Origin of the sequence: Sinanaerobacter sp. ZZT-01 (genome assembly GCF_035621135.1) — a bacterium.
Lineage (GTDB): Bacteria > Bacillota > Clostridia > Peptostreptococcales > Anaerovoracaceae > IOR16.
Genome location: NZ_CP141728.1, coordinates 57,672 through 173,014, shown reverse-complemented (window position 1 = coordinate 173,014; position 115,343 = coordinate 57,672). Strand labels below are relative to the sequence as shown.

Here is a 115,343-nt window from a genome sequence, read left to right as displayed (position 1 = left end):
AAATTATCGTGATAAGCTGAAAATTGCGGATCGCGAATTTGTCATACTCTGCTTCGGAGGAAGCTTGGGCGCCGGAAAAATCAATAGTGCCATGGTAAAAGTGGCAGAACAATTGAGTAAGGTTCAAGATATAAAATTATTTTTCATTACAGGAAAATCGCATTATAATTTCATCAAGGAACAATTAAAAGAGCAAAAAATAAATGAAAATAGAATAAATCTGCTTCCTTATGTAGATAACATGCATGAATATCTATCTGCCGCAGATCTTATCATAAGCCGATCGGGAGCTTTAACGGTATCAGAGATTACAGCCTGTGGAAAAGCTTCTATTTTGATTCCTTCACCAAATGTTACGGGCAATCATCAATATTTTAATGCAAAAGTTCCGGCTGATAAAGGGGGCGCTGTTTTGATTGAAGAAAGAGATTTAACAGTCGAAAAATTAACAGACACCATTCTTCGCTTGAAAAATAATAAAGAAATGCTGAATGCTATGGGTGAGGCGAGTGCTTCTGTAGGGTGTTTTGATGCAGTAGATGTTATCTATGAGAATTTAGAATTTTAGAGAAAAGGTACAGCCTGTGCTGTAACACAATTTGCAGAATTTCATAATATAGCTTATAGGATCAAAATAAGACTATGACTTTCTGCGGAGGTGTTTTTTTTTGGACAGTTATCATATAATTGGCGGGAAACGTATTTCTGGAAGCCATAAATTAACCGGAGCAAAAAATGGAGTTTTACCCATACTGGCAGCTTCACTGGTAACCGGTGAAACGTGTACCATTCATAATTGCCCGGACCTGTTGGACGTCAACACCATGTTGACAATCTTAAAAGAGCTGGGTTGTAAAGTTCAACGGGAAAAGAATACGGTTATAGTTGATTCCAGCCAACTGACCCAATCATACATACCAAAAGTCTTGGGAAAGGAGATGCGCTCGTCGGTTTTTCTTCTTGGGCCAATGCTTGCACGTTGCGGAGCTGTTGAAATGAGCCATCCGGGCGGATGTGCAATTGGTGCCAGGCCGATTGACTTGCACTTAAAAGCACTTCAGAAGATGGGAGCAAAAGTAGAAGAAGAGAATGAAAAATTATTCTGCCGAGCTCTGAAGCTAAAGGGAACGACTATCAGACTTGATTTTCCAAGTGTTGGAGCGACAGAAAATATTATGATGGCGGCACTTTCGGCAGAAGGCGAAACACGTATTGTGCATCCGGCCAAGGAACCGGAAATTGAAGACCTGCAGAATTTTTTAAATGCATGCGGAGCCAGTATTGTAGGCGCAGGCACTGGTGAAATTGTAATTTCAGGAGGGAAACCTCTTCATGGTGCAGAACATAAAGTCATTCCGGATCGAATTGAAGCAGGAACTTTTCTAGCAGCTGCGGCTGTGACGAAGGGGGAACTTCTCCTTGAAAATGCAGCACCGTTTCAGATGGCAAGCACTTTAGCGAAGTTTCGTGAGATGGGATGCTCGCTCCGAACAGAGCAGGATCGGATTTATTTGAAAGCACCACAACGATTAAAAGCAGTCAAAGAAATAAAGACGCTTCCTTATCCTGGATTTCCCACTGATATGCAATCCCAATTTTTAACATTAATGTCTTTGGCGGATGGGCAAAGCAAAATGACAGAGACTATTTTTGAAAATCGCTTTAAACAGATTGACGCCTTGAAGAATATGGGAGCGCAAATAGAATTGCAGGGGTGCAGTGCAAAAGTAATCGGTGTTGAGGAACTCCGAGGCTGCCACGTGGAAGCAAAGGATCTCAGAGGTGGAGCAGCAATGGTAATTGCGGGACTCGCAGCATCTGGTGAAACAATTGTAGAAAAGATTTGCCATATTGATAGAGGATATGATAAATTTGAAGTGGCATTAAAGAATTTAGGAGCTAGAATAGAGAGAATACAAGAAGATGAAAGAGAAAAAAATTACAAATGTGAAAAAGCCTAGAAAAAAGAAAAAAAGAAAGAAAAAACGCTACTTGTTAAAAACATTTATTTTCTTTGTTATAATGATAGGGATGTATTATTTTTTAACATCTAGCTTTTTTGATATACAGAAAATAAGTGTGAAAGAAAATAATTATTATACTGCAGAACAGATTATCCGTTTATCTAAAATTAAAGTTGGAAAAAATATTTTTAAAACATCTATGGGCAATGCGGCGGGTCGAATGCGCAAAGACCCTTATATGAAAAATGTGAAAATATCCAGACGACTGCCATCTACTATTGTGATTACGGTGGAGGAAAGAAAGGAATATGCAGTAGTTCCTTACGGAGAGGAATATCTCTTGATGGACGAGGATGGAATGGCCCTTCGTAAAACAGATGTTGCACCTACGCTGCCACTTCTGATGGGGATGACTGTAAAAAAAATGGACCCAGGTTATCCTTTAGAGGTCGAAGAAAATTCAGTGTTAACAGATACCTTGAAGATGCTTTCCGCTATGGAAGAAAATGAAATCTATTTTAAGAAGATAGACATTTCCAAAGTGGTAATAAAAGCTTATATTTATGATTATTTATATTGTGAGGGAACACCGGAAAATATCCGTGAGAATATGGATAAACTAAAAAGTGTTTTATATAAATTGTATACGCAAGGAATTGAACGAGGGGTTATTAAAATGGGAAGCGATGGTTACTTTTCATTCAGTCCTGAAATTGAATAGAGGTAGGAGAGGGGAAACAAATGAAAAAATACAGTGGAATCATTACGGTAGGGCTTTTAGCCTTATTCATTGGTCTGATTATATCCGTTCAGGTCAATACCACGCAAGGCTCTGATCCGGGGGGATTGATACCGCTTGCAAAAGCGCAGGGGCTGGAAGCGGAATTGAAAAAAGTACGAGCTGAAAAAGAAGCAGCAACGCAGCGTCTGATCGAGCTTGAGGGAATGGTAGAGGATATTCAGAAGAAAAAAGCAGAAGAAGACAGCACCTTAAAATCCATACTGCAAGAACAGGAAAAATATAAGATGGCAGCAGGTCTGGTCGAAGTCAAGGGCTCCGGAATCATTGTTACCTTAGATGATCCTGTGCCGGATGAATTTAGTGATGGTTACAGTTATCTCATGACCAATTATGAACAGCTGTTGAATTTAGTAAATAAGCTAAAGGATGCCGGTGCAGAGGCAATTTCAATAAACGGACAGCGTATTATTGCGACGACTGAGATCAGCTTGGCTGGTGAGAACGTCAATATTAATACAATTCCGACTGCTCCTCCGTATCAGATAAAAGCAATTGGAAATCCAGATACAATCGAAGCAACCATTACCATTCGATATGGGATTATTGAAAATTTGAAAAAATCCGGTGTTCGTGTAGACATTGTGAAACAAGGTGAGATTAATATTCCTAGATACAATGGAATTTTAAAGTTCCGCTATGCACAGCCCATAGTGGAAGAAAAACAGGAATAGGAGAGCTCCTATGAGTCGAGTTACGAAAGTTTTGACGATATGTTTTTGTTTGGTTATAGGATTTTTTATGGCAGTACAAATGCAGATTTCCAAGGGAGAGAAATTGTATGTTTCCCCAAAAGTTATGGATGAATATCAGGTTGCGATTGAAAGTGAAAAACAGAGTATCCTACAAATTGAAGAACGTATTTTAGAAACAAAAGACAAATTAGAAGAATATAAAAAACTTGCAGCTGAGGATGAGAATGCGGACCTTTTATCCGAAATGCAGAAAAAACTAGATGAGTACAAGCTGGTAAGTCATTACACTGCGGTGAAAGGTGAAGGCGTCTCTATTTATCTAGATGATGCAACAAGAGAGCTGATGGAGGAAGAGCCGGTTAGTAATGTCTTAGTACATGATAGTGATTTATTGGCAATATTAAATGACCTTTTTGCAGCTGGAGCAGAAGCAATTTCTGTGAATGGGCACCGGATTGCAAATGTGAGTGCCATTTCTTGCTCTGGTTATACCGTACGCATTAACGGTCAGTTTGAAGCTCGGCCTTTTCGGATTAAGGCAATCGGTGCTTCGGATCGCTTGACCTCAGCTTTGCTTGGACCGGACGGATTCGGAACTTTACTGAGAGATGGCTACGGATTGGTATTTAAGCTTAAGGCAGAGGATGGGTTAGAAATTCCGGCTTTTCCGGAAGAACACAGTTTTCGATATATAACCATGACGAAAGAAGGTGAAGGGAATTGATTTTAATTGCAATGACAATTGGTCTGATCGGGGGGTTGATTTTAGGCTTCGGACTGGATATTACTTATCCAGCAGAATTTTCTTTTTACATTACGATGGCACTTCTGGCATCATTAGACTCAATTTTGGGAGCGGCTCGTGCACAATTTGAAGATAAGTATAACGGTATTATTTTTTTTACCGGGTTTATTACGAATGCTATTTTAGCGGCAGCATTGACTTATTTGGGGGATTTACTGGGAGTTCCTCTTTATTATGCGGCTATTTTTGTATTTGGTGGAAGATTATTCAATAATTTAGCAATGATTCGGCGGATTGTGGTGGAGAAATATGTCTTAAAAAAAGATACGAATCAAAGCAAGAAATAGGTGCATGGACTATACTCTTATGTTATAATTAATATTATCACGGTAACAGGAGGTTACTTTTTATGTTGCAGTTTGAAGTAAACGAAGATAAGAACGCCCAAATTAAAGTAATTGGGATTGGCGGTGGCGGCAGCAATGCAGTCAATCGTATGATAGATGCAGGTTTGAATGGAATCACTTTCATGGCAGTAAATACGGACAAGCAGGCGCTTGCCGGATCGAGGGCAGAAACGAAGATTCAAATCGGTGAAAAACTGACGAGGGGGCTTGGCGCGGGAGCGAATCCTGAGGTGGGACAGAAAGCCGCAGAAGAAAATATTGATGACTTGGAAAAATTTATTTCTGGTGCGGATATGGTATTTATTACAGCAGGTATGGGAGGCGGGACCGGAACGGGTGCCGCGCCGATTATAGCAAAAGCGGCAAAGGATCAGGGGATATTAACCGTCGGAGTTGTAACGAAGCCTTTTACTTTTGAAGGGAAAAAACGAAGAGAGCATGCAGAGCTTGGAATTAAGTTCCTAAAGAAATATGTCGATTCGCTGGTGGTTGTACCGAATGATAAGTTGCTACAGGTTGCCGAAAAGAATACGACAATGATACAAGCATTTTCTATGGCAGACGAAGTTCTGAAACAAGGAGTGCAAGGTATTTCCGACCTGATTGCAGAGGCAGGATTGATCAATTTGGATTTTGCCGATGTAAAAACAGTTATGAGTGACCGAGGCATTGCCCATATGGGCGTTGGTCGTGGAAGCGGGGATTCGAGAGTATCGGATGCTGTAAAGGATGCGATTGAAAGCCCACTTTTGGAAACCTCCATTAATGGAGCGAAAGCAATTTTACTTAATATTATGGGCGGCTATGACTTAGGAATGCTTGAAGTAAATGAGGCTGCCGATCAGATTGAAAAGGCAGCGGACAAGGATGCGATCGTAATTTTTGGTGCATCCGTAAAAGAAGATTTAAAGGATGAGATTATCATTACAGTAATTGCAACTGGCTTTGAGGATCGCAATGTTGATATTTTAACGCCATCAAATAAAGATAACGCAGAGGCTAGAGAACACGAAGGACATGAGTCTGGTAGAGAGAATACGCGGGATAGAAATGAACAAGACCACGATTTATCCGATGATGACAGAGCGTTTCGGGAAAAACTAACAAATTCGTTTGCAATACCGTCTTTCTTAAACAAAGATAAAATGGGGAACTTTTAAAAGTGTATCATCGAAGCCGGTAAATGAACCGGCTTCTTTTTCTGTATTATGCCATAAATAATAAATTTGATAGGGCAGTTAAAAATTATGAGAAAAAATATAGAATCTGCAAACAATGCAATTTTTAAAACTGCATTGGGTTTACAGAAAAAAAAACAGAGAGAAAGCCTTTCGCAATATATGATTGAAGGTCCAAATCTGATACGGGAAGCTCTAGAAAATCGAGCAGAACTTCTTCGGATTTTTGTAAGAATAGATGAAGAAAAACGATCTCCCGAGTTAGAAGGCTTGTTGAATGAGATACAAAGACAGGGAATTGATATTTATTTTCTATCTCGAAAATTATTTGAAAAATTGGGAGAAACTATAACGCCGCAAGGAATCTTGGGGGTTGTAAAAAAACCGAACTATACAGAAGAGGATTTCTTTCATCCGCTATCTTGTCAGGCGAATGGCAATATGCTTGTTCTAGACCGCCTACAGGACCCAGGTAATTTAGGGACGATTTTACGCACAGCAGATGCGGCTGGTTTTCAAGGTGTAATTTTATGCAAAGGAACAGGTGACGTCTTTGCACCAAAGGTCGTTCGTTCGGCGGCAGGCGCTTTATTTCGATTGCCGCTCTTTTTTACAAATAGTGCAGAAGAAACTATTTCTTATCTTCATAAATATGAGAAACGGATTCTTGCTGCTACAATGCAAAACAGCCAGGTTTATTATAAAGTTAATCTTTGTGGGAACATTGGTTTAATCATTGGCAATGAAGGAAACGGAATTTGTCAAGAATTGATTGATGCAGCAGATGAAACGATATGCATTCCAATGATGAAATCAACAGAATCTTTGAATGCTGCAGTGGCTGCAGGCATCTTGATATATGAAACGGTAAGACAAAGAAGCTTGGATAACAGTGAACAATGAAATGGAGGATAAACAGCATGCAAAATCAGCTTAAAGCCATATTGGAAGAAGCAAAAGCACAATTGGATCAGGCTTCCAGTCTGGGCGAAACGGAAGAAGTAAGAATTAAATTTTTAGGGAAAAAAGGAAAGTTGACCGAAATTCTAAGAGGCATGGGAGCACTGAGCCCCGAAGAAAGAAAAGCATTTGGTCAGATTGCGAATGGTACCAGAGGACAAATTGAAGCAATTCTTGAAGAGAAATTTGCTAGAATGAAAGAACTGCAAAAGATGTCGAAACTAAAAAGTGAGAAAATCGATGTGACAGAGCCGGGAAAAAGAGCAGAACTTGGCGTTAAGCATCCAATCTCAATTACCATTGATGAGATTTCCAAAGTATTTATGAACATGGGCTTTCGCATTACAGAGGGACCGGAAATTGAGACGGCTTTTAATAATTTTGACGCGCTGAATGCCGGACCGAATCATCCAGCTAGAGATTTTACCGATACCTTTTATATTACTGATGAAGTGCTGCTCCGAACACAGACTTCACCGGTACAGGTACGTACTTTAATGACAGACAATCCACCGATTAAAGTAATTTCTCCGGGACGTTGTTTCCGGTGCGACACGCCGGATGCGACACATTCACCAATGTTTCATCAGGTAGAGGGAATTGTTGTCGATGAAGGTATTTCAATGGCAGACCTAAAAGGTACGCTGGATTCGTTTGCAAAGCAGATGTTTGGGTCCAATGCGAAAACAAAGTTCCGGCCACACCATTTCCCATTTACAGAGCCGTCCGCAGAAATGGATGTTACTTGTTTTAAATGTGGAGGGAAAGGCTGTAAAGTATGTAAAGGAAGCGGCTGGATAGAAATTTTAGGCTGTGGAATGGTGCATCCAAATGTATTGAAAGTAGGTCATGTAGACACGGAAAAATTTACAGGATTTGCATTTGGTATGGGAGTAGAAAGAATTGCAATGCTGAAATATGGGGTGGAAGACATCCGTTTATTCTATGAAAATGATATGCGTTTCATTCAGCAGTTCAAATAATAAAAACGGAGGGATATTATGTTAGTACCAATTCAATGGTTAAAAGAATATACAAAAGTTGATGTTGATATAGATCAATTCTGTGATCGTATGATTATGTCCGGTTCTAATTTGGAAACGGTTGAATTATTTGGAGAGAACATTGAAAAAGTGGTTGTGGGGAAAATCCTATCCATTGATAAACATCCGGATGCAGATAAACTTGTTATTACAAAAATTGACGTAGGGGCAGAAGAACCAATTCAAATTGTGACGGGAGCTTCAAATATTGCCGTAGGAAATTACGTACCGGTTGCACTGCATGGAAGTAAGATTCCGGGTCCGCTTCACGGACAGCCAAAAAAGCCAGAGGGCGTTACAATTAAAAAAGGAAAACTGAGAGGCGTGGAATCCTTTGGAATGCTTTGCTCGGCAAGTGAACTGGGATTTGAAGATAAGGTGATTCCGGTGGTGCATAAAGACGGGATATGGATTTTAGATGAAGAATATCCCCTAGGGATGAGCATTGTAGAAGCATTGAACTTGAAAGAAGCGGTTGTTGATTTCGAAATCACACCGAACCGTCCGGATTGCTTATCTATGATCGGAATGGCTCGAGAGACAGCTGCTACTTTTGATACGGAACTTTCTTATCCGGACACGCACTGTGAGGAAAAAGGAGAAGGAAAAATTAAAGATTTGATTTCAGTAGAAATCAAGGAACCGGATCTTTGCAAACGATATGCAGCTAAAGTTGTGACAAATGTGAAAATAAAACAGTCTCCGTGGTGGCTGCAACAGCGTTTGATGTATGCAGGGATGCGCCCGATCAATAACATTGTTGATATCACAAATTACGTCATGCTGGAATATGGACAGCCAATGCACGCATTCGATATTCGCAATGTAAAAGGTGGGAAAATATATGTAGATACGGCTAAAGAAGGAGAAACGTTTACTACGCTGGACGGGACAGAACGTAAACTGGCTGAAAACATGCTGCTCATTAAGGATGAACAACGAGCTATTGCGATTGCAGGAGTGATGGGAGGACAGAATTCAGAAATTCAACCTGATACGCAGACTATTTTGATTGAAGGTGCGAATTTCAGCGCAGACAGTGTCAGAAGCACATCAAAAAAGTTAGGGCTTCGAACCGAAGCCTCTTCTCGATTTGAAAAAGGGATTGACCCGAATCTTGCAGAAAAAGCTTGTGAACGTGTATGCCGTTTAATTGAACTCTTAGATGCAGGTACTGTTTTGAAGGGAGCGGTTGACGTATATCCGAAGAGAAAAGAAGCAGAAGCCGTTAAAGTAAGAGTGGATCGAATCAATCATATTCTCGGAATCGATCTTTCTGCAAAAGAAATGATTGATATTTTCCATCGGTTGGAAATGAAAACCATGCATCTTGGAAATACAATTACCGTAACACCACCTACCGTACGTTTGGATATGGAAACAGAAATTGATTTTGTAGAAGAGGTTGGAAGACTTTACGGGTATGATCGTTTACCGATGACATTGCCGAAAGGAAACTGTGAAGCTGGAAAGACAAAAAAACAGCTTTTGAGAGACTTGTCAAAAGAGACTTTAACCGCACTAGGTGCCTGTGAAATTCAAACATATTCTTTTGTAAGTCCGAAAGGTTTGGATTCCATTCAAATGGCAGATGATGCAGAAGGCAGAAAAGTGATTAAGCTGTTAAACCCACTTGGCGAAGACACCAGCGTAATGCGTACGACATTGATTCCAAATATGTTGGACGTACTGGCGAGAAATTACAGCAGAAATAATGAGAATGTAGCTGCTTTTGAAATAGGAACGATCTTTTTTAATAACCACCATGAAGGAGACACGTTACCAGAGGAAAAAGAGTCTGTATGCATTGCCGTTTATGGTTTGGATAAAGATTTTTTAGCGTTAAAAGGTATGCTAACAGAGTTTTTGAATAAATTAGGAATATGTGAGTGTCGTTATATTCCAGAAGAAAAAGTTGAAACATTCCATCCTGGACGTTGTGCATCTATCGAATATGATTGTACCGAAATTGGAATCATTGGAGAATTACATCCGGATGTTTTGGAAAAATATGAAATCGGAGCACGAGCTGTTTGCTGTGAACTGAATTTTGATCTCTTGATAGAAAAAGCAAATACAGAGAAATTTTACCGTCCTCTTCCCAAATATCCGGCAATGACTCGGGATCTTGCTTTGACAGTGAATGAAGGAAACTGTGTGTGTGATCTAGAATCCATTATTAAGGCGCATGGAGGAGAACTACTTGAAAAGGTAACTCTGTTTGATGTATACCGTGGAAAGCAGCTGGCTTGCGGCACAAAGAGTGTGGCTTTTACTCTGACGTATCGTGCAGCAGATCGCACTTTAACGGAAGAGGAAGTAAGCAAGGTAAATAATAAGATATTGGTTGCATTGAAAGAAGAGTGTCATGCAGTATTGCGTGAAATGTAACGAATAGAAAGGCGGACATTTTCTATGGAAGACAAAAATAAGGTGACTGTCAGAATTTATGGCCAGGAATATATTATTTCAGGCGATATGCCAAGAGAGCACATTATGAAAGTTGCAGATTATGTAGATCGTAAGATGAATGAAATCGCTGCGGTTTTGTCTGCGACTTCTACGTCGTCCTTAGCGGTGCTTTCTGCTGTAAATGTTGCTGATGATTATTTCAGAGGCTTGGAGGAGAACCAAGCTCTTAAGCAGAAAAATATTCAACTGGATAAAGATACCAAGCATTATGCACAGCTTTGGGACGAAGCAAAAAAGAATTTTCTACAATATAAGGAAGATGCGCAGAGCATTATGGAGCATAGGGACCAATTGCAGAGATTGTTTAATGAAAAAACGGTAGAAGTAAATCAACTTTCCTCAAAGTTAAAAACCATAAAAGAGCAGTACGATGCTTTAGTTCGAAAAAGTGAAGCATTGCAGGCGCGCATGAAATCGCAGGAAGAAAATAAAATTTCTAATTCTTCCATTGTGAAAGAGTTGGAAGCAAAATGCAGAGATGTTGAGAGTAGCTTCTTTGATCTTCAAATGGAAAATATCCAATTAAAAGGAGAATTGGATCGTTATAAAAAAATGATGGAGTAGTATACATGAATAAAAAGGCATATCGGGTATTGGAATATAATAAAATCATAGAGAAATTGTCTGCCCAGGCGGCTTCTTCAATAACAAAAAAAATGATTGAAGAGCTAAAGCCTTCTATTGATATGTATCAAATTCAAGAGCAACTAACGGAAACCACGGAAGCGGTTTCCGTTATTATGCGTAAAGGACCACTTCCTTTGGGAAGCTTTTATGACACAAAGGATATGCTTTATTTTGCATATAAAGGCGGCACCTTGACGATGCGCCAGCTTTTGGAAATCCTATATAACTTACAGGCCGCCAGAAATGCAGCCGGATTTTTAAAGAGCGACCTGCCGTTATTGCCTCGGATGAAAGGCTATGCGGAGGTCTTATTTATTGATAAGCATTTAGAAGATGAGATTGATCGTTGTATTTTATCAGAAGATGAGATGGCAGATAGTGCAAGTGCAGAATTAAAGCGTATACGTCGGTCAATTCTTAGACAGAATGATGCGATTAAATCTAAGATGAACAGCATTTTAAATGCATCGGAAAATCGAACACTTTTGCAGGATGCAATTGTAACCATGCGTCAGGGACGCTATGTTATTCCTGTCAAACAGGAGCATAAAAGTAAATTTTCAGGGATTGTACACGATCAATCCTCAACAGGGGCGACTTTATTTATCGAACCACAGGCCATTGTGAATTTAAACAATGAGCTGCGTGAAATGGAATTAGCCGAGAAAAAAGAAATACAGCGTATTCTAGAAGAATTTTCAGGTAGAGTGGGGCAGATTTATGAAGAGCTGTTAAATAACCAAAAACTTTTAGTTCAATTGGATTATATCTTTGCAAAGGGGAAATTGTCAGTAGCACAAAAAGCGATGGAACCAAAGATGAATACACAGGGCTTTTTAAAGATAAAAAATGGGAGGCATCCTCTCATTGACCCGAAAAAAGTCGTTCCAATCAACATTGCACTTGGAAAAGATTACGATACATTAATTATTACGGGACCCAATACAGGAGGAAAAACTGTCACGCTTAAAACAGTTGGATTGTTTATTCTGATGGCGCAATCTGGTTTGCATGTACCGGCATCAGATGGAACGGAGCTTCCGATTTTGGATCAGGTCTTTGCAGATATTGGAGATGAACAAAGCATAGAACAGAGTCTGAGTACCTTTTCTTCTCACATGAATAACATTGTGCAAATCGTGCAGGAAAGCAAAGAGAATACATTAGTTTTATTGGATGAGCTAGGAGCCGGAACTGATCCGACAGAAGGTGCGGCATTGGCAATTTCCATTTTAGAAAGTATTTATGGAAAAGGCGCAAAAACGATTGCAACGACACATTATACAGAGCTGAAAAAATATGCATTGTCTTCCTATCGAGTGCAAAATGCCTCAATGGAATTTAATGTAGAAACTTTAAGCCCGACTTACCGTCTTTCCATCGGTGTGCCGGGAAGATCCAATGCATTTGAGATATCAAAGAAATTGGGATTGCCCGATGCAGTCATTGATCACGCGAGAAGCCTTTTAGAGAAAGGTGATATTGAATTTGAAGAAGTGATTACGAGCATTGAAAAGGATAAAATTACAGCGGAAGAAGAACGAGACGAAGCGATTGCCCTTAAACTAGAGATGAGTCGCAGAAAAGAGGCTTTGGACCTTCAAGAAGATCGCTTTAAAGAAAAGAGAGAAAAGATCTTACAAAAAGCGAAAGAAGAAGCAAGAGAAATGGTTCGGGAAGCAAAAGAATTCGCAGATCAAGTGCAGCGTGAACTGCGCGAGATGGAGAAGATGCAGGAACCCTCTGAGCGAAACCGAAGACAGGAACAGGTACGCAGCAAAATTCGAAATGCAGGGGAACGCTATAAAGACCGCTATGAAGCTCCGCAGAATATCAGGCCTGTCAGACCCGGTGAACTTAAACTGGGTGATCGGGTACGTGTTCTTTCTTTGGATCAGAAAGGAAATGTGCTGACGCTTCCGGATGATCGGGGAGACTTGCAGGTACAGATCGGCCTTTTGAAAATTACAGCGAATATAAAGCAAATTTCTAAGGTTCAGGAGAACGTTACAAAAAAAGAAAAGCAAAAAGCCAGATATGGTGCACTTTATAGAAGCAAAGCACAGTCCGTCTCCATAAGTATCAATGTAATCGGAAAAAATTTAGATGATGCTTCCATGGAGGTTGATAAATATTTAGATGATGCGTATATGGCAGGACTAAAAGAAGTTACTGTTATTCACGGTCGTGGAGCAGGTATTTTAAGAGATGGTCTTGCTCAGCTTTTTCGGCGTCATAAGCATGTGGAAAAGTATCGAAAAGGAGAGTACAATGAAGGTGGAGAAGGTGTAACCGTTGTCACCTTACGATAACATGCAGGGAGGAAAGAAGATTGTATATTGTAAGTGCATGTTTGTTGGGGCATTGCTGTCGATACAATGGCGGAAGCAATGAAGCACCAGAGGTGAAAGAGTTTTTAAAAAACAAAGACTTTATCGCAGTTTGTCCTGAAGTGCTAGGCGGTTTGAAAACACCGAGATTACCCGCGGAAATTGTTGAATCGAAAGTAATCAATCAAGCAGGTGAAGATGTAACTGAAGCCTTTCAAAATGGGGCAAAGCTCGCTTATAAAGCTGCGTTAAAGGAAGCAGCAAGATTGAATGAACCGATTGAAACAGCAATCTTGAAAGCGAAAAGTCCTTCCTGCGGAAGCAGTGTGATTTATGATGGGACCTTTCAGGGAAAATTGGTTTTAGGAAGTGGTTTTTTTACACAGTTGCTGAAAAAAAAAGGAATTGATGTTATTTCAGAGGAAGATCTTAAAGCGATGAGATAAAGTTGCATAGAAACAAGGAGGAAAAATATATGTTGAATGTGAAAGCACAGATTGCAGAGTGCTTGGAACCTCACATTGAGGGATTGAGCAAAGAAGAAATTGAAAAAATGATAGAGATTCCATCCGATGCAAAGATGGGTGATTATGCCTTCCCGTGTTTTCGGCTGGCAAAGACTATGCGGAAAGCACCGGCTATGATTGCCTCCGAAATTTGTGGGGAATTGGTCGGAAATCAACTGTTTTCAAAGGTAGAACCAGTTAATGCTTATGTAAATCTTTTTTTAGATCGAGGAACTTTTACAAAAGAATTGGTGACTTCGGTTGTGGAACAGAAGGATCGCTACGGTTCCTCTGATTTAGGAGAAAATCGAACGGTTATCGTTGAATTTTCTTCACCGAACATTGCAAAGCCATTTCATATTGGTCATATTCGGAGTACAGTAATCGGTAATTCCATTTATAAAATCTATAATTTTTTAGGGTATGACACGGTACGCATTAACCATTTGGGTGATTATGGCACACAATTCGGAAAAATGATTGTATCTTACCGCCATTGGGGAAATAAAGAAGATGTTACAAATGAACCGATTAAAACATTGCTTGGCTATTATATAAAATTTCATGAAGAGGTTGAGAAGGATCCAACTTTAGATGACGAAGCACGAGTAACCTTCACAAAGCTGGAGCAGGGAGCAAAGGAAGAAACAGAATTATGGCAGTGGTTCCGCGATGAAAGCTTAAAGGAATTCGAGCGAGTGTACAAGATGCTTGGAATTGAATTTGATTCTTATGCGGGAGAGAGTTTCTATTCCGATAAGATGGGGCGTGTCTTGGACGAGTTAAAAGAAAAAAATCTTTTAGAGCAATCGGAAGGTGCTCAGATTGTTGATTTAGAAAAATATAATCTGTCTCCGGCATTGATTACGAAGAGGGATGGTTCGACTTTATATATTACGAGAGATATAGCAGCAGCTATTTATCGCAAAGAACAGTATCAGTTCTATAAGAATCTATATATTGTAGCTTCTCAGCAGAATTTACATTTTCAGCAATGGTTCAAGGTTGTGGAAATGATGGGTTACGAATGGGCAAAAGACTGCGTGCACATTCCATTTGGACTAGTAAGCCTGGAAGAAGGTACGATGTCTACAAGGCACGGACGTGTTGTGTTTTTGGAAGATGTGCTGAATCGTGCGGTCGAGCAGACTAAGAAAGTCATTCTTGAAAAGAATGTAAATACGGAAAATGTAGAGGAAACGGCACGTCAAGTTGGTATTGGTGCGGTTATCTTCCAAGAACTATCCAACGGACGGATTAAAGATTATGTATTTTCATGGGATAAGGTCCTCAACTTTGAGGGAGAAACCGGCCCGTATGTACAGTATACACATGCAAGAGCAGCAAGCGTTTTGCGGAATGCAAAGGAAGACGTAGATAAAGCGTTAGCAAACATCGATTCCACGGATATGTCCTATATTGCAGGAGACAGCGCTTATCAACTGGCGAAGTTGATTTACCGCTTCCCGCAGGTAATTATGGATGCAGCAGATAAGTATGAACCTTCTGTAGTGACAAGACATGTTGTGGACATTGCACAGAGTTTTAATAAGTTTTACCATGACGAACACATTTTAGTAGATAATGAGGCGGAGAAACATGCGAAGCTAGTCTTAACTTATGCAGCAAAGCAGACCATAAAAAATGGGCTGGCGCTGCTTGGCATGCAGGCGCCGGAAAAGATGTAATTCATTGAAGTAAAGAATGAATGAAAAAAGGGGGAAAAGCAATGCGATATGAAGGAAGTGTATACCGTCCTCCCAGTGAGGCTTACAGCTTAATTGTACAAGTCACCATTGGCTGTGCACACAATAAATGTACTTTTTGCAGCATGTTTAAAGAAAAGCAATTCCGAATTCGGAAACCGGAGGAAGTTTTAGAAGATCTAGAGATGGCAAGAAAACAGTATGCTCATGTAGAGAAAATTTTTCTTGCAGACGGAGATGCTCTTGTTTTGTCAAACAAGGCATTGCTGATTATTTTAAAGCGCATTCGGAAATTATTTCCTGAATGTAAGAGAGTCGGCGTTTATGGTTCTCCGCAGGATGTTTTAAGAAAAGATCTGAAAGAGTTAGAAGAATTAAAGGAAAATGGTGTAGGTATCATTTATATTGGTGCGGAATCCGGAAGTGATCGAGTTCTTTCTGAAATTCAGAAGGGCGCAACACGCAGAGAACTGATTGATGCTGTCAGAAAGATTGAAGATTCGGGAATTGCAGCTTCTGTAACCTTCATTTCGGGCTTGGCCGGACAGACTGATTGGAAGGAGCATGCAATTGAAAGCGGCACGATGATCAGCGAAATGGAACCTTCCTATGTCAGCTTGCTGACATTGATGCTGGACCCGATGGCGCCTATTTACAAAGATGTCATGGACGGAACGTTCCAATGCTTGACAAAGGAGCAGGTAATGGATGAAGCAGAGCTGCTTTTGGAAAATATCAATGTTAAGAAAACTTGTATTTTCCGCAGCAATCATGCTTCCAATTATTTATCCTTAAAAGGTGATTTGCCGCAGGATAAGGAGCGGATGCTTGAACAGATCCGACTGGCAAAAAAGAACACAGGAATGCTAAAAGATGAACGTTTTCGCATGCTGTAACGGAGCAGATTATGAAGGTTTTATTAACAACTTTAAATTCAAAATACATTCATTCCAATTTGGCATTGAAGTATTTATACGTCGTTTCTCAAGAAAAACAGCCATCGGTAGCGATAAAAGAATTTACCATCAACAATGAAGACGATTATATTTATTCGGAGCTGGTACGAGAAGATTATGATATCATTTGCTTTTCCTGCTATATATGGAATCGGGAACGAATCTTATATTTGATAGAAAATTTAAGAAAAGCAAAACCTCAGGTTCGTATTTTATTGGGTGGACCAGAGGTGAGTTTTGACCCAGCTCAGATAATGAAAGAAAATGAATCGGTTGATTTTATTATAAGCGGAGAAGGTGAGGAAAGCTTTCCACTGTTCTTGGATGAACTGGAAAAAGAAAAGCCTGAATTTTCAAACATAAAAGGATTAAGCTACCGGGAAGATGAAGCGGTAATTGTAAATGCACCGGCTCCATTGGTTCAATTTGAATTAATCCCGTTTCCTTACCTATTTCTTATGGATGAATCCGATAAAGTTTTATATTATGAATCTTCACGGGGGTGTCCGTTTTCGTGCAGTTATTGCCTGTCTTCCATTGAGAAAAAAATTCGGGCTTTGCCCTTGGATCGTGTAAAAACCGATTTGAGCTATTTTATCTATAAAAAAGTAAAACAAGTAAAATTTATTGATCGAACTTTTAATTATGATAAAGTACGGTGTATTGAAATTTTACGTTACCTTATGGAAAATGATAATGGTGTCACCAATTTTCATTTTGAATTGTGCGGCGACCTGATTGATGATGCGTTACTGGGATTGATGGAAAATGTTCGACCGGGGTTATTTCAATTTGAAATCGGTGTACAAAGCACCAATGATCAGGTTTTAAAAAGCTGTAATCGAAGCAGCAATTTTGATCGATTGGCTGAGAGTGTGAAACAGCTGCGGGATTTTGGAACCGTGCATTTACATTTGGATTTAATTGCAGGTCTGCCTCATGAAGATTATAACTCTTTTCGGAAGTCGTTCAATGAGGTTTATTCACTGAATGCACATCAGCTTCAGCTAGGATTTTTAAAGCTTTTAAAAGGGACTGCCATTCGTTTACATGCAGAAGAGCACAATTACATATTTCGAAGTAAGGCACCGTATGAAGTGATCTCCAATCACTACCTGAGTGCGTCGAGCCTCGTACAGCTTAAGATGATCGAAAAAGTGCTGGATTTATATTTTAACCGAGGTGGTTTTGAGGATAGTCTTGATTTTGCAGTAAAAGAATTTTCGGATTCTCCGTTTGACTTTTACGAGGAATTTTCTCAATTCTATTATTTAAAAGGGTATCAGCACCGATCGCATAAGAAAGAAGATCTATATCGCATTTTTTACTATTACGGGCAGTGGAAAGAGAAATCTATGGACGGAATCGCAGAAAAATTAAAGAATTTACTGGAATGGGATATGCACAGAACCTTGAATCCCGATGCAGTAAAAAAGTTCAAGAAAAAAGGGTGGGACGTGACTTTATGAAAAAAGAAGCAGCCTTAGAGAAGAAAGCTCCTGATTTTATTACACGGAAAGATCGTATAGGGCAGTATTTTGAAAAATATTTAAGTGACTTTGTGTTTGATGAATTTTCAGAAGCACATTTAAAAAGAGAAGGCATTTTTGATATTATGAATGGGGTGCCTATTCCGCTTAGACACCAAGATGTTGTGGACTTTCACGGTAAAGAAGGTTTGTCACTGCTGCATATTGCAGAAAATATGGCGTGGATTATGGGCACGAATCCACAGTTTCAGTATGTTGGTGACTATGTTATCTATTTAAAAAAATACTTTAATCATAAGATTGTAGATGCACTTGTGAAAGAAGGCAGGGATGATGCAGAGGCAGGAAAAATGGATTCTGCGGTCATTCATTTTCGTGCTGCACTTGTGATTGAACCAGATAATCTTCATGCGATGTATAGCTATGCACGGGGTTGCCGTGAACTGTATGAAGAAGGCTCTGAAAGAGAAGACACGGAATATGTCGGACGATTTAAGGCAGAATCCATAGAGTATTTTGAACTGACTTCAATTGTACATCCGGAATTTGCACAGTCATATTATTTCCTAGGCTATGCATACCTGAATATGGGTCTTTATATAAAAGCAACCTTGACATGGAAACAGTTCTTGGAACGAAGCAGAAATAGAGAGGACAGAAAAGAGATAAAGGAACGTCTGGAGCAACTATCACAGCCGGTAGAGATTGAAAAAGGCTGCAACCATATATTAGCTGGACGTTTTTCTGACGGAATCGAGGTATTGAAGCCTTTTGCGGAAACGCAATATGAGACATGGTGGCCGCTGCATTATTATCTAGGTGTGGGATTTTCCCATATGGGTCAGGAGCAGACGGCAATCCATTCTTTAAAACGTGCGTTAGAGTTAAATCCTTCACATATTGAGAGTATGAGAGAATTGGCAGATCTTTATGAGCAGGAAGGTGAAGAAGGTCTTGCAGAAAAATATCGTAAGAAGATACAAGTAATCATAAACTAGAAATGCATGGCATAAAGCTTTGATTCAGGTATCTTAAAATATAAGAAAGGAAGAGGAGAGAAAATGAAACAAAAACATCTAATGACAGGCAATGAAGCCGTTGCACGGGGTGCTTATGAAGCGGGATTAAATTTTGCTTCTGCTTATCCGGGAACACCCAGCACAGAAATTTTGGAGAATCTGGCCTTGTATAAAGATTCTTTATATTGTGAATGGGCTCCAAATGAAAAAGTGGCACTGGAAGCTGCAATTGGTGCATCCATTGCAGGTGTTCGCTCTCTTGCTACCATGAAACATGTGGGTGTCAATGTAGCGGCGGATCCTTTGTTTACTTTTGCTTATACTGGTGTAGGCGGAGGTTGCATTTTGGTATCAGCTGATGACCCGGGCATGCATAGCTCTCAAAATGAACAGGACAATCGAAACTATGCAACCGCGGCAAGATTACTGATGCTGGAACCTTCCAACAGCCAAGAAGCAAAGGATTTTACAAAGCTTGGTTTTGAATTGTCTGAGAAATTTGATACGCCGGTACTGCTTCGAATGACAACTCGTATCTGTCACAGTAAAAGTGCAGTCACCTTTGGGGAAAGAGTGGAAAAGACAGCAAAGCCTTATGAGAAAAACATTAAAAAATACGTAGCAACTCCTGCAAACGGCAAAGTAATGCGCCGCAATTTGGTTGGACGTTTGACAGCGATGGAAGAGTACTCCAATCACGCAGAAATTAATGAAGAAGAGATAAATGGAAGTGAAATCGGAGTCATAAGCTCCGGTGTAGCATATCAGTATGCAAGAGAAGTATTTGGAGACGATGCTTCTTATTTAAAGCTGGGTATGACTTTTCCGATGCCGATGGAGAAAATTAAGGCATTTGCAACAAAAGTTAAAAAACTATATATCGTAGAAGAGATGGACCCGTATATGGAAAGACAGATTCGGGAAGCAGGAATTGAATGCATTGGGAAAGCGGTGATTCCTGAATATGATGAATTAAATACGGACATTGTCAGAAAAGGCGTATTCGGTATTGAAGGAGCGACTTTAAAGTCTGATCTTGAAGCTGTTGTTCGCCCGCCTGCGATGTGTGCCGGATGTCCGCACAGAGGATTTTTCTATGCACTGAGCAAGAAAAAGAATGTGATGATAACCGGAGACATCGGCTGCTATACTTTGGGTTCAGCACCTCCTTTAAATGCAATGGATACCTGTATTTGTATGGGAGGAAGCATCAGCACAGGACACGGCGCTTCTAAAGCATTTTCCATTACGGGTGCGGATACAAAAGTTGTATCGGTAATTGGCGATTCGACCTTCTTTCACTCTGGTGTCAACAGCTTGATGGATGTAGCTTATAACAAAGGAACCAATGTAACCGTAATTTTAGATAACCGGATTACCGGTATGACGGGCCATCAACAGAATCCCGGAACTGGATATACGCTCATGGGTGATGAAACCGGGGAAGTAGATATTCCTTTACTATGTCAAGCAATCGGGATTAAAAAAGAAAATATCTACATAGTTAATCCACTGAAGTTAGATGAAGTAGACCATGCATTGGATGAGACTCTAAATAAAGAAGAAGCTTGCGTAATCATTACAAAATGGCCATGTATATTAAAGAAATTTTCTCAACAGGATAAAAACGATTTTGACTTAAAACCTAAGAAATGTAAGATTGATCAGGATAAATGCAGAAAATGTAAATTGTGTGCAAAGACGGGATGTCCGGCTATCTATGTAGGAGAAACCATCACGATTAATGCAGACTCTTGCACTGGATGCGGTGTATGCGTACAAGTTTGTCCGTTTGATGCGATTTCGGAGGTGAAATAAATGAAGGAAGTAAAAAATATATTATTGGTCGGCGTTGGCGGTCAGGGGACTATCTTGGCCAGTAAAATTTTATCCATGGGTTTACTGGAGGCCGGATATGATGTAAAGATGTCAGAAATTCATGGAATGTCTCAAAGAGGCGGTAACGTTAGCACGCAGATTCGTTTTGGAGAGAAAGTCTATTCACCGATTATTGGAAAAGGTGAGGCAGATGTTATCGTAGCCTTTGAAAAAATGGAAGCTTTGCGTTGGATTGAGTATCTGAAAGAAGGCGGAAAGATGGTTATTAATGATTTTGAGATACCGTCCGTACCGATTCTTATGGGAGCAATGGAATACCCGAAAGGCATTTTAGAGGATTTGATAGAAAAAGCAGATGTATCGGTTTTTGAAGCTTCGACCATCGCTGAACAGATCGGAAACAGCAAAACGATGAACATTGTGCTTTTAGGAGCACTTGTGAAGGCAATGAATATTCCGGGAATTGATTGGGAAGTCGTGATTCGCGCGAATGTAAAGAAAGCCTTTGAAGATATTAATATAAAAGCGTTTAAAGAAGGAATGAAGCAGGTTTAATACCTGCTCTTCTCTTTTTTCTGAAACAAAAACAAGATTTTCTGTCAAAAAGAGAGAAGTGTAGAGTGAAAAGGGATCAACATAGTGAGGAAAATATGACAGATAACAAAGTAAAAACGATGGTATATGTAGTACTTAGAATTTTAGTGGTTGCAGTTATGATTGCACAGATATTTAATCATAATTGGAATAATGTATTTTTGTGTATTATGACACTCATTCTTTTTATGGTGCCTACTTTTATAGATAAACGGCTCCACATAGAACTGCCAAATACACTGGAAATTATTATTTTGATCTTTATATTTGCTGCAGAAATTTTAGGAGAAATACATGAATACTATCTGATTTTTCCAAGCTGGGATATGATGCTTCATACGATGAACGGGTTTTTATGTGCTGGAATTGGATTTTCATTAATTGATATTTTAAATGAGAGTGAACGCTTTTCTATTCGATTGTCTCCAATTTTTGTTGCATTGGTTTCCTTTTGTTTTTCAATGACAGTTGGAGTTTTGTGGGAATTTTTTGAGTTTGCGATGGATTATTTCATGCATACAGATATGCAAAAAGATACGGTGTTGAGTTCCATTACTTCGGTATTACTGCACTCCGGAAGTGAAAATGTTCCGGTAACTATACCGATTGAAAGCATCGTAGTGAACGGAGAAAGTTGGGATTATGGGGGCTACATTGACATTGGGCTGTATGATACCATGACAGATTTATTTGTAAACTTTATTGGGGCAGTTAGCTTTTGCATGATTGGTCTTTTTTACATCAAAGGACGAGGAAACGGGTCGTTTGCAATGCGGTTTATTCCACGCAGAAAGTTAGAGCCTGTTGAAGATGAAAAGGAAAATAAAGAATGCAGTGTTGAATCAAAAAAAATAGTCTAACTATCGCAGATTAATTTGAATAGAAAAAAAGAGCCGGGTTGAAAACGGCTCTTTTCTTTTCCTATAAAACTACTAGAGGTAGCAAAATGGAAGTTTCGATTTATCGCATCATTTGAATTAAAAACTCATAGATAATATCACAGGTTGTCTCTACGGTTTGGAGGATGACATATTCATCCGGACTGTGAATGCTTCCGCCATCCGGCCCAATAATCAGTGCAGGAGGCTGGCTGCCGTCACGTGTGCAGATGCGAGTAGCAAGATAGTTGAAATCACCGATGCAGCCAATTGAGTCAATGGCTGCCGGTTTGCCGCAGATTGTCTCGATAGAAGCGGCCATGATATCGGCATAAATATCGTCTTTACTGACAAGATAAGGTTTATAGTAACGGCTTTCCGCAGAAGGAACTGGTCGTAGATTAATTTTGTATTCACAGCTTACCCCTGCATTTTTTAAGAGCATTTCTGCTTCGCGAAAAACGCTTTCTTCGGTTTCTGTTGTCACAATATGTCTGTGAACCGTAACTCTGGCAAAATCAGGGACACTGCAAGCGCCGCCGTCCGCCTCCATCTTTAGGATGCACAGAGCACCGGAGCCTAGAATACCATCACTTTCTAATTTTAATTTTTTTGATTCTAAAATGAATTTTGCGGCTTCAACTGCCGCATTGATACCTTTTTCTGGATTGGAAGCGTGTGCAGCTTTGCCAAAAAAATCAATTTGGTAAACAAAGCAGCCTTTTGCACCTAAAGAAAGTACAGGAAAATCAGATTGACTAAAAGCAGCATTTGGCTCTGTTATGATTGAGCAATCGATTCGGTCGATGAGGCCTTCTTCAATCAGTGCATTAGAGCCGAGACTGAAAGGACCTTCTTGATCAGAGACTAAAGTGAGAATCAGATTACCTTTCCAAGCCAGGTTCGATTGTTTTAAACGTTTCAAGGCAACCATGAGTGCTGCACAGCCGGCTTTCATATCTGCGGCCCCCAAGCCGTAAAGCCGATCTCCGTCGATGGTTGGAGTATATGGATCAAGGGACCAGCCTTTGCAGGGTGGCACCGTATCAAGGTGCCCGTTTAAACAAATGGTAGGGCCTCCGGGTTGTCCTTTTAGCGTGCAAATCAGATTTTTACCGTCAAAGCCGACTGCATTTTTTTCACTGTAGAAGTGATACTGCGGAGATAAGCCTTCTTCTTCAAGCCATCGGAAACAATATCGCATAATATCGGATTCCTGATAGTAAGGGCTTCTAATGGAAATAAGTTCTTTCAATAGTTCAATGACTTCAGTTTGTTTCATTGATGCTCCCCCTCTTTTCCTTATTTTTCCGTTTATTTGCAATAGTATTATATCATGCAAAGAATTGAGAATGAAACAAAAAAATATAAAATAAACCATCATATTAAAAAAAATAGAATAAAAACGGTAAAAATAGAAATAATTATATTGACACGCTATATAAGGTTGTTGTATAATAATCCTTGTCGTCAACGATAAATATTTGTTCCAAGGTAGCTCAATGGTGGAGCACTCGGCTGTTAACCGATAGGCTGTGGGTTCGAGCCCCACCCTTGGAGCCAATAGTGCCGGGGTGGCGGAATTGGCAGACGCACAGGACTTAAAATCCTGCGATCCTTACCGATCGTACCGGTTCGACCCCGGTTCCCGGCACCATTCATAATGACAAAACTTAACATCGCGGGATGGAGCAGTTGGTAGCTCGTCGGGCTCATAACCCGAAGGTCAGAGGTTCAAGTCCTCTTCCCGCAACCAAAAAGATAACAGCAAACATTTGTTTGCTGTTTTTTTATATGCATAGTTTTACTTACTTAAATATACCTTGCATAACACAGTAAGATGCGATATACTTTTTCAGGAGGTAAATACATGGATAACTTTGAATGGGTTGCACAATTAAGACGCGGAATCATGGAATTTTGTGTATTGCTCTTGATCAATCAAAAAGCTTGCTATGGTTATGAGCTGGTGTTGAGCTTAGAGCAATTTGACTATCTTTCAATAACAGAAGGCACATTATATCCCTTATTGAGAAGACTACAAAAGGAAAAGAAATTAGAATCATATTGGTTGGAATCAAAAGGTGGCCATCCAAGAAAATATTACAAGTTGACTGCATTAGGACTTGATGTTCTAAATAAAATGTCATCGACTTGGATTGAGTTATCAAAAGAATTAAATACCTTATTAGTTCAAAGGGAGGAAAATTAGAATGGATAAAATTACTTACATTAAGGAGTTGAAAAAAAATCTAAAAGGATTGCCTATGGAACAGAGAGAAGACATGTTAAGAGAAATCGAACAGCATATAGCAGATGCCATTGCCGCAGGTAAAGAAGAATCTTTTGTTATTGCCAGATTAGGGAACCCTGAGATTCTCGCAAAATCATTGGCAGGAGAATACTATGCGGAAAATAACAATATTTTAAAAGCGATTCCGTTTTTCGTATCAGCTGGTATTGGCAGCTTTTTTATGGTCTTTCTATTCGGTGGTATGGCATTGCTGTTTAGCGCTGGTGCGGTTGGATCAATTGTCGGGGGCATAATGCGGACCTTGGGAAGTGAGAGGGTTAATATGACTATGTTTAATATGGAGGTACCTCGGATTTTAAGCATTCCAACAGGTCTACTGACAGCAGCATTTCTATTTGTTTTAGTATATTTATGCTGCCGAACGCTCAAAAGATATTTTATCCGCGTGGCAAATGCTTGGAAAGAATAAGGACTTTCGTAGTTTGCCAAATACGTTTACTCATATTAAATTTATTCTTCTATGACTTCAACATCATTGATTCCTCGATAAAATTCAATGAATTTTTCTACTTGGGGGTTTCTTTGATTAGAATCGTAAACTATCAAAATTACAATTTGTTTATCGAGTTTACGCCGTGAAAGATAGGACAAAAACTCGATGGTCTTACTATCCAAATACTGCATGTTCCAAATTCTAAAGATTATCTGTTCTGATTTTTCGCTTACAATGAGAGTTTCAAACATACTGAAAAATATCATATCATCTTTGACGGTCTTATTTCGAATGTCAGAATCAATTTTTTCACATTTACTCTTCCATTGAGAGATACAGTACTTTCCAAAATGGTAGAGGCTGTTTAGAATTTCAAACATGCCTTCAGAAGGAATTCTCTGTCCTGGAGTATCGCAAATATCAAGTACCAATTGGGCGCTTGTGTTATTAAAACTGGCGAGTATTCTAGCGTACGTACTCAATTTTTCCGGGGAGTTACCGATATAAATTTTAATTTTTTGACTGAAGAATTGATCGTCCTTCGACTTGTGTAATATTACTTCATTATTTTCATTGTTTGTATCTTCGATAATTCGCTTATATAGGGATTCGATCTCATTGGAAGGAGAGATATTCAGTTCGTTTCGCAAAATCATTTTTAGATTACGATAGGTACTGATTGCTGCGACTTTGTTATCGGAAACATATTGGTATTGCATCAATCGTAAGTATACCATTTCATTGAGCGGATCTATATCAGCAAGTTTTATAAGGGCATTGAAGGCTTCTTCAATTTGCTGGGAATTCATTAAGTCTTGCGCATGGGCAAATTGAGCATTAAAATATTTACGCTGAGCATTTTCACGTTCTCTAAATACCCAGTCGCTAAAATCAGGGGCGTCGATAATATAAAAATCTTCAAGAAAATCTCCTGAATAGCATCGAACCGATTCCTGGTAGTGTTGCTTATAGATCGTGCTATAAAACTGATCATAATCACTGATAATTGCTTCACTATTAAGCTTAATCGCCTGTTTACTGTTATTTATGATCAGTTCCTCATCCGTCCATTCTCCTATAATTTTTCTGATCTGCCAAAGATTAAATCTTAGATTATTCAAGGCGGATTTTTTTGTATAATCATTCCATAGAAGATTTGCCAACTGTTCTCTGTAAAAAACCTTTGTTGGCTGCGTTGCCATGTAAATAAGCAACCCCAATCCTTTTCTAGGTAGTTGTGTTGTCAGATCGATATGATTCACTTTGACATTAACTTCACCAAATAATTTGAGCTTCACCATTATATAAATGCCCCCAATGCAGTATTCATTTATTTTTTATCGATCGTGCTGCAATGTAAAAAGACAGTTACCATTTTTATAAGTAGAGTGTATGGTAATATCTTTTAAAGTACTGGGATCAACCTCAAGCGGATTTTTTTCGAGAATGATAAAATCTGCTTTTTTTCCCTTTTTAAGGGAACCTTTTTCCTTCTCCTGATAAATTGCATAAGCACCATTTAAAGTATACATTTCAAGTGCCTCATAAACGGTAATCCTCGATTTTGGATTGGGATGATTTACAGCAGAATGAATGCCAAGCATTGGATGAATTGGCATGATATCTGAATCAGAACAGCCGGCTACTTTGATACCGGCATCAAATATTTGTCTGAATGGATTGGTCATGGCAGCCCGCTCTCTTCCTAAACGAGTATCATACATCATGCCTTCTTCCCTAAAAAAATATTCATAAGTAGGGTGCATCGCTAATGTAATTCCAAGTTCTTTCGCTTTTTGAATGTGCGTTGCAAGTGGAAGTTCAAAATGTTCAATTCTATGACGATGATTTTGATTTGTCTTTTTCTGCAGGACTGTCTCAAAAGCAAATAAAAGCCGGTCAATCGCACGAGGACCAACCGCATGGATTGCAATCTGTAGATTGAGCTCATGTGCATGCTCAATAAATTCAATTAATCCCTGTTCTGTATAAAACAGTTTTCCGCAATTATCTTTTGTATCATTGTAAGGCTCGTATAGAGCCGCATTTCTGGATCGAAACGAACCATCGAGAAATAAATCTCCCCCCACACGTGGCAGATTGTGCTTCAAGACTTTCTTGAGATCTGTCGTGGAGTAGAAGACCTCTACATCAATCGGAAAATTAGTCTTATTTTGAAGTATAATCTCCGGATGGCGTGTATGAAACAATGGACCGCCTTCAACTGCTACCATCGTTGTGACCCCATTTTTAATTGCTGTTTCAAATGTTTTATCTGCTCCTGCCAAATAATGATTGTCCTCTAAGCAATCGTAGACTTTCTTAAGAGCAATAAAGGCAGCTTGATTGATGAGCTTTCCTGTAAAATTTTTGTTCCCGTCTTTTTCAAAGCCGCGATTGATAAAGGGAATGCGGAACTGGTTGAGTGCAAAGCTATTCATCAAAACAGTATGAAACTCAATGGAGCTGATTACTAACGGGAAATCTGGAGATACCCGGTCAAGTTCAGCTCGTGTCGGAAGGCGTCGTTCCTTCAGGTCAAATTCTGAAAGCCGTTTACCGATTACAACTGGATAGTCGTATTTGTGCGGCCATTGGCTGATTAGCTCCTGTACATCCCCAATGGATTTCGCATCATCAAAATGAATGGAGATTTCATTTAAAAATGTAGATATTAAATGCAAATGTGAATCATAAAACCCCGGTAAAATGGTTTTCCCCTTTAGGTCGATAATTTCTTCATCTGCATTTTTAAGTTCTTGAATGTTTGTATAACCAAGTGCAGCAATTCTATCTTCACTAATTTGCATACTGGTGAAGTGTTCTCCTGGATTTTCCAAGGTAAGAATTGTGCCATTTACAAAATATGACATAGCATCACCTAAACCCCATAAATGATTTGCCGCATTCTATTTGCGGCGAAAGATTTTTATATGAAATTATAACATTCTACTAACTGTATTTCTATTAAATTTCAGAAATGTTTGAAAACTAACGCTTTTCTAATGGTAAGCATACATTTATTGAAACATTTATCTAATTATATCTCGTTATAATGAGAGTATAAAATTCAGAAATGGAGGTTAATTATGCATAAAAAGAATAAAATCTTGGACTTGCTCTTAGAGCTTATTCAGGTTCCAAGTATCACGGATACTTCTGGTGAATCGCGAGTTGAAGCTCTTATTTTAAGCAAACTTCAGCAGAATTCTAAACTTCTTCAGGACAATTCCTTTGGACTTGAAGCGATTAGCAATGACCCTCACAATCGTTCCATTGTATGGGGATTGCTCAAAGGTGAAGGGGAGGGTACTGTTATACTGCTGAACCACCATGATGTTGTTGATTGCCTTGATTATGGCTCTTTACAATCTTTAGCTTTTGACCCTGAACCATTGAAAGCGGCTTTGAAAAAGCAAAACCTTTCTCCTGAAGTAAAGCGTGATCTTGAAAATGAGAATTGGTTGTTTGGCAGGGGTACAGCTGATATGAAAGGCGGGCTAGCCATTCAACTTTCACTGCTTGATACGTTTGCTCAAAAAGATCACTTTAAGGGAAATATTCTCTTTTTATCTGTTCCTGATGAAGAAACACTTTCCCTGGGGATGCGTGAAAGTGTAAGATTGCTAGAAAAGCTTTCAGAAAAGTATCATCTCCTTTATCAGCTGCTGATCAATTCAGAACCCCATGAACGAAAAAATGAGAATCTGACAATCTATGATGGTTCAGTCGGCAAAGCCATGGCAGTCGTATACGTACAAGGCAAGAAGGCGCATATAGGGAAAGCGTTTGAAGGATTGAATCCGGTAGCGATTCTTTCCAGAATTGTTCTTGACACAGAGCTTAACAGCAACCTCAGCGATTCAAAGCTCGGGGAAATGTCCATCCCTCCTTCTTGGAGTTTTTCGAGAGATTTTAAAAGAAATTATGATGCGTCCATTCCAGGGGCCGCAGGCGGATATCTCAGCTTTTTAACACTGGAAAGTACACCGAAGAAGATTCTTCATATCCTTAAGTCTGTTTCGGAAAAAGCGTTTTTGGAATCAGTGAGACACCTACAATCAGAATATCTCAAGAATTATCCAAGCAGCATCCAGCATCCGGAATATCCAGTTCATATCAAATTCTATGAAGAATTGTTGCAGGATGCGATGACAGCTAATCCAGATCAAACCAAATGTACACTTGAAAACAGCTATATGGAAATTCGTTCTTTACTAAATGAAAAAAAAGTTTCTATACCGGAAAGCAATTTTATTATTATTGAGCGGCTGTTAGAGGTGGCTTCTTATAATACACCGACGATTGTCATCGCTTTATCACCACCTTTTTATCCTCATATAACCAGTGCTTGTGATGATAATTATGATCATTTTAAAGCAAATCTGGAAAAAACATTGGAACAATATAATCCAGAAATAGAGCATTATTTTATGGGGATTTCCGATTTAAGCTATGCAGGTCTTCAAAATGAAGAAGAGATTGTCCCTTTTGTTGCTCCGAATATGCCTCTCTGGCATGATGATTTTTATAAAATTCCTTTCGAAAGTTTAAAGAAACTCTCTATGCCAACTATTATTTTAGGCCCTTGGGGTAAGGATTTACATCAAAAAACGGAACGTATTTATATCCCCGATTTGATTGAAACCATCCCTTCATGCATTGAATTGTTAATTCTCAACACATTATAAAATGAATATAGGAGGTATAAAATGAAAGATTTAGTTGTCAATTTTGTCAATACGGCTACTGGCTTTCTCTGGGGACCCTTTATGATGATCCTATTATTGGGAGGCGGAATCTTCTTAACGTTTAGACTAAAATTCCTTCAGCTCCGCTATTTTGGATTTATGCTGAAACAGACAATCGGTTCTCTTTCAAAATCCAAAAAAGAAGATAATTCAGATGATGTTCAAGGGACTTTAACACCTTTTCAAGCTGTAACGACAGCGTTAGCATCTACAGTGGGAGCTTCAAACATTGTTGGAGTTCCGGTAGCGATTTGTTTTGGGGGCCCTGGGGCTGTTTTCTGGATGTGGATCACCGCTATTATTGGTATGATTACGAAATACGCAGAAATTGTTCTTGGAGTCAAATATAGAGAAAAAAATAGTGACGGCGACTACGTCGGTGGGCCTATGTATTACTTAAAAAATGGATTGAAATCAAAAGTACTTGGAAACACTTATGCCTTTCTTTTCATGCTGACTATTGTTTCAGGGATTATGGTTCAATCTAATTCTGCCGCCGGGTCTGTCTCAATGCTTGGACTTTCTACCGTTACTTCTGGGATTATCATTACGGTTATGGTAGGTTTAATCGTAATTGGAGGCGTAAAACGTATTGGAAAAGTTTCAGAAAAGTTCGTACCGTTTATGGCTCTTCTCTATGTATTAGGCTGTCTAATTATTATCCTGTTTCATATAGCAGAATTGCCTTCTGTCATTTCACTGATTTTTAAAAGTGCATTTAGCGGACATGCTGCTGCTGGAGGCTTTCTTGGCAGTGCGGTTACCCAGACTTTGAGATGGGGAATTGCACGAGGTGCATATTCCAATGAAGCAGGAATGGGAAGTGCGCCAATTGCACATGCAACAGCTAAAACGGATCACCCTGCTCGTCAGGGTCTGTGGGGAATGTTTGAAGTCTTTTTTGATACACTTCTTATCTGTACTATGACAGCTTTGGTTATTTTAACAACAGGAATTTGGAAAAGCACAGACATCATTGCTTCTGGTATGACTGCTCAAGCTTTCACTGATTTTTATGGTTCCATTGGCGGATATGTCGTCAGCTTTTCAGTACTCCTCTTCGTTATTTCCACCATTTATGTCATCCTTTTCTATGGAGAGCGGTTAGCAGAATACCTTTTTGGAAAGACTTTTTCACTGGTAATGAGATATGTTTATCTAGGCGCATGCTTTATCGGTGCAATCGGAGGATTACAATTTGTCTGGATTTTCCTTGATTTTCTCTTTGGTTTGTCCGTTATTCCAAATATGATTGGTGTGCTTGGACTTTCAGGCGTCGTTGTTTCTCTAACAAAAGAATTTTTTAGTTCCGAAGAGCTTATTTCTAGGAAATAACCTCTTCACGTTGAAACAATCTTTATGTATTTTGTGCCATCATAATTTACAATTAAAAAATAGCTGACAAAAAACCGGCTCTAAAAAGTTAGATTTAATTCTAACAATTGGGAGACGGTTTTTTTTGCAGCAATAAGGATGCTATCTTTTATTTTTGAAAAAATAAAAATGAAAGAATTCTTTATTATAAAAGATGATTCAAAGAAACATTTATATTGATTAATAGAAAAAAAGTTGAAAAGCATGATAAGTGATATTAAAATATATGAAAAGAGAAAAAGATGGTAGGTAGTTAATTCTGAGCTTTAAACAATTTGTTTAAAGTTTTTTTTGTAGAAGTGCTTACCAATGTTATTTTTGCACTTTTTTATCTATGGTTTGTCGGTTTTTTTAAAATAGATTTGAATGTAATAAATGAGACGTCTTAAAAAAGGAAAAGGGGGCCTGTCATGGAAGAGTCAGATGAAAATCTTGTAATACTTTTAGATGTAGATCCACAGCGAGGCTATACTGTATTAGTCGATCAATATCTAGGTTTTGTTTATAAGGTTGCACATAGTAAACTTTTTGGAATCTGCAGTAAGGAAGATATAGAAGAATTCGTAAGTGATATCTTTTATGAATTTTACTGCAATCGCAATAAAATTAATCTTGAAAAGGGTTCCGTTAAAGCTCTCTTAGCAGTTTTTACAAAACGAAGAGCGATCAATCTGTTTCATAAAAAAACAAAAGGGGATAAAGATATTTCTTTGTATGATGACAATTTGCAGAATCTGTTGATTGATAAGGAGAATGTAGAGGATCAGATTTTAGGGTCGGAAGCAAGAATGCAATTAATTGAGGCAGTGAAAGGTTTAGGTTATCCAGATTGCGAGATTCTCATAAGAAAGCATTATCTAGGACAGACGATGCGGGAAATCAGTGTGGACTTGGATCTAAAAAGAAAGACTGTAGAAAAGCGGTATGAGAGAGCATTGAAAAAATTGAGAAAGGTAATTGGAGGCAGAGAGAATGAATAAAAAGAATACCCCACAAGATTTTTCCAAATTTCTAAGCGCATTGGATCAATGCGATCTAAGAGAAACGGAAATGCTTTTAACTGGTATCCGTAAAGTAACGCTTTCTTCCGATGAACAAGGGGATTTAAAAGCAAAGATATTGAGGAGAGCGGGGATAGAAGATTTGAGTATACAACAGGATCAAGAGAAAGAGATAGAAGGAAAAAGGAGAATTCATAATAAAAGAAGAATTTACATGAGAAGAATGGCTGCTTGTGCTGCTGTGATAATGGTCTGCTCTACGATTGCGATTGCAGGTGCACACTTGGATGGATTACAGCGTTATTGGGGAAATGATACTAATATTTATGGTGACAGGACGCTCGAAACGGTTCAAAGTGTCCAGAATGACGATATTAAAGTAAACATCGAAGGCGTTCTTGCGGACCAGTACCAGTGTGTCTTTGTGTTAAGTGCGGAGGCTCTTACAAAAGAAGGGCAAAAAATGATAAACAAGGGTAGCGGAAAGCATATGACATTAGAGTTGGAAATAAATCCGACACCAATCGATCCTTCTATAAAAATCGGACATGGAGTTTTTCAGTATACTAATGATAATAAAAACAAAGATTACAAAGCGTATCAATGTGATTTTGAACTGAAAGATGTAGACATAACGAAGCCTGTAACTGTAAACTTCCATGGATTAACTGTGAATTTTGATATTCCGGAGCAAATACAGACTGTGACACTTTACCCTGATTCAGTGTCAGATATTGAGTCTATTGAAGTTTCACCAATCGGATATTACTATAAGGGGAGTGAGCATGCAGAGGAAATAAATTTAATTAATAGAGATAACAGCTTAGCGGACGATATGGGATATTCCGGAGCAATTGATATGAGTTATGGAAGCGGTACAATGATTATAGGAAGTTTTTCTAAATTGGTTGATTTAAATGATTATAAGGCGTTACGAATCGACGGAGTAGATTATATTGTACCGGAAGAAAATTAAAGAATAAAGTGAGCAGTTAAAAATGCGTGTAAAACAGATTACACGCATTTTTAATTTTACTTAGAGTGATTTTACGTTTCAACGGGTATGGGTTCCGAATCAATAGGAGTACTAAGTATAATGGTGAAAGAGGAATCATTTAACTATTACGGAATAATAAGCAATGATATGGCGTATAAAAGTCGGAAACAGCATATACTATTTAGAATCTGAAATAGGTAAAGGAGAGCTAAGGTGAAAAGGAAGCAGGGAGTCGTACTAATATTCGTCCTAGTTGTTGTTTTTATGGTCACAGGGATAAATTTGCGGCAATTTTTTTTTCATGGTAAAGTAAAAGTAGATGAAAATGTGATACGTTTAGAAGATGATTACTATGAATATATCAACCACGATATTCTGAAGGAGAAAGAAGTACCAAGGGATTCGGATAGCTGGAGTTATTTCTATCAATTAGAGAGGAATTCTTATGAAATACTTAATAAGGTACTCAAAGAGATTGTTCAGCAAAGAGAAACGCTTTCACAAGATTCTTCAGAGCAAAAAATTGCGGCGCTATATCTGAGTGCATTGGATATGAGGGGAAGAAAAAATGGCGGTTTTGGAAAATTAAAGCCTTATTTAGAACGTATCCGCAATGCTTCGGACATACCGTCTTATTTAGGAGCGATTGCAACAATTTATTCTGATATTGGGTATTGCAGTCTGATTGGACTGCAGTGGAGTGAAGATATGGAGGATTCCAGCAGATATGCCTGTTATATTAAGAGTTCCGATTTGGGGCTCGGAAAGGAAAACTTAGAGGACGAAACGCAGACAGAGCTGCGAATCAAATACCAAAATTATATTAAAAATATCATGTTAGAATTCGGTTTTGATGAAAAAAGTGCCTCTCAGTCGGCGAAGGAAATTCTCGATTTCCAGCGAGACCTAGCGGCTAGTTCACTTTCTCTTTCCGAATATAATGATCCGGATAAAATATATAATTTGTACTCAAAAAAAGAATTGTGTGACTTATTTACGAATGCAGATATGGAACCATTTTTTAATGTATCCGGGCTGGGCGATTTAGACCACTATATTGTAGCAGAAGAAAAGCTGATAAAAAAAGTAAATGAGTATTGTACAGAAGATCACTTATCCCTTTTAAAAAATTACTCTACTTTTTGCCTGATTCATGATTTTGCATTTTGTTTGACCCCTGAAATCAGAGACTCTTGGTTGCTGTGGACAAATGAAAAGTCTGGAATTGCAGAGAAAAAGACGGATGAAGCACTGGCAAGTGAAATGGTACAGAATATATTACGATTTGAATTTGGGAAACGATATGTAGAAAAATGTTTTTCAGAAGAAGATAAGCTCGCAATAGAGGATATGGTACATAAAATTCTTAATGAATATAAAACACAAATTCAAAGGTTGGACTGGATGGGAGAGACTACAAAAAAAGCAGCAATCAAAAAGCTGGACTGTATGAATTTAAAGATCGGATACCCAGACACTTGGCCAAATGAGTATATGCATGCAGAGGTCTTATCGCCGGAAAACGGCGGGCTTTTGATTGACAATGTAATTTCCTTGTATCAAAGCAGCTTTGTGGCCAATTCTGAAAAAGTACGCCGGCCGGTGGATAAAGGTGAGTGGTCAATGGCACCGCAGAGGGTAAATGCTTACTATAATCCTGCCAGAAATGAAATTGTTTTTCCGGCAGCCATTATCCAGAAACCGTTTTATGATCTCAATGCAGATTTTTCCACAAACCTGGGCGGAATTGGAATGATTATTGCGCATGAAATCAGTCATGCTTTTGATTCTGCTGGTTCGCTTTATGATGAAGATGGGAATTATAATATATGGTGGACGAAACAGGATAAAGATTATTTCAGAGAACGTTCCAAACGGGTTGTGGCTTATTACAATACACAGGAAGGCTTTCAAGGGCGCAAGGTAAATGGAGAACAGACATTGGATGAAAACATTGCCGATCTTGGTGCTTTAAATTGTATTACATCAATTGTTGACAACCATGCAGGTAATCTTCGAAAATTATTTGAGCAATATGCTCAAATATGGGCGTTTAAATATACAGATGAAGCAATGATCCAACGTTTAAATATGGATGTACATTCACCTGCAAAGGTTCGAGTTAATGCCGCCATTTGTTCTACGGATGCGTTTTATACCGCATACCCTGAAATAAGACAAGGAGATAAAATGTACGTATCACCGGAAAAGCGTGTTAAGATATGGTAACGATAAGGAGAAAAAATAATGGAAATAGAATTAAGTCAACTGGTAGCACATTTAGCAGAGACCCTTTTTCGAGTAAAAGGCGTTTATCGGTATACAATTGATTCTGGAAACTCAGGGAATCAAAAAAGTGCGCCTTATCCGGGGTTTATCTTTCCTGTTTCCGGTAAGGCACAATACCAGTTCAACGGAACACCTTATTTGGGATACTTTGGAAATGTTCTTCATGGCGGAGCAGATATGTATATGGATAAAAGGGTCATTGGAGAAAAGAAATGGGAATTTATAAGTGTATTATATGAAGTAGTGGAAGAGCCGGATGGTTTGCGGCTCGCTGATCTGCATTTTGAATTGGAAGTAGGAGAAAACACACGTTTGAAAGAGTTTCTTTTCAGTCTGTGGAATACCTATAATAAGCCGGGAGGGTTTTCTGCTTTTCAAGTTGAAGTTTTATTTCGGCAGATACTGGAAGAAGTTTTTATTCTTTCCCACAATAAGACAAACAACGGTGCACAGGTTTTATTTGAGAATGCATCTTCCTATATTCATACACATTACATGGATGCATTTAATATTCAGGAATTAGCCAGCCGAAATGGTGTAAATGCAAATCGGCTATTCTACGTTTTTCAAAAATATGCGGGTATGGGGCCGGCAGATTACTTAATTGGATATCGCTTGAACCGTGCAAAGGAGCTGATTGTTACAACGGAATTGCCTGTCGGAGAGGTTGCAAGGAGTGTAGGATATGAGGATGCACTTTATTTCAGCCGTGTTTTTAAAAAGCGATTTGGAATTTCTCCAAGCAAGGTTCGGCAATCGAATTATTAAATTATATTTCAGAAATACTCCATATTCATTTCAGGATCATTCCATTCCAAAGCGAAAAAACTCTTGCTATACTTAATCTAAAGTTAGAAATATCTAACTGATTTGTATGATTGCTATTTTTATAAGAACAGGGAATATCGCTAAAAGCGGTATTTTGTTATATAAAAGTAGATAAGAGAGGGAGTTTATATGAGAAAAATTGCGATATACGGCAAAGGAGGAATTGGGAAGTCCACTACGGTATCTAATGTTTCCGCTGCAATGGCTGAATCAGGGCTTACTGTTTTACAAATTGGATGCGACCCTAAGGCGGACTCTACCAGAAATCTGACAGAAGGGCGTAATATTCCTACTGTTTTGGACACACTTCGGAAAAAAGGAGAAGTCGAGCTGGAAGATTTAGTTGTCAAAAGCAGTACCGGCGTTTTTTGCGTGGAATCAGGCGGGCCTGTACCGGGAGTTGGATGTGCGGGAAGAGGTATTATTACCGCTTTTGAAAAATTAGAGGAATTAAATGCCTACGAAACTTACAATCCTGATGTCGTGCTGTACGACGTACTTGGTGATGTTGTATGCGGGGGATTTTCCATGCCGATTCGTGGAGGATATGCCGATGAAGTCTGCATTGTAACATCAGGAGAGATGATGTCCCTTTATGCGGCTTCTAACATTGCGAGCGCGGTAAATAGTTTTGCAAAGCGAGGCTATGCAGCTTTAAGAGGATTGATCCTAAATGGAAAAAATATTGAAAAAGAGTTGGAACTGGTCGAAAAAGCGGCGTTGGAAATCGGCACTGATATTCTATACCGCATACCTCGCGACCCGCAGGTTCAACTAGCGGAGCAGCAGGGAAAAACCGTTGTTGAAGCATTTCCTGAAAGTGATATGGCGAAGCATTATCGTTCTCTTGCAAGTCTGCTTTTGCGTGGAGGGATTAGCGTATGATTGAATTGAAACATCTGAAGTGCCTCTCCAAAGTGCAGTCTAACAGTGGAATTGGGTTTTTAACACCAGCAGCCTATCCTGGAAAACACTGCCCGATGCACACGGCGCTTGCGCTCGGTGCGAGAATAAAAGGAATGTCAACTTTAGTAATCGGAACTTCCGAGTGCGCTACCTACAGCAGAAATATGATTTTGAATGAAGAAGTCAGCAGACATGCCCTTCACTACAGTTATGTTTTGGATGCGAATGAAGTCGTATTTGGATTTCGGGAAGGACTGATGAAAGCACTGCTGCAGATGGAGCAAGAAGGTGCAAACGCAGTATTGGTTATTACGACCTGTGTTCCGGAAGTCATTGGAGAGGATATAGAAGGGATACTATGGGAACTGCGTTCGAAAATTTCTATGAAAGTAATTCACGTTGCTATGGGGCATTTCAAAGGAAACAGTTACCCATCCGGATACTGGAAAACTTTAGTTTCATTTGGAGAATTGATGGAGCCCGTGAAAGAGAAGAGTAATACCATAAATGTACTTGGGCGTTCGCCGGATCAGGAAGATGCAGAGCCAATCCTTCTCACTGCTTTGAGGGAAGCAGGGTTTCAGCTTCGAATGCTGGCACCGAAATCTGATTTACAGGATTTTATAGCGGCGCCGGATGCAAAGCTGAATTTGGTACTGTCACCGTTCATGAATCCATTAGCGGAATGGATGCACAAGCATCATAATGTTCCTTTTATCAGTCTTCATGGAGCATATAAGGTGTCTGAGATTGAATGTGTGTATCTACAAATCTGTGAATTATTAAATATAGAATGGGAAGAGAGCTTTGAGGAAGGGAAAAAAGAAGCAGAGTTGCTGGAGAAGAAAGCAGAAGCATTTCAAGGCATGGATTATGCAATCACACAAATGGGTGCAATAGATCCGCTGCCGCTTGCTTTGTATTTTGCAGATTTTCAAATGCGTCCCATTCTAATACACGTAGAAGAGTTTTATCCGGAAGATAAGAATTGGAGAGATAAGATTGTTGAAAAAGGATATGACCCTGTTATTTGCCACATGGTAAATGATCGAGACGATCGTGCCGTTTTAGAATATTTGTGTCCTGATTTTTATATAGGAGAGCTTGAATTGTCTAAAATACTTGGAATCTCACTGGTTCAGGACTTATATGGAAAATGTGGTTATGAACGGACAGCCTTACTGCTTCGCAGGATGTTGTCTGCTTATGGAGGTGAATAGAATGGGACTATATCAATGCCGTCCTCCGATGTCGGGAAGAATGGGGACTTTATGGACGTTGGCATCGATTCGAGATGCTGCTTTGATTGAATATGGATGTATGGGTCATATGATGTATGGACGTGTTTTTTTGAACCGCGCCGGCGTCACCGGAGGATGTAAACTGTACTCGACACATCTGAATGAGACGGATATCTCTCTTGGCAATCTTCAGCGATTAAATCGAACGGTAAAGCACGTGATAGAAAAAGATCAGGTAAAGACTGTTTTTTTACTGCCTTCTTCAGTACCTAATATTACAGGAATTGATTTAGAGGCAGCATGTGAGGAACTTAGGCTTCAATATCCGGGTATCAATTTGATTGCTTTCGGTGCAGGGGGGTTTGATGTTTATGGAAGCCGAGGTGTTGAAGCAGCATTGCTTCATCTTGCTAAAAATATTTCAAAGCCTTGTGAGATGGATAAAAAACCTCATTTTAATTTAATTGGTTCCTGTGCGGATCTATTCCGATTTCAAGCTGACAAAGCAGAGTTGGTGCGTATTTTAAAGGGAGCTTTGAATATGGATCCCATTTGCATTATGACTTCTGATACAACGGTAGATGAAATACAAAAAATGAGTGGCGCACAGATCAATCTTGTAATACGAGCGGAGGGAGAGAGCGCCGCTAAGTACCTGCAAAACACACACGGTACGCCGTATTTGCTTGGACGTCCTTATGGCATTAAAGAGGTTACAAAGTGGGTTGAACGCATTGCGGAAATCTGTAAATTACAAGTGAATCAAGCATTTGTTAGAGAAGAGGAAAGTAAGACTCGAGAGCAAATAGAGCCTTCAAGGCAAATTTTTCAACACATCACACACATGCATCCGGAATGTGCAAAACTGTCACTGGGAGGACATCCGGATGTGGTAAAAGGAATTTTATCTTTTGGAATGGACGAGTTTTCGTTTTTAAAGGGCGAATGCTGGTCTACGCTTCCCAATGTGACGGATTGCGAAATTCCTTATTACAGTGAAGAAAAATGGATGGAAGCAGTTAAGAATCATAAGAAAGGGTATTTAATGACAAGCGGAGAAGCACTTGCTTTAGCAGGGCGCAGTTTGGATATGCAAATTGCAAATCCTGATGTAAAATGGAGAATTCATCCTTATGATCCGCCGCTGGTCGGTTATCGAGGAGCTGCACAGCTTGTAAATCTGTGGTTGAACGAAGATCCTGAAAAAGAAAAATAAGCGCCAATTTAATGAAGCATTGTTTGATTTCAAGTCAAAAAGGAATATAATGATAATCAATTAGACGGAATGTATTGAACAGAAAAAATAGGAACGAGTTTTTTTAGACAGACAGGTGGACGGCAATGTATGAGTTAAATGAACTGGAAACGATTGTGAAAAAATGTCACGGATGTCCGTTATTTAAGACAAGGACAAATGTGGTTTTTGGAGAAGGAAAAGAAGAAAATCAAATTATGTTTATTGGTGAAGGACCCGGATATCATGAGGACCAAACCGGAAGACCTTTTGTAGGCAGAGCGGGTGAGTTGTTTGACAGAATGCTGGACGCCGTTGATTTGACGAGAGAAGAGGTATATATAGCAAATATTGTAAAGTGCAGACCTCCTAATAACAGAAATCCTTTTGAAGAAGAGTGCAGAAGCTGCATCGAATTTTTAAGATGGCAGGTGAAGATAATAAATCCTGATATTCTCGTATGTTTAGGATCGGTATCTGCTAGAAATATCCTCCAAAGCGACTTTAAAATTACCAAAAATAGAGGGGTATGGTATAAAAAAGGGAAATTTAATATAATCGCAACGTACCATCCGGCAGCGATTTTGCGTGATGAAAAGAAGAAAAAAGCGGCTTGGGAAGATTTTAAGTCCATTCGAAATCTCTATGATAGCATGAAGAATAAATAGCCATGACATAAGAGTGCTCTTATGTCATGGTTATTGTATATAGGAAATATCTTTTTATTTTTTTACGGCATTATTTGAATAAGTATCTAAGATGTGGCGAAAACTCCATGTAATGCTTCCTATATGGGTGCTTGTATCGGAAGGAATTTCCGCAGTATCCGCTTCGTGGAATTCACAATTATTTAGAAATTTTATCATTTCTCTTGCAGCAGAATAAGGAACCATTTCGTCCTCTTTTGCATGATAGAAGTATACAGGAGCTTTTATTTGAGAGAGTTCAAGATTCCAAGGAAGGATTTGAAGTCTGCTTTCCTGAGCCATTCCAAAGCAACGCTGTGCAAGGATTTCTCTCAAAGTGTTTATGATATAGCTGATATTTGTATCTTTAAATTGGTGAAGTGCGGCTTCCATTTGTTTTACATAATCTTTTTGAAGGTTCCCTTGTGTTTGATGAATAAAGCCGTAATAAGCCTCTTGATCTTCTAATCGATAATGGTGCAGAATCTTTGATTCATACACTGCGGGAACTCCACCTAAAATAAACACTTTGTTTATTTTATTCGGTGCTGCTAACGCGGTAGCATATGCATAGGGAGCGCCGGCTGAGCAGCCGATTACATCTGCCGAAGAAACGTTTAATTTTTGAAGAAGAGATTGGACAAGAGGTGTCCAGTCTCTTACCGACTCCATATGAACCGCAGAGGAATCTCCGTAGCCAGGACGTTCAACAGCAACGCAGCGGACATTCGAGCGTTCAATGGCATTGATCCACTCTTCACCTAGCCAAGAACCGCCCACAAGACCGTGCAGCAAAAGAATCGTATGCTCTCCATTCCCGTAGATGCGATAATACAGCTTGCTTAGATCAGATTGTTCGATATAGTATTTTTCCATAATAAATATCCTCCATGCTATAGTTAGCTATAGCTAACTATAGCATAGTATATTATTATTTGCAAGAGCAATATCGTACAATCATCTTGCCTAGTTTTGTGATAAAGTAAAAAATAAGCAGTTTGAAAGGAGTCAGTACGTTGGTAAAAGAAATAAGAACTGTGAAATACGATGCAGAATTAAAAATAGAGGCTTATCATTTTCAAGGGATTATGCAGAAGTTTCCCAATCATTTTCACGATTATTATGTCATTGGATTTATTGAAAGCGGTTATCGGTATTTGTCATGTAAAAATAAGGAGTATACGATTGAACCTGGAGACCTGACCTTATTTAATCCCGGAGATAATCATGCGTGTGAACAGATTGACGGAAAAACGCTGGATTATCGCTGCGTAAACATTCGTCCAGAGGTGATGCGTGATGCCGTTTTTGATATTACCGGAAAAAATTATTTACCTTATTTTGAGACTCCTGTTATTTTTCGCAGTGAACTGGCAAGCTCTTTGAGAGAATTGCATTTGATGCTTTTACAGGAAGAGAAGGGGTTTCACAAGGAGGAAGTGTTTTTCTTCCTTTTGGAGCAGCTTATAGAAGAATTTGCAGAGCAGGATACGGTACTGTTTCAGACAGAAGAAAGCACAGAAGTCAGAGCCGTTTGCGAGTTCTTAGAGGAAAACTATATGAAAAATATTACCCTCAATGACTTGAGTGACTTGATCGGTTTAAGTAAATATTATCTGCTGCGTACCTTTACCAAACAAAGAGGAATTTCACCGTATAGTTATCTGGAGACCATACGCATTGACAAAGCAAAGAAGATGCTGGAAGAAGGGATTTCTCCGTTAGAAGCTGCTTTGCAGACGGGTTTTAGCGATCAAAGTCATTTTTCGAGATTTTTCAAGAAATTCATTGGATTGACGCCAAAACAATATCAAAATATATTTAAGAATTTTTAAAAAGAAATGAAGTGCAGGAAGGTCTTTTTAGGAACGAAAAAGAGTTTAAAAAAAGAAAGAGGAGAAACGACAGATGGGTCAAAATAAAGAAAAATGCGTTATGGTATTTGATTCTGATTTACCAATTGGAATTATTGCAAATACATCGGCGATACTGGGTGTTACATTGGGTAAAAAAATCCCACATATCGTTGGGGAGGATATCACCGATGCAGAAAGGAAAACGCATCTGGGGATTGTAACGATACCAATTGCAATGCTTAAGGGAAATAAAGAACTTTTAAAAAGTATGAGGAAAAAGTTATACGATTCTGAATTTGAGGACTTGATCGTGGTTGATTTTTCTAATGTGGCACAATGTTGTAACATTTACAGCGAATATGAAAACAAAGCTGCACGTACGCCGCAGGAAGAATATGAATATTTAGGTATTGCGATTTACGGTGATAAAAAAAAGGTAAATAAGCTGACCGGTTCTATGCCGCTTTTAAGAGAATAGAGAAATAAAGTATAAATGGATTTCATGTCTGATTTTGCATACAGAATTCCGATTATAGGTTTTCACAGAACAAAAAATGGAATATAATATCATAAAAAATAAATTCCTATTTTTGAAAGGAGTTATATATGCTGATATTGGATAAGCCTTATGCTTCAGATTTTTTGAAGAAAACGGCTGAAGATAGGAAGATACCTATTTTAGATAATGGAGGTATCTGTAATTTAGTGCAGAATCAAAATTTGAATTTGCTTTCTGAGAATGACTTTTTCTGCATGGCAAAGGAACAAAACCCTTTGAAGCTCTATTGTAATTCAGAGAATTCCATCAATAAGATTTCAGAGAATTTATTGGATACGAAGATTCCTGGCTATATCCATTTTTGTAAGGATAAAATAAAATTCAGAGAGAAGATAAAGCCTCTGTATCCAGACTTTTATTTTCGTGAGGTTGCTTTTGAGGATATTAAAAGCCTCGATGTTACCTGCCTGAAAAAGCCTTTCATTATAAAACCTGCGGTTGGCTTTTTCAGTATTGGTGTTTACAAAGTAGAAAGCGACAAAGATTGGGAAAAAGTGGTCGATTGCTTGATTCGTGATGTTCAGTCGGCTGAGGGACTGTATCCGAATGAGGTGATGGATTCCTCTAAATTTATTATCGAAGAGTGTATTGACGGTGAGGAATTTGCGATCGATGCATATTATGATGCAAAGGGAATGCCGGTTATTTTAGATATTCTCAAGCATCCGTTTTCGTCGAGTACGGATGTAAGTGACCGCGTATATTATACGTCGAAGGAAATCATTCTTACATATTTGAAAACCTTTGAGAATATATTAAAAAATATTGGAGATCTTGCTGAATTTCAAAATTTTCCTGTCCATGTGGAGGTGCGTATCGATCAAAATCAAACAGTGCTTCCGATTGAATTTAACCCGATGCGATTTGCAGGATGGTGCGTTACTGATATCGCCTATTTTGCTTATGGGATCAACGTCTATGAATACTTTTTTGCAGATAAAAAGCCGGATTGGGAGAAAATTTTAAACAAGAAAGACGAAAGGGTGTACAGCCTTGTTTTGGTTGATGTTCCAAAAAGATTGCAAGGAAAATCCATAAAATCGTTTGATTATAAAGGGGTATCTTCTAAATTTAGGAAGGTACTTGAAATGAGGGAAATTGATTTTCATGAATATCCGGTGTTTGCCTTTTTATATATTGAGACAAAGGCTGATCTAATGGAGCTGAAAGAAGCATTGAACATGGATTTTTCCGAATTTATATCCATGGCTTAAACGATAAAAAATTGATAAAAAAAACCGCTTATCCAGGTGCTCTTCTTATAAAAGGGACAAGATGAGCGGCCTTTTTATTGTTAGAAGCGAATAAATTGAATCAGTGCTTTCATAGCTGGTGTCAGCGCTTTTCCTCTATGGCATAAAAGCTGTTCCCAAACCGTGACCGGAAAATGAAGGCTGGGAATGGGGCGTATCCATTTTTGCATCAACTCTTTTTTTACAACGAATTCGGGAATAAAACCGATACCGTGAGAATTTAAAATCAACTCTTTTATTACTTGAACATTTCCGATTTCATAGGTTGGGACTAAGAATTCATTCAGTTCAGACAGGGTGTATTCCAAATCCTTTCGATAGCTGATGTTTTCCTCTGTAAGATAAACCGGATACTGCTTTATATCAGAAATACTTACTTCATTTTTATCCGCTAAGGGATGTTTAGAAGAAAAATAAAAATTAATGTTTACAGGTGCTTCCTTTAATATAATAAAATCGGGACGTTGTATTTTGGTATCTAAAGTACAGACTATATCGACTTCATTGTGTGAAAGAAAATTAAAAATATCTGAGGTAATCCCGGTTTTTATAATGATTTTTACATTAGGGTAAGCTTGTTGAAATTCGGACAGGAGGTTTGGAAATAGGGAAGTACAGATCGAATCCGCCATTGCAATTCGAACAGTGCCGCTTACATCCGTATTTTCCCCATCTAAATTTGAATAGAGTTCTTCTGTTAGAATCTGTATATTTTGTGTATATTGAAAAAATAGAACACCGTCCGATGTAAGTGAAATTTTGTGCCCAATGCGGTCAAAAAGCAAATGACCCAGCTCTTTCTCAAGATTGGAGATCTGAGTAGAAACGGCTGATTGTGAATAACCCAATTCGGATGCTGCGAGTGAAAAACTTTTTAATTCAGCTACTTTTATAAAAGTCTGTATATTTTTAAAATCCATCTTATTCCTTTCGTATCAAAAATATTGATAATATCATCTATATTATCAATTATATTTATCTTTACTGCTATGATATAGTAATGGATGCAGATGTGCAATATTAAAATATTCAGAGGTGGATTATGAAACAGAAGAAACAAGTAGAAGCAGCTGGAAACGGAACTTTTGGAAGCAAGTGGGGTTTTGTACTTGCATGTGTCGGTTCAGCGGTAGGATTAGGAAATATATGGCTCTTCCCGTATCGGCTTGGTCAATATGGGGGAGCGGCATTTTTAATTCCGTATCTGCTTTTTATTTTTTTATTTGGATACGTTGGCCTGTCAGCAGAGTTTGGAATTGGAAGGATGGCTCGAACGGGAACCTTAGGGGCATATGAGACTTGCTGGAAGGATGCAAAATTTCCGGGCGGTGGAAAATTAGGATGGATTCCTTTAATCGGTTCTCTTGGAATTGCGACTGGCTATGCAATTATAATTGGGTGGGTGCTACGTTCGTTATTTGGTTCTTTGTCAGGAGATTTATTTCAGATGCAGAGCGGAGCGTATTTTTCGCAGGCTACAGGGAACTTCGGAAGTATTTTTTGGCATATAATTATTCTAAGTATTGCGTTGCTTATTTTATTTACGGATTCGGTAGTGAGAATTGAACGTGTCAGCAAAATACTGATGCCGGTGTTTTTTCTGCTCTTTACTTTCTTAGCGGTTAGGGTGTTTTTTTTACAGGGAGCATTGGAAGGGTACCGATTTTTATTTATTCCGAAGTGGGAGTCCTTATTGCAGCTTGAAACGTGGGTTATGGCAATGGGGCAGGCCTTTTTCACGCTATCCATTACTGGATCGGGTATGATTGTTTACGGAGCTTACCTTGATAGAAAAGAAGATATAGTAAAGGCTTCACTGCAGACTTCGGTATTTGATACATTAGCAGCTTTACTGTCAGCCCTTGCAATTATGCCGGCTGTTTTTGCGTTCGGGATTCAGCCGACCGCTGGTCCTTCTTTAATGTTTTTAGTAATACCAGATATTTTCAGACAGATTGCGTTCGGAAGAGTGTTTGCCTGCATCTTCTTTTTCTCCGTGCTTCTGGCTGGAATCACTTCACTAATCAACATGTTTGAAGCAGTTATTGAGAGCTTGCAGCATAAGCATAAGATATCAAGAAAGACAGCGGCCTTTATCAGTGTAGCCCTATCTTTTGTGATTGGTGTATTTTTAGAAAATGAAGTAAACGTCGGAAAGTTTATGGACTTTATTACTATCCTAGTCGTCCCGTTTGGTGCGGTTTTCGGTGCAGTATCTATTTATTATATCTTAGGTATGAATAAAATTGAGGATGAATTGAACTGCGGGAGAACAAAGAAATTACCAAAACACTATGCAGTGGTTGCAAAGTACGTTTACGTACCAATCACAATTCTGATTTTCATTTTAGGGATCATCTATAAAGGAATTGGCTGAGTCCAAGCAAAATACGATTAAAGACACTGAGAAAATTCGAGATTGGGAATAAAATTTCTTTTGAATGGAACAGGGTATCTATATAGAAAGCAGAGAAATAAATTTCTCTGCTTTCTATATTAAAATGCTGGAAATACCAAAGGATATTGACAGAATACAAAATTCGTGATAAACTTAGTTAGCATACGCTAACTAAGTTGTTGGGTGCATTTGGGATTGGAGGTACGTTGAGTGTTTCATCTTACATTTTCCATGCAAAATTATATTCGGACAATTCATGAATTATCTTATGGTAATATGGGGATTCGTGTGTCAGATATTGCGGAAACGCTTGATATTTCGAAAGCAAGTGTTTGTGTGGCAATGAGAAATTTAGAAAAAAGCGGGCTTGTGGACAGGGATGAGAATCGGCTGGTATATCTTACCGATGAAGGCTTGCAGCAGGCAGTGTTAATTGTAGACAAGTTAAATATTATAAAATGCTTCTTAATTGAAAAACTTCATATTAATGAAGCGACAGCAGAGCAGGATGCTTTTGAAATGGAGAATGTAGTGAGCCACGAAACGCTTTGCTCCATGTGCAGAAAATTAAACTATGCATCGAGGAAGTATGGCTGTAAAGGAAAATGCTGTGTACATGCGGAGAACTGTTCGAAAGAGAATTGTTCGAAAGAGGATTGTAAAGAAGGATAATAAGAAAGATCATTACTTTTGATTTGAAGATACCTGCTTAGAAAAAGCAGGTATTTTTTCGCCGGACAACAAGATTGACTTGCAATTATTTTCTTATAAAAAAGAATCTTCGTTTCAGCGGATTTTGTATTATAATAGAATTGATTCGATTAGAAAAAATATAAATAGAAATAGTCGGAAAAGGAACCAATTTTGGTTTTTTATATAAAATAGAACGATATAGAAATCGCGGAAAGAGGTAGTAATATGATACACGATAATATTCTTGATGCTGTTGGCCATACGCCAATGATTCGGCTGATGCATATGCCTGATCCTGACGGCGCAGATGTGCTTGTTAAATTTGAAGGTCTAAATGTGGGCGGTTCAATTAAAACAAGAACAGCGTATAATATGATTCTGACAGCGGAGCGTCAAGGATTTATTAAAGAGGACACGATTATTGTGGAACCGACCAGTGGCAATCAAGGAATTGGTCTTGCACTGATTGGTGCAGTAAAAGGTTATCGAACAATTATTATAATGCCGGATTCAGTTAGCGAAGAACGTAGAAAGCTTGTTAAGCACTATGGTGCAGAGGTGATTTTAATTCATGATGCGGGTGACATCGGAGCTTGCATTGAAGAATGCTTGGCTACGGCTTTGAAAATGCAAAAAGAAAACCCAAAAGTATTTGTTCCTCAGCAGTTCGAGAATCCGGCGAATCCTATGGTTCACAAATATCAGACTGGTATAGAGATTCTAGAGCAGGTAGAAGGTCCCATCCATGGATTTTGTTCGGGAGTAGGGACTGGAGGTACGATTTCAGGTATTGGAGAAGTGTTAAAAGCACAGAATCCGGAAATTGAAATTTGGGCAGTAGAGCCGGAAAATGCAGCAATTCTGGCAGGAGGAACGGTTGGTACTCATCTGCAAATGGGTATTGGTGACGGTGTGATTCCGAAAAACTTGAATCAGAGCATCTATGACCACCTATATATGGTTTCAGATTTTGAAGCAATTCAGACATCGAAAGATTTGGCTAAAAAGGAAGGTCTTATGTGCGGGATTTCCAGTGGAACTAACGTAGCGGCAGCACTCACTTTAGCTAAGAAATTGGGTAAGGGGAAAACAGTGGTTACGGTACTACCGGATACAGCAGAGCGGTATTTTAGCACACCTTTATTTGAAGAATAATCAGTTAAAATTTTAAGTTTTAACGGTGGCAGGGAAGAGGCTTGTAAGAAATGAGCAACAAAAATGGAAGGTAAAGTAAAACAATACCACCTGAAATGAAGTGCACTCCAAATGTTAGACATTAAAATCTAATTTTTGGAGGTGCATTATTTATGTCTAGAAGAAGGAAGTTCTCTGATGAGGATCGCATGAAAGCAGTAACCATGGTTATTGAGCAACATCTGTCAAAGAAAGAAGTAGCACTACTATATAATACAGATGTATCTGTCATTAAAAGGTGGGTTAGCTATTATGAAGCCTTAGGAATTGAAGGAATTGTTTCAAAAGCCCAATATTATGATGGAAATTTTAAGGTTAAGGTTATAGAATATATGCATGAAAACGGTCTTTCAATAAGACAAACAGCTAGAAAGTTCAACATCCCGCAACATCCTACTGTTAGCAAATGGGAACGTATATATTACGAGGAGGGACCTGCTGCTCTTAGCCAAGAGCGTAGAGGTCGTTGTAAAAACATGGATACTAAAAAACAAGCAAAACCAAAACAGATGAATGAGCAGACAAAAGAAGATCTTATTGCAGAAGTTCAGCGTTTACGTATGGAGAATGATTACCTAAAAAAATTAAATGCCTTAGTTCAGGAAAGAATTGCCCGAGAGAATGGGAAATAGCTACCGTCATTGATGAATTAAGGCGGATACACAAATTGACGGATTTGTTGACATTCGCAAAAATGCCAAGGAGTACATTTTACTATTATCTAAAGCGTATGAAACAACAGAACAAATATGCTGAGGTAGAAGAATGTATTAAGCGAATTTTTCATGATAATAAAGGAAGATACGGTTACCGACGAATTACACTTGAGATGAAAAATCAAGGGTATAACATTAATCATAAAACAGTTTTAAAACTAATGAATAGAAATGGTATTAAATGTAAAATAAGAAAAGTAAAATATCGCTCCTACAAAGGTGAAGTTGGAGAAGTAGCACCAAACCTTCTACAGCGAAACTTTAAAGCTAATAAGCCAAATCAAAAGTGGGTAACAGATGTAACAGAATTTTCGTTACATGGAGAGAAAGTATATTTATCACCAATTCTAGATTTATACAATGGTGAAATCATTAGTTACAACATATCTAGAAGCCCTAATTTTAGTCAAACAATGGATATGCTAGATAAAGCGTTTAAAAAAATACCTAATAATATAGACCTTCTTCTGCATTCTGACCAAGGTTGGCAATATCAGATGAAAAAATATCAATTTAGATTAAAAGAAAAAGGCATTAAGCAAAGTATGTCCAGAAAAGGAAATTGTCTGGATAATTCAGTCATGGAGAATTTCTTTGGCATATTAAAGACAGAAATGTTTTACAAACATAAATTTGAAAGCACAGAACATTTTATTTTAGAGCTTGAAAGTTACATATACTATTACAATAACAGACGGATTAAAAGTAAATTAAAAGGACTAAGTCCTGTACAGTACAGGATTCAGTCCCTAAAGATTGCATAATAAACTGTCTAACATTTGGGGTTCAGTCCAAAACGGGTGGTATTAGTTAATTATGCGTTGTTATTTGTTTTGCTTCATATATTCCTGCATTGCTGAAATGGAGTTGCTGCTGATTACATGTTCTATGGCACAGGCGTCTTCTGTTGCGATGCCCGGATCTACATTCAATATATTGATTAGGAATTCTTGTATGACCTTATGCTTTTGTGCTGTAAATTCTGCTATTTTATAGCCCTTTGGAGTGAGAAATATCTCCCTGTATTTTTCATTGGTAATCAGTCCCTTTTCAGCGAGCGTCGACATCGCGCTGTTAGTACTGGCTTTCGTCACAGACATTCGTTCTGCAATATCCGATACGCGCGCTCCGGAACCTTGTTTGGATAGTTCATAAATGGCCTCAAGATAATTTTCCATTGTAAATGTAAGTTTTTCCATTTCTATTCCTCCGTATTTAAAGATTGGTGATTCTATACAATATGCAGTTTATATCAATCCGTAAGTAAGGATGATGCAGCAAAACCTGCAATCATACCTATAGTATAACCTGAAAAATAGGAAAAGAGAAAGGTTTTCGAAGTTTTTATTTAAGCAGATGCGGACAGCTTATGCTCCAGATGGCTCATTTTGTTAAACTCTTTAATAATTAGTATGGAGGAAAGCGCTAATACTCCAACATCTGTAAGTACCGGAGCTAAAAATACACCTGAAATTCCTAGCCCTCCGATTTTAGGAAGGACGAGGGCAAGCGGAATGAAAAATACGATTTGACGGAGTAAAGTCAGTGCTGCAGCAATTCCGCCTTTGCCTAGAGACTGGAAGAGCGTAATCGATAAAATCATAACGCCAAGCAGTATATAGGTGGAAAAGAACAAACGAAGGCTGCTGACGCCCAGCAAAACGGTATTTGTCTCTGTAATAAACATGGACAACATAGCTTTTGGAAAGGCCATGACAGGCAAATAAAAGAGCAGGGAAAAAACGAATGTCCCTAAAATAAATGTTTTTGTAAGCTTTTTAACACGAAGATATTCTTTTGCTCCGTAATTTGTGCCAGCAGCAGGTTGAAACCCTTGACTGATTCCCCAAAGAGGGATAAAAGCGAATGCTTGGATTCTTAGGCAGGCTCCTAAGATGATTTGCCATTCGTCACCGCCATAGCTTGCAGCAGTGTTGTACATAAGCGTCTGCTGAATCAGCTGCATGAGCTGCATAAGCATGGCTGAGACGCCTACGGAAAGTACTTCTGACATCAATCTTTTATCCAGACGAATTGCGTGGATACGCACATTTTTACTTTTCTTTAGAAAATACCAGATTGTGATAAATGCTTGTATTACTTGTGCGATAACGGTTGCATAAGCAGCACCGGAAACATTTTGTGTGAGATGAATCATAATAGGGTCTAATAAAAGATTTAGCATAGCGCCGATTCCCATAATCATCATAGAACGTTTCAAAAGGCCTTCTCCTCGCATAACCATATTTGCGGATTGTGCAAAGTTAACAAAGATGGAACCGATAAAAATAATGCGTAGATATTCGGTAGCGTTTTCAAGGATTTCACCCTGAGCACCGGAGATTAGTAAAATTTGACGAGTGAATATCATTCCTAATATGGTGACTAAAGTAGAGAGAATCAGCACACTCATAATGAGATTACCCATAATTTTATCAATTGTTTTTTGGTCTTTTTCACCAATGGCTCTGGATAATATAGAAGCAGACCCGACGCCCAGCAAGGTAGCAATTGCGTTATTTACCAATGTGAATGGGTAGGCAACCGTTACTGCACCCATTGCTTGTGGTGAAATCATTTGGCCGACAAAAACGGCGTCCATAAAATTATACAGACCAATTACAAGCATGCCGATGATGCCGGGAAGACTGAGTGAAACCATTAGATGAAATGGTTTTTCAGTGAGCAGTTTTGTTCTAGTATCTACTATTTGTTTCATAAATTTTCTCCTATTGTTAGAAAAGGCTAACTATTTGATATATTTTTAGGCGGCTTTTGAACCGCCTGTAAGAGTTTAAATGGAATCAGTTGCCCAGAAAATATCTTTCCATCCACAGCGGAAAAACCGCATCAGCTGATTGAAGTATATGGATGCATTCTCTTTACTCATGTCGTGAACAACAACCTCAAAAATACCTGACCAATAGGAGCTGCATAAAATGTGCAGGAGCTCTGGAGTGAGGCGTTTTGCCATAATAGCATCATTTCCAATGGATTCAATATACTTGATTGTGTATGTTACTTCAAGTTCAACAATCTCATGTATGAAGTCCGAGAATACAGTCCCTTCTGAATGACAGACGAGTAACTTGAAAGCAATGAAATCCTCGTAGATTATATTTAGAAGAGATTCTAGATGCTTATCTGTAAATTCCATCATTTTATCCCAGTCTACAGGGGACATTTGATCAAATGTATCAAGAGCTTCTTGAAATTTTTGTTTAAAGTTGTCTGCTGCTAATTTTACAATGGCATGAAATAAGCCTTCTTTATCCTTAAATCGGGTGTAGATGGAGCTCGTACTTGTATTTGCATTTTCTGCAATGACACGGAGAGAAGCATCTTTAAACCCTTTTTCCAAAAACTCTTCCTTTGCACAAAATAATAATTTATCCGTAACACCTTTTATTTGTTTTGCCATTTTTTCACTCTTTCTCATGATATATTTATAACGTTGTTATAAAACGATGTTATGAATATACCACGCTTTTTCAACTCTGTCAATAAGAGGTCGCCAATTTGAAAACGATTTGAATTTTGAATTAAGATACGTTTATTTTTCTCATTTTATTTTAACATTTTTTATAGACAAAAATAAATTGTTTCGATGGATAAAGCACCCATTCTTTTTTTATTTTTCCGGCTTGAGTTTTTTAATAAACAGATAGAGGCAAATTGTTGTTGGATATCGGTATTTATAGAAAAGTTGTCTTGGAGCATGTATAATATAAAGAATAATAAACTGTTAGCCATCGTTTTTACCTTATTAAAAATTATAGAAATACAAACCGCACAAGACTGGAAGAGAACGGAGGGATGTGTTATAAAGCGCAGATATACGTTGCTATCAATCGCAATTGTCAGTGTCTTATGTTTTATATGTATTATTTTTTACTTGTTTTCTATAAACAGAATCGGTGATATATACATCAGTACGACAAATGAAATGATTTATTCTACTAAAAAAGATTTTTTAAAAAACACCGTTGACAATTTAATCTCTGAAATTGATCTAAAAAGAAAAAGAAAAACCGAACTGTTTGAAAAAGTTGTGAATCAAACATATGAGATGATGCAACTTAAAATATATCTAACTGACAGCGAGTTTAATGAATTCGTGACCAATTTTTTTCAGAACCATCCAGATTATGGTTTTATGACGATCCTTGTATGGAACCATACTGGAAATTATGCAGTATATGATTCGAAAAATTCTGCCAAAAATTCATGGGAAGATACCTTGCGGAGCGTTTCTGATGATCTGTGTGCCTATCGAACGCTCTCAAGTGAACATGAAACGATCCTTTTGGGAGTCAGCAAGGAGTATATGGATAGTCTTGTTAAAGAAGAAATTGCCGATATCATTCGAAATGCAAAGTTTGATGGCGGTTCGTATATATGGGTAAATGAGATTATTAATTATGAAGGCGGAACCAATTATGCAATTCGAAGGGTGCATCCGAATCTACTGAAGACAGAGGGGATGTATCTCTCTACAAATATACGGGATATAAAAGGCAATTTACCATATTTGGAAGAGCTTGAAGGAGTTAAAAAAGATGGGGAGCTGTTTATTACTTATTACTTTAAAGAAATGGACAGTGCGATAATTTCTGAAAAATTGGCGTATGCAAAATTATATAAAGATTATAATTGGATTATTGCTATGGGCGTCTATTTAGATGATTTACAAGCTGTTATTGATCATACCAATGAAGAGAGCAAGGCACTTGCTTCAAAGATTACGAGGATACTGCTTTTATTGTTTATGATTATCCTGATTCTTAGCTACGCATTGATTGTTTTGGTTGAAAAACTCTACTATCGTCATTCAAAAAAAATGATGGAATATGAAATGAACCAAGATACTCTTACAAAAGCCGAAAATAGAAGAGGCGGTAAAGCGGAATTAACAAATGCTTTAATGCAGTATCGTCAAGATGGTGCTTATTTTGGTATTGTTATGCTGGATATAGATTTATTTAAAAATATAAACGATAATTATGGACATGACGCAGGTGATTTTGTTTTGATTGAAATAGTTAAAAACATAAAATGCATGATCGGGGAGTCGGACCATATTATACGATGGGGTGGAGATGAATTTATTTTAATTTTAAAGGATTTGAAAGAGGCGCAGCTGATTGCTCTATGTGAACGGATACTGTTATCAATTGCTGATTTAAAAATACAAATTCAAAATAAACAGGTCGTAGTTACGTTATCTATGGGCATCTCTTTTTTCAGAGAAGATGATTTGGACTTCATTGAAGCACTGGAGCGTGCAGATAAGGCGCTTTATATGTCAAAAACGAACGGGCGCAATCAGATTAGTGTGGTAAAGTAAGTGGACTTTTCAGTTGGTATTAAGAAGAATAAAGGATTAGAGTAAATGGATAAAAAATTAGTAATCGGAATATTAGCGCATGTAGATGCAGGAAAGACGACATTGTCAGAGAGTATGCTTTATCTCAGCGGGAAAATAAGAAAACCGGGACGAGTCGATAACGGCAGTGCGTATTTAGACACATATGATATAGAAAAAGCAAGAGGGATTACTATATTTTCTAAACAAGCCTTGTTTCAAATGAATGATCTAAAAGTTACGCTGCTGGATACTCCAGGCCATATAGATTTTTCAGCTGAAATGGAAAGAACGCTTCAAGTGCTGGATTATGCTGTATTACTGATAAACGGAGCCGATGGCATTCAAGGACACACTAAGACTTTATGGCATCTGTTGAAACGGTATCAAATCCCTATATTTTTGTTTGTCAATAAAATGGACAGGGAAGGCATCGATAAAGAGGAACTCATAGAAGAAATTAGAAAACAGTTAGATGAAAGATGCCTAGAGTTTGGAATCCCATCATCAAATCACTTTTATGAAGAATTGGCTCTGTGTGAGGAAGGACTGATGGAAAGCTATTTGAGGTTCGGAACAATTGAAATGATGCAGATAAGACAAGCAGTGAAGAACAGAAAAGTATTTCCTTGTTATTTTGGCTCTGCCTTAAAATTAAAAGGTGTGGAAACCTTTATGAAAGGCATCTCCGATTATGCGATTGCGCCAAAGTACTCAAATGAGTTTGGAGCTAAGGTTTTTAAAATATCTAGAGATGAACAGGGAGTACGCCTCACACATATGAAAATTACAGGTGGAAACCTTCAAGTAAAAGACCGATTGGTCAATCCTATGTGGGAAGAAAAGGTGAATCAAATCCGCATTTATTCGGGAGAAAGATTTGAGACCGTCAGTGAGATTGAAGCGGGTTCGATCTGTGCAGTAGCAGGACTGAATCAGGCACAAGCGGGAGATGGTCTAGGATTTGAAGCAGCAGCAAACGCACCGTTGCTGGAGGCCGTGCTTTCTTATCAGATGATACTTCCAAAGGAGTGTAATCCACAGGTTATTCTTCCGAAACTGCGTCAACTGGAAGAGGAGGAACCGACACTGCATATTGCTTGGAATGAGGCGTTACAAGAAATTCAGGTGCAGATAATGGGAGAGGTACAGATTGAAATTTTGCGGAATATCATTCAAGACCGCTTTGATGTTAAAGTGGATTTTGGAGAAGGGAAAATTGTATATAAGGAAACCATTGCGGATGTTATAGAAGGTGTTGGCCATTTTGAGCCGCTAAGGCATTATGCAGAGGTTCACCTATTATTAGAGCCGGCAGCACGAGGCAGTGGTTTACAGTTTTTTACAAAATGCAGTGAAGAAATTCTTGCAGGGAATTGGCAGAGACTTATTTTAACTCATTTAAAAGAAAAAGTGCATAAAGGGGTATTGACAGGCTCACCGATTACAGATATGAAGATAACCTTAGTATCGGGAAAAGCGCATAGTAAACACACAGAGGGAGGCGATTTTAGAGAAGCTACTTACCGTGCGGTCCGCCAAGGGTTAAAAGAAGCAAAATCCCTTTTACTGGAGCCTTTTTACAGTTTTCAGCTGGAGTTGCCTGAAAGAATGATAGGAAGAGCAATGTCAGACATTGAGAAGATGAAAGGAACGAGTGAAATTCTGCGTACAGAAAACGGAGTAACCGTTCTTACCGGCAGTGCACCTGTTTCTCTTATGCAAAATTATCAAAAAGAGGTCACGGCTTATACAAGGGGTCTCGGAAGACTGTTTTGCAGACTAAAGAGCTATGATCTATGTCAGAATGAAGCGGAGGTAAAGGAGAGGATGGATTATGATTCTGAGCGTGATCTTGAAAATCCAACCGGTTCTGTATTTTGTGCAAATGGTACGGGATTTTTGGTTCAATGGGATGAAGTAAAAAAATATATGCACGTAGAAAGATTCCTTTCAGAGAAAGCAGATGTATTGAAACAAGAGCGTTCACAAATGCAGTTTGAGCAGAAGAAGGGAATTAGCTTAGAAGAGATTAAGCATATCATGCAAAAAACTTTTTATGCCAATCAAGGGAAAAAATCGGCATGGAAACGAGAACGGGAAAAGATCACTCGTGCTGAGTTTGAAGAAACGATTGGATTGATCGGCAGGAAGGAAACAGACGAAGAATACCTCTTGGTAGATGGATATAATATCATTTATGCATGGCCTGAACTGAAAGAAATTGCAGAGAAAAATATGGACGGCGCAAGAATAGAACTTTTAGATGTGTTGAGCAATTATCAGGCAATGCAGCAATGTAAAATTATAGTTGTGTTTGATGCATACCGTGTCCAGGGGCATAGGGAAGAGATGATAGATTACCATAATATCCGTATGGTATATACAAGAGAAGCACAGCCAGCCGATCAGTATATTGAAAAATTTGCTTTTGATAACAAAGGGAAATATAAAATTACAGTGGCAACATCAGATGGTTTGCAGCAAATGATCGTAAGGGGAGCAGGCAGCCTTCTTTTATCTGCAAGAGAGCTAAAACTGGAGATTGAAGCAGTAAATGAGAGAATGAGACAGGAATATAAAAAATTAAATGAGACTTCCGGAAATCGTCTGCTGGATTCCTTATCTTCAGAAATGAAAGAACAGATAAAAGGAGTTTTAGATGAAGAATAGGGAAGTTTAAAATTAAATAAAAAAACAAAAGTATAGTTGACTTTACATGTAAAGTCAACTATACTTTTTTGTGGGAGAGGTGATATTTTGGAAACTTTAAAAAACCGAGTAAAAGAACTGCGCGGTGAAACAGGTCTTACACAGGGAGCGCTGGCACAGCTTGTGGGAGTAACCAGACAAACCATTATTTCATTGGAAAAAGGGAGTTATGTTCCGTCGTTACTTCTTGCTATGCGCTTATCTGAAGAACTGAATACCCCGATTGAAAATATTTTTTTTAAGGAGAATGTAGAATGAAGAGAGTTATATTTGAGTGCATTGGAAATAGTATTTTATTTGTCTTGGCAGGGATGATGCTGATACATCCGTTTTCAGAATTCCAGAATACGGATGAAAAATTTTATTTTGCAACGGGAATTTTTCCGGTTATTTTTGTCTTGTATTTGATTGCGTTTGGATTGGTACGCTTGGTTGTTTATAAAAAAAGCAAGAAGTCCTTTAAAGATTCTGAGCTATCATTTTCGGACGAGAGAGAAAAAATAATTGTAGCAGAATCAACAAAGCTGGCATATCAGGTTATCATTACAAGCTTACTGGTGATTATGGCTGTTTTAGCAGGTATCAGATTCTTCTCATTGACGATCCTGAAAAATATGGAGATTGATCTCTATTCTGTAAGTATTGCTTTAATTACCGTCACTTTGGTTTTTGCAATGCTTGCCTATGGGATCAAATGGTGTGTAGAATATAGAAAGTAGAAAATCCGGGCTGCCTTCCTTCCTTTTGTTCTACAGTTAAGAATAAGTTGCATGCTGTTTTTTATAAGTATCATTATCTTTCATACGTAATTCAGCTTCTATTTGCGACAATTGAGCTTCTAAGTTCTTCTTCTCTCCGATGTCTTGAACACTTTTTAAGGCCTGTTCAATTTGCTTTTTTTCTTCCTTCATTTGTTTGATTTCTTTTTCGACTTTGTCCGTATTTCTAATTTATTTATTGAAAATTAGAAAAAAGAGGAAGATAAGCAGGATAATTTCAATTCATAAAAAAGTAAGGTATAATAGAGAAAATGTGTTTTTACCATTGTGAGCTGAAACAGAAAGACAATTAAATGGAGAAAAAGATGATAAAGAGAACAAGTTGTAATTTTTCGATTGAACAGATCTGTGAGTCAGGTCAATGCTTTCGAATGACAAGAATAGAAGAGAATAAATATGCGGTTGTTGCACAGGGAAAATATTTAGAATTGGAGCAAAAGGAAGAAGAGATTATTTTCCATTGCAGTGAAGACGAATACACGCACGTTTGGGAGCGGTATTTTGACTTCAATACGGATTATAAACAATTTATTGAATCCGTTACAAATAAAGATGAATATTTATATCGCGCGGTCCAATTTGGAAAAGGAATTCGAATTTTAGAACAGGACATTTGGGAGATTATTATTTCTTTTATTATTTCACAGCAGAACAATATTAAGAGGATTCGAAAGTGCATCGAAACCTTGTGTGAAACGTACGGAGAAAAAAAGTATACAGCTGAAGGTAAACTGTATTATGATTTTCCGACGGTTTCGGCTTTGGCAAATGCAACGGAAGAAGAATTACGTGCCTGCAATTTGGGATATCGAAGCAAATATATTGTAAACACGGCGAATAGCATAAAAAGGAACGAAGTTGATTTGGAATCGCTGAAATGCATGAGTTATAGAGCGGCGAGGGAGACGCTGATGCGGTTATCTGGAATAGGAGAGAAGGTAGCGGATTGTATCTGCCTGTTTTCACTGCATCATTTAGATACCTTTCCGGTTGATACGCATATTCGCAAAGTATTAGAGCAGTACTATCCAAAGGGATTCCCATATGATACATATATGGGATATAATGGTATCATACAGCAATACATATTCTATTATGATTTGAAAGGCGGAGATCGATAAGAGGTAATTTAGAACAGGCTGTGAAATGGATCATTTAGAACAAAATAGATGGATACATGGAAGAAGATACGAAGAAAAAGGGGTGAAAAATGATGGCTAGCAGTTTGGAGTTTATTGAGTATGTTGTCGGCCAAGTTGAAGGAAGCGGTTTGCTGCGTTATAGAAAGATGTTTGGAGAGTATATGGTTTATGTGGATGATAAGCCAGTTTTGCTCGTATGTGATAATATGGTTTTTGTAAAAAAGCTGGACTGCATTGCAGAAAAGATGAAGCAGTCTCAAAGCGGGTTTCCTTATCAAGGAGCAAAGGAGTATTATATCTTGGATATTGATAATTCTGCGTTTAGCAGAGAAATCGTGGAAACGATGCTGCCTTTTGTTTCCGTTCCGAAGCCGAGAAAAAGAAAAGAACCTAAAAAGGCTGAGAAGTAAAAAGCATTCCATAAAGGCAGAAAATAAAGAAATATTTAAAAGGGACTCGGGAAGCATCACTAGACATTGTGATGCTTTTTTATCGTTTACATTTCTTTTCAAAACTGTTAGAATACATATTAGATATAATCTAATAGTTGATACGGTCTAAATATAAGAAAATCAGGGAAGTCATGAGAGGAGAGCAGTTATGGAATTTACATCATATGACAGTGTCATAAAATGCATTACTGAAGAATGTCTTACAAATTATCGAGAAAAAGACGTGATTCATCCGATGGACTTAGCGATACACTTGATGAAATGCCCTCAAATGAAAATGCATTGTCCCCAGCATCATTATCTAATTCCTGCGGTTCTGCTGACAGCTTCTTATAAATTGCAGGGAAGACCTGTCGAAATGCTGCAGGATGGATTGATGGAAGCAATGCTTCGGGCAAAAAATGTATTGGCGGGATTCTGCGGTCTCTACGGAAGCTGTGGTGCAGCTGTAGGACTTGGCATTTTTTCAAGCATCCTGTTGGATGCAACGCCTCATTCTGTAGAAACTTGGGCAATTACCAATCGGATTGTTGCAGAGAGTCTGTTAAAAATTTCAGAAATTAATGGGCCTCGATGCTGCAAGAGAAATTCATTTATTGCATTGCTGCATGCAGAGGAATTTTTAAGAGAGCAATTGGGGCTTGATTTAGGAGTGAGTGAACCAATTTGCTGTGAATTTTATTCGCAAAATCAAGACTGTAAGAAAACGGAATGCCCGTTTTTTCCCATCCATTGAGAAGAAGGTGTGATTATGAAAATCGAGATCATTGTTTCCGAGCATATTATGAAAAAAGTGAGTCCATATGCCTGCGAATGTCAGCGTACGAAAATAAGTATGGAAGAAAAAACCGGAATTGTTTTTTGGAGAAAGAAATCAGGTGATATAGTAGAAATCGGGGATCTCCTTTGTGAAATAGAATTAGAAAAAAATATAGGAGAAGTTAAGTCTGCATGCGCAGGCCGCTTAGCGGAACAGTATATTGAAGACGGCGGTGAATGTACTTTGGGCAGCGTATTGGGGATATTGGAAACATGAGAAATTGTTTAGAAGTTCCATCGAATATAGAATTTATATTCGATGGAACCTTTTTTTATTGAAATGTTTAACATAGTCTCATTGCCTCATTCCTTTTAATTGATAATCAATTTCGGATGTCTAATTCATAATTTATTTTATATTTGATGCGAAATCATGAATTTGGATAATAGATGACCATATGGACTTGGCAGGTACTTGTTCCGGAGTTTCTATAACTGTGAGGAGTGTCTGCTTTAAAGCGTATGGAATTCCCCTCTTTGAGTATATATTGTTTTTCTTTTCGTTCAATAGTCAATTCACCGCTGTAAACAGTTATGAATTCTTGCGTACCTTTTAAATGAGGTTCGGTTGTCAAATCTGCATCTGCATCAAATGAAAGAGAGTAGATTTCAAAACGCCTTAAATCATCAAATGGAAATATCGTAAAGATTCGGACACGTCCTTCAGCTTCCGTAAGCACAGGAACTTGATTGAATGCAATAAGCTGTACATCGTTGTTTGTCGGATTGATGAACTGTGTAAAGGAGACTTTCATTCCGTTGGCAATTTTCCACATAGTGGATGCCGTTGGATTTACTTCGCAGCGTTCTATCTGCCCCAGCATACTTTTGCTGACTCCTGAGATGCACGCTGTCATGATTTGGATTGGCTCGGGATATCTCATATGGCTGGCTTGGCAGATGTTAAAATATGAAGTGGTGATAGAAGAGATGGAAGTGAGAAAAAACTTGTTTTTACATGGATTGTTTCTGCAATTTCTTAACCCAAACACAATATTGTATGAGATAACTGTTTTTTCAACATTTATAGTGCCTTTCTATAAATCATTTTCCGTACTCGTACTGCTTTGCTTTTCTAGGAACGACTTGCTGGTCTTTGTTTGGATACTTATTTCAACCATTTATTTAACAGTATGGGAAGGTTTTGAATCGGATTCTATCTGCTTTGCTGCTTTATTGTGCCATTTGTTTAATGGTATGATTTCATAAAATATCGTCGGGCAAAAATAAGACGAATACATCTTATCTGCCCTCCTTTTTATTTTATGCATGATTAGAACAATCCTTGCGCGAGCATGGCGTCAGCTACCTTTATAAAGCCTGCAATGTTGGCTCCCGCTACATAATTTCCTGGCAGACCATACTCTTCTGCTGCATTGGAAACCTTTTCAAAGATATCTTTCATAATTTGATTCAATTTTCGATCGGTTTTTTCAAAACTCCAAGAATATCGGATGCTGTTTTGTGCCATTTCTAAAGCAGAAACAGCCACACCTCCTGCATTAGAGGCTTTTCCCGGAGAGAATAGGACTTTATTGCTCTGGAAATAATGAACTGCATCTAGATTGCAGGGCATATTTGCTCCTTCGGAGACGGCAATGACACCGTTTTTGACCAATTCTTTCGCATCCGAAAGCAGCAGCTCATTTTGCGTGGCACAAGGAAGTGCAATATCACAAGGGGTATTCCAGATTCCCGTTCCTTCGTGGTAGACAGCATTCGGACGATACGCTTTATAATCTGCAATACGTCTTTGTGTCACTTCTTTCAGCTCTTTTATCACCTCTAATTCGATTCCGTCCGGATCGTAAATCCATCCAGAAGAATCACTCATCGTTACTACCTTACCACCCATCTCCTGTGCTTTTTGGCAGGCATAAATTGCGACGTTGCCGGAGCCGGAAATGACAAAAGTTTTGCCTTCAATTGATTTTCCACTTGCTTTTAACATAGCATCTAAAAAATATAAAACACCATAACCCGTGGACTCTTTTCGCACGAGAGAGCCTCCGTAAGATAGATTTTTCCCTGTTAAGACACCGGTATGCTGATTGCATAAACGTTTGTATTGACCGAAAAGATAACCGATTTCTCGACTTCCTACCCCGATGTCACCTGCCGGGACGTCGGTATTTGCACCAATGTGGCGGTATAGTTCTGTCATGAAGCTTTGGCAGAAATTCATAATCTCACGCTCAGATTTTCCTTTTGGATCGAAATCAGAACCGCCTTTTCCACCGCCAATGGGAAGTCCCGTTAAAGAATTTTTAAAAATCTGTTCAAAGCCTAGAAATTTGACAATGCTGAAATTAACCGTTGGATGAAAACGCAGACCTCCCTTATAGGGACCGATTGCATGATTAAATTGTACTCGATAACCGCGGTTAATTCTAATATTACCTTTATCATCCGTCCATGTAACACGGAATTTAATTTGACGGTCCGGTTCGATCAGCCGCTCTAAGATTGCGGATTCGCGATATTTCGAATGTTTTTGTATAACAGGTTCCAGTGATTGAAGAACCTCTGTGGCTGCTTGAATGAACTCAGGTTCGTTTGCATTGCTTTGTATTAAATTGTTTTGTTGCTCTTCCATGTAAGTCATAATCTCTCTCCTTGCTGTAAATTGTATTTGCTCTAAATTTGTCTGTGATACCGAATTAATTTAATACTTTAGCATAAGAAAACAAGAAATACAATAAATATTTTGGTTTTTAAACAAAAAAAGAAAATAAAAAGTAAATATTATATATAATAACAGATATTACAAAATATATTCCTGAATTCTTTTGAATTGAATTTTGAAAATCCCATCAATTTTAAAATTTTACTTATTTGATGAAAAGGATGACTGGTATAGGAGAGGTGTTGTATATTATTGTAATAGAGAAATCCGTATAAAAAAGAATGGAGAAGGAATGCTTTATGGAGTTTTTATTTAAAAATGCAGTTGAAATTGCAAAAAAAATTTGTTTGATGAAAGTAGAGGAAGGGGATATCATTGTCGATGCAACTATGGGAAATGGAAACGACACAGCTTTTTTATGCAGTTTGGTCGGAGAAACCGGAAAAGTATATGCATTTGATGTACAAGAAACAGCATTAAATAATACAAGAAAATGTCTATTGGAGGCACAGTATCAGCAAAGAGCCCAGCTGATTTTAGACGGACATGAGAATATGGATCGATATGTGACAGCAAAAGTGAAGTTGATATTGTTTAATTTGGGCTACCTGCCGAAAGGAAACCATGCAATTACAACAAAGAAAGAAACGACACTTAAAGCCGTGGAAAAGAGTTTGGATGCACTGGAAGAGAGCGGTGTCCTTTTATTGGTTCTCTATCCAGGACATTTGAGTGGAAGAGAAGAGAAAGAAGCATTGGAGTACTTTACTTCAAATTTGAACCAAAAAAGATATACGGTAACGAAGCATTCTTTTTTAAATCAAATAAACAATCCGCCGGAATTGATCTGTATTGAAAAGAATAGATAAAATCATTCTTTGCTTTCCAAAAGGATAAGATAAGTACTATAAATCATACTATATAAATAGGGGAGTGATGAATACGTTGCAAGAACAGAATCGAGCGGAGAAAAAAAAATTAAATAAATGGTGGATTTATGCAATTACAGGCATGGCTAATTTTAGCGTTTGCTTTGCGATTAACAGCTTAAATCTAGCCCTTCCAATATTGATGAAAGAATTTGGAGTTACGCAAGGGGAAATCAGCTGGCTTGCTCTTATATATACGTTTGTCCCATGCTGCTTATTATTAATCTGCGGAAAAGCAGCAGACCTTTACGGATATAAGAGACAATACCAGTTTGGTTTTTGCTTTTTCGCAGCAGCGTCAGCACTGGCTCCTCTTTTATCAAGAAATCTTCTTATACTCATTCTCTTTCGAGCATTGCAAGGATTTGGGTATTGTCTCCTTATCTCAATTACGCAGGCGACAGTCACGAGAAATTTTGATGAAGCAGAACGTGGAAAAGCTCTGGGTATTAATTCTGTATTTGTATCGGTGGGATTGGCATCCGGTCCTTCCATCGGCGGATTTTTATTGACACATTTTTCTTGGCATTCTATTTTTTATTTTCCAATTCCATTCTGTTTATTTGGATTGATTGCAACGAATGTTGTTATGCCGAAAGACAGCAAGAAGGAAGGTGAGACAAAACTGGACCTTTTGGGGGGGTTTTTCTTTGCGATCTTTATTGGAACATTAGCAGTCGCACTCAATTTTAGTGATGATTGGGGGATGAACTCTACATTGTTTTTGCTGTGTATTTTTGTATCAGTCTCTTCACTTTTTTTCTTTGTATATAGAGAGAAGGCAGTGCATGAGCCAATGCTTCCGCTAGATTTATTTAAAAATAAGACCTTTGCTTTTGCGAATGCTGTCTGCGGATTGTCTTACATGACCCAGCAGCTCACAACCTATCTGTTTCCTTTTTTTCTGATTCATATTTTAATGCTTCGTGCAGACAAAGCGGGATTCATCATGCTAGCATTTCCTTTATCCATGATGCTTTCTTCGCCGCTGGGAGGGACGCTTTCGGATCGGTTCGGTACGAAAAGACCCGCAGTCTTTGGACTCTTGCTGATTGCATTAAATTGTATATTGGTTGGATTTTTTAATTTGGATTCAAATTTATATTTTGTAACGTTTACTTTGCTTCTGGTAGGAATGGGGAACGGGTTGAGCGTATCAGCTGTTAATTCTGCAATTCTCGGTTCAGCGCCGAAAAAATATTTAGGAGTTGCTTCAGGAACACTTGCAACGATGCGGACGATTGGTAATACTTTTGGTACAGCGATTGGAAGTGTCATGCTGGTAAGCAGACAAACTTACTATGCCATTCGATTTGGAGACAGTGAGAGCTACTTATTAGCACAAAGAGATACTTTTCTGATTGGATTCGCCCTTGTTCTAATGGCGATCGTCTTTATACTGCGGATACCAGAGCGTACAAAGCGATAAGCTTATTAGCTGCATGAGTAGGCATAAAGAAAAATTTAATTAAAATCTGAGATGATACTGAATTTAAGACAATTCAATTGTAATAAAATAATGGAAATAAATGGGAAGATACACCTTTGATAGTGTATCTTTTTGCTTTCACAGTTTCAGTAGAAAACGCATAAAATAGAGGGTGATAAGCTTAAAAAATAAACAATGAGGTGAAATATTTTGGCAGTTCTAAACGTGCATAAAATAGAGCAGAAATATCAGGCAGTAAATGGAGAAATTACTGCTTTAAAAGAAATAAATTTTAGTGTTGAAAAGGGAGAGTTCATCAGTATTGTTGGACCCAGCGGCTGTGGAAAATCCACGCTGCTTTCTATTATTGCGGGATTGATTAAACCGACATCGGGAGAAATTCACGTAAATGGTGAAAGAATCGAAGGAATATCCGATCACATCGGTTACATGCTGCAAAAAGATAATTTGTTAGAGTGGAGAACTATCTACAAGAATGTAATTCTTGGATTAGAAATAAGAAAGAATCTGACACCGGAAAATTTGGAACGAGTCGTTCAATTATTGAAAACGTATGAGCTGTACGAATTTAAGGATAAGTATCCATCGCAGTTATCCGGCGGGATGCGTCAGAGAGTTGCATTGATTCGGACATTAGCAATTAATCCAGATATTTTATTATTGGATGAAGCTTTTTCTGCGTTAGATTATCAAACAAGATTAACCGTAACAAATGATGTGTATCAGATATTAAAACAAGAGCAGGTAACAACTTTAATGGTCACACATGATATTCCTGAAGGAATCAGCATGGGAGATAAAGTGGTCATTCTCAGTTCTAGACCGGCTGTTGTGAAGGAAATCATACCGATTCAATTTGAGACTGAGAATAGAACCCCGTTAAGTTGCAGGAAGAGTCCGAAATTTAGCGGATATTTTGATTATATATGGAAGGAGTTAGCCTCCGATGAATGAACAAGAAGTATCAGAAGAAAGAGTCATTTATTTAATAAAAGCGAAACGTAGGAAACAATTGATTTTTTTTTGGCAAATAGGAATTTTGCTTTGTTTTACAGCAATGTGGGAGATTTCGGCGGCACTGGGATGGATCGACAGCTTTATATTGAGCCAGCCCTCACGTATTTGGAATACCTGCATTAATATGGCGCAGAACGGTTTGATGATGCATATTGGAGTGACCGTTTATGAAACGCTGATCGGATTTACACTGGGAGTTATTACGGGAACTGTTTTAGCAATTATTTTGTGGTGGAGTAGCTTTATTTCAAAAGTAAGTGAACCATATCTAGTTGTTCTGAATAGTTTGCCAAAAATTGCTTTAGGCCCGGTTATTATTATCATAGTAGGAGCCGGAACGGAAGCAATTATTTTTATGGCACTTGCTATATCTTTGATTGTTACTGTACTGGAGATGTTAAATGGATTTCAAAATACGGATAAAGAGTATGTAAAGATGGCTGCAACATTTGGAGCAACCAGGTTTCAAATTTTTAAAAAAATTGTTTTTCCGTATAACATTAAAACCCTGTTTAATTCATTAAAAATTAATATTGGGTTATCTTTGGTCGGTGTGATTGCCGGTGAATTTTTGGTTTCAAAAGCAGGATTAGGGTACTTAATTGTCTATGGCGGTCAAGTATTTCAATTAGATTTAGTTATGGCAAGTGTAATTATTCTAGCAGCTGTTGCAGCACTTATGTATGAAGCAGTTGTATTGATGCAAAGGTTGGTGATGCGATGGTGCAGCCATTGAATCTAATGGTGTAGTTCGATGAAAGAATATCGTTTTTCATTTGTTTAATTAAATATAATATAAGGAGTTGGTAAAATGAAAAAATATGTTAAAGGATTCAGTATTATGCTCTGTTTTCTTTTGATTGTCTCTTTAATGACAGGCTGCGGTACAAAATCGCAGGGCAAAGAAAAAGTGAGTGTATGTGAAGTAACGCACTCTATTTTCTATGCACCGCAATACGCTGCGATGAATTTAGGATTTTTTGACGAAGAAGGAATTGAAATCGAGCTTACAAATGGGCAGGGGGCAGATAAGGTTATGGCAGCAGTCCTTTCGGATAATGTAGACATCGGATTTTCCGGTCCGGAAGCCGCTATTTACGTTTATAACGAAGGTAAGGCAGATTATGCAGAGGTTTTTGCACAGTTGACGAAACGGGATGGCTCTTTTCTTGTAGGTCGTGAAGAGGATACGGATTTTTCATGGGATAAGATTCGTGGGAAAAAAGTACTGCCGGGACGAAAAGGTGGAGTTCCTTACATGACATTAGAATATGTGATTCGTCAAAATGGTTTAGACCCGTATAAGGATACGACCCTTGACAACAGCATACAGTTTGCGTTAATGGCAGGGGCATTTACAAGCGGAACCGGTGATTATGTTACTTTGTTTGAACCGACAGCATCCATGCTAGAGAAAGAGGAGAAAGGATACATAGTATCCTCGATTGGAGAAGAAAGCGGTGAAATTCCATACACCTCTTACTTTGCAAAGCAGAGCTTTATAAAAGAAAATAGTGAGTTAATTGAACGCTTTACCAGAGCGGTTTACAAAGGGCAGCAATGGGTGGCAACACATGATGCAGAAGAGATCGCAGAAGTAGTCGCTTCCTCTTTTCCAGACACAGAAACAGATTTGCTAACTACGGTAATACAAAGATATAAGGATATTGACGTTTGGAACAGCGATCCGGTTTTAAAAGAAGAATCATTTGAATTGCTACAGGAAGTAATGACACAGGCAGGCGAATTAAAGAAAAAAGCCCCATATGATAAGGTGGTTAACAATGTATTTGCTGAACAGGTCACGGCCAATTGACCGTAGCATATAGCTGCAAGAAAAAATTACCTATATAAAAATAAGGAAATAAGAATGCCGAGGTTTTCAAGAAAAGAAAATGGAGGCATTCTTTTTTAATTCACGCTCGATTCATGCAAAGCACCCTTGATAAAAAAACGAACGTTATTTGATTAAAATAAGAGAATGATACGTGTTTAAGTGCAAAATGTCCATTTAATTAAAAATAAATGAGAAAGGATTAGCTAAAATTATATATTTTTCATAGGATATGTGGTACTCTATTTCCATAAATATTATATTTAATATTTTCCAATCCAATATAAAATTCGACAAGATACAAGCTGCAGGACGGGAAACCTGGTTCGCCAGCAATGGTCGGGGTATCTAAAATTATTTATTGGAGGTTTTTTCATGCAAAAAAACAAAAACAACTTAAAACAGCTTATTCGTGCGGGAAGAGGAATTATTCCGGCAGACACAGTCGTACTTCATGGAAATTTGATCAATGTAATGTCATCCGAAATTTATCCGGCTGATATTGCAATTTATGGAGATACGATCGTTGCAATTGGTGATGTGAGCGATTACATCGGGCCGAATACGAAAACAATCGACGCAGAGGGTAAATATTTGGCACCTGGTTTGATTGATGGGCACATTCACAGTGAATGCAGTAAACTCAGTATAACGAGCTTTGCTAAAGCTGTGGTACCGAGGGGAACGACCAGCATGATTTCCGGCTTGGACGAATACATTTCGGTGTCCGGTTTGGAAGGGTTAAAGGAAATTTTTGAAGAGATAAAGGCAAGTCCTCTTAAGGTATTTTGGGGAGCGCCATATAAAACACCTTATACGTTTCCACAGTCAACCGTTGCCTTTAACTTTAATCAAGAAGTGCATTCCATAGTGCAAAAATGGCCGGAATGTTTCGGTGTTTGGGAAACTGTAAGGGAATATGTTCAGGAAGAAGATGAAGATACACTTGGTGCAATTGAAGAAGCATTTAAAAACCGCCTCCCTGTCTTTGGCTGTGCACCAATGGCAAGAGGTAAGGAGTTAAATGGCTATCTTTGTGCAGGTGTGCGTTTAGATCATGAAAGCTACGATCATGAAGAAGTTGTTGAAAAAATGAGAAATGGTATGCACATGTTGATTCGTGAATCTTCTGTGACTCATTTTTTAAAGGAAAATGTTAGAGCAATTACGGAAGTAAATCCTGCGTTTGCACGTCGTGTAAGCTTTTGCACGGACGATGTGACCGCTTCGGATGTTTTAGAAAAAGGGCATTTGGATCATGTGGTTCGTTTGGCAATTGCTGAGGGAATTGAACCAATGACGGCGATTCAAATGGCGACAATCAATAGTGCAGAGGCATATCGCATCGATCACCTGATTGGTTCCATCTCTCCGGGAAAAATTGCGGATATTCTGCTGGTTGACAGCCCTGAGACATTCCATGTGGATGCGGTCATTACAAATGGAAGACTGGTAGCCCAAAATGGTTCATTGAACTATGATTTAAAGGCACCAGAAAGAAGCAGTATATTAAGTAGTGCATTAAAGTGTACACGCACTTCAAAGGCAGATTTTGAATATAAGGTGTCAATTCAAGAAGGACAGGCAAAGGTATTATCAATGGATGTAAAAGGACCTTTCGTACGTAAGCGGAGAGATGTAACCTTAGCAGTAAAAGATTCTGTTGTGATGCCTGATGTAGAACAGGACGTCCTTATGGTTTCTGTTTTAGAACGATTTGGGAGGAATGGAAATAAATCTTTGGCATTTTGTTCCGGATGGAGTTTGAAAAAGGGTGCAATGGCTTCCTCAGCCGCACCGGATGATAATAATATTATTGTTATGGGAGCAAATGCTTCTGATATGTCAATTGCAGTCAATCATTTAATCGAAAACGGAGGCGGACAGGTGGTTGTTGCAGATGGAGAAGTCATGGAATTCCTTCCTTTACCTGTAGGTGGGATTGCCAGCGATTTAGAACCAAAAGAAATAGCATATCGGGAGACTCTCCTTACTAAAGCGGCAAATCAATTAGGCTGTAATCTACCGGAGCCACTGATGTACATGTTCTTTTTACCGATTACGGCAATACCGGACTATGCGATTACAGATGTAGGACCTGTAGATTGCATTGCACTTACAACCTTTGATCCAATTTTAGAACTGAGAGCGTCGAGATAAAAAGGGGATTGCAAAATGGAAAAAGAACAATTAAAAAAATTAATTGATGTTGCGGCAGGGCGTGTTCCTGCGGATATGGTAATCAAAAACTGCAAGGTTGTTGATGTATATAACGGTGAGTTGATTGAAGGTGATATTGCATTATGCGAAGAGTGGATCGCAGGAATTGGGACATATGACGGCATTCAGGAAATCGATGCAAAAGGGCAGTTTGCCGCGCCGGGATTTATCGACAGCCATATTCATGTGGAATCTTCTTACGTTAGTCCGGAGGAATTAGGCAGACTTGTAGTACCTCACGGGACGACTACAATCATAGCTGATCCCCATGAAATCGTGAATGTACGGGGTCTGGATGGCTTAAATTATATGATTCATGCATCGGAAGGCGTTGCACTAGACATCAAATGGATGCTTCCATCTTGTGTACCGGCTACTCCTTGGGAGCATTCGGGAGCTGTTATTAATGCTGCGGATATGGAAGCGCCTATGCAGAATGATACGATCCTTGGATTAGGAGAATTCATGGATTTTCCTGGAGTGATTCATGCAAATGAGGCCGTTTTAGATAAGCTTCTAGTTGCAAAAAAACAAAGAAAGCCAATTGATGGACATAGCCCGGGAGTAAGTGGGCTGGAATTAAACGCATATGCGGCAGCCCGTATTCATACCGATCACGAGTGTGCCACAGCGGATGAACTGCGCGATCGAATTTCCAGAGGCATGTATGTTTTACTCCGTCAAGGGTCGGCATGCCATAACCTGAAAGCACTGCTGAAAGGCGTTACGCCATTGAATAGCAGACGTTGTTTGTTGTGTGCGGATGATTGCCAGCCAAAAACGATTTTAAGTTTGGGTCATTTAGATAACCATTTACGTATCTGTGTGCAGGAAGGAATTGATGCAGTTTCGGCAATCCGAATGGCAAGTTTGAATGCAGCTGAATGCTTCGGACTGGATGATAGAGGTGCGATTGCACCGGGACTGCGTGCGGACATCGTACTTATGGATGACCTTCAAGATTTTAAAGTTCGTAAAGTTTTGATTGCAGGAAAAGAAGTGGCAGCTGACGGAACGTATTGTCAGCCGATTGAGCGCTATGATATATCTGCAACAAAAGGAAGCTTCCATGTCAAGGGATTTTCTAAGGACAAGTTTGGTTTAAAAATTCATTCTGACAAAGCTCATGCGATTAAAATTTTGCCGGGCGGTGTCGTAACCGAAAAAGATATAGTGGAAATTAAACGGGATGCGAAAGGCGAGTTTTTATACGACGCATCGGAAGATGTCGTTAAGGTCGCTGTAGTGGAACGTCATCAAAATACAGGGAATGTGGCGGTTGCTCTCTTAAAAGGATACGGCATCAAAGAAGGAGCCGTTGCGCTTTCTGTGGCTCATGATTCCCATAACATTATCGTTGTCGGAGTAGATGATGAAGAAATGGCATATGCCGTAGAGCAATTAATCAAGCAGGACGGCGGTATTGTGCTGACAAAAAATCAAGAAGTGCTGGAACAAATGCCTATGCCGATTGCAGGTTTGATGAGCGATCAGAGCGGTGAATGGGTCGATGCGAAATTAACTCATATTCATGCGGCAGCACATGAAATTCTTAAAGTTAACGATGATGTCGAACCAATAATGACTCTGTGTTTTATGTCTTTGGCAGTGATTCCGGAATTAAAATTAACGGATATGGGTCTGTTTGACGTGACAAAATTTGATTTTATAAAAATAGAAGCTTAGGTATTAGGATATTTTAAAATACATCAAGGAGAGTGACTTATGTTGAAATCGGAAATACATCTGCCGTTGTTTAACCGAGGAGATATCGGTGGGTTAACGTATGTACTTACAAACAATATTGTAAATTATATTATAATAATCGCAACTCTGTCCGGCGTACTTGGATGGCCGGATGAACTGGTTTACGGGAGAGTCATACCGGGTATGTCCGTGGGACTTTTGGCAGGCGGATTATACTATGCGTACATGGCGTATAAATTGGGGAAAAAAGAAGGTCGAAGTGATGTGACTGCCTTGCCGTCTGGTGTGTCGACACCAGCTATGTTTGTCATTTTATATGGAGTTATCATGCCGTTACATTATTCCTTAAATGATCCGGAGCTTGCGTGGTCTGCGGCGGTCGCAGCTTGCTTTATTGGAGGTATGGTTGAATTTCTCGGTGGGTTGATCGGGCCGTGGTTAAAAAAGAGGATTCCACGTGCAGCACTTTTAGGTACAGTAGCCGGGATCGGATTTATCTGGATGGCAACGCAGGGAGTTTTTGATTTATTTGGTGATCCTGTCGTTGGACTTCCAATCTTACTTGTAGGGATGATTGGTGTATTCGGAGGCTATTTGTTTCCTAAGAAAATCCCTCCGTTTGTTGTGGCAATTGTAGGTGGAATTATTTATGCCTTGCTGATTGGACGTACACATGTCGATTTTTCAGGTATCGGATTTTTTATACCAAATCCGGCTAATTCCATCGAGGCGCTTGTAAATGGATTTGCGATTGTTCTTCCTTACCTCACAATTATCATACCGATTGAAATTTATAATTTTATTGAGACAATGGATAACGTAGAAGCGGCAAATGCTGCCGGCGACAACTATAGTATCAGAGAAGCACAATTTACGGATGGAGTTTGTACTATGATTTCGGCACTATTCGGCGGGGTTGTACCAAATACCGTTTGGCTGGGTCATGCCGGACTTAAAAAATCAGGAGCAAGCATTGGTTTTTCGTGGCTTGGAGGGATCTTGCTTGCGTGTGCAGGAATCTTCGGTCTCTTTACAACCTTTAGCGCACTGGTTCCGCCTGCAATTGCTGCAATTACATATTTGTGGTGTTCCATAATCATGCTCTCTCAAGCGTTTAGAGCGTGTGATGCGAAACATTATGCGGGAATCGGAATTGCGATGGTGCCACCGATCGCGGATTTTCTGTTTACACAGGTAACCGGAGCAGTAGGGCTTGCAGATATATGGACAGAGACATTACCGTCTGGGTTAGTCGGATACGGAAGTGAAGTAACCAAGAGCTTAACGGAATCAGGTGTTATGTGGAACGGAGTATCAGCAGTGAAATCGGGAGCGATCATCATTGGCATCATCTTAGGAACTTTGACAGTGTTTATTATTGACAGGCGTTTAGATAAAGCGGGAGTTACCGCATTGGCAGGAGCTGCATTATCATTTTTCGGATTCATACACAGTGCATCGCTGGGAATCTTCCCAAAATCTCCGTTCATGATAGGTTATGTCATTATGGCTGTCTTATGCTTTGTCCTTCATTCAGGACGTAATAAGTGGTTTGATGCGCCGGATGATTTTGATTACGTATAAGTAAAGACTGTAAAAGGATTGCATAGAAATATGCAATCTTTTTTTTATTGAAATATTACCTTCTGGGGCACAAAAAGTGAAACGGAAATTAATTTAATTTTCTAAAAAAACTAAAAATTTATGAACTATTTTGGGTTCTAATTTCGACAAAATTGAACCACTTTTGAATCAAATCAAGGGAGCAATAAATTTTTAATTATATAGTTGTTCTTTGTTAAAATACATTTTTTTTGGAATACTAATATTTTATAAATAAAAGTTATTGTTTTTTAATAAAAAAATAGAAAAATAATCGGTTTGGAAATAATGGCATGATATTTGCTTAATATAAAACAGCGAACAAAGAAAGTTTTTGCAGTTAAACAGTTACGAGTTACAGTAATATAAATTATTCTGACAAAAGCTAATTCAAACAAATGTAGAACAAATGTAGAAAGTAATGAAGGAGGAAATTATTATGAAAAAAGGTTGCCCATACGGAACACAAAGAGTTATTTCACCAAAGGGAGCGCTTCCACAGCCTGCTGATGTGATTGATAATACAATGGAGATTTACGATAATGAAGTATTGATTGATGTAATGACATTGAATATTGATTCTGCATCTTTTACTGAAATTGAAAAAAGAGCAGGTGAAGATATCGAAGAAATTAAGAAAACAATTTTACAGATTGTTGAAAAAGCTGGAAAGATGAAAAATCCGTGGACTGGTTCTGGCGGTATGCTGATTGGTGTTGTAAAAGAAATCGGACCTAACTTTGAAGGAGATTTAAAAGTTGGAGATAAAATTGCAACATTAGTATCTCTTTCCCTTACACCTTTAAAAATTGATGAAATTATAGAAATCAGACCGGATATTGATCAGGTTGATATTAAAGGACAGGCTATTTTATTCCAGAGTGGTTTATATGCAAAGCTTCCTGACGATATTCCTGAAAGCTTAGCACTATCTGCGTTGGACGTTGCCGGAGCACCTGCACAGACAGCAAAATTTGCTAAAGTAGGCGATACGGTAGTCGTTGTTGGCGGTGGCGGCAAAGCAGGAATGTTGGTTACGTATGAAGCGAAAAAGAGAGTTGGCGTAACTGGAAAGGTAATCGTAATTGATGGTTTGGATCGAGCAATTGATCGAGCAAAAAAATTAGGATACGCAGATGAATACGTTCTTGCAGATGCAACAGATTCTTTAGAAATTTACAAAATCGTCTCCGAACTTACTGACGGAAAGCTTGCAGACCTTGTTATTAACTGTGTAAACATTGAAAATACAGAAATGTCTTGCATCCTTGCTTGCAGATCACATGGAATCGTTTACTTCTTCTCCATGGCAACAAGCTTTACAAAAGCAGCTTTAGGTGCAGAAGGTGTTGGCAAAGATATCGAGATGATTGTAGGAAACGGTTATTGTGAAGGACATGCAGAAATTACATTACAGGTATTAAGAGAAAGCGAACCGATTCGAAAGATGTTTCAAGAGCTTTACGCTTAATCCAATGTAACATAACAATCAGTATGATAATAGGATGTTAATTATTAAATAATAAAATAGTTATGCTGTTTAAACGTAGGCGGGAAAAGTTTTTCCTGCCTACGTTTCTTTAGGTGCTTGATATTTTGTAATTTAAAAATCTTCTGATAAACCGATCAATATTCCAATAGCGCGTTCTTTTTTGTTTTGGGGGATTCGTCGGAAAACCTCTAGTAACTCCAGTTCATCCGCTGTAAACTGATTAATGATCAATTCATTGACTGGAGTTCGTATATCGGTTAAATCCAAAAGAAAATCACATGAAACATGAAAAAGAGTACATATTTTTAATAGAGTTTGAATACTTGGGTATGATTTTCCAAGTTCGTAAGCACTAATCGATACTTGGTCGACACCTACTTTCATTCCTAAATTGAGTTGATTCATTTTCTTTTCTGTCCTTATTTTTTTTAAATTTTGCATTTACATCCCTCCAAATAAAATTTATATTTATAATTGTATTGGTTTAACTTGTTCTTTTTAGAAGTTAAAGTTATAATCATATAGGTTATACTTTAAGTATTAGATAATACGTAAAGTATTGGATAATTCATAATTTAACAAAACAGTTTGTCAATTTTTGTCTAAAAAATCTATTTTTTTATTCTTACCACATTACTATAACCACATTGCAGTCAAATTAAATAAGTATCACTCAAAAATCGAAGAAAGCGTTAATCTAAGGGGGGTTTGCTCAAATGATGAAAAATTTAAAAGTGAATGCAAAATTAACAGTAAGTTTTGGCATTATTTTATTGATGCTGATTTTCAGTTCCGGAGTTGCGATTGTTAGTATGACAATTATGGGGCAGCAAATCAAAGACTTTTCGAATCAGACGGTACCGAATACGGGATATGTATGGCAGATGCGAAGAGATATGGTATCGATAGAGAGAAATTTATTGGCAGCATTGATTGAAGAAAAGGAGAGTAATGTAAATCAGTATCTTCAAGATGCTGAAGAAGATGCAGAAAATGTGTATCGCATTGTTGAAAGCCTAAGCAAAAACTCTGATATAGAGGAAGGTGTTTTTAAAGAATTAGATTCGAATTTAGATGATCTCTCTGATGTAAGGACACAAATTACAGAAAAATTAAGAAGTGGGCAAGATGAACAGGCATATGATCTATACTTAAATGAATATCGTCCTATCTTTGAAAAAAGTGCCGAAATTTTTATAAATATTTCGGATAGTGAAATACAATTTGGAGAGGAACATAGTGAAACAGCAAATAGAATACTGTATGCCAGCCTTATTATCCTAATTCTTACAATGGTGATTTCAGTCATAGTTACCCTGTTTGTGATAAGAGCGATTAAAGTAGTAATTTTGACACCAATACAGGAAATTAATTCTGCGGCGCAGATACTTGCACAAGGAAATCTGCATGCTGAAATTTCTTATGAGAGTAGAGATGAACTCGGACAGCTGGCAGATGCTATGCGGGTTCTGATGAATACAGTGGTTGGAATTATCAAGGATTTGGATTATGGACTCAGTGAAATTGGAAACGGAAACTTCACAGTAGAAAGTAATGCCGAAGATCTGTTCATCGGTGAATTTTTAAATTTACGGAAATCTATGGAACGGATTATTTTGCAGCTTTCCAATGCGCTTTCAAACATCAACGAGGCTTCTGAGCAAGTTGCAATTGGTTCAGAACAGGTATCCAGCGGAGCGCAAGAACTATCCCAAGGGGCAAGTGAACAGGCTGCGTCTATAGAAGAAATGCTCAGCATGATGAATAAAATATCTGAACATATTAAAAAGAATGCAGAAGATGCGCACAATGGAAAATTGAATGCCGACGAGGTAGAGCATCTTGTTGTGCAGAGCAATGATTTGATGAAACAAATGATTGATGCGATGTCTGAAATCAGCAATACCTCCAGTGAAATTGGTAAAATTATAAAAAGCATCGATGACATTGCATTCCAGACGAATATACTTGCATTAAATGCAGCGGTTGAAGCGGCTCGCGCTGGTGAAGCAGGAAAGGGATTTGCTGTTGTTGCAGATGAAGTGAGAAATCTTGCAGGAAAATCAGCTGAAAGTGCTAAAAATACAGCAGAATTGATTGAAAGCAGCATTAGTGCCGTTGAAAATGGTGTGCAGATTGTAAAGAAGACAGCAGATTCTTTAGATCAGGTTGTTCATAAGACAGAAGACGTAAATGTGGTTATAGATAAGATTGCACGTTCTTCTGAAGAGCAGGCTTCTTCCATTACACAAGTGACGCAGGCAATTGACCAGATTTCTCAGGTGGTGCAGACAAATTCTGCAACTGCGGAAGAAAGTGCAGCGGCAAGTGAAGAATTGTCAAGCCAATCCAATTTTTTAAAGAACTTAGTATCACAATTTCAATTACGGGAAGTGAGCAGTGTGAATTATAAGGAAGAAAGAGTGGAATTGAATGAGAGGACAGAACCTTGTGAGCCTTATGAAGCGGTGCAAAATAGAGAGAGTAGAGTATCAGATGGAAAGTACGAATAAAACATTAGAAATGTAGAGCTTAGATGAAAAAAGGATGATGCAAAAATGATAAATGAACCGGCCCCCAAAAGTTAGACCTAAAAATCTAACGATTGGGAGGTCGGTCTTTTTATAATGAATAGAACCTTTCGTCAGGCGTTTTTTAATGACTGCTGCATCGGGTTTCCATTCGCACATCGGTTCCCCCATGAATCGATTAAGATGCCATCTTTATAAAAGCAGATAATCTCACAATGATTTGGGCAGCCTTTGCAGTCGTACCCCATAGTCTCATAGGTAATATCGGAAATATTAAGAGGAAAAGGAGTTTCTCTCTTAGCTTTTTTTGATAGTATTGCAACTCCCAAGGCACCCATTAAATGAGAGTTTGGGTCTACATGAATTTTCTCATGAGTCGCTTCTTCAAAGGCTCGGATTACACCAGCATTTTTACTTACGCCTCCTTGAAAGACAATTGGAGCTTTTATCCGCTTGCCCTTCCCGACGTTATTCAGATAATTTGCGACTACAGCAGTGCAGAGCCCCGCGATAATGTCTTCTTTCTTATGTCCGATTTGAGCCTTGTGTACCATGTCGGATTCAGCAAAGACAGTGCATCTTGCAGCAAGCTTTGACGGGTTTTTTGAGGCCAGAGCGATTTCGCCGAATTCGGTTACCTCCATCCCCAGTCTTTTTGCCTGTGAAGACAAAAAGGAGCCGGTTCCGGCGGCACAAATTGTGTTCATGGCATAGTCGACGACAACCCCATCGTCGATTAAGATGATTTTTGAATCTTGCCCTCCGATTTCAAATATGGTTTGCACATCAGGAAAGACAGAGAGGGTGCCAATTGCGTGAGCAGTTATTTCATTTTTCACTACTTTTGCACCAAGCATGACTCCGATTAATTTTCTGGCAGAGCCCGTAGTGCCGATCGAGAAAATGGAAATGTTCCTCTCATTGATCTGCTGCCTGAGCAGATTGACAATTTTTTTTACGGCGCCGATTGGATCACCTTCCGTCCAAATGTAATCGGCAGCAAGAATTTTATTATTTTCATCAATAATAACACCTTTTGTAGAAATTGAACCGGTGTCAATACCTAAATAAGCTGTTTGCATTTTTCGTGTTCCTTTCTCATTAAGAGCATGTCGTAAAAGGCTTCTAATCTGGTTTTCACTCCAGTTTCAGAAGTCTGCGAATCAAAGCTGAAATAAAGAATCGGTATTTTATAATCGTTACTTATTTTTTGAAGAATTGGCATTGCATTTACTTCTGGTGTGCATCCAAATGGCTTCATGTGAATGATCCCGTCGTACCCCTGTTTGGCTAATAGCTGCGATTTCTCCACACTGTCAGTTCCATCTGCGCCAATTGCGTATTTTAAGTAGGAACCGGCGGATTTTAATATTTTTTTATCCAGCTTCAATTTATTTAACAAAAAAGTGACGGTAATAAAGCGGCGAACCTGAATCTGCTGCTTAGACAGCTCCTTTTCGATAAAAAAGCTGCTGAAGGGCTCCATTAATGAATAGAGTTCTCCAACAATGCCTATTTTTAAGCAATCAGAGGGTTTCTCTATCTTAATTGTCTTTAATTTAGATTTATACTCACTTTGCAGCCTGCTTAATTGACGAAAGCCGCGTACGGTTCTCAGATCGGACAAGAACTGTTGATGAAGGGTTTCAAGACTGTTTTTCTTCTTTTCAAACCCGATATTTTCTCGTATATAGCTTTCAAAAGAGTCTAATACCTCAATCATTTTAATGGTGAGTAAAGCATAACGGATGAACGTAGGAAAAGAAGCAGAAGCTCCTGTTTTTCTAAAAAGCTGATATATTTTTATCGGATTAAATTTACCCCAGCCAATCTTTATAAATTCAAATTGATAACCTAAGTCTTTTAATATTTTTTCTTGAATTTCAGCATAGTAGCCGTAGCGGCATCCTCCACATACTTGAATTAAAACAGTTGCGCCGTTTTCCAATGCTTCAATATAATTTCCGAGATTATATTTGAATGGCACGCATACAAAATCCGGACTGTATTTGCTGCCTAACTCAAGGGTGCGCTTTGTTATTTTAGGAGATGGAAGGATGATGTGTTCAGGGAATATCAGTTTCAAGAATATTTCTATCGGCACGTAATAATTTCCGATGTGCGGAAAACTAATTATCTTTTGCATATTAAACAATCCTTTTTTGTATTTTTTCTTTTTGGTCGAGTCTTTGTTGAATGATATCTAAAAAGCTTTCAATTCGTGTCTGTAGACCTGCCTCACCTTGCAGCTCATCTACAATGATGTTAATCGTAGGCAGCTTTTTTGATTTACGAAGAATGAGCTCATTTACCAGTGAATCAGGTCCACATGGAAAGGCTGTAAGCAAAATAATACCGTCAATTTTGTCTTCCAATAATTGAATGGCACCGATCAGCTCTTTGTTATAAAGCCAATACAAGGAATCTGAAATTTCCTCAGAGCGTTTCAAGCTTTCTTTTTTATTGATGAGATCCGCATAAATTGGAATGGCTCCTAACCTCTGGATGTATTCTGTAATTGGAAATCCAATAAAACGATCATAAGTAATATAAGGATGAGAGACAATTAACAATTTTAATTTTTCGCTCTCTAAGATGCGCTCTTGTTCCTTTACTTTTAAGGTATCATGAAGTGCTTGCGCTTTTTTTGCTTTTTTGTAAGCATGAAGAGAACGTAAAGGACTTTTTCCCAAAATCATTCCCATTTTTATAAAACCTTTTTGTTCTTTCTCACCTTGTGTGACACTGAGGTTGTAATCTAGGATGTTTACATTCTCAAATGTGTTGTTTACAATGTCATATAATGCGTTAAACTTGACGCAGACCTCTTTGCAGTAACCGTAGTTGACAACTCGAGGGATTAGTATATAGTCACATTTTCCAATTAAAGAATGAACATGCCCCATGAAAATTTTAGAAGGCAGGCAGCTTTCATCAATTGAGTATCTTACACCGTCTTCCAATACTTTTTGATTGGTATCGCCACTTGTCACTGTTTCAAAACCCAGCTCGTGGAAAAATGTTTCCCATAAAATTTGATATCTATAATAAAGCATTGCTTTAGGTAAACCGATTACCATTGTTATTCACTTCCTTTCAAAGATAATTTTGTCAATTCACCAGTTTTTTATACGATAATCCATACAAAATATCACATCGCCCTTTGCTGACTTTAAAAATATTGTAAAATAGGATACAATTGATGAAATTGATTCAGAAAGGAGAAAGAAAGTGGAGCAACTAAGAGACAAATTAAATCATCTGGCACAGGCTTCTGTAGAAGAGTATTCTTTGCCTGGGCTGGTTTTGGGTATCAATATAGGGAAAAACAGTAAAATTGCACCGAAAGGCTTTCACTACAAAGGCGCAGCTGGTTACCGAAATGTTGAAACAAAAGAAGCGATGTATGCGGATCATATTTTTCACATGGCTTCCGTCACGAAGCTTTTTGTGGGAACTGCTGTCATGCAGCTGTGGGAAAAGGGAATTCTTTCTTTGGAAGAACGCCTGACAGACCTATTTCCTCTATTAAAAGGTGTACAGCCTGAATTTGAAGAGGTTACTGTGAGACATTTATTAACACATACATCGGGTTTGAGCAATGTAAAGGATTTTGGCTGGGATAAGCCAGAAATTGAGGAAGGAGCATTACAAAGCTATGTGGTCTCGAACGAAGTAAAAGAAATTGAGTTTTTAAGTAGACCGGATGATGCTATATTCCACTATTCCGATGTGGGATATGAAATACTGGGTGCGGTGATTGAAAAAAAGACGGGAACAACATTTGAAGAATACATCCGAAAAAATATTTTTGAATTACTTGGAATGAAGCAGTCTACATTATTGACGTTTGAAAGAACCTATGGCTTGCCGGAAATAAAGAAGTTACGAAACGAAGGCGAGGCTGTTTGTAATAAAACTGAAATCGTAAAGCAACTTTTATCTTTGGAAAATCTGAGCCGTGTCGGATTGGCGATACCGCATAAGCGGGATGAGAAGGATAAAATGGTGTTGGAAGCGAATTATCCGTACAACAGAGTGCATGGGCCAAGCTCAACTTTAACTTCCAGCATATCAGACATGCAGCGATTTGCGGAATCGCATTTAAATCATATTACAGGACGTCATGAGACTGCATCGCTTTTGGAACCGGAAACCTATGAAATGATCTGGAAAAAATGTGCGCTTGTACCAAACAACAGAGAACACATTGGACTTAGCTGGTTTATCAGAGAGCAAAATGGATACTTCCTTTATGGGCACGAGGGAACGGATGATGGCTTTCGAGCCAGCTTTTGGATTTGCCCGCAGCTTGACGTGAGTATCTTGGTTAATTCAAATATTACGAAGGCACCGGTTAAAAGAATATCAAAAAAAGCGTTTGAGCTTATTGTACAATCTCATATATAAAAAATAGTATTTTTTTAATAAATATTTTTAGGAGTGATTAGATGGAGAAGCGGATACAGCGTACACGTCATCGGAACAAATAAGTTGACAGAGGATTGAGAGAGTGGATTAAAGAGAGCAAGAATCATGAAAAGAGTGTTTTTTATTTTTGGTAAAATACTTGTACAAGGAGGTCATTATTTTGTCTAAAAATATTAAAAACATTAAATTAGCAATTGACTACATTGAAGAACATTTAGCGGAACCGTTGAATTTAAGCATCGTAGCAAATGCGGTTCATTATTCGAAGTACCACCTGCATCGCCTGTTTACAAGTGTAGTCGGTATGACAATGCATGACTATATACAGCGGCGAAAATTAACGGAAGCAGCAAAGCTGCTTGTCTTTTCGGATCAGTCTATCTTAGAAATTGCATGGATAGCAGGATACGAGAGTCAGCAGGCATTTACGACTATTTTTAAAGAGATGTATAAAAAATCACCAAACCAATTTCGAGAAAACGAAGTATATTATCCATTGCAGCTAAAGTTTATGTTGCATGAACATTTAGTTTCAACTGCGGAGCCGGAACTTGAAGATTATATCAAATTTGCAGAGCCTGAGGATATGGAAATATGGATGGATTTGGTACGCCTTGTGGTAGACGGATTTCCATGTCTTATCGAAGAGGATTACATGAGAATCTTGAATGAATGCATTCAAGAGAAACGGGCATTAATTCTAAAAAAAGAAGCAATTGCAATTGGTATCATGATTTTTTCTTATGATACGGCAAGTATCGACTTTTTAGGGATTCATCCTCAATATCAGAAGCTGGGAATTGCAAAAGCATTTTTGAATAAAGTGACGCGGGATATTTGCAGAGGAAAAGAAATCAGTATAACGACGTTTCGGGAGGGGGATAAAGCAGATACCGGATACCGTGAAATCTATAAACGTCTTGGATTTACAGAAGCAGAATTCTTAGAAGAGTATGGATATCCAACACAGAAATTTATTTTTCAATCACAGGTGAGGAGGGGAAACAGATGAACGATGATGTTGTTTTGCAGCAAGATTTTCAGAATCCTCTCTCTCGGCCTTTTGATTTGTTTTCCCTTTTGAGGTTTGCCTTTCCCACTATTTTTATGATGGTTTTTGTCGGCATGTATACGATTGTCGATACTATTTTTGTTGCACGCTTTATTCATACAAATGCATTGTCATCCATAAATATTGTTTGTCCAGCGATTAACTTAATCACTGGGGTAGGTGCGATGCTTGCAGTAGGAAGCAGTGCTGTGATCGCAAGAAAAATGGGTGAAGGTAATCCTGAGGGTGCTTGTGAAAATCTCAGCTTTATTACAATTTTTGGGATTCTACTTGGTCTTTTTTTATCTGTCTTGGGAATACTTTTTATCAAACCGGTTCTTCATTTTCTTGGTGCAAGTGAGATACTGCTTCCATACTGCCACATCTATCTTATGGTTTTATTACTGTTTCTTCCGGTCAATCTATTGCAGCTTATTTTCCAAACACTGTTTGTAACCGCAGGAAGGCCCGGACTCGGATTTTTATTGGCACTTGTAGCAGGGCTGATTAACATCACATTTGATTATATTTTTATTGCTAAATGGCGAATTGGAATTGCCGGAGCTGCAATTTCAGATGGGATCGGTTTTCTTATAATTGCTGTCTCGGGGATTCTTTTTTTTATGAGAAAAAAAGAAGTATTGCATTTTAGTCTGCCGAAATTTGATTTAAAGCTAATCATTGAAAGTGCTTACAATGGTTCTTCTGAGATGGTTGGGCAGCTTTCTACTGCAATTACAACGATTTTTTTTAACGGTTTAATGATGAGATACTTAGGCGAAGAAGGGGTAGCAGGTATTACGATTATCATCTACTCACAATTTTTATTGAGCACATTATATATTGGATTTTCAATCGGTGTTGCGCCTATCATCAGCTATCATTATGGGAGTCAAAATCATGCACAATTAAAAAAAATTTTTCGCATGTGTATCTTTTTGATTTTATTGACATCAATATTTATATTTATTGTATCGATTTTATTTGCACCGCATATCGTCCGCTTTTTTTCTGCGGAAGGCTCAAATGTCTACTGCATTGCGCTTGAAGGATTTTTTATATTTTCTTTTAATTTCTTGTTTTGTGGATGTAATATTTTTTCTTCAGCTTTTTTTACGGCACTTTCGAACGGAAAAGTATCTGCGCTCATCTCTTTTTTGCGGACATTTGGATTTATAACAACAGGGCTATTAATACTACCGAACCTTTTTTCTGTAAGGGGTATTTGGCTGGCGATACCTTTAGCTGAGCTTTTAACTTTTTTCTTCTCTATTACTTTTCTTTTTCTGTATCGAAACAAATATGAATATATGTAAAGAAAAAAGCTGCAAATTGGCTTGCAGCTTTTTTAACACCATAACGATTAAACGTCATTGTTTTCAATGGATTGTTTCTTTGCATTTCTATTTTGATTTTGGTTTTCTTTCGTAATAGGAGTCTGATAATTACACTTCTTCATTCTTGCTTGTTTGTTATCGGGCTGACTGTCCTTTGCCATATAAATCACCTCAATTTTCTAATATAAAAGAAAGACGGGCTGATATCCCGTCTTGGCAAGTAAGTTACTCATGCAATTGCATGTTTTGAAAATCAAAATGTAACTCCTTACAAGATATAGTTTGCTCGATGGTTTGATAAGTATGTTAGGAAGATGATGGGATTTCAATCGATAGCATAAGAAGCATTTTTTGAATTTCTACATAATTGTTCAATAAAATGTTAAAATAATTTTTATATATTAGGAGAAATTAAGGAGCTATTAAAATGAGTCGACTGAGAATCATGCGAGGAAGCTTAAATAAAATCCATAATGCAGTTGCACGTTATCCTTTGGCCGTTGTGTTTCTTTTTACAGCAGCAGTATTGGTTTCTTATTCCATACAAAGCGGAAAAGATTATATAATAGAGATTTTAAGCTGCATTTTTGGAGTTTTTTTTAGTTTATCTTTGCAGGCGGTATTTGAGCGCTTCTTTTATAAAATATCCATTCGCCTTGCTTTTATAGGCTGCAGTTCTGCTTTTACCTTAGGATACTATTTAATCATTAAATCTGTTTCTGAATTCAGCGAAGAGATTGGGATACGAACTTTACTGGGGGCAGCAGCGTTGTTTTCTGCTTACCTTTGGATTCCAACGATTCGCAGCCAAGTGACTTTTAATGAAAGTTTTTTCATTGCATTTAAGGCTTTTTTTCAATCCTTGCTTTTTTCCCTCGTCATTTTCGGGGGAAGTAGTTTTATCATAGCGGCATTGGATCTATTGATTATACCGCTTCGTTCAACTGCATATTTGCATGTAGCAAATCTTTCCTTTCTCTTCTTTGCACCCGTTTTTTTTCTATCCTTGATACCGGTATTCCCTGGGGAAAAAGATCATAAAGAAGAATTTGACCGGATTGCGGAAAAAAATGAATTAATAAAAAATGCAGCGGGATGTCCGAAATTTTTAGAGGTTTTACTGTCTAATGTGGTTGTCCCTCTGCTATCGGCGTTTACGATCATCTTACTGCTTTACATCGTAATAAATATTCAAGGAGATTTTTGGACAAGCAGGTTACTAGAGCCAATGCTCATATCTTATGCAACTGCGGTGATCCTTGTATATCTTCTGACGAGTCGGATGGAAAATAAATTTTCTATTTGGTTTCGAAGAGTACTTCCAAGGGTTTTTGTTCCGATGATGGCATTTCAAATTGCTTCCTCTCTTTTGAGTTTAAAAGAAACGGGAATCACTCATACACGATATTTTATCATCGTGTTTGGTATTTATGCAATTTTGGCCGGGATAGTGATGTGTTTCATACCTATTAAGAAAAATGGCATCCTTGCAGTGATGCTCATCCTTTTTTCCCTTATTTGCATTGTGCCTCCGGTGGATGCTTTTTCTGTCAGCCGAATCAGCCAGGAAAACCGATTGAAACATGTTTTGATTAAAAATGCTATGCTTCGAAACAATCAAATTTTGAAGCAAGAGGCTATACCGGATGAAGATAAAGAAAAAATCATCCTGTCGGTTGAATATTTAGAACGCATGCATTATACAGACAAAATCGCCTGGTTTCCAAAAGACTTTTCGTTTTATGAAGATTTTTATAACACGTTTGGTTTTGACCGATACGAGCAAGAATCGAGCCAAAGCCGATTTATTTATGTTTCTTTAAAGTCGGATGCGCTCATTGATATTCAAGGATATGATGCATTGGTACATGTCTTTTTAAATACAGATGACAATCGGGAGACTAAAATCTGCGAAATCGAGCAGTCAGGGAGAAATTATACTTTGAATAAGGTAAAAGAAGGGGATACATTTGATTTTATATTGGTACAGGCAAACCAAGAAGTAATTCGATGGAATGTGCAGGAAATTTTCTCAAGGTATCGTGGTTATACGGAAGAAAAATATGAACTGTCCAATGAGGAAGCCTCTTTTACTGTTGAAAATAATGAAGCGAAGCTGACATTTGTAATACGAGAAGCAAATATTAACTTTTTAAAGAACGAAAGTAATTATTTTATAAATTTAGATATTTTAATTCTAATAAAATAAAGTTTAAGGGAAAATCGCCTTTGCCTTCTGGATATTCTATGACGTAAGCAGAGAAAATCAGTCAAATTTACTTCTTACTCTTATATATTTTTGAATTTGAGGAATAATAACTTAATGTTACGATAAATGTTTGAAAAAAGACAAATAAATAAAAAATTAAGAGGTAACTTATGGAAAAAAATAAAAAAGGATTATCTGCCTGGCAGCTTACGATGATGGCATTAGGAACGGTAATCGGAGGTTCCTTTTTCGTTGGATCGTCAGTTGCAATTCGTGCTGCGGGACCATCCATTATGATTGCTTATGTACTCGGTGGAATTTTGGTCTACTTTATATTGATCGCATTGTCTGAAATGACGGTTGCAAATCCGGATTCAGGTTCCTTTCGAACCTTTGCAGAGCAGGCTTTTGGGCGGGGAATCGGTTTTATTGTCGGATGGGTCTATTGGACGGGGATGGTTTTGGCAATGTCAAGTGAAGCAACGGCAGTGTCGATATTGGTAAGCAAGTGGATTCCGAATATTTCCATACCTTTACTTGGAGGTGCTGTCATCATTGGTGTGACACTTATTAATTTACTTGGAGCCGATAAATTAAGTAAATTGGAAAGCGGCCTTGCAGCGGTAAAACTATTTGCCATTGCCTCTTTTATCGTAATCGCAGCGTTATTGGTTTTAGGAATTGCCTTTCAAACTCCGGCGATCGGAGCAGGCGAATTAAGCAGAGAGCCCTTTATGACAGGCGGTATTAAAGGAATTGCCGGAAGTATGTTGATTGTCATGTTCAGCTATGCCGGATTCGAAATTATCGGACTTGCTGCTTCTGAAAGTGAGAATCCCAGAAAGACAGTCCCACAGGCAATTTTGTATACGATTTTATCCCTTGTCGGTTTTTATATCCTTTCCATGGCTTTTTTATTTCCGCTGATTCCTGCAAAAAATATCAAAGAAGATGTCAGTCCAATGGTGGCAGCTTTGAATTATCAGGGAATTGGATGGGGAAGTACAGCGCTGAATATTGTTATGATAACTGCAATTATATCGACGATGCTAGCAGCCATGTTTGGACTTGGCAGGATGATGCGTTCTCTCGTATCGGAAGGACATGCACCAAATTGGCTGAAAGATAAAACGGACGTTCCTTATCGAGGAATTTTGTTTTCTGGATCGGCGATGTTACTGGGGCTGGGGATCGGTATCTTTCTGCCGCAAATATATTTGTTTTTAATTAGTTCCGGAGGATTCGCACTGCTATTTACGTACGTGATGATTATGGCGGCACATATCCGGCTGCGTAAGAGAAACGGATGTCCGCCGGAAGGGAAATGCCAGATGCCTGGTTTCCCGTATACTTCATGGTTTTCTTTGATTAGCATGATTGTAATTATCCTCAGCATGCCTTTTATACCAGGACAAGTCTCGGGTTTGATTGCGGGTTTTACAATCATTGCAGTCTATTCTTTGATTTATATAGCAATTCGCTTAGCTGGACATTCAAAAGAAAAGAAACCTTTTACGAAAGACCTTTCAGAGCAGGAATACACATCAATGCTGTCACGAGAATTTTCTGAAGAATTGATAAAACCAAGAAAGGAGGAGAAAAATAATGGATCGGAAGATGAAATGTAATGTTGGAAAGACAGAGCAAATAGTCCGCCTTACGATTGGATTAGCGATTGTGCTTTTGGGTATTTACTTCCAAAGCTGGTGGGGAATTATTGGATTGGTACCTTTAATCACTGGACTGACACGTTATTGCCCAATTAGTGATCTTTTAGGAATCTCAACTTATAAGACGAGAGAACAATAAGCTTTTACAAAATGAGAAGAGAGAAAACCTGCAATAATTTGAGTTGAATTTTGCGGGTTTTTTTATAGGGCAGCACGTTTCGGAGGAAGATTTTTACAATCTGTATGTAAATCAAGAGTTTGCGCCACTGGAACGCCTCGAACGTTTTTGCTATGCTGGAGATGACCGGAATATCTGCATGAGATATATTCTAGGAAATGAGATAAAAATAGTAGAATCATGTTTCTAATAAGGAAAAATTGGGTATTACTATTATAAAGTTAGAGTATTTGAACATAAGTTTTAAGAAAGGAGTGTATGAGGAATCTAATGGAGACTTCATACAAATGATTATATGAAAATCGCATTAAGAGATAGATTTCCTGAACTTAAGGTAGAAACAACAAAAGGAAGCATTCAATTGCCGGGGGATTACGCAGGAAAGTGGTTTATTTTATTCAGCCATCCGGCAGACTTTACACCGGTATGCACTACTGAATTCGTATCTTTTCAGAAGAAAATGAAACAATTTAACGATTTAGGCGTGGAGTTGATCGGTCTAAGCGTAGATAGTTTGGAATCACATCATCAATGGATTCAATGGATCAAAGATAATATTCATGTACAAATTGAATTTCCGGTTATCGATGATGAAAAGAGAGTTGTTGCCGAGACACTTGGATTAATCCATCCGAATGAAGATGAAACAGTAGCAGTCAGAGCTGTTATTATAGTGGATCATAATGGTAAAGTGAGAACGATATTGGAATATCCAAAAGAGATTGGAAGAAACATTGATGAAATACTTAGAACAGCGAAAGCTTTAAAGATGGCTTCCATTAAAAAAGTATTTGCTCCAGCCAACTGGCCGCATAACGAAATCATAGGAGACAAGGTTTTATTTCATAGAGAAAAAGGAGAAGATAAAACATCGGATAAAGAATGCGGCATTTACAGCTTGGCAGATTGGTTTGAATATAAAAATGTGAATGAAAATGACTGATTTATTTTTTGACATATTATAAAAAAGGGGTTTTCTAAAAGCAAATAAGTTTGAGGGATACCTCTTTTCTATAAAAACAGAGAGTGCTTGCGAAGCTTTCTCTATTTTTTATAGAAGAGATGATCGGAAGGATCTTTTAAAATTAACATTTACCTTTGCCTTTACCTAGAATTTCAAGACCGGTGTTTGCAAAAAGTACACCGCGAGCAAAATAGTTTGACATTAAAAAATTAATGTTCTCTGTTAAATTATATAAATTAATTTCTGCATCTGTATTATCGGTCACAATAGCATTGACTTCTTCGATTTTGTATTTGATATATTGATAAAGCAAATACTGCCATTGATTTTTGTCCCAATATATATTAATTTTTGCTAAAAAAGTAGCGATTTCATCTGCTATGTGATACCACTCAATTACCTTTGTATTTGTTAGGATGAGGTCTCCGTATTTCATGGCCTCAATCACTTCCATCATTGTTTCGTTAAATTGTAAAGATAAATTTTCGAGAGTTTTTCCGTTTTCTGTCCCAAAGAAGATACTAGACATGGAGCCGACTTCTGCTGGAAGGGAAAGCATACCTTTTTTTGATGATTTTATATTAGGAGTATCGTAAATTAAGGCTCTGATATAGGAGCGATTCCACACTCCCATTCTAATCCATAGTTTTTGTACTGCGACAAGAGTATTCATCTGGTCGTATGTAAGGTACGGTTTATTACTTGTATCTTCCTGATTTTTAAATTGCATGAGAGTCCCTCCGTAGATTCATTTGCTATATTGTTAGTATATGCTTCATTATAATAAATGATATGATATTGATAAAAATTAAACTTATTCTTATTATGAGAGTTTTTTAAAACATAATATCACCATCTTCTTTATAGGAGCCAGATGGTTTGACGAAGAGAATAAAAAGAATTAAAATAGTTCTGAGAATTAAGAAGGGAAGTGATGATATGTCGATTGAAAAAGTAAGAGAATATTTCAAACAATGGAATTTAGAAGATAAAATATTAGAGTTTGGTGTATCGAGTGCGACCGTTGAATTAGCAGCTTCAGCACTTGGGTGTGAACCTGAGCGCATTGCAAAGACACTATCGTTTAAAGGAGATTCGGGGTGTATTTTGGTTGTTGTTGCTGGTGATGCCAAAATAGATAATCGAAAATATAAAGAAAAATTTGGAATAAAGGCAAAAATGTTGAAACCGGATGAAGTGCTCGAATTGGTAGGACATGCTATTGGAGGGGTTTGCCCGTTTGCTGTAAAGCAAGATAATTCTATTTATCTCGATCAATCCTTAAAACGATTTACTACGGTATTTCCAGCCTGTGGAAGCAGTAATAGTGTGATAGAACTGACAATACCGGAATTGGAGAAATATGCAGATTGTATGGAGTGGGTGGATGTATGCAAAGGATGGGGTGAGAATGCGGTCTGAAAATCAGCTCAAAATCGGTTGTCATCTGTCGTCGGCTAAAGGGTTTTATGCAATGGGGCAGGATGCAATTAAAATAAATGCTAACACATTTCAGTTTTTTACAAGAAACCCAAGAGGGAGCCGAGCAAAGGAGCTGGACTTAGAAGATGTCCAACAACTTTTAAACTTAATGACTGAAAATGGTATGGAAAGAATTTTAGCACATTCCCCATATACTCTAAACCCTTGTTCTTCTGAACCGAAAAAGTGGAGTTTTGCGCTAGAGACTATGAAAGATGACTTAGAAAGAATGGAATATCTGCCGGGAAATTTTTATAATTTTCACCCGGGAAATCATGTGGGGCAAGGTGTAGAAGCTGGAATAAAACAGGTAATTTCGTTGTTAAATTTGGTTTTAACAACGAAGCAGTCAACGATGGTTCTTCTTGAAACGATGTCAGGCAAAGGAACAGAAGTCGGCAGTAAGTTTGAAGAACTGTATCAAATTATGGAAGGCGTTGAACAAAGCGATAAATTGGGGATCTGCTTGGATACCTGCCATGTTTTTGATGCCGGTTACGACATTGTAAATGATCTGAATGGGGTTCTCCAGGAATTTGATAGAATTATTGGACTGGACAAGCTTTATGCGATACATCTGAATGACAGTAAAAATGAAATCAGCAGTCATAAGGACCGCCATGAAACAATCGGGAACGGAAAGATCGGGATGGAAGCGATTCTTAATATTTTGACCCATCCGAAATTGTCGGATTTACCATTTTACTTGGAAACGCCGAATGATTTAGCCGGACATAAGGCAGAAATTGAACTGATCCGAGCTGCATTGAATTCAGGAAGAAATTAAAAATGAAAGAAAGAAAAAACCTCTAAAAATAATTTTTAGAGGTTTTTTCTTTCTTTATAATACCACAAAATGACTCAAATTTTAAGTCTTTTACTTACTTCTCTATCAGAAGAGCAAAAATATTGGATTTATACTGCGGCTGATAGGATGGAGCTTTGCTAAAAAGTTAAGATGTTCGCAATATATTAATGCAAGTACTATGTTATAATGAATTGTAATAATTGAGAAAGAAAGGAATTGAGAACGGATATGGGGATAGCAGAACTTTCAGAAAGCGAATCAGCACTTACAAAGAGTAAAAAGGGAATTATGATTGCAATTGTAGCAATTGCAATACTTTTAATCGGGATAAAAGCATACGAGTTTTACCAGCAAAAACAATTACTTGAGAAGACGATTTCTAATCTTAATTGGGAAATTCCCCTTGAAAAAGATTTTGAATTTATAGATTGGCGCCAGATGAAACTGAATAAAGAATTTGAGAAGTATGGATTAAAAGTTTTTTCTGTGGTTGTAGAGGACAAAGAGGAATACGGGATTTTTGATAAGCTGTTTGGTGTCATGCGCAAAGACGGAGAAATTATCATTCCGGCTATATACGAGACGCTTACTCCGGATTGGGATATGAAATATATACTGGGAAAAAATTGGAGTACAGATCAGGCGCATTATTATAGTTTAGATGGAGGTAATTACATCGCTAAGACTTTTAAAAGTGCATCTCCGTTTGAAAATGGTTATGCTGTTGTAGAAGATGAAGCCGGATATTATATTATAGAGCCTTCCGGAGAGATAAAATTAAAATTTGATTGTGACTTTTTGAGCATATTTGATAGCGAAAGGGGATTGTATCAGTTTCAAGCGCAGTCAAATAAGAACAGTATCGGTGGACGATGGGGTCTCGTGGATATAAATGGGACAATATTGTTAGATCCTAAGTACGATGTGATTGAAAAAGCAGATGAAGACAAGCTTCTGGTTATCTATAAGACGGAAAGTGTATTTCAGGAAAGCAAATATCTGGATTATGATTTCAAACCACTGTTTGAGGAAAGCTTTGAGCATGCTGAACCGTTTTCGGATGGATTGGCACCTGCAAAACGTGAGAATGATACTTGGGGCCTGATGAATACGAATGGTGAGATCGTTCAAAGAATCAGCTGCAGCGATTTTTATTCTTATTCTGAAGAATTGTCAATTGTTGGAAGAGGAAAGCGTTTATGCGGAATCGATAAGAACGGGGATGCCGTATTTGAGGTACCTTATGAAGAAAGCAACAGTATCACTGGATTAAGAAGGGGATTTCAGGATGGTTTACTTTTATTTCGAGGGAAGAATGGAAAATACGGTTATATTGACAGGAATGGAGATGTAGTAATTCCCCCTGTATTTGATGATGCAGACCCGTTTGAAGATGGAAAAACATTTGTTGAAGTAAATGGTCAAGGAGGAGTAATTACACGAGATGGAATATAGTCGTATACATAAAAATGCAGTAAAAGCCTGGATGATAGGAAGAATCATTTTTTTGACAATATTTTTTGCAATCTATTATCCGGTTGTATATAAACTGCTCATGCCTAGATTTGGTGACATGCTGACAGTAAAAATTGGATTCAATGGATTGACCTTTTTATTTATCCTTTTCTTTTTAGTCAATACCTTCATAATGCCGATGATTCAATATAAAGAGTGGAGATACAGCATTCAACAAGACCGCATTGAATTGCTGAATGGAGTATTGATCCGCAGCAAGGTGGTAATTCCTATTTCCAGAATACAGTATATTGAGATTGAACGTGGACCGATTTATCAGATTTTTCATTTGGCATCACTCGATATTAATACAGCAAGTGATTCGCATGAAATACCAGCGTTGACTCTTGAAGAAGCAAATGAAATATCTCAGAAATTAAAAACTATGATAGAAATGAGTGATGATGTTGATTGAGAAAGAAGAACAAAAAAAGATTGACGATACTTTAGTGTCTGAAAGTAAGAGAAGTATGCCCTTTCAGACGGAGAGAAATCATAGTTGTAAAATATTATATATGTTTTTAAAAAAAATGATGGAAGGTCTTGTACTATTTATCATCATTATAAAAAACCATGATGGTTTTGGCGGCAACCTTTTCTTTTATGTATTGTTTCTAATCCTACTGAGCATGCTGCTATTCAGTGTATTGGACTGGCGCAGGCAGGTATTTTATTTTTACAAAGAGGCGATCTATTTTAAAAGCGGACTGCTGAATGTAAAAATCAGAGAAATCCCATTTCAACGAGTGACAACAGTGGATCTGACAGAGGGTATTCTGGACAAAATATTTGGGACGGTTAAAGTAAAAGTAGATACGGGGAGCCTTTCAAAAAATGAAAGCGAGCTGTCTTTGCTGTTAGATAAAAGGAGAGCACTCGAAGTCCGCAGTTTGATTTTAAATCGCCCGGACCATATCAAAACAGATTCTAAGACTTTTGGTAAAGGCTACAATGTCAGTTTTACTCAATTGATGCTTTATGCGTGTACTTCCAATGCGGTCACAAAAGGAATTGGTATTATTTTTGTCGCCTATACATTTTTAGATGATTATATTTTCAATATTTTTGATATTAAACTCTTAGATTACGAAATAACGGCAAAATATCTATGGGAAAAAGTAATATGGGTTGTGGCGGGTGTTATTTTAATCAGCACTCTTTTATCAATCATGAAAAGTCTGATTCAATACTATAATTTTAGAATCGATGTGGAGGGAGATAAGCTGAATATCTGTTACGGATTATTGAATCAAAAACATTATTCGTTTTCACGGGATAAAATAAAAGGAGTGCATGGGCGGCAGAATGCACTTATGCAGCTGTTTCATCTAAAAACATTAGAAATCGAAAGCATTGGATATGGGGATGAAAAAGGAGAGTCTGCTATTTTATTTCCAATCTGTAATGCAAAATTAGAGGAAGAGATCATGGATGAATTGCTGCCCGAATTTGTTTATAAAGGGAAAATACAGGTGCTTCCGAAACGTGCACTGTTGCGTTTTATTTGGAAAAAGGTTCTTTTTTTAGGTATTTTAGTAGCAATTCTAATGCACTATGTTTCGTTTGGAATTGCTGGTGTGATCCTCTTGCCTTTTGCATGTTGGTTAGGCTATATGCAATTTCGAAATGCCGCAGTTGGTATGGATCAAGAGCTTCTTACTATGTCATACAATGGAATGTATAAGGTCAAAACAGTAGTAAAGAGAACAGCAGTGCAGTCATTTGAGAAATCACATTCTTATTTTCAAAAGAGGGCAGGTCTTGCCAGCTTCAAAGTCAATATATTCAGCAATCAAAAATACCAGAGCCTTAAAGTGAAAAATTTAGAAAGCCATGTAGTGGATAATTATTTGAAAAAAGCAAGGTAATGAGTTAAAATAAAAGCAATTAGAATACGGTGATGTGAAAAAGGAGGATATTATGTTTCGAGAAATGAGAAGAAAAGAAAAACAATTGGCGACAGAAGAAACAATTCAGATGCTTGAAAGAACGCTTTACGGCACGCTGGCTCTTTTAGGGGATGGTGGTTATCCTTATTCACTGCCGATCAGTTTTGCTTACAAGGATAATAAAATATATTTTCACGGTGCAATGCAGGGACATAAAATTGATGCAATTAAAAAAGAGCCGAAGGTATCCCTGAGTGTGGTTGAAAAGAATGAAGTTTTACCGGAAAAGTTCGATACCTTGTATCGAAGTGCGATTGTATTCGGGAAAGCACGTGTGCTTTCAGAGCCGCAGGAGAAAAGGGAAGGTCTTTTAGCATTGATTGAAAAATACTCCTCTGAATATATGCAAAGCGGACAGGCATATATTGAAAAGGCACTTGCAGCTGTAAGCGTAATGGAGATTGAAATTGAGCATATGACAGGAAAAGAGGGAAAGTAAAAGATAGATTTTTTGGACCTATCTCTTGCGATAAAGATTTATCGAACTAAAATTGAATGAAAAATAATTATGGATGTTGCAGCTTAAAGTTTCTCTGATGTTGCAACATTTTTTTAAATAATTTTAATTTTTGCAGATAAGATAAATAGTATAGTTTTTCATGATTAAAACTATGCAAGAGTAATACAAAAAATCTATAATAATAGGCAATAAATAAAGTGAAAGATGGAGGTGTTTATGAAGATAAAAACGTTTAAGGTGGAGCAATGGATGAACGAATATGAGAATGATGCGGTGTATAATTTGGCGGAAACCTGCGTAGATTCGCTTACGCTGAGAGAGCTTTTAATATTGGCGGAGAAGAATCCGGAGGAATTTATGAAAGGGTTAGCTGATACAAGAATGACATATAGTCATATCTATGGATCAGACGCTTATCGCAATGGAATAAGTGGATTATATGAAAAGATTGAACCACATCAGGTTATCCCTACCCACGGAGCAATTGGCGGAAATCATCTGGCATTGCTTTCAATTTTGGAACGAGGAGATTCTATGGTTTCGGTGATGCCTACTTATCAGCAGCATTACTCCATTCCGGAATCGATCGGTGCAGAGGTAAACATACTGCAGCTGACACCAGAAAAGGGATTTCTTCCTGACTTAAAAGAGCTGAAACGTATGGTCAAAGGCAATACAAAGCTGATTACAATCAATAATCCAAATAATCCGTCCGGCTCTTTGATCCCGCAGGAAATGCTGGAAGAAATCGTATACATTGCCTCTAAAGCAGGAGCTTATATTCTCAGCGACGAAGTATATAGAGGATTAAGCATCGATGAAAGCTATATGCCGTCTATAACAGACCTGTACGAAAAAGGGATCAGCGTGGGGAGCATGTCAAAGGTGTTTTCATTGGCAGGTCTTCGTATGGGCTGGATCGCAGCCCGTTGTCAAGAAGTCCTTGATTTGTGCAAAGAACGAAGAGATTATGATACGATCAGCTGTGGCGTAATGGATGATATCTTTGCTTCTGTTGCGCTGGAAAGTAAAGAGGCCATTTTTAAGCGAAACAGAGAAATCATTAAAAAAAATCGAAAAATTCTGGATGACTGGGTGAATGCGGAACCGCATATTACGTATACAAAACCGGAGGCGGGAACCACTGCATTGCTGTATTATGATTTTAAAGTACCTTCCAGAGAATTCTGTAAAAATTTATTAAAGGATACAGGTGTTTTTTTTACTCCTGGAGAATGCTTTGAATTGGAGTATTGCGTAAGAATCGGTTACGCATACGATTCCAAAACTTTGGCAGAAGGTTTAAAAAAGTTAAGCGAGTATATGAAACAAGTTTATAAGGAAGGTTAATTGAAAATCGAATAAGAGAAACAAAATGCAAGAAATTATAAAATACCACGAAAATGAAAAATTTATGCCATACTTTTGCCATATGTGCGGGGTATCATGAAATCATAAAACTTGTTAAAGACAAGAAGCAAATATGAAAAAGGAGGTCTTTTATATGAAAAGGACAAAAATAGCTTTAACAGTTGGTATGATGGTATTTGCATTTGGGGCAACTTCATTGACTGCCTTTGCAGCTTCAAGCTATGAGAACCCGGCAGAAGCAGTTGCAGCACTGACAGGGAGAACAGTAGAAGGTGTTGTTGCAGAAAAAACAGCAGACAATGTTACTTATGGAAGCATTGCAAAGGATGCTGGAAAGCTGGAAGCGTTTAAAGGAGAACAGCTCCAAATAAAAAAGGATCGTTTAGAAGAAAGGGTTTCTGAGGGAAGCATGGCACAGGAAAGAGCAGAAGAGATCATTGCAGAAATTGAAGAAAATCAGAGCAATTGCGATGGGGGCAGAACTGCAAAAATTGGTGAAAAAATGGGAGCTGGATTTGGAATGATGAATGGTAACGGTCAAGGGCAAGGAAACAAAATGAAAAATGTGCAAGGAAACAAAATGAAAAATGTGCAAGGAAAAGGTGAAGGGCGTGCTTTTAGAAACGGAAGCTGTCAAGTGACTGAAAATTAATAAGGATATAAAAATAACTCGGTGGGCATTCCTGCCGAGTTATTTTAGTTTAGGAATACTTTTATTTAAAGGGAAAGCTTTATATTTAAGAGTAACTTAAGAATTGACTGCTTGATATCTGATATAATAAAAATCTATAATAATATAGTAAAGCAAAAAAATTAAATATAAATATTATTTTTTATATGAATGAGAATATTGTTCCTTATATTATAAAAGAGTATCTTACACATACGGTCATTGAGGATATATATGGAAACAAGAACCCCTGATATGTATGATTAAGAGAAAGGAATGTCTATGCAGCCATCGATAGAAAATTTAGAACCGAGTCAACGCAGGCAGCTTCGCAGAGAACGGTTAAAAAGAAAAAGGATAAAAAGAAAAAGGCTACAGAAAAAATTGATTTTTTTTGCAGTCAGTGTTTTAACGCTTTTCTTTTTTCGAAGTGTAATGATTCATTCTGGTTTCATTGGAAAAGAGAGTGGGACAAGCCATGTTTTTGAAGACTTATGGGATTTAAATGATGATTTGCTGGGGACAGTGATGCTCGATGCTGGACATGGCGGAAATGACTGTGGAACGGATGCAGGAGCTATTTTAGAAAAAGAATTGAATTTACAAATTACGCTTAAGATACAAAAAAAATTAGAAAAAAAAGGAGTAAGGGTCTTTATGACTCGAAATGATGATACGTATTTATCACGAGATGCGCGGGTGGCTATGGCAAAAAAAGAAAATCCGGATCTATTTATAAGCATTCATCAAAATTCCTTTACTGACAGCAGTGTCAGAGGAATGGGTATATGGTATAACGAAAAGAAAACAATCGGAGGAGAAGAAAGCTATATTTTAGCAAAAAAAATAGAAGAGAAAATTGCAGCGGACACGCAGATCATAAGTCGAGGGATTGTAGCGGATACAGACTTGCAGGTCTTACGTCAAACGGAAGTCGCAGCTGTCTTGATCGAAATCGGTTATGTTACAAATCCAGAAGATTGGAAGTTGATTGTTTCCGACGAATATCAGGAAAGGGCTGCAGAGCGCATCACAGAGGCTGCGGTTGCATATCTGATGCAGCAAAACGGAGACGAATTGGTGTGATGATAGAAAATGTGTGTCAGGAAAATGAAAATAAGATTACATATTAAATAATAGTTGCATTTTAAAATAAGCTGATATATAATTGGAAAAGCAAAAACAGTTAGAGGTTTTTGCGAGAATTTTTGACTATTTCCATTTTTGGGAATCATGGCCATGCGGACAGCCAGGTCAAATGCCGAATTGGCAACTTCGTTGCCTTATTGATTGAGTACATTGCTCAAATTTTATAAGTTGATGTTGAATACAATGATTTAACATTGAGTTGGTTACTAAACAACCGTGTGCCCGAAGGCACATCACACTTGTGAAACGATCAATAAGAGTAGTAAAAGTAATTCTTGCTATATAGACTCTAATCTGATATTGAATAAATAAAATGCAAATAGAGCTTTGCATTGAAATAAAACAATTTTAGTATTGAAACTCAAGTGTAATGATGTTAAAAATGATCATTCAGCTTGAGTTTTTTTAATATTTATCAAAATGTTTGCGGATATCTTGGGAACGATAAGGATGAGGAATGAAAAAAATGAATGACAAATTGCGATTATATGGATTTAATAATTTAACCAAATCATTGAGTTTTAATATTTATGATGTCTGCTATGCAAAGAGCGAACGAGAACAAAAAGACTATATTGCCTATATTGATGAGCAGTATAATTCCGATCGTTTAACAAAGATACTTTACCACGTATCCGAAATGATAGGTGCGCATGTATTAAATGTTTCAAAACAGGATTATGAGCCGCAAGGAGCGAGCGTTACTATTTTGCTTGCTGAAGAACAAATGGTTCGCTCGGGTTCATGTAAGTGCGTTGAAGAAGAAATCATAACAAAGGGTGAAACTGTTCTTGCACACTTGGATAAGAGCCATGTAACGGTACACACTTATCCGGAATATCACCCAGGAACATGCATCGCGACATTTCGTGTGGATATCGATGTAGCTACCTGCGGTGAAATCACACCTTTGTCTACATTAGATTATTTAATTCAAAGCTTTGATTCGGATATCATAACCATGGATTATCGTGTTCGTGGATTTACAAGAGATATTGAAGGTAAAAAACTTTTTATGGATCAAAGCATGACTTCAATTCAAGATTATATTGATGATAAAACGCTGAAAAAATATGATGCCATTGACATTAATGTGTATCAATCCAATCTTTTTCATACAAAGATGCTGATTAAGGAGATTGATTTAAAGAATTATCTATTTAAAACAGACGTATACGAAATACCCCCAAAAACAAGATTGGATATTACCAATAGTCTAAGGCGGGAAATGATAGAGATTTTTACTGGAAGTAATATTTATGATTAGAAAGTAGGGAGGTGTAAGATATGCATTTGGATCAAAGGCATATGCCAATTTTTGAGGCTTTACAGAAATTTAAAAAAGATCGGATTGTACCATTTGATGTACCTGGGCATAAAAGAGGAAAGGGAAACTTGGAACTGACTGATTTTCTAGGCGAAAAATGTATGTCGGTTGATGTAAATTCCATGAAGCCGCTTGATAATTTATGCCATCCGGTTTCCGTTATTTCCGAAGCGGAAAGACTTGCAGCAGATGCGTTTGGTGCAGCACATGCCTTTTTTATGGTAGGAGGAACCACTTCCTCTGTCCAGACTATGGTTTTTGCTGCCTGTAAGTCAGGCGAGAAGATTATCATGCCGAGAAATGTGCATCGAAGTGCAATCAATGCATTAATTTTAAGTGGTGCAACTCCGATCTATGTCAATCCGGATATTGATGAAGAGCTTGGCATATCTTTAGGAATGCGTTTGAGTGAACTGGAAAAAACCATCTTAGAGAATCCGGATGCAAAAGCTGTTTTAGTAAACAATCCAACTTATTATGGAATTTGCTCGAATATAAAAGGAATTGTAGAGCTTGCGCATCGATACGGGATGTTGGTATTGGCGGACGAGGCGCATGGCACACACTTTTATTTTGATGAGGAGCTTCCGATTTCCGCTATGGAGGCAGGAGCAGATATGGCGGCTGTCAGTATGCATAAATCCGGTGGAAGTTTAACGCAAAGTTCATTTTTACTGTTAGGGGAAGAAATGAATGCAGACTATGTAAGGCAAATCATTAATCTGACACAAACAACGAGCGCTTCTTACTTATTGTTGTCCAGTTTAGATGTATCCAGAAAGAATTTAGCTTTAAACGGAAAGGAAATCTTTAAAAAGGTAAGAGATTTAGCTGATTATGCAAGGAATGAAATCAATCAAATCGGCGATTATTATGCTTATTCCAGTGAAAGAATCAATAAGGATTCTATTTATGATTTTGATGTGACTAAATTATCAGTAAACACACTGAATGTTGGGTTGGCGGGGATTGAAGTTTACGATCTGCTAAGAGATGAGTACGGCATTCAGATAGAATTTGGAGATATTGGAAATATACTGGCTTATATCTCTGTGGGAGACCGGGAACGTGATATTGAACGTCTAGTCAGCGCACTTGCAGAAATACGCCGCAGGTATAAAAAAGAAAGAGCAGGGATGCTGGATCACGAATATATGAGTCCACTTGTGGCAGAAACTCCGCAGAACGCTTTTTACGGAGAAAAAAAATCGCTGCCGATCATGGAAACGGCTGGATATGTGTGCGGAGAATTCGTCATGTGCTACCCTCCCGGTATTCCGATTTTGGCACCGGGGGAGAAAATTACAAATGATATATTGAATTATATTCAATATGCAAAAGGAAAAGGTTGTTTCATGACCGGACCTGAGGATATGAAGATAGAACATATCAATGTTATAGCTGGAAAGGAGTAAGGAAACATGGATTTGTGGTATACAGAACGGCATACCGATGATGTGAAATTTTCTATAAAAGTAAATCGGCAGTTATATTCAGAGCAAAGTGAATTTCAAAGAATTGATGTGTTTGAGTCAAAGCAATTTGGACGATTTTTAACTTTAGACGGATACATGATGCTGACGGAAAAGGATGAATTTATTTATCATGAAATGATTGTACATGTTCCAATGGCAGTACATCCGGATGTGAAAACTGTCTTGGTGATCGGTGCAGGTGACGGCGGTGTCATTCGCGAGCTATCAAAGTATGAGACAATCAAGCAGATTGATATGGTTGAAATTGATGAAAAGGTCGTAGCGGTTTGTAAAAAATATTTACCGGTTACTGCCTGTTGTTTGGAAGATCCAAGAGTGAAAATCTATTATCAGGATGGATTGCGATTCATTCGCACAAAAAATCAAGAGTACGATTTGATTATCGTAGATTCAACCGATCCTTTTGGTCCGGGGGAAGGACTTTTCACAAAAGAGTTCTATGGGAATTGTTATAAAGCATTAAAGGAAGATGGTATCATGGTAAATCAACATGAAAGTCCGTTTTATCCGGATGATGCGATTGCGATGCAAAGAGCACATAAGAGAATTGTAGAAAGCTTTGAAATAAGCAAGGTGTATCAGGCACATATTCCTACTTATCCTTCCGGGCATTGGCTGTTTGGATTTGCTTCGAAAAAATATCACCCGACACGAGACTTCTTACCAGAAAGATGGCAGAAAAAAGAATTAAAGACAAAGTATTATAATACACAGATTCATTTAGGGGCATTTGCATTGCCAACCTATGTAGAGGAGCTTTTAAAAGATGTGGAATAAAAACGTAGAAACCTTTATTGGATGCGATGCAGAGTACGAGGATGCGGGCATTGTTCTCTTTGGAGCACCGTTTGATTCGACAACTTCGTTTCGACCCGGGACGAGATTTGCAAGCAGAACCATGCGAAGTGAATCCTTTGGTTTGGAAACATATAGTCCGTATCAGGATAAAGATTTACAGGAAATCAATGTTTTTGACGGTGGAGACTTGGAACTTAGCTTTGGAAATCCATTGAATGCTTTAGATCAAATTAAAGAAACGACGAATAAAATCATTCATGATAGTAAAATTCCCTGCATGATTGGAGGAGAACATCTAGTGACATTTGGTGCAGTACAAGCGGTGTTTGAATCTTATAAAGAGCTTCGTGTCATTCATTTTGATGCGCATTCTGATTTGAGAGAAGCGTACTTGGGTGAACGTTTGTCACATGCTTCTGTAATTCGAAGGATATGGGACTTGGTAGGTGACGGCTGCATTCATCAATTTGGAATTCGAAGCGGAGAACGTGAGGAATTTCAATGGGCAAAAGAGCACACGAACCTTAACAAATTTTCTTTTGAAGGCTTAGAAGATGCAATAACAGCCTGCCAGGGATATCCTGTATATTTTACCATTGATTTAGATGTACTGGACCCTTCCGTCTTCCCGGGAACAGGAACGCCAGAGGCGGGTGGTGTTACATTTATGGAATTGCTTGAGGCGATAAAAAAAGTGGCTGCATTGGACATTATCGGCATGGATGTGAATGAATTAGCTCCGATTTATGACCCTAGTGGAGCGTCTACAGCGGTTGCTTGTAAAATACTTCGAGAATTATTACTGGCAGTTGGGAGCAAATAAATCACTTTATAAATATAGAAAATAAAGGAAAGAACAAGGAGGAAAAGAGAATGGGTAAGGCGTTAATTATTGGCTGTGGGGGTGTTGCGAGTGTCGCAATTCATAAATGCTGTCAAAACAGTACGGTTTTTGAAGAAATTATGATCGCGAGCCGTACAAAAAGTAAGTGCGACCAATTAAAGCGTGAATTAGAAGGAAAGACAAAAACAAAGATTTATACGGCACAGGTAGATGCGGATAATGTAGCGGAATTGGTTGCATTAATCAATGAATTTAAACCAAAGGTTGTATTGAATTTAGCACTTCCATATCAAGACTTAACCATCATGGATGCATGCTTAGAAACGAAGACGCATTACATTGATACAGCAAATTATGAGCCTTTGGATACGGCGAAATTTGAATATAAGTGGCAATGGGCATACCAGGAACGATTCAAAGAAGCGGGGATTACAGCTCTTCTCGGTAGTGGATTTGATCCGGGAGTAACCAGTGTATTTTCTGCATATGCAATGAAACATCATTTTGATGAAATCAATGAAATCGATATTTTAGATTGCAATGGCGGCGATCATGGGTATCCGTTTGCAACAAACTTTAATCCTGAGATTAATATTCGTGAAGTATCCGCCAATGGAAGCTATTGGGAAGATGGCAAATGGATTGAAACAGAGCCGATGGAGATCAAAAGAGAATATAACTTTAAAGGCGTAGGGAAAAAAGACATGTATTTGTTGCATCATGAAGAATTGGAATCATTAGCTCTCAATATTAAGGGTATTCATAGAATTCGTTTCTTTATGACCTTTGGACAAAGTTATCTTACTCACTTGAAGTGCCTTGAAAATGTTGGAATGACTTCGATCGAACCAATTGAGTTTGAAGGAAAGCAGATTGTGCCGCTTCAGTTCTTAAAAGCTGTGCTTCCGGACCCATCCAGTCTTGGACCAAGAACGGTAGGTAAAACGAATATCGGCTGTATTTTTAAAGGGAAGAAAGATGGAAAGGATAAAACCTACTATCTATACAATATCTGTGACCACCAGGAATGCTATAAAGAGGTTGGTTCACAAGCAGTCAGCTATACCACCGGTGTTCCGGCTATGATTGGTGCGATGCTTATTATGAACGGCACATGGAAAGGAAACGGTGTCTTTAACATTGAGCAATTCGATCCCGATCCATTTATGGATGCGCTAAATCAATGGGGACTTCCATGGGAAGAAGAGTTTAATCCGGTATTAGTGGATTAGGGAAGAGCGAATCATGATGAAACATTTTAATATAGCTACTCCTTTTTATTTAATTGATGAAGAACGACTGGTGAAAAATTTAAAGATATTAAAACAAGTTATGGATGAAACGGATTGCCGCATTTTACTTGCACAAAAATGCTTTTCCATGTTTTCCGTGTATCCGCTGATCGGAAAGTATCTTAGCGGAACAACAGCAAGCGGACTTTTTGAAGCAAAGCTTGGAGCAGACTATATGGGTTTGGAAAATCATATTTTTTCAGTAGCTTATAGAGAAGAAGAGATCGATGAGATTTTTAATATCTGTGATCATATTATATTCAATTCTTTTTCTCAATGGGAGAAATATAAGCGGAAAGCGATGGAATTAAAAAAAGAGTGCGGCCTTCGAATAAACCCGGAATGCTCGACGCAGGAAGGACATGCAATTTATGATCCCTGTTCTCCTTATTCCAGAATGGGGATCACAAAAAAGAATTTTCATTCAGATCAATCAGAGGGTATAAGTGGCCTTCATTTTCATACATTATGTGAACAAAATTCAGATGCATTAAAAGTAACAATTGATGCAGTTGAAAAACAATTTGGAGAGATACTCCCTAAAATGAAATGGTTGAATTTCGGTGGGGGACATCATATTACTCGTTCGGATTATGATATTGAGACGCTGGTTCAATTGATTCATCGTATGAAAGAACGGTATGGTGTGACTGTTTATTTGGAGCCCGGTGAAGCAGTCGCACTGAATGCAGGGTATTTAGTAACAACGGTATTGGATGTAATTGACAATGGTATGGAGATTGCCATCGTTGATACATCGGCAGCTTGTCACATGCCGGATGTTTTAGAGATGCCATATCGTCCGGAAGTAATTGGAGCGGGTAAACCGGGAGAGAAAAAATATACGTACCGCTTAGGAGCACCTACCTGCTTAGCTGGAGATTTCATCGGGGACTATTCCTTTGATCAACCATTGCAAATTGGCGATCAACTCTGTTTTTGTGATATGGCGATTTATTCCATGGTTAAGAATAATACATTCAATGGCATGAATCTTCCATCTATTGCATTAAGAGAAGCAGAAGATATAAAAGTCATTAAGACGTTTGGATATGAAGATTTTAAAAGTCGTCTCAGTTAAATCATTAGAGAAAGCTCAGAATAAAAAAATATGGGCTTTTTCTATAATTAGATTAAGGAATTCTTGTAAAAGAAATAATAATAAGCTTATTTGTTCATGTAGTATTTTGCTTTATATTGTAGAATTGTGTTATAAAATGAATAAAATTAGTTGCTCTTATATCTCAAAAACGGTAAGATAGAAAAAGTTAAAGTAAGAATCAGGAGAAGTGTATGAGTAAGGTAATTAATTTTGCAAGTATAAATGATACAGCAGCAGTCAGAGCAAAAGAGCGGGATAAAAAAGTGCCTTCCAATTTTCAAAATTTCTTAGAGAAAGAAATGGGAGCATCAGATGGTAAAGAAATTGATTTAGACTCTATCTTTGAACGTGCGGCTGAAGAATATCAAGTTCCGCTGAATCTTTTAAAAGCGGTAGCAAAGGCGGAATCCAATTTTAATACACAAGCAATTTCAAGATGCGGTGCACAAGGCGTAATGCAGTTAATGCCGGAGACTGCTGCGGCACTTGGAGTAAAGGATGCTTTCGACCCGGAACAAAATATTTTCGGCGGGGCAAATTACTTGGCGCAGAAGTTAAAACAGTATAGTGGAGATATCAATTTGACTTTAGCTTCATACAATGCCGGAAGTGGAAATGTTAAAAAATATGGCGGCGTTCCCCCATTTAAGGAAACACAAAATTATATAAATAAAGTAATCGGCTATATGGGAGAAAACGTGGCGGCAAGCAGGACATCAAGCAGAATATCATTTAAAACAGGTGATGCAATAGAAATGGATTCGTTAGAGCAGATTTCGTACAGCGAGTTACTACAGGCAATGCTGCAAATCGACATTCTTAGTCAAAAGCTTGGAAGTTTGACCGAAATAGGAGACATGAATGATGGAGCGGAATAACAGGTGGAATTACACTCTGGAGAGAAGAAGGATGCAGATCTCAAACCTTTTTTGGGGTATTGTGTTGATTGAGTTTCTTACCGAGTTATCTGTTTTTTCTGTTTTAAAAATGCGATATGCTTTTAGCGAAAGTGTTAATGAATTCCAATATTTAAGGCAGTATGTTTTTACTCCCTCATTCATTAATCTTGTATCTGTTTTTTTCTCATCTGTCTTTCAACATTCGAAAAATAGGACTACGGATCAAAAGAATGATGCGGTTTTATTTACTGGAATCGTAATGTGTTTTGTCATCACCTATTTTCACGATACCGTATTTATTGTGTATGCAATCTATGTCATACCGATTATGGTGACAATATTATTTGGTGAATCGAAAAAGACGAGAATCGTCTTTTTCAGCAGTATGTTTTTTTCTTCTGTTAACTGGCTGCGTTCCTTTATTCATATAGGAGGGGCATTGGAACTTTTTTTTATTAATTTAACTGCATTTTATGCTGTTTTGCTTGCAGCCTATCTGATCTGCCAAGTTTTGATTTCCTACAATAAAGAAAATTTGATTTATTTAAAATCCGGTCATCGGCTGCAAGAGAGCCTGCGAGAACAGGTTAAGCAGGATCCTCTTACCGGTCTTTATAATCAAAATACATTTTTTTCATATATTGAAACAGTATTAAATGAGGATACACCTAAGGGAAAAGCGACAACACTTGCTATTATGGATTTGGATGATTTTAAAAAGATTAACGATACGTATGGACACTCTACCGGAAATGAGGTCTTAACAAGCCTATCTAAAATGCTTCGTATCTTTTTTTCAGAGGAGAATGAATTTACATCACGTTATGGAGGTGAGGAGTTTGCAATTTTATTTCGAGAGACAACGAAAGAAACGGCAGCAGAAAAAATTGATTATTTTCGCAAAGAGTTTTCAAGATTATCTTTTTCTTCGATGAATAATGAGAATGTTACTTTTAGCGTCGGTGTTGCCCAATCGAATTTTTTAAGGGACAGTCCTGATGATTTGTTCGACCGTGCAGATAATGCATTATATCAAGCAAAAGCACTGGGAAAAGACAGAACGATTGTTTTTACATAGAATTAACAAATTTTACATAGAATAGAAATTAATTTTGGAAAAATCCCATTTAATTTGTAATAATTTAGAATATATTGACAAAATAGATCGAATATGATATATTATTTTACAAATAAAATATTTGTCAAGAATTTCTCGACAAAGGCAAAACTGTTGAAAAGCAGTGACGCAAAGCTATAGGGTCTAAGAGCATACGCTTATGACAGCCAGTTTCCGAAAGAAAATTTTTATCAAAGTATGGGTTGCAATTTGGTAAGGATTGGAGCTTTTTTTTGTTTCATTAAAAATTATTTATTAAATATTGACAATAGGAAATGTAGGAATGCCTATTGTAATAAAGTAGCGAAAAATGTAAAATAATATTAATAAATAATTAACAAAAAGTCATTTTTGTAGAAATATTGGTAAATTTTATGATTTATTGTAGAAGGATGGTGGATGATTTGGCATTTTTGAATACTTTGAATATTAATGGTTCTGCTTTGACTGCTCAGCGACTGCGGTTGAGCATCATTTCAGAAAACTTGACGAATCGAGATACGACAAGAACAGAATCAGGAGGTCCTTATAGAAGAAAGACGGTAGCGTTTGAAGCAATTGAAAAAGGGGATTTTAAATCTTTGATGAACCGAGCACTGGGAAAGCAGCCGGCATCAGGAAATGGTGTGGGTGGTGTGCGTGTGAGCGAGATTATTGAAGATGAGTCACCTTTTAAAACCGTTTACGATCCAACACATCCGGATGCAGATGAGAGAGGTTATGTAAATTTACCAAATGTAAATATTTTACAAGAAACAATAGACGCAATGAGCGCTTCACGTTCTTACGAAGCGAATGTCACGGCAATCAATGCCGTTAAGTTAATGGCATCAAAAGCCTTAGAGGTTGGTAAATAAACATTCGCTATAGTAATAGATGAAATGTGATACGAAAAAGCGAATGGAGGAGAAAAATGTTTATTACACCGATGCAACCGCTAAATGGAATGGGGAAAATGCCAGAACTGGAAACAGAGAAAGAAGCGGTGTCTGGCGGCACCCCATTTAAATCAATTTTTGAAAATGCAATTAATAATGTAAGAGAAACAGAAGATCAAGTAGCTAGAGACACCGAAGCTTTGGCGTTGGGGGATGTGGATGACCTGCATACCTTAGGGATTAATTCTACAAAAGCCTACCTTTCCGGAAGGCTGTTAGTAGAGATGCGAAATAAAGCGCTGGATGCCTATTCGGAGTTGATGCGCATTAACTTATAAAAATTAGAAGAACGAATGAGGAATGGCTTTTGCGTGATAAATTTGATAAAATAATAGAACAGATAAAAGAGATTAATAGTAAATTGAGCAATAGAAACCGTTATATTATCATAGGAAGTGCTGTTGCGATTTTTGTGTTCGCAATAATCTGTACGATATTGTTGAATTCAAAGCCATATGACACGATGTTTACCGGAGTGAATCAGCAGGAAGCGTCGGAGATTGTAACGGCTTTACAGGAATTAGATGTCACTGCAAAATATGATAAAAATGGTAATGTTTCTGTACCTAAAAAGCAAGTAGATGAATTAAGAGCGAAGCTGGTTATGGAAGGGTATCCGAAGAGCGGGTTGACCTATAACACATTTTCATCAAACGTGGATATGATGGCAACGGATTTTGAAAAAAATACATATAAAATTTATGAACTCCAAGACCGTTTGGCATCTACAATTCGTTTATTTGACGGTGTAAGTGATGCAGTAGTAACAATTGCGGTCGGTCAGGATCAAAAATATGTTTTGGAAAAAGAAAAAGTAGAGCCGAGTGCGAGCGTAGTGATTATAACAAAAGGTGATACTTTAGATAGTGAACAGGTACAAGGCATTCAAAGATTAGTTGCAAGAAGTATTCCGGACATGCAGCCGGAGCAAGTTCTTATTACGGATAGCACGGGAAGAGATCTGACTTCTATGTACGATCTTTCGCAAACAGGTTCTTCCAAACTGAAATTAGCTTTAGAACGGGATATGGAAAATACGATACAGAACAAAGTTCTGCATAATTTAACCCTTATTTTCGATGAGGACTCGGTTCGTGTAACGGCAAAATGCACGATGGACGTAGATAAAAAAATAAAAGAAATCATCACTTATCTGCCAAGTACAGATGATCAAAAGGGGATTATTTCAAAAGAGGATAACGACGTTGAAATCATCGGAGAAGGTACGGCATCTGCCGGTGTTGTTGGAACGGACAGCAATGCACAGGTTCCGGTTTATCCGAATATCACAACTGACGGAAATGAGATTTATTACAAGGACAACAAGTCTTTTGACTATTTGGTAAGCAAGGTAAAGGAGCAGATTCAAAGCGATTCTGGAGTTGTATCAGATTTAACCGTAGCAGTTGTTATCAATACAAAGCAGCTAAGCAAAACGGAATTGGCAGAGATTAAACGGTTAGTTGCTACGACTGCAGGAATCGACACGGAGATGGCAGATGAAAAGGTCGCTGTCTTTAGAGCAAGCGTTACAGAGGATACTGTGCCTGCAAGTGGCTTGCTCAGCACGTTGGGAAAAAGCAAGGTTGTGCCGATTGCAATTGGAATTCTAGTATTCCTTTTGATTGCAGGACTGATTGCATTCTTTATTCTAAGGCGGATTAAAGCGAAAAAAGAAGCAGAAGGAGTTGCTTTGGAAGAAGGAACTAATGAAAATAATGATATAGATGAATTGATTAAGCTGGATGAATTGAAACAATCGAGAGAGCAGGAATTAAAAGGTGAGATTCGGGAATTTGCGGATAAGAACCCGGAAATATCAGCACAGCTTATCAAAACTTGGCTAAAGGGAGGCGATGGAAATGCCGACTGAGTTGACGCCGGGGCAGAAGGCAGCTGCCGTAATCATTGCTTTAGGAGCAGAAAAGGCATCAAAAATTTATAAGCACTTGAGTGAGGATGAATTGGAAATGCTGACCGTTGAAGTTGCAAGACTTCGTAACTTATCCTCTGAACAGACGGAAAGTGCCTTAGATGATTTTTATAAATTATGTTTAACACAAAAAGTAATAACGGATGGGGGACTGGAATATGCGAGAACCATACTTGAAAAAGCATTTGGCTCGCAAACAGCAAATTTTTTGCTAGAACGTGTTACAAAGACCTTAAAAGTTCGCTCTTTTGAATTTATTCGTAAAACCGATAGTAAAAACTTGATTGCGATTATTCAGCATGAGCGACCGCAGACGATTGCACTGATTTTATCTTATGCAAGAGCCGATCAGGCAGCAGATGTCATTGCGGAACTTCCGAAAAGAAAACGGTTAAAAGTGGTTGAGTGTATCGCTAATATGGATAGCACCTCTCCAGATAACATTAAGTTGGTAGAAAGTGTAATGGAGAAAAAATTTGCTTCTGTTTTATCTACCGATTTTGCACAGATTGGCGGCGTAGATTATATCGCAGACGTTATGAACCATATGGATCGCAGCAATGAAAAATATATCTTCGACGAATTGGGCAAAAAAGATGCGAAGCTTACGGATGAAATTCGAAAGAAAATGTTTGTATTTGAAGATATTGTGGTACTGGATAGTATGGCGATTCAGAAGTGCCTTCATGAAGTGGATTCCCACGATCTGGTATATGCACTCAAAGGTGCGGCAAAGGAAGTTTCCGATGTTATATTTGCAAATATGTCCTCTCGTATGGCAGAGACCGTCCGGTCCGATTTGGAATATACATATAATGTAAGAGTTCGTGATGTGGAAGAAGCGCAGTAGCGCATTGTAGGTGTTATTCGCCGCTTAGAAGAAGAAGGTGAAATCGTTGTCTCAAAGGGTGGTAAAGATGAGATTATTGCTTAATTTCATTCTATGAATGAAATGCACGAAAACGAGGGGGTGTAAAAACTGAAAGTAGATAAGTATGAATTCTTTCAGTACTTTGAAAAAAATGAAATGGAAGAGGAAACACTGACGGATGAACCGAAAGAGTGTGAAGACACCGATTCTAGTGATGAAGAAGCAAATAAAGGTACTTTGGAAAAGGAAGAGACACGAGCAAAAGAAAAAACAGAGCAAATAGATGGGCAGGCCGATATGAAAGCTTGGCTGGAAGAAGCGTCAAAAAATGTGCCGCAGGAAATGATCGAGCAGGCAAAGCAGGAAGCAGATGAAATCATGAGAAAAGCTGCAATGGATGCAAGTGAAGTGATGAATGCCGGACGCCAAAGAGCAACAGAATTACAGGAAGAATCAAAAGCACAAGGCTATCAGGCGGGCTATGATGCGGGCAGAAAAGAAGCATTACAAAAGGCAGAAGAAGAATATAAGGAAGAATTAAGGCAGAAATATATTGCTCTTTTAGAAGGTGCCTATGCTGCTAGCTTGCAAATTGATGAGAAGAAAAAAGAGATGCAGCAGCAATATTTAGAGCAAATGAAAGAGATGGTGCTGACTATCGCAGAAAAAGTGATAAATGTAAGTTTAAAATCCAGCGCAGAGGTTGTTGAACGTATGATTTTATATGCGCTGGAGACAAGTGGTTCTTATCAATGGGCAAAAGTTCGAATTGCTGCTGAAGATGCAAGTAGAATGCAAGAAGCAGGGGTGGACTTGGAGTCGGCCCTAAAGCATGTGGCAGACAGAGTGAAAATTGTTGTAATTGATGATGCACCTTCAGGAACCTGTTATGTTGAATTCCCGGATCAGATTATTGATGCGAGTGTACAGTCCCAGCTTCAAAACATCCGCACACTGACCGCAATATAGAAAATTAGGAGGACCAATCTTGTTTTTTCAGGAGATGACCAATTTAATAAAAAAATCAGAGACGATCAGTCGCATTGGCAAGATTGAAAATGTCATAGGCATGACGATCGAAGCTTCCGGCAGTAAAGCTGGCGTCGGAGATATCTGCATGATTAGCGATGGTGGCAAACATGAAGTTATGGCAGAAGTAGTTGGATTTAAAGATGAAAAAATACTTTTGATGCCATATGCAGAGCTAAGCGGTATTGCTGTAGGAAATTATGTCAGGAATACATTCCGAAAATTGCAGATACCTGTCGGGGATTTTTTACAGGGTCGTGTCATTGATGCACTTGCAAATCCAATTGACGAATTAGAGGATTTTCCAAAAGGGGAAAAATATACAGTAGTAAACAAATACATCAATCCTCTAACGCGTCCGCCGATATCACAGCGTTTAGATTTTGGAATGAAAGCGATTGACGGTCTGACTACCATTGGAAAAGGGCAGAGAATTGGTATCTTTGCAGGCAGCGGTGTCGGCAAGAGTACTCTGATGGGAATGGTAGCTCGAAATGGTAAAGCGGATATTAACGTTATCGCCTTGGTTGGGGAACGAGGCAGAGAGGTTCGGGAATTTATTCAAAAGGACTTAGGGGAAGAAGGCCTAAAAAGGTCCATTGTTATTGTAGCAACTTCGGACCAACCTGCTATGCTTCGTATGAAATGTCCGATGGTAGCAACTACGATTGCGGAGTATTTTAAAAATCAGGGGAAAGATGTACTCTTAATGATGGACTCACTGACTCGATTTGCTATGGCGCATAGGGAAGTTGGACTTGCAGTTGGAGAACCGCCGGTTGCAAGAGGATATACGCCTTCTATCTATAGCGAGCTTCCAAAATTGTTAGAACGCAGCGGTAATTTTAATGAAGGTTCCATTACAGGTATCTATACAGTTTTAGTTGAAGGTGATGATACGAATGAGCCGATTTCCGATACCGTTCGCGGTATTGTAGACGGGCATATCATCCTTTCCAGAAAATTGGCTCATAAAAACCATTTTCCGGCAATTGATGTAAGCAGCAGTATTTCAAGACTTATGGATTCCATAGTGTCGGACGAGCATAGGCGGATCGCATCAAAGATGCGTGACCTTATGAGTACATATCAGCAGAATGAAGATATGATTGCTATCGGTGCATATAAAGCAGGGAATAATCCGAAACTGGATGAAGCCGTTTCGAAAATGGATGCAATTAATACTTTTTTAAAGCAGGAAATCAATGATTCGGTTCAGTATGATGAAATATTAAAGCAGATGGTGAAGATAGTTGGCTAATCGGAGTTAAGGTGAGTAAGAAATGAAAAAATTCCAATTTTCATTAGAAAATGTAAAAAGGTATAAAGAGCAGACCTTAGATAGTTTACGGATGGAGCACGCGGTACTCCTAGCACAGGTCCAACACCAAGAGGAGATTATTCAGGAATTGGAGCGGCAATACCGTTCTTATAACGATGAGCTGATAACGAAGAATGCCAAGGGTATGAGCACCTTAGAACTATGCCAGTACAAACAGTATTTAAGAATCATGCAGCATAGGATAAAAGAACAATTTTCTCTATTGGAGAAAATAAAAAAACAGGAGCAGAAGAAGAAGGAGCAGGTTTTAGAAGTGAAGAAAGAAGCCACATCCTTTGAGAAATTAAAAGAAAAACGATGGTTGGAGTATAAGAAATTAGAACAAAAATCAGAAGAACTTTTAATTGACGAGATGATATCGAATAAAAGGTATCGCGAAAAGGCGTAGCTTATTCATCCGAAAGATTATTTTTTCGGTTAAATAATAAAAAGGAAGAATAGAAAGGAGGTGAAAAGATGTACGCAGCAAATAATTTAGCACAAGTTCAGTCATTTAACACGAAGGCAAAAACTGATGTGAAAAGCAAAATGGCCGAAAAGGATTCCGGCTTTGATCAATCATTCGCTTATGCATTAAAGGAAAATTTGACTCAAAACCAATCTTCTTCCGTAGAAAAGAAAGAACTTGTACCTTTAAAGGAAACCTCTGAACAACAAGATGAAACTTCTCTTATGGAAACAGGCTTGGCAAACGATCAAGCGGCTATGGCCATGCTTGTTTTAAATGCGGATGATACATACCTGGCGAATCAGGAACAAGCTGATGTAAGTACAGCCTTATTGCAGGAGAATGTTTCAGATGTGAAAGGAACCCTTACACAGGAAATGTCTTTTGCGGCAGATGAAGCAAAACCTTTTGACGGGAAAGCAGCTTACTCTGAAATTCTTGGAAATGCAAATACACTTCTTAAAGAAAATCCGTTAGAATCAAAACAAATTGGAGCGCCCATAAAAGATATGACTCAGGCAAATGGATTGGAGCAGACCGTGAAAACGGAGGTCGCATCTCAGCAGTTAAATGAGGCAGGAAAGATTGATCTTGCAGGAAAAAGTTCCGATTTGACAGGGTTAAAAAATGAAACGTTAAGAACAGACAAAGAAGGATTGTCTCCAACTCAAAAAGGTACAGAACGAGAGGAAGAGCTTCCGGAAATATTGACGGGCGCAAGTGTAAAGAAAGAAGAGCCGTTGGATTTTACAAAAGTGAATATTAAAGTTGCTGAAAACACAACAGAAGCAGATTCAAATTTTTTAAGTAAAGATCTTGCAGAAAAGATTCTGCATCGTGCGTCAGAAGGAAAAAATGTATTTGAAGTTCAATTAACCCCGGAAGAGCTGGGGAGCATTCAAATTAAACTGACATTTGAGGCGGGAAAAGCTTCTGTTCTTTTGAACTGTTCAAATCCAAAAACACAAGAAATTCTAATGGGTCAGTCAGAAAACATTCGTCAAATTATAGAACAACAAACTGGCTTAGAGACAATTGTAGCAGTGAAAGAGGAT

At 38.0% G+C, this 115,343-nt stretch carries 106 protein-coding genes, 3 tRNA genes, 1 pseudogene and 1 riboswitch (2 of these 111 cut by a window edge); of the genes and pseudogenes, 93 read left to right on the top strand and 17 right to left on the bottom strand.

The features are described 5' to 3' along the window. The 20 genes from murG to U5921_RS00775 form a co-directional block, all read left to right on the top strand. Positions 1 to 568 carry the 3' portion of an undecaprenyldiphospho-muramoylpentapeptide beta-N-acetylglucosaminyltransferase gene (gene murG, locus U5921_RS00870; RefSeq protein ID WP_324824652.1) on the top strand. Its footprint begins 524 nt before the window's first position, so only the last 568 of its 1,092 coding nucleotides appear in the window; its start codon lies off the left edge, out of view; its stop codon occupies positions 566 to 568. Between the two features lie 100 nt (positions 569 to 668). After that, entirely contained in the window at positions 669 to 1,961 is a 1,293-nt protein-coding gene (gene murA / locus U5921_RS00865; protein WP_324824651.1) for a UDP-N-acetylglucosamine 1-carboxyvinyltransferase, read from the top strand. Then, positions 1,924 to 2,685 carry a cell division protein FtsQ/DivIB gene (locus U5921_RS00860; RefSeq protein WP_324824650.1) on the top strand — a complete coding sequence of 254 codons (762 nt, stop codon included), beginning with the start codon at positions 1,924 to 1,926 and terminating at the stop codon, positions 2,683 to 2,685. Before murA ends, U5921_RS00860 begins: the two co-directional genes overlap by 38 nt. A gap of 20 nt (positions 2,686 to 2,705) precedes the next feature. Next, positions 2,706 to 3,437 carry a DUF881 domain-containing protein gene (locus U5921_RS00855; RefSeq protein WP_324824649.1) on the top strand — a complete coding sequence of 244 codons (732 nt, stop codon included), beginning with the start codon at positions 2,706 to 2,708 and terminating at the stop codon, positions 3,435 to 3,437. A gap of 10 nt (positions 3,438 to 3,447) precedes the next feature. Continuing rightward, positions 3,448 to 4,182, top strand: a complete 735-nt coding sequence (locus U5921_RS00850; protein ID WP_324824648.1) for a DUF881 domain-containing protein — start codon at positions 3,448 to 3,450, stop codon at positions 4,180 to 4,182. After that, positions 4,179 to 4,550, top strand: coding sequence for a small basic family protein (locus tag U5921_RS00845; protein WP_417765024.1), 372 nt, complete (start codon positions 4,179 to 4,181; stop codon positions 4,548 to 4,550). The genes U5921_RS00850 and U5921_RS00845 overlap by 4 nt, the downstream gene beginning before the upstream one ends. Before the next feature lie 62 nt (positions 4,551 to 4,612). Beyond that, on the top strand, positions 4,613 to 5,770 hold the full coding sequence (gene ftsZ, locus U5921_RS00840) for a cell division protein FtsZ (RefSeq protein ID WP_324824647.1): 1,158 nt from the start codon (positions 4,613 to 4,615) through the stop codon (positions 5,768 to 5,770). Between the two features lie 87 nt (positions 5,771 to 5,857). Next, on the top strand, positions 5,858 to 6,691 hold the full coding sequence (locus U5921_RS00835) for an RNA methyltransferase (RefSeq protein WP_324824646.1): 834 nt from the start codon (positions 5,858 to 5,860) through the stop codon (positions 6,689 to 6,691). 17 nt (positions 6,692 to 6,708) lie between these two features. Next, a complete protein-coding gene (gene pheS / locus U5921_RS00830; protein WP_324824645.1) occupies positions 6,709 to 7,731 on the top strand; it encodes a phenylalanine--tRNA ligase subunit alpha in 1,023 nt (340 codons plus the stop codon). An 18-nt stretch (positions 7,732 to 7,749) separates the two neighbouring features. After that, positions 7,750 to 10,182 (top strand): phenylalanine--tRNA ligase subunit beta, encoded by a 2,433-nt coding sequence (gene pheT, locus U5921_RS00825; protein WP_324824644.1) that lies wholly within the window; start codon positions 7,750 to 7,752, stop codon positions 10,180 to 10,182. Between the two features lie 24 nt (positions 10,183 to 10,206). Continuing rightward, a complete protein-coding gene (zapA, locus tag U5921_RS00820) occupies positions 10,207 to 10,827 on the top strand; it encodes a cell division protein ZapA (protein WP_324824643.1) in 621 nt (206 codons plus the stop codon). A 5-nt stretch (positions 10,828 to 10,832) separates the two neighbouring features. Further along, positions 10,833 to 13,202, top strand: coding sequence for an endonuclease MutS2 (locus tag U5921_RS00815; RefSeq protein ID WP_324824642.1), 2,370 nt, complete (start codon positions 10,833 to 10,835; stop codon positions 13,200 to 13,202). Positions 13,203 to 13,222: 20 nt separating this feature from the next. Further along, entirely contained in the window at positions 13,223 to 13,666 is a 444-nt protein-coding gene (locus tag U5921_RS00810; RefSeq protein WP_324824641.1) for a DUF523 domain-containing protein, read from the top strand. Between the two features lie 29 nt (positions 13,667 to 13,695). Then, positions 13,696 to 15,414, top strand: coding sequence for an arginine--tRNA ligase (gene argS, locus U5921_RS00805; RefSeq protein WP_324824640.1), 1,719 nt, complete (start codon positions 13,696 to 13,698; stop codon positions 15,412 to 15,414). A gap of 41 nt (positions 15,415 to 15,455) precedes the next feature. Then, complete coding sequence (locus tag U5921_RS00800; RefSeq protein WP_324824639.1) at positions 15,456 to 16,328, top strand: radical SAM protein; 873 nt, start codon at positions 15,456 to 15,458, stop codon at positions 16,326 to 16,328. Positions 16,329 to 16,339: 11 nt separating this feature from the next. Further along, complete coding sequence (locus U5921_RS00795; RefSeq protein WP_324824638.1) at positions 16,340 to 17,857, top strand: B12-binding domain-containing radical SAM protein; 1,518 nt, start codon at positions 16,340 to 16,342, stop codon at positions 17,855 to 17,857. Then, complete coding sequence (locus U5921_RS00790) at positions 17,854 to 18,876, top strand: hypothetical protein (protein ID WP_324824637.1); 1,023 nt, start codon at positions 17,854 to 17,856, stop codon at positions 18,874 to 18,876. Before U5921_RS00795 ends, U5921_RS00790 begins: the two co-directional genes overlap by 4 nt. Positions 18,877 to 18,939: 63 nt before the next feature. Beyond that, entirely contained in the window at positions 18,940 to 20,715 is a 1,776-nt protein-coding gene (gene iorA, locus U5921_RS00785) for an indolepyruvate ferredoxin oxidoreductase subunit alpha (RefSeq protein WP_324824636.1), read from the top strand. Continuing rightward, positions 20,716 to 21,291, top strand: coding sequence for an indolepyruvate oxidoreductase subunit beta (locus tag U5921_RS00780; protein ID WP_324824635.1), 576 nt, complete (start codon positions 20,716 to 20,718; stop codon positions 21,289 to 21,291). It begins immediately after the preceding gene. A 95-nt stretch (positions 21,292 to 21,386) separates the two neighbouring features. Continuing rightward, on the top strand, positions 21,387 to 22,190 hold the full coding sequence (locus U5921_RS00775) for a hypothetical protein (RefSeq protein WP_324824634.1): 804 nt from the start codon (positions 21,387 to 21,389) through the stop codon (positions 22,188 to 22,190). Positions 22,191 to 22,290: 100 nt separating this feature from the next. Here the strand turns inward: U5921_RS00775 and U5921_RS00770 are convergent, their stop codons facing one another. Continuing rightward, positions 22,291 to 23,490 (bottom strand): M20 family metallopeptidase, encoded by a 1,200-nt coding sequence (locus U5921_RS00770; protein WP_324824633.1) that lies wholly within the window; start codon positions 23,488 to 23,490, stop codon positions 22,291 to 22,293. A gap of 206 nt (positions 23,491 to 23,696) precedes the next feature. On the opposite strand from U5921_RS00770, the gene U5921_RS00765 reads away from it, so the two are divergent. The 5 genes from U5921_RS00765 to U5921_RS00745 all read left to right on the top strand — a co-directional run bounded on the left by U5921_RS00765 (position 23,697) and on the right by U5921_RS00745 (position 24,931). Then, a tRNA-Asn gene (locus tag U5921_RS00765) sits at positions 23,697 to 23,771 on the top strand. A 5-nt stretch (positions 23,772 to 23,776) separates the two neighbouring features. After that, positions 23,777 to 23,865: transfer RNA gene (locus U5921_RS00760), tRNA-Leu, on the top strand. 23 nt (positions 23,866 to 23,888) lie between these two features. Further along, positions 23,889 to 23,964, top strand: a tRNA-Met gene (locus tag U5921_RS00755). A gap of 114 nt (positions 23,965 to 24,078) precedes the next feature. Next, the gene (locus U5921_RS00750) at positions 24,079 to 24,420 is read left to right on the top strand and encodes a PadR family transcriptional regulator (RefSeq protein WP_324824632.1); all 342 of its coding nucleotides are present in this window, start codon (positions 24,079 to 24,081) and stop codon (positions 24,418 to 24,420) included. A 1-nt stretch (position 24,421) separates the two neighbouring features. Then, positions 24,422 to 24,931 carry a DUF1700 domain-containing protein gene (locus tag U5921_RS00745; RefSeq protein WP_324824631.1) on the top strand — a complete coding sequence of 170 codons (510 nt, stop codon included), beginning with the start codon at positions 24,422 to 24,424 and terminating at the stop codon, positions 24,929 to 24,931. A gap of 41 nt (positions 24,932 to 24,972) precedes the next feature. Here the strand turns inward: U5921_RS00745 and U5921_RS00740 are convergent, their stop codons facing one another. Both U5921_RS00740 and U5921_RS00735 read right to left on the bottom strand, forming a co-directional pair. Then, a complete protein-coding gene (locus tag U5921_RS00740; RefSeq protein WP_324824630.1) occupies positions 24,973 to 26,256 on the bottom strand; it encodes an AfsR/SARP family transcriptional regulator in 1,284 nt (427 codons plus the stop codon). 36 nt (positions 26,257 to 26,292) lie between these two features. Further along, positions 26,293 to 27,828 (bottom strand): amidohydrolase, encoded by a 1,536-nt coding sequence (locus U5921_RS00735; RefSeq protein ID WP_324824629.1) that lies wholly within the window; start codon positions 27,826 to 27,828, stop codon positions 26,293 to 26,295. Positions 27,829 to 28,044: 216 nt separating this feature from the next. On the opposite strand from U5921_RS00735, the gene U5921_RS00730 reads away from it, so the two are divergent. The 10 genes from U5921_RS00730 (at position 28,045) to U5921_RS00685 (ending at position 40,244) form a co-directional block, all read left to right on the top strand. After that, positions 28,045 to 29,646: a M20/M25/M40 family metallo-hydrolase gene (locus tag U5921_RS00730; RefSeq protein WP_324824628.1), complete on the top strand. Its 1,602-nt coding sequence runs from the start codon at positions 28,045 to 28,047 to the stop codon at positions 29,644 to 29,646. A 21-nt stretch (positions 29,647 to 29,667) separates the two neighbouring features. Continuing rightward, entirely contained in the window at positions 29,668 to 31,041 is a 1,374-nt protein-coding gene (locus tag U5921_RS00725) for a sodium:alanine symporter family protein (RefSeq protein ID WP_324824627.1), read from the top strand. Between the two features lie 449 nt (positions 31,042 to 31,490). Then, entirely contained in the window at positions 31,491 to 32,060 is a 570-nt protein-coding gene (locus U5921_RS00720; protein WP_324824626.1) for a sigma-70 family RNA polymerase sigma factor, read from the top strand. Beyond that, positions 32,053 to 33,057 carry a DUF4179 domain-containing protein gene (locus U5921_RS00715; RefSeq protein ID WP_324824625.1) on the top strand — a complete coding sequence of 335 codons (1,005 nt, stop codon included), beginning with the start codon at positions 32,053 to 32,055 and terminating at the stop codon, positions 33,055 to 33,057. Before U5921_RS00720 ends, U5921_RS00715 begins: the two co-directional genes overlap by 8 nt. A 234-nt stretch (positions 33,058 to 33,291) precedes the next feature. Further along, entirely contained in the window at positions 33,292 to 35,307 is a 2,016-nt protein-coding gene (locus tag U5921_RS00710) for a M13 family metallopeptidase (protein ID WP_324824624.1), read from the top strand. Between the two features lie 18 nt (positions 35,308 to 35,325). Continuing rightward, positions 35,326 to 36,135: an AraC family transcriptional regulator gene (locus tag U5921_RS00705; protein WP_324824623.1), complete on the top strand. Its 810-nt coding sequence runs from the start codon at positions 35,326 to 35,328 to the stop codon at positions 36,133 to 36,135. Between the two features lie 189 nt (positions 36,136 to 36,324). Next, on the top strand, positions 36,325 to 37,080 hold the full coding sequence (locus U5921_RS00700; RefSeq protein WP_324824622.1) for a nitrogenase iron protein NifH: 756 nt from the start codon (positions 36,325 to 36,327) through the stop codon (positions 37,078 to 37,080). Next, positions 37,077 to 38,321, top strand: a complete 1,245-nt coding sequence (locus U5921_RS00695) for a nitrogenase component 1 (protein WP_324824621.1) — start codon at positions 37,077 to 37,079, stop codon at positions 38,319 to 38,321. Before U5921_RS00700 ends, U5921_RS00695 begins: the two co-directional genes overlap by 4 nt. A gap of 1 nt (position 38,322) precedes the next feature. Continuing rightward, positions 38,323 to 39,558 (top strand): nitrogenase component 1, encoded by a 1,236-nt coding sequence (locus tag U5921_RS00690; protein WP_324824620.1) that lies wholly within the window; start codon positions 38,323 to 38,325, stop codon positions 39,556 to 39,558. A 125-nt stretch (positions 39,559 to 39,683) separates the two neighbouring features. After that, positions 39,684 to 40,244 carry a uracil-DNA glycosylase gene (locus U5921_RS00685; protein ID WP_324824619.1) on the top strand — a complete coding sequence of 187 codons (561 nt, stop codon included), beginning with the start codon at positions 39,684 to 39,686 and terminating at the stop codon, positions 40,242 to 40,244. Positions 40,245 to 40,298: 54 nt separating this feature from the next. Here the strand turns inward: U5921_RS00685 and U5921_RS00680 are convergent, their stop codons facing one another. Beyond that, positions 40,299 to 41,138, bottom strand: a complete 840-nt coding sequence (locus U5921_RS00680) for an alpha/beta hydrolase (protein ID WP_324824618.1) — start codon at positions 41,136 to 41,138, stop codon at positions 40,299 to 40,301. 140 nt (positions 41,139 to 41,278) lie between these two features. Here U5921_RS00680 and U5921_RS00675 point away from each other — a divergent pair, with 140 nt between their 5' ends. The 3 genes from U5921_RS00675 to U5921_RS00665 all read left to right on the top strand — a co-directional run bounded on the left by U5921_RS00675 (position 41,279) and on the right by U5921_RS00665 (position 43,891). After that, positions 41,279 to 42,097: an AraC family transcriptional regulator gene (locus U5921_RS00675; RefSeq protein WP_324824617.1), complete on the top strand. Its 819-nt coding sequence runs from the start codon at positions 41,279 to 41,281 to the stop codon at positions 42,095 to 42,097. Between the two features lie 73 nt (positions 42,098 to 42,170). Then, entirely contained in the window at positions 42,171 to 42,596 is a 426-nt protein-coding gene (locus U5921_RS00670; RefSeq protein ID WP_324824616.1) for a DUF2000 domain-containing protein, read from the top strand. Between the two features lie 128 nt (positions 42,597 to 42,724). Beyond that, positions 42,725 to 43,891: an ATP-grasp domain-containing protein gene (locus tag U5921_RS00665; RefSeq protein ID WP_324824615.1), complete on the top strand. Its 1,167-nt coding sequence runs from the start codon at positions 42,725 to 42,727 to the stop codon at positions 43,889 to 43,891. Positions 43,892 to 43,971: 80 nt separating this feature from the next. On the opposite strand, the gene U5921_RS00660 is transcribed toward U5921_RS00665, so the two are convergent. Beyond that, the gene (locus U5921_RS00660) at positions 43,972 to 44,850 is read right to left on the bottom strand and encodes a LysR family transcriptional regulator (RefSeq protein WP_324824614.1); all 879 of its coding nucleotides are present in this window, start codon (positions 44,848 to 44,850) and stop codon (positions 43,972 to 43,974) included. Positions 44,851 to 44,972: 122 nt separating this feature from the next. Between U5921_RS00660 and U5921_RS00655 the strand changes: the two genes are divergently transcribed. The 4 genes from U5921_RS00655 to U5921_RS00635 all read left to right on the top strand — a co-directional run bounded on the left by U5921_RS00655 (position 44,973) and on the right by U5921_RS00635 (position 49,695). Further along, positions 44,973 to 46,307, top strand: a complete 1,335-nt coding sequence (locus U5921_RS00655; RefSeq protein WP_324824613.1) for a sodium-dependent transporter — start codon at positions 44,973 to 44,975, stop codon at positions 46,305 to 46,307. 231 nt (positions 46,308 to 46,538) lie between these two features. Then, positions 46,539 to 47,000, top strand: a complete 462-nt coding sequence (locus tag U5921_RS00650) for a metal-dependent transcriptional regulator (RefSeq protein ID WP_324824612.1) — start codon at positions 46,539 to 46,541, stop codon at positions 46,998 to 47,000. Between the two features lie 246 nt (positions 47,001 to 47,246). Next, positions 47,247 to 48,176 carry a cysteine synthase A gene (cysK, locus tag U5921_RS00645; RefSeq protein WP_324824611.1) on the top strand — a complete coding sequence of 310 codons (930 nt, stop codon included), beginning with the start codon at positions 47,247 to 47,249 and terminating at the stop codon, positions 48,174 to 48,176. Between the two features lie 152 nt (positions 48,177 to 48,328). Continuing rightward, a protein-coding gene (locus tag U5921_RS00635; RefSeq protein ID WP_417765010.1) for an IS3 family transposase occupies positions 48,329 to 49,695 on the top strand; the annotation gives its coding sequence in 2 pieces (ribosomal slippage) (positions 48,329 to 48,806 and positions 48,806 to 49,695; 1,368 coding nt in all). Positions 49,696 to 49,755: 60 nt separating this feature from the next. Here U5921_RS00635 and U5921_RS00630 read toward each other — a convergent pair. The 3 genes from U5921_RS00630 to U5921_RS00620 form a co-directional block, all read right to left on the bottom strand. Then, on the bottom strand, positions 49,756 to 50,130 hold the full coding sequence (locus tag U5921_RS00630; protein ID WP_324824610.1) for a metal-dependent transcriptional regulator: 375 nt from the start codon (positions 50,128 to 50,130) through the stop codon (positions 49,756 to 49,758). Positions 50,131 to 50,279: 149 nt separating this feature from the next. Next, positions 50,280 to 51,650, bottom strand: a complete 1,371-nt coding sequence (locus tag U5921_RS00625; RefSeq protein ID WP_324824609.1) for an MATE family efflux transporter — start codon at positions 51,648 to 51,650, stop codon at positions 50,280 to 50,282. 75 nt (positions 51,651 to 51,725) lie between these two features. Further along, positions 51,726 to 52,352, bottom strand: a complete 627-nt coding sequence (locus tag U5921_RS00620) for a TetR/AcrR family transcriptional regulator (RefSeq protein ID WP_324824608.1) — start codon at positions 52,350 to 52,352, stop codon at positions 51,726 to 51,728. 297 nt (positions 52,353 to 52,649) lie between these two features. On the opposite strand from U5921_RS00620, the gene U5921_RS00615 reads away from it, so the two are divergent. The 4 genes from U5921_RS00615 (at position 52,650) to U5921_RS00600 (ending at position 57,727) form a co-directional block, all read left to right on the top strand. Then, on the top strand, positions 52,650 to 54,278 hold the full coding sequence (locus U5921_RS00615; protein ID WP_324824607.1) for a diguanylate cyclase domain-containing protein: 1,629 nt from the start codon (positions 52,650 to 52,652) through the stop codon (positions 54,276 to 54,278). 45 nt (positions 54,279 to 54,323) lie between these two features. Further along, positions 54,324 to 56,969 (top strand): translation factor GTPase family protein, encoded by a 2,646-nt coding sequence (locus U5921_RS00610; protein ID WP_324824606.1) that lies wholly within the window; start codon positions 54,324 to 54,326, stop codon positions 56,967 to 56,969. A gap of 87 nt (positions 56,970 to 57,056) precedes the next feature. After that, complete coding sequence (locus tag U5921_RS00605) at positions 57,057 to 57,266, top strand: helix-turn-helix transcriptional regulator (protein ID WP_324824605.1); 210 nt, start codon at positions 57,057 to 57,059, stop codon at positions 57,264 to 57,266. Continuing rightward, on the top strand, positions 57,263 to 57,727 hold the full coding sequence (locus U5921_RS00600) for a hypothetical protein (RefSeq protein ID WP_324824604.1): 465 nt from the start codon (positions 57,263 to 57,265) through the stop codon (positions 57,725 to 57,727). Before U5921_RS00605 ends, U5921_RS00600 begins: the two co-directional genes overlap by 4 nt. 36 nt (positions 57,728 to 57,763) lie before the next feature. On the opposite strand, the gene U5921_RS00595 is transcribed toward U5921_RS00600, so the two are convergent. Next, entirely contained in the window at positions 57,764 to 57,919 is a 156-nt protein-coding gene (locus tag U5921_RS00595; RefSeq protein WP_324824603.1) for a hypothetical protein, read from the bottom strand. A 173-nt stretch (positions 57,920 to 58,092) separates the two neighbouring features. On the opposite strand from U5921_RS00595, the gene U5921_RS00590 reads away from it, so the two are divergent. From U5921_RS00590 to U5921_RS00575, 4 genes are all read left to right on the top strand, one after another. Further along, complete coding sequence (locus tag U5921_RS00590) at positions 58,093 to 58,908, top strand: DNA-3-methyladenine glycosylase family protein (protein WP_324824602.1); 816 nt, start codon at positions 58,093 to 58,095, stop codon at positions 58,906 to 58,908. A gap of 89 nt (positions 58,909 to 58,997) precedes the next feature. Then, positions 58,998 to 59,339: a TfoX/Sxy family protein gene (locus U5921_RS00585; RefSeq protein ID WP_324824601.1), complete on the top strand. Its 342-nt coding sequence runs from the start codon at positions 58,998 to 59,000 to the stop codon at positions 59,337 to 59,339. A gap of 190 nt (positions 59,340 to 59,529) precedes the next feature. Beyond that, the gene (locus U5921_RS00580; protein WP_324824600.1) at positions 59,530 to 60,117 is read left to right on the top strand and encodes a DUF5714 domain-containing protein; all 588 of its coding nucleotides are present in this window, start codon (positions 59,530 to 59,532) and stop codon (positions 60,115 to 60,117) included. Between the two features lie 15 nt (positions 60,118 to 60,132). Then, positions 60,133 to 60,417 (top strand): lipoyl domain-containing protein, encoded by a 285-nt coding sequence (locus U5921_RS00575; protein ID WP_324824599.1) that lies wholly within the window; start codon positions 60,133 to 60,135, stop codon positions 60,415 to 60,417. Between the two features lie 154 nt (positions 60,418 to 60,571). Here the strand turns inward: U5921_RS00575 and U5921_RS00570 are convergent, their stop codons facing one another. Then, on the bottom strand, positions 60,572 to 61,024 hold the full coding sequence (locus U5921_RS00570; protein WP_324824598.1) for a cupin domain-containing protein: 453 nt from the start codon (positions 61,022 to 61,024) through the stop codon (positions 60,572 to 60,574). 31 nt (positions 61,025 to 61,055) lie between these two features. On the opposite strand from U5921_RS00570, the gene U5921_RS00565 reads away from it, so the two are divergent. Continuing rightward, positions 61,056 to 61,409 carry a LysE family transporter gene (locus tag U5921_RS00565; protein WP_324824597.1) on the top strand — a complete coding sequence of 118 codons (354 nt, stop codon included), beginning with the start codon at positions 61,056 to 61,058 and terminating at the stop codon, positions 61,407 to 61,409. A 64-nt stretch (positions 61,410 to 61,473) separates the two neighbouring features. On the opposite strand, the gene gdhA is transcribed toward U5921_RS00565, so the two are convergent. Then, positions 61,474 to 62,805, bottom strand: a complete 1,332-nt coding sequence (gene gdhA / locus U5921_RS00560; protein ID WP_324824596.1) for an NADP-specific glutamate dehydrogenase — start codon at positions 62,803 to 62,805, stop codon at positions 61,474 to 61,476. Between the two features lie 320 nt (positions 62,806 to 63,125). On the opposite strand from gdhA, the gene U5921_RS00555 reads away from it, so the two are divergent. The 9 genes from U5921_RS00555 (at position 63,126) to U5921_RS00515 (ending at position 75,056) form a co-directional block, all read left to right on the top strand. Further along, complete coding sequence (locus tag U5921_RS00555; RefSeq protein WP_324824595.1) at positions 63,126 to 63,695, top strand: class I SAM-dependent methyltransferase; 570 nt, start codon at positions 63,126 to 63,128, stop codon at positions 63,693 to 63,695. A 67-nt stretch (positions 63,696 to 63,762) separates the two neighbouring features. Next, entirely contained in the window at positions 63,763 to 65,184 is a 1,422-nt protein-coding gene (locus U5921_RS00550; protein ID WP_324824594.1) for an MFS transporter, read from the top strand. Positions 65,185 to 65,391: 207 nt separating this feature from the next. Next, the gene (locus U5921_RS00545; RefSeq protein ID WP_324826021.1) at positions 65,392 to 66,159 is read left to right on the top strand and encodes an ABC transporter ATP-binding protein; all 768 of its coding nucleotides are present in this window, start codon (positions 65,392 to 65,394) and stop codon (positions 66,157 to 66,159) included. Continuing rightward, a complete protein-coding gene (locus U5921_RS00540) occupies positions 66,152 to 66,958 on the top strand; it encodes an ABC transporter permease (RefSeq protein ID WP_324824593.1) in 807 nt (268 codons plus the stop codon). Before U5921_RS00545 ends, U5921_RS00540 begins: the two co-directional genes overlap by 8 nt. A 75-nt stretch (positions 66,959 to 67,033) precedes the next feature. Next, positions 67,034 to 68,038 (top strand): ABC transporter substrate-binding protein, encoded by a 1,005-nt coding sequence (locus tag U5921_RS00535; protein ID WP_324824592.1) that lies wholly within the window; start codon positions 67,034 to 67,036, stop codon positions 68,036 to 68,038. 393 nt (positions 68,039 to 68,431) lie between these two features. Then, a complete protein-coding gene (locus tag U5921_RS00530; RefSeq protein ID WP_324824591.1) occupies positions 68,432 to 70,216 on the top strand; it encodes an adenine deaminase in 1,785 nt (594 codons plus the stop codon). Between the two features lie 15 nt (positions 70,217 to 70,231). Then, a complete protein-coding gene (gene ade, locus U5921_RS00525; RefSeq protein ID WP_324824590.1) occupies positions 70,232 to 71,962 on the top strand; it encodes an adenine deaminase in 1,731 nt (576 codons plus the stop codon). Between the two features lie 39 nt (positions 71,963 to 72,001). After that, positions 72,002 to 73,567 (top strand): xanthine/uracil/vitamin C permease, encoded by a 1,566-nt coding sequence (locus U5921_RS00520; RefSeq protein ID WP_324824589.1) that lies wholly within the window; start codon positions 72,002 to 72,004, stop codon positions 73,565 to 73,567. Positions 73,568 to 74,024: 457 nt separating this feature from the next. Further along, the gene (locus U5921_RS00515; protein ID WP_324824588.1) at positions 74,025 to 75,056 is read left to right on the top strand and encodes a zinc-binding dehydrogenase; all 1,032 of its coding nucleotides are present in this window, start codon (positions 74,025 to 74,027) and stop codon (positions 75,054 to 75,056) included. Positions 75,057 to 75,188: 132 nt separating this feature from the next. Here U5921_RS00515 and U5921_RS00510 read toward each other — a convergent pair whose 3' ends face one another. After that, a complete protein-coding gene (locus tag U5921_RS00510) occupies positions 75,189 to 75,518 on the bottom strand; it encodes a helix-turn-helix transcriptional regulator (RefSeq protein ID WP_324824587.1) in 330 nt (109 codons plus the stop codon). A 275-nt stretch (positions 75,519 to 75,793) separates the two neighbouring features. Between U5921_RS00510 and U5921_RS00505 the strand changes: the two genes are divergently transcribed. Continuing rightward, positions 75,794 to 77,590 carry a methyl-accepting chemotaxis protein gene (locus U5921_RS00505; RefSeq protein WP_324824586.1) on the top strand — a complete coding sequence of 599 codons (1,797 nt, stop codon included), beginning with the start codon at positions 75,794 to 75,796 and terminating at the stop codon, positions 77,588 to 77,590. A 131-nt stretch (positions 77,591 to 77,721) separates the two neighbouring features. Here U5921_RS00505 and U5921_RS00500 read toward each other — a convergent pair whose 3' ends face one another. The 3 genes from U5921_RS00500 to U5921_RS00490 are packed head-to-tail and all read right to left on the bottom strand — an operon-like array spanning position 77,722 to position 80,688. Beyond that, on the bottom strand, positions 77,722 to 78,690 hold the full coding sequence (locus tag U5921_RS00500) for an acyl-CoA dehydratase activase (protein ID WP_324824585.1): 969 nt from the start codon (positions 78,688 to 78,690) through the stop codon (positions 77,722 to 77,724). Beyond that, positions 78,672 to 79,754 carry a 2-hydroxyacyl-CoA dehydratase gene (locus tag U5921_RS00495; protein WP_324824584.1) on the bottom strand — a complete coding sequence of 361 codons (1,083 nt, stop codon included), beginning with the start codon at positions 79,752 to 79,754 and terminating at the stop codon, positions 78,672 to 78,674. Before U5921_RS00495 ends, U5921_RS00500 begins: the two co-directional genes overlap by 19 nt. Before the next feature lies 1 nt (position 79,755). After that, positions 79,756 to 80,688, bottom strand: a complete 933-nt coding sequence (locus U5921_RS00490; RefSeq protein ID WP_324824583.1) for an acyl-CoA dehydratase activase-related protein — start codon at positions 80,686 to 80,688, stop codon at positions 79,756 to 79,758. A 151-nt stretch (positions 80,689 to 80,839) separates the two neighbouring features. On the opposite strand from U5921_RS00490, the gene U5921_RS00485 reads away from it, so the two are divergent. From U5921_RS00485 to U5921_RS00475, 3 genes are all read left to right on the top strand, one after another. Further along, the gene (locus tag U5921_RS00485) at positions 80,840 to 82,018 is read left to right on the top strand and encodes a serine hydrolase domain-containing protein (protein WP_324824582.1); all 1,179 of its coding nucleotides are present in this window, start codon (positions 80,840 to 80,842) and stop codon (positions 82,016 to 82,018) included. 181 nt (positions 82,019 to 82,199) lie between these two features. After that, positions 82,200 to 83,051, top strand: a complete 852-nt coding sequence (locus U5921_RS00480; RefSeq protein WP_324824581.1) for a GNAT family N-acetyltransferase — start codon at positions 82,200 to 82,202, stop codon at positions 83,049 to 83,051. Further along, positions 83,048 to 84,406, top strand: coding sequence for an MATE family efflux transporter (locus tag U5921_RS00475; RefSeq protein ID WP_324824580.1), 1,359 nt, complete (start codon positions 83,048 to 83,050; stop codon positions 84,404 to 84,406). Before U5921_RS00480 ends, U5921_RS00475 begins: the two co-directional genes overlap by 4 nt. 47 nt (positions 84,407 to 84,453) lie before the next feature. On the opposite strand, the gene U5921_RS00470 is transcribed toward U5921_RS00475, so the two are convergent. After that, on the bottom strand, positions 84,454 to 84,588 hold the full coding sequence (locus tag U5921_RS00470; protein WP_324824579.1) for a hypothetical protein: 135 nt from the start codon (positions 84,586 to 84,588) through the stop codon (positions 84,454 to 84,456). A 266-nt stretch (positions 84,589 to 84,854) separates the two neighbouring features. Here U5921_RS00470 and U5921_RS00465 point away from each other — a divergent pair, with 266 nt between their 5' ends. The 4 genes from U5921_RS00465 to U5921_RS00450 all read left to right on the top strand — a co-directional run bounded on the left by U5921_RS00465 (position 84,855) and on the right by U5921_RS00450 (position 89,427). Continuing rightward, on the top strand, positions 84,855 to 86,636 hold the full coding sequence (locus U5921_RS00465; RefSeq protein WP_324824578.1) for a hypothetical protein: 1,782 nt from the start codon (positions 84,855 to 84,857) through the stop codon (positions 86,634 to 86,636). Positions 86,637 to 86,806: 170 nt separating this feature from the next. Continuing rightward, complete coding sequence (locus U5921_RS00460; protein WP_324824577.1) at positions 86,807 to 88,264, top strand: amino acid permease; 1,458 nt, start codon at positions 86,807 to 86,809, stop codon at positions 88,262 to 88,264. Further along, on the top strand, positions 88,242 to 88,445 hold the full coding sequence (locus U5921_RS00455; protein WP_324824576.1) for a DUF2892 domain-containing protein: 204 nt from the start codon (positions 88,242 to 88,244) through the stop codon (positions 88,443 to 88,445). Before U5921_RS00460 ends, U5921_RS00455 begins: the two co-directional genes overlap by 23 nt. Positions 88,446 to 88,779: 334 nt before the next feature. Then, entirely contained in the window at positions 88,780 to 89,427 is a 648-nt protein-coding gene (locus U5921_RS00450) for a peroxiredoxin (RefSeq protein WP_324824575.1), read from the top strand. A gap of 142 nt (positions 89,428 to 89,569) precedes the next feature. On the opposite strand, the gene U5921_RS00445 is transcribed toward U5921_RS00450, so the two are convergent. Then, positions 89,570 to 90,178, bottom strand: a complete 609-nt coding sequence (locus U5921_RS00445; protein ID WP_324824574.1) for a hypothetical protein — start codon at positions 90,176 to 90,178, stop codon at positions 89,570 to 89,572. A 209-nt stretch (positions 90,179 to 90,387) separates the two neighbouring features. On the opposite strand from U5921_RS00445, the gene U5921_RS00440 reads away from it, so the two are divergent. From U5921_RS00440 to U5921_RS00320, 25 genes and pseudogenes are all read left to right on the top strand, one after another. Further along, the gene (locus U5921_RS00440) at positions 90,388 to 90,870 is read left to right on the top strand and encodes a YbaK/EbsC family protein (RefSeq protein WP_324826020.1); all 483 of its coding nucleotides are present in this window, start codon (positions 90,388 to 90,390) and stop codon (positions 90,868 to 90,870) included. After that, positions 90,860 to 91,717 (top strand): deoxyribonuclease IV, encoded by an 858-nt coding sequence (locus U5921_RS00435; RefSeq protein ID WP_324824573.1) that lies wholly within the window; start codon positions 90,860 to 90,862, stop codon positions 91,715 to 91,717. Before U5921_RS00440 ends, U5921_RS00435 begins: the two co-directional genes overlap by 11 nt. A gap of 249 nt (positions 91,718 to 91,966) precedes the next feature. Next, positions 91,967 to 93,193, top strand: coding sequence for a WG repeat-containing protein (locus tag U5921_RS00430; RefSeq protein WP_324824572.1), 1,227 nt, complete (start codon positions 91,967 to 91,969; stop codon positions 93,191 to 93,193). Next, complete coding sequence (locus tag U5921_RS00425; RefSeq protein ID WP_324824571.1) at positions 93,183 to 93,668, top strand: PH domain-containing protein; 486 nt, start codon at positions 93,183 to 93,185, stop codon at positions 93,666 to 93,668. The genes U5921_RS00430 and U5921_RS00425 overlap by 11 nt, the downstream gene beginning before the upstream one ends. Then, positions 93,655 to 95,121, top strand: coding sequence for a PH domain-containing protein (locus tag U5921_RS00420; RefSeq protein WP_324824570.1), 1,467 nt, complete (start codon positions 93,655 to 93,657; stop codon positions 95,119 to 95,121). The genes U5921_RS00425 and U5921_RS00420 overlap by 14 nt, the downstream gene beginning before the upstream one ends. A gap of 52 nt (positions 95,122 to 95,173) precedes the next feature. Next, on the top strand, positions 95,174 to 95,641 hold the full coding sequence (locus U5921_RS00415) for a pyridoxamine 5'-phosphate oxidase family protein (RefSeq protein WP_324824569.1): 468 nt from the start codon (positions 95,174 to 95,176) through the stop codon (positions 95,639 to 95,641). A 237-nt stretch (positions 95,642 to 95,878) separates the two neighbouring features. Beyond that, positions 95,879 to 97,012: an aminotransferase gene (locus U5921_RS00410; protein WP_324824568.1), complete on the top strand. Its 1,134-nt coding sequence runs from the start codon at positions 95,879 to 95,881 to the stop codon at positions 97,010 to 97,012. A gap of 154 nt (positions 97,013 to 97,166) precedes the next feature. Then, positions 97,167 to 97,685, top strand: a complete 519-nt coding sequence (locus U5921_RS00405) for a hypothetical protein (RefSeq protein WP_324824567.1) — start codon at positions 97,167 to 97,169, stop codon at positions 97,683 to 97,685. Positions 97,686 to 97,979: 294 nt separating this feature from the next. Then, on the top strand, positions 97,980 to 98,789 hold the full coding sequence (locus U5921_RS00400; protein ID WP_324824566.1) for an N-acetylmuramoyl-L-alanine amidase: 810 nt from the start codon (positions 97,980 to 97,982) through the stop codon (positions 98,787 to 98,789). Positions 98,790 to 99,318: 529 nt separating this feature from the next. Beyond that, on the top strand, positions 99,319 to 100,119 hold the full coding sequence (gene speD, locus U5921_RS00395; RefSeq protein WP_417765023.1) for an adenosylmethionine decarboxylase: 801 nt from the start codon (positions 99,319 to 99,321) through the stop codon (positions 100,117 to 100,119). A gap of 20 nt (positions 100,120 to 100,139) precedes the next feature. Further along, entirely contained in the window at positions 100,140 to 101,594 is a 1,455-nt protein-coding gene (locus U5921_RS00390) for an aminotransferase class I/II-fold pyridoxal phosphate-dependent enzyme (RefSeq protein ID WP_324824564.1), read from the top strand. A gap of 6 nt (positions 101,595 to 101,600) precedes the next feature. Next, on the top strand, positions 101,601 to 102,452 hold the full coding sequence (gene speE, locus U5921_RS00385) for a polyamine aminopropyltransferase (protein WP_324824563.1): 852 nt from the start codon (positions 101,601 to 101,603) through the stop codon (positions 102,450 to 102,452). Beyond that, positions 102,442 to 103,296 (top strand): agmatinase, encoded by an 855-nt coding sequence (speB, locus tag U5921_RS00380; RefSeq protein WP_324824562.1) that lies wholly within the window; start codon positions 102,442 to 102,444, stop codon positions 103,294 to 103,296. Before speE ends, speB begins: the two co-directional genes overlap by 11 nt. A 50-nt stretch (positions 103,297 to 103,346) precedes the next feature. Then, positions 103,347 to 104,549, top strand: coding sequence for a saccharopine dehydrogenase family protein (locus tag U5921_RS00375; RefSeq protein ID WP_324824561.1), 1,203 nt, complete (start codon positions 103,347 to 103,349; stop codon positions 104,547 to 104,549). A 13-nt stretch (positions 104,550 to 104,562) separates the two neighbouring features. After that, positions 104,563 to 105,690 carry a carboxynorspermidine decarboxylase gene (gene nspC, locus U5921_RS00370; RefSeq protein WP_324824560.1) on the top strand — a complete coding sequence of 376 codons (1,128 nt, stop codon included), beginning with the start codon at positions 104,563 to 104,565 and terminating at the stop codon, positions 105,688 to 105,690. Positions 105,691 to 105,902: 212 nt separating this feature from the next. Continuing rightward, on the top strand, positions 105,903 to 106,589 hold the full coding sequence (locus U5921_RS00365) for a lytic transglycosylase domain-containing protein (RefSeq protein WP_324824559.1): 687 nt from the start codon (positions 105,903 to 105,905) through the stop codon (positions 106,587 to 106,589). A gap of 31 nt (positions 106,590 to 106,620) precedes the next feature. Further along, positions 106,621 to 107,688 (top strand): GGDEF domain-containing protein, encoded by a 1,068-nt coding sequence (locus U5921_RS00360; RefSeq protein WP_324824558.1) that lies wholly within the window; start codon positions 106,621 to 106,623, stop codon positions 107,686 to 107,688. A 133-nt stretch (positions 107,689 to 107,821) separates the two neighbouring features. Then, positions 107,822 to 107,906, top strand: a riboswitch (cyclic di-GMP riboswitch). Between the two features lie 225 nt (positions 107,907 to 108,131). Beyond that, on the top strand, positions 108,132 to 108,584 hold the full coding sequence (flgC, locus tag U5921_RS00355; RefSeq protein ID WP_324824557.1) for a flagellar basal body rod protein FlgC: 453 nt from the start codon (positions 108,132 to 108,134) through the stop codon (positions 108,582 to 108,584). A 56-nt stretch (positions 108,585 to 108,640) separates the two neighbouring features. Further along, positions 108,641 to 108,943, top strand: coding sequence for a flagellar hook-basal body complex protein FliE (gene fliE, locus U5921_RS00350; RefSeq protein ID WP_324824556.1), 303 nt, complete (start codon positions 108,641 to 108,643; stop codon positions 108,941 to 108,943). 29 nt (positions 108,944 to 108,972) lie between these two features. Further along, positions 108,973 to 110,538, top strand: a complete 1,566-nt coding sequence (gene fliF, locus U5921_RS00345) for a flagellar basal-body MS-ring/collar protein FliF (RefSeq protein ID WP_324824555.1) — start codon at positions 108,973 to 108,975, stop codon at positions 110,536 to 110,538. Then, positions 110,528 to 111,532: pseudogene (gene fliG / locus U5921_RS00340) on the top strand (flagellar motor switch protein FliG). Before fliF ends, fliG begins: the two are co-directional and overlap by 11 nt. A gap of 93 nt (positions 111,533 to 111,625) precedes the next feature. After that, positions 111,626 to 112,438: a FliH/SctL family protein gene (locus U5921_RS00335; protein ID WP_324824554.1), complete on the top strand. Its 813-nt coding sequence runs from the start codon at positions 111,626 to 111,628 to the stop codon at positions 112,436 to 112,438. A 34-nt stretch (positions 112,439 to 112,472) separates the two neighbouring features. Beyond that, complete coding sequence (gene fliI / locus U5921_RS00330; protein ID WP_324826018.1) at positions 112,473 to 113,759, top strand: flagellar protein export ATPase FliI; 1,287 nt, start codon at positions 112,473 to 112,475, stop codon at positions 113,757 to 113,759. A gap of 22 nt (positions 113,760 to 113,781) precedes the next feature. Beyond that, complete coding sequence (locus tag U5921_RS00325; RefSeq protein ID WP_324824553.1) at positions 113,782 to 114,228, top strand: flagellar export protein FliJ; 447 nt, start codon at positions 113,782 to 113,784, stop codon at positions 114,226 to 114,228. A gap of 68 nt (positions 114,229 to 114,296) precedes the next feature. Further along, positions 114,297 to 115,343, top strand: partial view of a flagellar hook-length control protein FliK gene (locus U5921_RS00320; RefSeq protein WP_324824552.1) — the 5' portion only. 165 nt of this gene lie beyond the right edge of the window; the window shows 1,047 of its 1,212 coding nt (coding positions 1–1,047); the start codon lies at positions 114,297 to 114,299; the stop codon falls past the right edge of the window.

Excerpts from the sequence above, each read along its gene's own strand:
- U5921_RS00860 (WP_324824650.1), top strand. The coding sequence starts at position 1,924 with ATGAAAGAGAAAAAAATTACAAATGTGAAAAAGCCTAGAAAAAAGAAA.
- U5921_RS00855 (WP_324824649.1), top strand. The coding sequence starts at position 2,706 with ATGAAAAAATACAGTGGAATCATTACGGTAGGGCTTTTAGCCTTATTC.
- U5921_RS00850 (WP_324824648.1), top strand. The coding sequence starts at position 3,448 with ATGAGTCGAGTTACGAAAGTTTTGACGATATGTTTTTGTTTGGTTATA.
- ftsZ (WP_324824647.1), top strand. The coding sequence starts at position 4,613 with ATGTTGCAGTTTGAAGTAAACGAAGATAAGAACGCCCAAATTAAAGTA.
- U5921_RS00835 (WP_324824646.1), top strand. The coding sequence starts at position 5,858 with ATGAGAAAAAATATAGAATCTGCAAACAATGCAATTTTTAAAACTGCA.
- pheS (WP_324824645.1), top strand. The coding sequence starts at position 6,709 with ATGCAAAATCAGCTTAAAGCCATATTGGAAGAAGCAAAAGCACAATTG.
- pheT (WP_324824644.1), top strand. The coding sequence starts at position 7,750 with ATGTTAGTACCAATTCAATGGTTAAAAGAATATACAAAAGTTGATGTT.
- zapA (WP_324824643.1), top strand. The coding sequence starts at position 10,207 with ATGGAAGACAAAAATAAGGTGACTGTCAGAATTTATGGCCAGGAATAT.
- U5921_RS00815 (WP_324824642.1), top strand. The coding sequence starts at position 10,833 with ATGAATAAAAAGGCATATCGGGTATTGGAATATAATAAAATCATAGAG.
- argS (WP_324824640.1), top strand. The coding sequence starts at position 13,696 with ATGTTGAATGTGAAAGCACAGATTGCAGAGTGCTTGGAACCTCACATT.
- U5921_RS00800 (WP_324824639.1), top strand. The coding sequence starts at position 15,456 with ATGCGATATGAAGGAAGTGTATACCGTCCTCCCAGTGAGGCTTACAGC.
- U5921_RS00795 (WP_324824638.1), top strand. The coding sequence starts at position 16,340 with ATGAAGGTTTTATTAACAACTTTAAATTCAAAATACATTCATTCCAAT.
- U5921_RS00790 (WP_324824637.1), top strand. The coding sequence starts at position 17,854 with ATGAAAAAAGAAGCAGCCTTAGAGAAGAAAGCTCCTGATTTTATTACA.
- iorA (WP_324824636.1), top strand. The coding sequence starts at position 18,940 with ATGAAACAAAAACATCTAATGACAGGCAATGAAGCCGTTGCACGGGGT.
- U5921_RS00780 (WP_324824635.1), top strand. The coding sequence starts at position 20,716 with ATGAAGGAAGTAAAAAATATATTATTGGTCGGCGTTGGCGGTCAGGGG.
- U5921_RS00775 (WP_324824634.1), top strand. The coding sequence starts at position 21,387 with ATGACAGATAACAAAGTAAAAACGATGGTATATGTAGTACTTAGAATT.
- U5921_RS00770 (WP_324824633.1), bottom strand. The coding sequence starts at position 23,490 with ATGAAACAAACTGAAGTCATTGAACTATTGAAAGAACTTATTTCCATT.
- U5921_RS00750 (WP_324824632.1), top strand. The coding sequence starts at position 24,079 with ATGGATAACTTTGAATGGGTTGCACAATTAAGACGCGGAATCATGGAA.
- U5921_RS00745 (WP_324824631.1), top strand. The coding sequence starts at position 24,422 with ATGGATAAAATTACTTACATTAAGGAGTTGAAAAAAAATCTAAAAGGA.
- U5921_RS00740 (WP_324824630.1), bottom strand. The coding sequence starts at position 26,256 with ATGGTGAAGCTCAAATTATTTGGTGAAGTTAATGTCAAAGTGAATCAT.
- U5921_RS00735 (WP_324824629.1), bottom strand. The coding sequence starts at position 27,828 with ATGTCATATTTTGTAAATGGCACAATTCTTACCTTGGAAAATCCAGGA.
- U5921_RS00730 (WP_324824628.1), top strand. The coding sequence starts at position 28,045 with ATGCATAAAAAGAATAAAATCTTGGACTTGCTCTTAGAGCTTATTCAG.
- U5921_RS00725 (WP_324824627.1), top strand. The coding sequence starts at position 29,668 with ATGAAAGATTTAGTTGTCAATTTTGTCAATACGGCTACTGGCTTTCTC.
- U5921_RS00720 (WP_324824626.1), top strand. The coding sequence starts at position 31,491 with ATGGAAGAGTCAGATGAAAATCTTGTAATACTTTTAGATGTAGATCCA.
- U5921_RS00715 (WP_324824625.1), top strand. The coding sequence starts at position 32,053 with ATGAATAAAAAGAATACCCCACAAGATTTTTCCAAATTTCTAAGCGCA.
- U5921_RS00705 (WP_324824623.1), top strand. The coding sequence starts at position 35,326 with ATGGAAATAGAATTAAGTCAACTGGTAGCACATTTAGCAGAGACCCTT.
- U5921_RS00700 (WP_324824622.1), top strand. The coding sequence starts at position 36,325 with ATGAGAAAAATTGCGATATACGGCAAAGGAGGAATTGGGAAGTCCACT.
- U5921_RS00695 (WP_324824621.1), top strand. The coding sequence starts at position 37,077 with ATGATTGAATTGAAACATCTGAAGTGCCTCTCCAAAGTGCAGTCTAAC.
- U5921_RS00690 (WP_324824620.1), top strand. The coding sequence starts at position 38,323 with ATGGGACTATATCAATGCCGTCCTCCGATGTCGGGAAGAATGGGGACT.
- U5921_RS00685 (WP_324824619.1), top strand. The coding sequence starts at position 39,684 with ATGTATGAGTTAAATGAACTGGAAACGATTGTGAAAAAATGTCACGGA.
- U5921_RS00680 (WP_324824618.1), bottom strand. The coding sequence starts at position 41,138 with ATGGAAAAATACTATATCGAACAATCTGATCTAAGCAAGCTGTATTAT.
- U5921_RS00670 (WP_324824616.1), top strand. The coding sequence starts at position 42,171 with ATGGGTCAAAATAAAGAAAAATGCGTTATGGTATTTGATTCTGATTTA.
- U5921_RS00665 (WP_324824615.1), top strand. The coding sequence starts at position 42,725 with ATGCTGATATTGGATAAGCCTTATGCTTCAGATTTTTTGAAGAAAACG.
- U5921_RS00660 (WP_324824614.1), bottom strand. The coding sequence starts at position 44,850 with ATGGATTTTAAAAATATACAGACTTTTATAAAAGTAGCTGAATTAAAA.
- U5921_RS00655 (WP_324824613.1), top strand. The coding sequence starts at position 44,973 with ATGAAACAGAAGAAACAAGTAGAAGCAGCTGGAAACGGAACTTTTGGA.
- cysK (WP_324824611.1), top strand. The coding sequence starts at position 47,247 with ATGATACACGATAATATTCTTGATGCTGTTGGCCATACGCCAATGATT.
- U5921_RS00630 (WP_324824610.1), bottom strand. The coding sequence starts at position 50,130 with ATGGAAAAACTTACATTTACAATGGAAAATTATCTTGAGGCCATTTAT.
- U5921_RS00625 (WP_324824609.1), bottom strand. The coding sequence starts at position 51,650 with ATGAAACAAATAGTAGATACTAGAACAAAACTGCTCACTGAAAAACCA.
- U5921_RS00620 (WP_324824608.1), bottom strand. The coding sequence starts at position 52,352 with ATGGCAAAACAAATAAAAGGTGTTACGGATAAATTATTATTTTGTGCA.
- U5921_RS00615 (WP_324824607.1), top strand. The coding sequence starts at position 52,650 with ATGTATAATATAAAGAATAATAAACTGTTAGCCATCGTTTTTACCTTA.
- U5921_RS00610 (WP_324824606.1), top strand. The coding sequence starts at position 54,324 with ATGGATAAAAAATTAGTAATCGGAATATTAGCGCATGTAGATGCAGGA.
- U5921_RS00600 (WP_324824604.1), top strand. The coding sequence starts at position 57,263 with ATGAAGAGAGTTATATTTGAGTGCATTGGAAATAGTATTTTATTTGTC.
- U5921_RS00595 (WP_324824603.1), bottom strand. The coding sequence starts at position 57,919 with ATGAAGGAAGAAAAAAAGCAAATTGAACAGGCCTTAAAAAGTGTTCAA.
- U5921_RS00590 (WP_324824602.1), top strand. The coding sequence starts at position 58,093 with ATGATAAAGAGAACAAGTTGTAATTTTTCGATTGAACAGATCTGTGAG.
- U5921_RS00585 (WP_324824601.1), top strand. The coding sequence starts at position 58,998 with ATGATGGCTAGCAGTTTGGAGTTTATTGAGTATGTTGTCGGCCAAGTT.
- U5921_RS00580 (WP_324824600.1), top strand. The coding sequence starts at position 59,530 with ATGGAATTTACATCATATGACAGTGTCATAAAATGCATTACTGAAGAA.
- U5921_RS00575 (WP_324824599.1), top strand. The coding sequence starts at position 60,133 with ATGAAAATCGAGATCATTGTTTCCGAGCATATTATGAAAAAAGTGAGT.
- U5921_RS00570 (WP_324824598.1), bottom strand. The coding sequence starts at position 61,024 with ATGCTGGGGCAGATAGAACGCTGCGAAGTAAATCCAACGGCATCCACT.
- U5921_RS00565 (WP_324824597.1), top strand. The coding sequence starts at position 61,056 with ATGATTTGGATTGGCTCGGGATATCTCATATGGCTGGCTTGGCAGATG.
- gdhA (WP_324824596.1), bottom strand. The coding sequence starts at position 62,805 with ATGACTTACATGGAAGAGCAACAAAACAATTTAATACAAAGCAATGCA.
- U5921_RS00555 (WP_324824595.1), top strand. The coding sequence starts at position 63,126 with ATGGAGTTTTTATTTAAAAATGCAGTTGAAATTGCAAAAAAAATTTGT.
- U5921_RS00550 (WP_324824594.1), top strand. The coding sequence starts at position 63,763 with ATGAATACGTTGCAAGAACAGAATCGAGCGGAGAAAAAAAAATTAAAT.
- U5921_RS00540 (WP_324824593.1), top strand. The coding sequence starts at position 66,152 with ATGAATGAACAAGAAGTATCAGAAGAAAGAGTCATTTATTTAATAAAA.
- U5921_RS00535 (WP_324824592.1), top strand. The coding sequence starts at position 67,034 with ATGAAAAAATATGTTAAAGGATTCAGTATTATGCTCTGTTTTCTTTTG.
- U5921_RS00530 (WP_324824591.1), top strand. The coding sequence starts at position 68,432 with ATGCAAAAAAACAAAAACAACTTAAAACAGCTTATTCGTGCGGGAAGA.
- ade (WP_324824590.1), top strand. The coding sequence starts at position 70,232 with ATGGAAAAAGAACAATTAAAAAAATTAATTGATGTTGCGGCAGGGCGT.
- U5921_RS00520 (WP_324824589.1), top strand. The coding sequence starts at position 72,002 with ATGTTGAAATCGGAAATACATCTGCCGTTGTTTAACCGAGGAGATATC.
- U5921_RS00515 (WP_324824588.1), top strand. The coding sequence starts at position 74,025 with ATGAAAAAAGGTTGCCCATACGGAACACAAAGAGTTATTTCACCAAAG.
- U5921_RS00510 (WP_324824587.1), bottom strand. The coding sequence starts at position 75,518 with ATGCAAAATTTAAAAAAAATAAGGACAGAAAAGAAAATGAATCAACTC.
- U5921_RS00505 (WP_324824586.1), top strand. The coding sequence starts at position 75,794 with ATGATGAAAAATTTAAAAGTGAATGCAAAATTAACAGTAAGTTTTGGC.
- U5921_RS00500 (WP_324824585.1), bottom strand. The coding sequence starts at position 78,690 with ATGCAAACAGCTTATTTAGGTATTGACACCGGTTCAATTTCTACAAAA.
- U5921_RS00495 (WP_324824584.1), bottom strand. The coding sequence starts at position 79,754 with ATGCAAAAGATAATTAGTTTTCCGCACATCGGAAATTATTACGTGCCG.
- U5921_RS00490 (WP_324824583.1), bottom strand. The coding sequence starts at position 80,688 with ATGGTAATCGGTTTACCTAAAGCAATGCTTTATTATAGATATCAAATT.
- U5921_RS00475 (WP_324824580.1), top strand. The coding sequence starts at position 83,048 with ATGAACGATGATGTTGTTTTGCAGCAAGATTTTCAGAATCCTCTCTCT.
- U5921_RS00470 (WP_324824579.1), bottom strand. The coding sequence starts at position 84,588 with ATGGCAAAGGACAGTCAGCCCGATAACAAACAAGCAAGAATGAAGAAG.
- U5921_RS00465 (WP_324824578.1), top strand. The coding sequence starts at position 84,855 with ATGAGTCGACTGAGAATCATGCGAGGAAGCTTAAATAAAATCCATAAT.
- U5921_RS00460 (WP_324824577.1), top strand. The coding sequence starts at position 86,807 with ATGGAAAAAAATAAAAAAGGATTATCTGCCTGGCAGCTTACGATGATG.
- U5921_RS00455 (WP_324824576.1), top strand. The coding sequence starts at position 88,242 with ATGGATCGGAAGATGAAATGTAATGTTGGAAAGACAGAGCAAATAGTC.
- U5921_RS00450 (WP_324824575.1), top strand. The coding sequence starts at position 88,780 with ATGAAAATCGCATTAAGAGATAGATTTCCTGAACTTAAGGTAGAAACA.
- U5921_RS00445 (WP_324824574.1), bottom strand. The coding sequence starts at position 90,178 with ATGCAATTTAAAAATCAGGAAGATACAAGTAATAAACCGTACCTTACA.
- U5921_RS00440 (WP_324826020.1), top strand. The coding sequence starts at position 90,388 with ATGTCGATTGAAAAAGTAAGAGAATATTTCAAACAATGGAATTTAGAA.
- U5921_RS00435 (WP_324824573.1), top strand. The coding sequence starts at position 90,860 with ATGCGGTCTGAAAATCAGCTCAAAATCGGTTGTCATCTGTCGTCGGCT.
- U5921_RS00430 (WP_324824572.1), top strand. The coding sequence starts at position 91,967 with ATGGGGATAGCAGAACTTTCAGAAAGCGAATCAGCACTTACAAAGAGT.
- U5921_RS00425 (WP_324824571.1), top strand. The coding sequence starts at position 93,183 with ATGGAATATAGTCGTATACATAAAAATGCAGTAAAAGCCTGGATGATA.
- U5921_RS00420 (WP_324824570.1), top strand. The coding sequence starts at position 93,655 with ATGATGTTGATTGAGAAAGAAGAACAAAAAAAGATTGACGATACTTTA.
- U5921_RS00415 (WP_324824569.1), top strand. The coding sequence starts at position 95,174 with ATGTTTCGAGAAATGAGAAGAAAAGAAAAACAATTGGCGACAGAAGAA.
- U5921_RS00410 (WP_324824568.1), top strand. The coding sequence starts at position 95,879 with ATGAAGATAAAAACGTTTAAGGTGGAGCAATGGATGAACGAATATGAG.
- U5921_RS00405 (WP_324824567.1), top strand. The coding sequence starts at position 97,167 with ATGAAAAGGACAAAAATAGCTTTAACAGTTGGTATGATGGTATTTGCA.
- U5921_RS00400 (WP_324824566.1), top strand. The coding sequence starts at position 97,980 with ATGTCTATGCAGCCATCGATAGAAAATTTAGAACCGAGTCAACGCAGG.
- speD (WP_417765023.1), top strand. The coding sequence starts at position 99,319 with ATGAATGACAAATTGCGATTATATGGATTTAATAATTTAACCAAATCA.
- U5921_RS00390 (WP_324824564.1), top strand. The coding sequence starts at position 100,140 with ATGCATTTGGATCAAAGGCATATGCCAATTTTTGAGGCTTTACAGAAA.
- speE (WP_324824563.1), top strand. The coding sequence starts at position 101,601 with ATGGATTTGTGGTATACAGAACGGCATACCGATGATGTGAAATTTTCT.
- speB (WP_324824562.1), top strand. The coding sequence starts at position 102,442 with ATGTGGAATAAAAACGTAGAAACCTTTATTGGATGCGATGCAGAGTAC.
- U5921_RS00375 (WP_324824561.1), top strand. The coding sequence starts at position 103,347 with ATGGGTAAGGCGTTAATTATTGGCTGTGGGGGTGTTGCGAGTGTCGCA.
- nspC (WP_324824560.1), top strand. The coding sequence starts at position 104,563 with ATGATGAAACATTTTAATATAGCTACTCCTTTTTATTTAATTGATGAA.
- U5921_RS00365 (WP_324824559.1), top strand. The coding sequence starts at position 105,903 with ATGAGTAAGGTAATTAATTTTGCAAGTATAAATGATACAGCAGCAGTC.
- U5921_RS00360 (WP_324824558.1), top strand. The coding sequence starts at position 106,621 with ATGCAGATCTCAAACCTTTTTTGGGGTATTGTGTTGATTGAGTTTCTT.
- fliE (WP_324824556.1), top strand. The coding sequence starts at position 108,641 with ATGTTTATTACACCGATGCAACCGCTAAATGGAATGGGGAAAATGCCA.
- U5921_RS00335 (WP_324824554.1), top strand. The coding sequence starts at position 111,626 with ATGGAAGAGGAAACACTGACGGATGAACCGAAAGAGTGTGAAGACACC.
- fliI (WP_324826018.1), top strand. The coding sequence starts at position 112,473 with ATGACCAATTTAATAAAAAAATCAGAGACGATCAGTCGCATTGGCAAG.
- U5921_RS00325 (WP_324824553.1), top strand. The coding sequence starts at position 113,782 with ATGAAAAAATTCCAATTTTCATTAGAAAATGTAAAAAGGTATAAAGAG.